Source organism: Streptomyces sp. 12E (assembly GCF_055633275.1).
The window spans coordinates 5490172-5605514 of sequence record NZ_JBVNCJ010000001.1 but is presented as its reverse complement, the minus strand read 5'-3'; the positions used below and the strand labels follow the sequence as shown (position 1 = coordinate 5605514).

The 115343-nt window shown below is 72.0% G+C and carries 93 protein-coding genes, 5 pseudogenes and 1 riboswitch (1 of these 99 running past the window's edge); of the genes and pseudogenes, 33 read left to right on the top strand and 65 right to left on the bottom strand.

Annotated features, from left to right (window positions below; genetic code table 11):
- Positions 1–668 precede the first annotated feature (668 nt).
- The gene (locus tag ACZ8ZB_RS25830) at positions 669–2192 is read right to left on the bottom strand and encodes an MFS transporter (RefSeq protein WP_470740009.1); all 1524 of its coding nucleotides are present in this window, start codon (positions 2190–2192) and stop codon (positions 669–671) included.
- Positions 2193–2294: 102 nt separating this feature from the next.
- On the opposite strand from ACZ8ZB_RS25830, the gene ACZ8ZB_RS25825 reads away from it, so the two are divergent.
- Positions 2295–3179, top strand: a complete 885-nt coding sequence (locus tag ACZ8ZB_RS25825; RefSeq protein ID WP_470740008.1) for a helix-turn-helix transcriptional regulator — start codon at positions 2295–2297, stop codon at positions 3177–3179.
- Between the two features lie 296 nt (positions 3180–3475).
- Here ACZ8ZB_RS25825 and ACZ8ZB_RS25820 read toward each other — a convergent pair whose 3' ends face one another.
- The 3 genes from ACZ8ZB_RS25820 to ACZ8ZB_RS25810 all read right to left on the bottom strand — a co-directional run bounded on the left by ACZ8ZB_RS25820 (position 3476) and on the right by ACZ8ZB_RS25810 (position 5832).
- Positions 3476–4105 carry a TetR/AcrR family transcriptional regulator gene (locus tag ACZ8ZB_RS25820; RefSeq protein ID WP_470740007.1) on the bottom strand — a complete coding sequence of 210 codons (630 nt, stop codon included), beginning with the start codon at positions 4103–4105 and terminating at the stop codon, positions 3476–3478.
- Between the two features lie 142 nt (positions 4106–4247).
- Positions 4248–5639 (bottom strand): amidase, encoded by a 1392-nt coding sequence (locus ACZ8ZB_RS25815; protein ID WP_470740006.1) that lies wholly within the window; start codon positions 5637–5639, stop codon positions 4248–4250.
- Positions 5626–5832: a hypothetical protein gene (locus tag ACZ8ZB_RS25810; protein ID WP_145866752.1), complete on the bottom strand. Its 207-nt coding sequence runs from the start codon at positions 5830–5832 to the stop codon at positions 5626–5628. Before ACZ8ZB_RS25810 ends, ACZ8ZB_RS25815 begins: the two co-directional genes overlap by 14 nt.
- 148 nt (positions 5833–5980) lie before the next feature.
- Here ACZ8ZB_RS25810 and ACZ8ZB_RS25805 point away from each other — a divergent pair, with 148 nt between their 5' ends.
- Both ACZ8ZB_RS25805 and ACZ8ZB_RS25800 read left to right on the top strand, forming a co-directional pair.
- The gene (locus tag ACZ8ZB_RS25805) at positions 5981–7306 is read left to right on the top strand and encodes an MFS transporter (RefSeq protein WP_470740005.1); all 1326 of its coding nucleotides are present in this window, start codon (positions 5981–5983) and stop codon (positions 7304–7306) included.
- A gap of 11 nt (positions 7307–7317) precedes the next feature.
- On the top strand, positions 7318–8253 hold the full coding sequence (locus ACZ8ZB_RS25800; RefSeq protein WP_470740004.1) for an MBL fold metallo-hydrolase: 936 nt from the start codon (positions 7318–7320) through the stop codon (positions 8251–8253).
- A gap of 516 nt (positions 8254–8769) precedes the next feature.
- On the opposite strand, the gene ACZ8ZB_RS25795 is transcribed toward ACZ8ZB_RS25800, so the two are convergent.
- Positions 8770–9732, bottom strand: a complete 963-nt coding sequence (locus ACZ8ZB_RS25795) for a helix-turn-helix transcriptional regulator (RefSeq protein ID WP_470740003.1) — start codon at positions 9730–9732, stop codon at positions 8770–8772.
- Between the two features lie 62 nt (positions 9733–9794).
- Between ACZ8ZB_RS25795 and ACZ8ZB_RS25790 the strand changes: the two genes are divergently transcribed.
- Positions 9795–11024: an epoxide hydrolase family protein gene (locus tag ACZ8ZB_RS25790; RefSeq protein WP_470740002.1), complete on the top strand. Its 1230-nt coding sequence runs from the start codon at positions 9795–9797 to the stop codon at positions 11022–11024.
- Positions 11025–11131: 107 nt separating this feature from the next.
- On the opposite strand, the gene ACZ8ZB_RS25785 is transcribed toward ACZ8ZB_RS25790, so the two are convergent.
- Complete coding sequence (locus ACZ8ZB_RS25785; protein ID WP_470740001.1) at positions 11132–11665, bottom strand: GNAT family N-acetyltransferase; 534 nt, start codon at positions 11663–11665, stop codon at positions 11132–11134.
- 1011 nt (positions 11666–12676) lie between these two features.
- Between ACZ8ZB_RS25785 and ACZ8ZB_RS25780 the strand changes: the two genes are divergently transcribed.
- Together ACZ8ZB_RS25780 and ACZ8ZB_RS25775 are read left to right on the top strand one after the other, a co-directional pair.
- The gene (locus ACZ8ZB_RS25780; protein ID WP_470740000.1) at positions 12677–13297 is read left to right on the top strand and encodes a LysE family translocator; all 621 of its coding nucleotides are present in this window, start codon (positions 12677–12679) and stop codon (positions 13295–13297) included.
- A 171-nt stretch (positions 13298–13468) separates the two neighbouring features.
- Positions 13469–14185: a GNAT family N-acetyltransferase gene (locus tag ACZ8ZB_RS25775; RefSeq protein WP_470739999.1), complete on the top strand. Its 717-nt coding sequence runs from the start codon at positions 13469–13471 to the stop codon at positions 14183–14185.
- Between the two features lie 24 nt (positions 14186–14209).
- On the opposite strand, the pseudogene ACZ8ZB_RS25770 reads toward ACZ8ZB_RS25775, so the two are convergent.
- From ACZ8ZB_RS25770 to ACZ8ZB_RS25760, 3 genes and pseudogenes are all read right to left on the bottom strand, one after another.
- Positions 14210–14287: pseudogene (locus ACZ8ZB_RS25770) on the bottom strand (carbonic anhydrase); the annotation flags it as partial.
- A gap of 110 nt (positions 14288–14397) precedes the next feature.
- A complete protein-coding gene (locus ACZ8ZB_RS25765; protein WP_470739998.1) occupies positions 14398–15753 on the bottom strand; it encodes a DUF3500 domain-containing protein in 1356 nt (451 codons plus the stop codon).
- Positions 15754–16090: 337 nt separating this feature from the next.
- On the bottom strand, positions 16091–16465 hold the full coding sequence (locus ACZ8ZB_RS25760) for a type II toxin-antitoxin system death-on-curing family toxin (protein WP_470741580.1): 375 nt from the start codon (positions 16463–16465) through the stop codon (positions 16091–16093).
- 779 nt (positions 16466–17244) lie between these two features.
- Between ACZ8ZB_RS25760 and ACZ8ZB_RS25755 the strand changes: the two are divergent.
- Positions 17245–17402 (top strand): annotated as a pseudogene (locus ACZ8ZB_RS25755) (IS110 family transposase); the annotation flags it as partial.
- 377 nt (positions 17403–17779) lie between these two features.
- Here ACZ8ZB_RS25755 and ACZ8ZB_RS25750 read toward each other — a convergent pair.
- Positions 17780–18508, bottom strand: a complete 729-nt coding sequence (locus ACZ8ZB_RS25750; RefSeq protein WP_470739997.1) for a TetR/AcrR family transcriptional regulator — start codon at positions 18506–18508, stop codon at positions 17780–17782.
- A gap of 124 nt (positions 18509–18632) precedes the next feature.
- Between ACZ8ZB_RS25750 and ACZ8ZB_RS25745 the strand changes: the two genes are divergently transcribed.
- Positions 18633–19670, top strand: a complete 1038-nt coding sequence (locus ACZ8ZB_RS25745; RefSeq protein ID WP_470739996.1) for an amidohydrolase family protein — start codon at positions 18633–18635, stop codon at positions 19668–19670.
- 539 nt (positions 19671–20209) lie between these two features.
- Here ACZ8ZB_RS25745 and ACZ8ZB_RS25740 read toward each other — a convergent pair.
- Genes ACZ8ZB_RS25740 through ACZ8ZB_RS25730 form a run of 3 tightly spaced genes read right to left on the bottom strand, consistent with a single transcriptional unit; the run spans position 20210 to position 23121 of the window.
- The gene (locus tag ACZ8ZB_RS25740; protein ID WP_470739995.1) at positions 20210–20986 is read right to left on the bottom strand and encodes an MBL fold metallo-hydrolase; all 777 of its coding nucleotides are present in this window, start codon (positions 20984–20986) and stop codon (positions 20210–20212) included.
- Entirely contained in the window at positions 20964–22259 is a 1296-nt protein-coding gene (locus tag ACZ8ZB_RS25735) for a multidrug effflux MFS transporter (RefSeq protein ID WP_470739994.1), read from the bottom strand. Before ACZ8ZB_RS25735 ends, ACZ8ZB_RS25740 begins: the two co-directional genes overlap by 23 nt.
- A gap of 4 nt (positions 22260–22263) precedes the next feature.
- Positions 22264–23121, bottom strand: a complete 858-nt coding sequence (locus tag ACZ8ZB_RS25730; protein ID WP_470739993.1) for an NAD(P)H-binding protein — start codon at positions 23119–23121, stop codon at positions 22264–22266.
- A gap of 79 nt (positions 23122–23200) precedes the next feature.
- Between ACZ8ZB_RS25730 and ACZ8ZB_RS25725 the strand changes: the two genes are divergently transcribed.
- Positions 23201–23647, top strand: a complete 447-nt coding sequence (locus tag ACZ8ZB_RS25725) for an Rrf2 family transcriptional regulator (protein WP_470739992.1) — start codon at positions 23201–23203, stop codon at positions 23645–23647.
- Between the two features lie 68 nt (positions 23648–23715).
- Positions 23716–24552 carry a transposase domain-containing protein gene (locus ACZ8ZB_RS25720; RefSeq protein ID WP_470739991.1) on the top strand — a complete coding sequence of 279 codons (837 nt, stop codon included), beginning with the start codon at positions 23716–23718 and terminating at the stop codon, positions 24550–24552.
- Between the two features lie 239 nt (positions 24553–24791).
- On the opposite strand, the gene ACZ8ZB_RS25715 is transcribed toward ACZ8ZB_RS25720, so the two are convergent.
- Together ACZ8ZB_RS25715 and ACZ8ZB_RS25710 are read right to left on the bottom strand one after the other, a co-directional pair.
- Entirely contained in the window at positions 24792–26120 is a 1329-nt protein-coding gene (locus tag ACZ8ZB_RS25715) for a class I SAM-dependent RNA methyltransferase (RefSeq protein WP_470739990.1), read from the bottom strand.
- A gap of 67 nt (positions 26121–26187) precedes the next feature.
- Complete coding sequence (locus ACZ8ZB_RS25710; RefSeq protein ID WP_470739989.1) at positions 26188–28233, bottom strand: APC family permease; 2046 nt, start codon at positions 28231–28233, stop codon at positions 26188–26190.
- A gap of 154 nt (positions 28234–28387) precedes the next feature.
- Between ACZ8ZB_RS25710 and ACZ8ZB_RS25705 the strand changes: the two genes are divergently transcribed.
- From ACZ8ZB_RS25705 to ACZ8ZB_RS25695, 3 genes are all read left to right on the top strand, one after another.
- Positions 28388–28525: a hypothetical protein gene (locus ACZ8ZB_RS25705; protein WP_470739988.1), complete on the top strand. Its 138-nt coding sequence runs from the start codon at positions 28388–28390 to the stop codon at positions 28523–28525.
- 468 nt (positions 28526–28993) lie between these two features.
- The gene (locus ACZ8ZB_RS25700) at positions 28994–29665 is read left to right on the top strand and encodes a potassium channel family protein (protein WP_381228093.1); all 672 of its coding nucleotides are present in this window, start codon (positions 28994–28996) and stop codon (positions 29663–29665) included.
- On the top strand, positions 29665–30333 hold the full coding sequence (locus ACZ8ZB_RS25695) for a potassium channel family protein (RefSeq protein ID WP_470739987.1): 669 nt from the start codon (positions 29665–29667) through the stop codon (positions 30331–30333). Before ACZ8ZB_RS25700 ends, ACZ8ZB_RS25695 begins: the two co-directional genes overlap by 1 nt.
- Positions 30334–30389: 56 nt before the next feature.
- On the opposite strand, the gene ACZ8ZB_RS25690 is transcribed toward ACZ8ZB_RS25695, so the two are convergent.
- The 8 genes from ACZ8ZB_RS25690 to ACZ8ZB_RS25655 form a co-directional block, all read right to left on the bottom strand.
- Entirely contained in the window at positions 30390–31154 is a 765-nt protein-coding gene (locus ACZ8ZB_RS25690) for a DUF3159 domain-containing protein (RefSeq protein WP_470739986.1), read from the bottom strand.
- Positions 31155–31157: 3 nt separating this feature from the next.
- On the bottom strand, positions 31158–31556 hold the full coding sequence (locus ACZ8ZB_RS25685; protein ID WP_470739985.1) for an OB-fold nucleic acid binding domain-containing protein: 399 nt from the start codon (positions 31554–31556) through the stop codon (positions 31158–31160).
- A gap of 100 nt (positions 31557–31656) precedes the next feature.
- Positions 31657–32337, bottom strand: a complete 681-nt coding sequence (locus ACZ8ZB_RS25680; RefSeq protein WP_470739984.1) for a response regulator — start codon at positions 32335–32337, stop codon at positions 31657–31659.
- Complete coding sequence (locus ACZ8ZB_RS25675) at positions 32334–34886, bottom strand: sensor histidine kinase (RefSeq protein ID WP_470739983.1); 2553 nt, start codon at positions 34884–34886, stop codon at positions 32334–32336. The genes ACZ8ZB_RS25680 and ACZ8ZB_RS25675 overlap by 4 nt, the downstream gene beginning before the upstream one ends.
- 55 nt (positions 34887–34941) lie before the next feature.
- On the bottom strand, positions 34942–35634 hold the full coding sequence (locus ACZ8ZB_RS25670) for an ABC transporter ATP-binding protein (protein ID WP_470739982.1): 693 nt from the start codon (positions 35632–35634) through the stop codon (positions 34942–34944).
- 248 nt (positions 35635–35882) lie between these two features.
- On the bottom strand, positions 35883–36638 hold the full coding sequence (locus tag ACZ8ZB_RS25665; RefSeq protein ID WP_470739981.1) for a DUF3710 domain-containing protein: 756 nt from the start codon (positions 36636–36638) through the stop codon (positions 35883–35885).
- A 1-nt stretch (position 36639) separates the two neighbouring features.
- Positions 36640–37185 carry a dUTP diphosphatase gene (gene dut / locus ACZ8ZB_RS25660; protein WP_470739980.1) on the bottom strand — a complete coding sequence of 182 codons (546 nt, stop codon included), beginning with the start codon at positions 37183–37185 and terminating at the stop codon, positions 36640–36642.
- The gene (locus ACZ8ZB_RS25655) at positions 37182–37766 is read right to left on the bottom strand and encodes a PaaI family thioesterase (RefSeq protein WP_470739979.1); all 585 of its coding nucleotides are present in this window, start codon (positions 37764–37766) and stop codon (positions 37182–37184) included. The genes dut and ACZ8ZB_RS25655 overlap by 4 nt, the downstream gene beginning before the upstream one ends.
- A gap of 58 nt (positions 37767–37824) precedes the next feature.
- On the opposite strand from ACZ8ZB_RS25655, the gene ACZ8ZB_RS25650 reads away from it, so the two are divergent.
- Positions 37825–38295, top strand: coding sequence for a DUF3093 domain-containing protein (locus ACZ8ZB_RS25650; RefSeq protein WP_470739978.1), 471 nt, complete (start codon positions 37825–37827; stop codon positions 38293–38295).
- Between the two features lie 221 nt (positions 38296–38516).
- On the opposite strand, the gene ACZ8ZB_RS25645 is transcribed toward ACZ8ZB_RS25650, so the two are convergent.
- The 4 genes from ACZ8ZB_RS25645 to ACZ8ZB_RS25630 all read right to left on the bottom strand — a co-directional run bounded on the left by ACZ8ZB_RS25645 (position 38517) and on the right by ACZ8ZB_RS25630 (position 42068).
- Positions 38517–39461, bottom strand: coding sequence for a hypothetical protein (locus ACZ8ZB_RS25645; protein ID WP_470739977.1), 945 nt, complete (start codon positions 39459–39461; stop codon positions 38517–38519).
- A gap of 13 nt (positions 39462–39474) precedes the next feature.
- The gene (locus ACZ8ZB_RS25640; protein ID WP_003993510.1) at positions 39475–39771 is read right to left on the bottom strand and encodes a DUF4193 domain-containing protein; all 297 of its coding nucleotides are present in this window, start codon (positions 39769–39771) and stop codon (positions 39475–39477) included.
- A 392-nt stretch (positions 39772–40163) separates the two neighbouring features.
- A complete protein-coding gene (locus tag ACZ8ZB_RS25635) occupies positions 40164–41408 on the bottom strand; it encodes a sensor histidine kinase (protein WP_470739976.1) in 1245 nt (414 codons plus the stop codon).
- A 6-nt stretch (positions 41409–41414) separates the two neighbouring features.
- On the bottom strand, positions 41415–42068 hold the full coding sequence (locus tag ACZ8ZB_RS25630) for a response regulator transcription factor (protein ID WP_007387794.1): 654 nt from the start codon (positions 42066–42068) through the stop codon (positions 41415–41417).
- A gap of 468 nt (positions 42069–42536) precedes the next feature.
- Here ACZ8ZB_RS25630 and ACZ8ZB_RS25625 point away from each other — a divergent pair, with 468 nt between their 5' ends.
- A complete protein-coding gene (locus ACZ8ZB_RS25625) occupies positions 42537–42710 on the top strand; it encodes a hypothetical protein (protein WP_167748545.1) in 174 nt (57 codons plus the stop codon).
- Between the two features lie 154 nt (positions 42711–42864).
- Here ACZ8ZB_RS25625 and ACZ8ZB_RS25620 read toward each other — a convergent pair whose 3' ends face one another.
- Positions 42865–43680 carry an inositol monophosphatase family protein gene (locus ACZ8ZB_RS25620; RefSeq protein WP_470739975.1) on the bottom strand — a complete coding sequence of 272 codons (816 nt, stop codon included), beginning with the start codon at positions 43678–43680 and terminating at the stop codon, positions 42865–42867.
- Positions 43681–43688: 8 nt separating this feature from the next.
- A complete protein-coding gene (locus ACZ8ZB_RS25615) occupies positions 43689–44816 on the bottom strand; it encodes a ferrochelatase (RefSeq protein WP_470739974.1) in 1128 nt (375 codons plus the stop codon).
- Between the two features lie 149 nt (positions 44817–44965).
- Between ACZ8ZB_RS25615 and ACZ8ZB_RS25610 the strand changes: the two genes are divergently transcribed.
- The 3 genes from ACZ8ZB_RS25610 (at position 44966) to sepH (ending at position 48845) form a co-directional block, all read left to right on the top strand.
- Positions 44966–46204 (top strand): MFS transporter, encoded by a 1239-nt coding sequence (locus ACZ8ZB_RS25610; RefSeq protein ID WP_470739973.1) that lies wholly within the window; start codon positions 44966–44968, stop codon positions 46202–46204.
- Positions 46164–47483: a D-arabinono-1,4-lactone oxidase gene (locus tag ACZ8ZB_RS25605; RefSeq protein ID WP_470739972.1), complete on the top strand. Its 1320-nt coding sequence runs from the start codon at positions 46164–46166 to the stop codon at positions 47481–47483. The genes ACZ8ZB_RS25610 and ACZ8ZB_RS25605 overlap by 41 nt, the downstream gene beginning before the upstream one ends.
- 312 nt (positions 47484–47795) lie before the next feature.
- On the top strand, positions 47796–48845 hold the full coding sequence (gene sepH, locus ACZ8ZB_RS25600) for a septation protein SepH (RefSeq protein WP_470739971.1): 1050 nt from the start codon (positions 47796–47798) through the stop codon (positions 48843–48845).
- 93 nt (positions 48846–48938) lie between these two features.
- Here sepH and ACZ8ZB_RS25595 read toward each other — a convergent pair whose 3' ends face one another.
- A complete protein-coding gene (locus tag ACZ8ZB_RS25595) occupies positions 48939–49790 on the bottom strand; it encodes a sulfurtransferase (protein ID WP_470739970.1) in 852 nt (283 codons plus the stop codon).
- Between the two features lie 320 nt (positions 49791–50110).
- Here ACZ8ZB_RS25595 and ACZ8ZB_RS25590 point away from each other — a divergent pair, with 320 nt between their 5' ends.
- Positions 50111–50953 (top strand): VOC family protein, encoded by an 843-nt coding sequence (locus tag ACZ8ZB_RS25590; protein ID WP_470739969.1) that lies wholly within the window; start codon positions 50111–50113, stop codon positions 50951–50953.
- 7 nt (positions 50954–50960) lie between these two features.
- Here the strand turns inward: ACZ8ZB_RS25590 and ACZ8ZB_RS25585 are convergent, their stop codons facing one another.
- Entirely contained in the window at positions 50961–53135 is a 2175-nt protein-coding gene (locus ACZ8ZB_RS25585; protein ID WP_470739968.1) for a tetratricopeptide repeat protein, read from the bottom strand.
- Between the two features lie 399 nt (positions 53136–53534).
- On the opposite strand from ACZ8ZB_RS25585, the gene ACZ8ZB_RS25580 reads away from it, so the two are divergent.
- Positions 53535–53804, top strand: a complete 270-nt coding sequence (locus ACZ8ZB_RS25580) for a hypothetical protein (protein ID WP_467643467.1) — start codon at positions 53535–53537, stop codon at positions 53802–53804.
- Positions 53797–54408 (top strand): DUF6879 family protein, encoded by a 612-nt coding sequence (locus ACZ8ZB_RS25575; RefSeq protein ID WP_470739967.1) that lies wholly within the window; start codon positions 53797–53799, stop codon positions 54406–54408. The genes ACZ8ZB_RS25580 and ACZ8ZB_RS25575 overlap by 8 nt, the downstream gene beginning before the upstream one ends.
- A gap of 377 nt (positions 54409–54785) precedes the next feature.
- Here ACZ8ZB_RS25575 and ACZ8ZB_RS25570 read toward each other — a convergent pair whose 3' ends face one another.
- The 7 genes and pseudogenes from ACZ8ZB_RS25570 to ACZ8ZB_RS25540 form a co-directional block, all read right to left on the bottom strand.
- The gene (locus tag ACZ8ZB_RS25570) at positions 54786–55742 is read right to left on the bottom strand and encodes an alpha/beta hydrolase family protein (RefSeq protein ID WP_470739966.1); all 957 of its coding nucleotides are present in this window, start codon (positions 55740–55742) and stop codon (positions 54786–54788) included.
- A gap of 260 nt (positions 55743–56002) precedes the next feature.
- Positions 56003–56828, bottom strand: a pseudogene (locus ACZ8ZB_RS25565) (VWA-like domain-containing protein); the annotation flags it as partial.
- 165 nt (positions 56829–56993) lie between these two features.
- Positions 56994–58670 (bottom strand): SWIM zinc finger family protein, encoded by a 1677-nt coding sequence (locus ACZ8ZB_RS25560; protein ID WP_470739965.1) that lies wholly within the window; start codon positions 58668–58670, stop codon positions 56994–56996.
- Positions 58671–58885: 215 nt separating this feature from the next.
- The gene (locus tag ACZ8ZB_RS25555; RefSeq protein ID WP_030826225.1) at positions 58886–59536 is read right to left on the bottom strand and encodes a thymidine kinase; all 651 of its coding nucleotides are present in this window, start codon (positions 59534–59536) and stop codon (positions 58886–58888) included.
- 49 nt (positions 59537–59585) lie between these two features.
- Positions 59586–60980: an alkaline phosphatase family protein gene (locus tag ACZ8ZB_RS25550; protein WP_470739964.1), complete on the bottom strand. Its 1395-nt coding sequence runs from the start codon at positions 60978–60980 to the stop codon at positions 59586–59588.
- On the bottom strand, positions 60980–61567 hold the full coding sequence (locus ACZ8ZB_RS25545; RefSeq protein ID WP_381228015.1) for a DUF5998 family protein: 588 nt from the start codon (positions 61565–61567) through the stop codon (positions 60980–60982). The genes ACZ8ZB_RS25550 and ACZ8ZB_RS25545 overlap by 1 nt, the downstream gene beginning before the upstream one ends.
- Before the next feature lie 60 nt (positions 61568–61627).
- On the bottom strand, positions 61628–64537 hold the full coding sequence (locus tag ACZ8ZB_RS25540; protein WP_470739963.1) for a bifunctional acetate--CoA ligase family protein/GNAT family N-acetyltransferase: 2910 nt from the start codon (positions 64535–64537) through the stop codon (positions 61628–61630).
- 171 nt (positions 64538–64708) lie between these two features.
- On the opposite strand from ACZ8ZB_RS25540, the gene ACZ8ZB_RS25535 reads away from it, so the two are divergent.
- Positions 64709–64990, top strand: coding sequence for an HPr family phosphocarrier protein (locus ACZ8ZB_RS25535; protein WP_030235221.1), 282 nt, complete (start codon positions 64709–64711; stop codon positions 64988–64990).
- Positions 64991–65143: 153 nt separating this feature from the next.
- Here ACZ8ZB_RS25535 and ACZ8ZB_RS25530 read toward each other — a convergent pair whose 3' ends face one another.
- From ACZ8ZB_RS25530 to ACZ8ZB_RS25515, 4 genes are all read right to left on the bottom strand, one after another.
- Positions 65144–65839, bottom strand: a complete 696-nt coding sequence (locus ACZ8ZB_RS25530) for a GntR family transcriptional regulator (protein ID WP_470739962.1) — start codon at positions 65837–65839, stop codon at positions 65144–65146.
- Positions 65840–66018: 179 nt separating this feature from the next.
- Positions 66019–66792: a M23 family metallopeptidase gene (locus ACZ8ZB_RS25525; RefSeq protein ID WP_470739961.1), complete on the bottom strand. Its 774-nt coding sequence runs from the start codon at positions 66790–66792 to the stop codon at positions 66019–66021.
- Between the two features lie 12 nt (positions 66793–66804).
- Positions 66805–66969: riboswitch (cyclic di-AMP (ydaO/yuaA leader) on the bottom strand.
- 201 nt (positions 66970–67170) lie between these two features.
- Positions 67171–68559, bottom strand: a complete 1389-nt coding sequence (locus tag ACZ8ZB_RS25520) for a M16 family metallopeptidase (protein ID WP_470739960.1) — start codon at positions 68557–68559, stop codon at positions 67171–67173.
- A complete protein-coding gene (locus ACZ8ZB_RS25515) occupies positions 68556–69938 on the bottom strand; it encodes a M16 family metallopeptidase (protein WP_470739959.1) in 1383 nt (460 codons plus the stop codon). Before ACZ8ZB_RS25515 ends, ACZ8ZB_RS25520 begins: the two co-directional genes overlap by 4 nt.
- Before the next feature lie 504 nt (positions 69939–70442).
- Here ACZ8ZB_RS25515 and ACZ8ZB_RS25510 point away from each other — a divergent pair.
- Positions 70443–72893: a DNA gyrase/topoisomerase IV subunit A gene (locus tag ACZ8ZB_RS25510; RefSeq protein ID WP_470739958.1), complete on the top strand. Its 2451-nt coding sequence runs from the start codon at positions 70443–70445 to the stop codon at positions 72891–72893.
- Here ACZ8ZB_RS25510 and ACZ8ZB_RS25505 read toward each other — a convergent pair.
- On the bottom strand, positions 72890–73960 hold the full coding sequence (locus ACZ8ZB_RS25505) for a CobW family GTP-binding protein (RefSeq protein ID WP_470739957.1): 1071 nt from the start codon (positions 73958–73960) through the stop codon (positions 72890–72892). The genes ACZ8ZB_RS25510 and ACZ8ZB_RS25505 overlap by 4 nt on opposite strands.
- Positions 73961–74322: 362 nt before the next feature.
- Positions 74323–74556, bottom strand: a pseudogene (locus tag ACZ8ZB_RS25500) (hypothetical protein); the annotation flags it as partial.
- Positions 74557–74887: 331 nt separating this feature from the next.
- Between ACZ8ZB_RS25500 and ACZ8ZB_RS25495 the strand changes: the two are divergent.
- The 3 genes from ACZ8ZB_RS25495 (at position 74888) to ACZ8ZB_RS25485 (ending at position 78257) form a co-directional block, all read left to right on the top strand.
- Positions 74888–75829: a sucrase ferredoxin gene (locus ACZ8ZB_RS25495; RefSeq protein WP_470739956.1), complete on the top strand. Its 942-nt coding sequence runs from the start codon at positions 74888–74890 to the stop codon at positions 75827–75829.
- Positions 75830–75906: 77 nt separating this feature from the next.
- Positions 75907–77580 carry a sensor histidine kinase gene (locus tag ACZ8ZB_RS25490; protein ID WP_470739955.1) on the top strand — a complete coding sequence of 558 codons (1674 nt, stop codon included), beginning with the start codon at positions 75907–75909 and terminating at the stop codon, positions 77578–77580.
- Positions 77577–78257 (top strand): response regulator, encoded by a 681-nt coding sequence (locus tag ACZ8ZB_RS25485; RefSeq protein ID WP_470739954.1) that lies wholly within the window; start codon positions 77577–77579, stop codon positions 78255–78257. The genes ACZ8ZB_RS25490 and ACZ8ZB_RS25485 overlap by 4 nt, the downstream gene beginning before the upstream one ends.
- 80 nt (positions 78258–78337) lie before the next feature.
- Here ACZ8ZB_RS25485 and ACZ8ZB_RS25480 read toward each other — a convergent pair whose 3' ends face one another.
- From ACZ8ZB_RS25480 to ACZ8ZB_RS25470, 3 genes are all read right to left on the bottom strand, one after another.
- The gene (locus ACZ8ZB_RS25480) at positions 78338–79930 is read right to left on the bottom strand and encodes a solute symporter family protein (protein ID WP_470739953.1); all 1593 of its coding nucleotides are present in this window, start codon (positions 79928–79930) and stop codon (positions 78338–78340) included.
- The gene (locus ACZ8ZB_RS25475; protein ID WP_470739952.1) at positions 79927–80376 is read right to left on the bottom strand and encodes a DUF485 domain-containing protein; all 450 of its coding nucleotides are present in this window, start codon (positions 80374–80376) and stop codon (positions 79927–79929) included. The genes ACZ8ZB_RS25480 and ACZ8ZB_RS25475 overlap by 4 nt, the downstream gene beginning before the upstream one ends.
- Positions 80377–80473: 97 nt before the next feature.
- A complete protein-coding gene (locus ACZ8ZB_RS25470) occupies positions 80474–82597 on the bottom strand; it encodes a DNA gyrase/topoisomerase IV subunit B (protein ID WP_470739951.1) in 2124 nt (707 codons plus the stop codon).
- Positions 82598–83037: 440 nt separating this feature from the next.
- Here ACZ8ZB_RS25470 and ACZ8ZB_RS25465 point away from each other — a divergent pair, with 440 nt between their 5' ends.
- Positions 83038–83268, top strand: coding sequence for a DUF7455 domain-containing protein (locus ACZ8ZB_RS25465; RefSeq protein WP_470739950.1), 231 nt, complete (start codon positions 83038–83040; stop codon positions 83266–83268).
- A gap of 146 nt (positions 83269–83414) precedes the next feature.
- Here the strand turns inward: ACZ8ZB_RS25465 and ACZ8ZB_RS25460 are convergent, their stop codons facing one another.
- The 6 genes from ACZ8ZB_RS25460 to ACZ8ZB_RS25435 all read right to left on the bottom strand — a co-directional run bounded on the left by ACZ8ZB_RS25460 (position 83415) and on the right by ACZ8ZB_RS25435 (position 92515).
- Positions 83415–84248 carry a S1 family peptidase gene (locus ACZ8ZB_RS25460; protein WP_470739949.1) on the bottom strand — a complete coding sequence of 278 codons (834 nt, stop codon included), beginning with the start codon at positions 84246–84248 and terminating at the stop codon, positions 83415–83417.
- Between the two features lie 157 nt (positions 84249–84405).
- Positions 84406–85935, bottom strand: a complete 1530-nt coding sequence (locus tag ACZ8ZB_RS25455) for an RNA polymerase sigma factor (RefSeq protein ID WP_470739948.1) — start codon at positions 85933–85935, stop codon at positions 84406–84408.
- Between the two features lie 428 nt (positions 85936–86363).
- Positions 86364–87251 carry a FadR/GntR family transcriptional regulator gene (locus tag ACZ8ZB_RS25450; RefSeq protein ID WP_470739947.1) on the bottom strand — a complete coding sequence of 296 codons (888 nt, stop codon included), beginning with the start codon at positions 87249–87251 and terminating at the stop codon, positions 86364–86366.
- A 163-nt stretch (positions 87252–87414) separates the two neighbouring features.
- A complete protein-coding gene (locus ACZ8ZB_RS25445) occupies positions 87415–89361 on the bottom strand; it encodes an ABC transporter ATP-binding protein (RefSeq protein WP_470739946.1) in 1947 nt (648 codons plus the stop codon).
- 107 nt (positions 89362–89468) lie between these two features.
- A complete protein-coding gene (locus tag ACZ8ZB_RS25440; protein WP_470739945.1) occupies positions 89469–90227 on the bottom strand; it encodes an NUDIX hydrolase in 759 nt (252 codons plus the stop codon).
- Between the two features lie 692 nt (positions 90228–90919).
- Positions 90920–92515 carry a DUF4192 domain-containing protein gene (locus ACZ8ZB_RS25435; protein ID WP_470739944.1) on the bottom strand — a complete coding sequence of 532 codons (1596 nt, stop codon included), beginning with the start codon at positions 92513–92515 and terminating at the stop codon, positions 90920–90922.
- Positions 92516–92655: 140 nt separating this feature from the next.
- Between ACZ8ZB_RS25435 and ACZ8ZB_RS25430 the strand changes: the two genes are divergently transcribed.
- Positions 92656–94821, top strand: a complete 2166-nt coding sequence (locus tag ACZ8ZB_RS25430) for a RecQ family ATP-dependent DNA helicase (RefSeq protein ID WP_470739943.1) — start codon at positions 92656–92658, stop codon at positions 94819–94821.
- A 213-nt stretch (positions 94822–95034) separates the two neighbouring features.
- Positions 95035–95646 (top strand): hypothetical protein, encoded by a 612-nt coding sequence (locus tag ACZ8ZB_RS25425; RefSeq protein WP_470739942.1) that lies wholly within the window; start codon positions 95035–95037, stop codon positions 95644–95646.
- 223 nt (positions 95647–95869) lie between these two features.
- On the opposite strand, the gene ACZ8ZB_RS25420 is transcribed toward ACZ8ZB_RS25425, so the two are convergent.
- The 3 genes from ACZ8ZB_RS25420 to ACZ8ZB_RS25410 all read right to left on the bottom strand — a co-directional run bounded on the left by ACZ8ZB_RS25420 (position 95870) and on the right by ACZ8ZB_RS25410 (position 97931).
- Positions 95870–96457, bottom strand: a complete 588-nt coding sequence (locus ACZ8ZB_RS25420) for a hypothetical protein (protein WP_470739941.1) — start codon at positions 96455–96457, stop codon at positions 95870–95872.
- A 67-nt stretch (positions 96458–96524) separates the two neighbouring features.
- Positions 96525–97226 carry a ribonuclease HII gene (locus ACZ8ZB_RS25415; RefSeq protein ID WP_470739940.1) on the bottom strand — a complete coding sequence of 234 codons (702 nt, stop codon included), beginning with the start codon at positions 97224–97226 and terminating at the stop codon, positions 96525–96527.
- A gap of 81 nt (positions 97227–97307) precedes the next feature.
- Entirely contained in the window at positions 97308–97931 is a 624-nt protein-coding gene (locus ACZ8ZB_RS25410; protein WP_470739939.1) for a TetR/AcrR family transcriptional regulator, read from the bottom strand.
- A 186-nt stretch (positions 97932–98117) separates the two neighbouring features.
- On the opposite strand from ACZ8ZB_RS25410, the gene ACZ8ZB_RS25405 reads away from it, so the two are divergent.
- Entirely contained in the window at positions 98118–99665 is a 1548-nt protein-coding gene (locus ACZ8ZB_RS25405) for an MFS transporter (RefSeq protein WP_470739938.1), read from the top strand.
- A 308-nt stretch (positions 99666–99973) separates the two neighbouring features.
- On the opposite strand, the gene ACZ8ZB_RS25400 is transcribed toward ACZ8ZB_RS25405, so the two are convergent.
- From ACZ8ZB_RS25400 to ACZ8ZB_RS25390, 3 genes are all read right to left on the bottom strand, one after another.
- Positions 99974–100882, bottom strand: a complete 909-nt coding sequence (locus ACZ8ZB_RS25400) for an ADP-ribosylglycohydrolase family protein (RefSeq protein WP_470739937.1) — start codon at positions 100880–100882, stop codon at positions 99974–99976.
- Between the two features lie 31 nt (positions 100883–100913).
- Positions 100914–101573, bottom strand: a complete 660-nt coding sequence (locus ACZ8ZB_RS25395) for a histidine phosphatase family protein (protein WP_470739936.1) — start codon at positions 101571–101573, stop codon at positions 100914–100916.
- A 118-nt stretch (positions 101574–101691) separates the two neighbouring features.
- Positions 101692–102297 carry a YdbC family protein gene (locus ACZ8ZB_RS25390; protein WP_470739935.1) on the bottom strand — a complete coding sequence of 202 codons (606 nt, stop codon included), beginning with the start codon at positions 102295–102297 and terminating at the stop codon, positions 101692–101694.
- Positions 102298–102454: 157 nt separating this feature from the next.
- Between ACZ8ZB_RS25390 and ACZ8ZB_RS25385 the strand changes: the two genes are divergently transcribed.
- Entirely contained in the window at positions 102455–102988 is a 534-nt protein-coding gene (locus ACZ8ZB_RS25385; protein ID WP_470739934.1) for a TerD family protein, read from the top strand.
- Positions 102989–103076: 88 nt separating this feature from the next.
- On the opposite strand, the gene ACZ8ZB_RS25380 is transcribed toward ACZ8ZB_RS25385, so the two are convergent.
- Together ACZ8ZB_RS25380 and nrdR are read right to left on the bottom strand one after the other, a co-directional pair.
- Positions 103077–105971, bottom strand: a complete 2895-nt coding sequence (locus ACZ8ZB_RS25380) for a vitamin B12-dependent ribonucleotide reductase (RefSeq protein WP_470739933.1) — start codon at positions 105969–105971, stop codon at positions 103077–103079.
- A 164-nt stretch (positions 105972–106135) separates the two neighbouring features.
- Complete coding sequence (gene nrdR, locus ACZ8ZB_RS25375) at positions 106136–106693, bottom strand: transcriptional regulator NrdR (protein WP_470739932.1); 558 nt, start codon at positions 106691–106693, stop codon at positions 106136–106138.
- 527 nt (positions 106694–107220) lie between these two features.
- On the opposite strand from nrdR, the gene lexA reads away from it, so the two are divergent.
- Positions 107221–108000 (top strand): transcriptional repressor LexA, encoded by a 780-nt coding sequence (gene lexA, locus ACZ8ZB_RS25370; RefSeq protein WP_470739931.1) that lies wholly within the window; start codon positions 107221–107223, stop codon positions 107998–108000.
- A 141-nt stretch (positions 108001–108141) separates the two neighbouring features.
- On the opposite strand, the gene ACZ8ZB_RS25365 is transcribed toward lexA, so the two are convergent.
- The 4 genes and pseudogenes from ACZ8ZB_RS25365 to ACZ8ZB_RS25350 form a co-directional block, all read right to left on the bottom strand.
- Complete coding sequence (locus ACZ8ZB_RS25365) at positions 108142–110130, bottom strand: ATP-dependent DNA helicase (protein WP_470739930.1); 1989 nt, start codon at positions 110128–110130, stop codon at positions 108142–108144.
- 229 nt (positions 110131–110359) lie between these two features.
- Entirely contained in the window at positions 110360–111031 is a 672-nt protein-coding gene (locus ACZ8ZB_RS25360) for a GNAT family N-acetyltransferase (protein ID WP_470741579.1), read from the bottom strand.
- Positions 110926–112773, bottom strand: a complete 1848-nt coding sequence (locus tag ACZ8ZB_RS25355) for an IucA/IucC family protein (protein WP_470739929.1) — start codon at positions 112771–112773, stop codon at positions 110926–110928. Before ACZ8ZB_RS25355 ends, ACZ8ZB_RS25360 begins: the two co-directional genes overlap by 106 nt.
- Before the next feature lie 49 nt (positions 112774–112822).
- A pseudogene (locus ACZ8ZB_RS25350) lies at positions 112823–113960 on the bottom strand (aminotransferase class III-fold pyridoxal phosphate-dependent enzyme).
- Between the two features lie 367 nt (positions 113961–114327).
- Between ACZ8ZB_RS25350 and ACZ8ZB_RS25345 the strand changes: the two are divergent.
- A protein-coding gene (locus ACZ8ZB_RS25345; RefSeq protein ID WP_470739928.1) for a trypsin-like serine peptidase crosses the window boundary here: on the top strand, positions 114328–115343 show its 5' portion. The gene runs 202 nt beyond the window's last position; the window shows 1016 of its 1218 coding nt (coding positions 1–1016); the start codon lies at positions 114328–114330; its stop codon lies off the right edge, out of view.

Below are 115343 nucleotides of genomic sequence, written 5' to 3'. Positions count from 1 at the left end.
GCGGCAGCGAGCGCGTACGGACCGTGCGGCTGCCACGTGGTCCTCCGCGGTCCCGGGGACGGCGGTGCGACCGCGCCGCGTCCGGCTCCGGATCCGGCCCGGGGCTCATGGGTCAGGTGCTGGCCGGCGCGTTCCTCGGCGCCGGGCGCGCCACGACCGTGCGGCACCGGTCCCCGCGGAAGGCGGACGGCCTCGCCGCCGAGGGCGCCGCACTCGCCCCCCGATCACCGAGGCGGTCGGCGCGGCCCCGCCGGCGATCGTCTGTCTCACCGGCTACGAGGCCGTGCGCGAGGTCCTGGAGCCTGTCGGCTCCGCCCTGAGGGGCGAGACCCTGGTGAACCTCGTCTCCGGGCACTCCGGCGGAGGCAGGGAGAGGGCCGGCCAGGCCGCCGGCCCGGAGACCTCGTGTCCCGACGCCGCCGTCACGACCGTCCCGCCCGTCATCGGCACCGAACACGCGGTCCGGCGCGGGGCGGCCCGGCCGCGCTGGTTCCGGACATCCTTCGGGGCGGGCGCGGCGAGGCCGGTCGGCGAGGGCCTGCATGCGGGCGTGACGGCGGTCGGGACGCATCCGGCGGTCCTGATGACGAAGAGGGGTCTTCTGAGCCGATCCGGCCGGCCGTCCTGGCGGCGACGCGTCGTCGGCCCCTCCCGTCGGCCCCGTCCCGCTACGGCCTGCTCGCCATGCGCTCCTCCGCGGGCTCCTCGTGGACCTCGTCGGTCCGCTCCTCCGGCGCCGGCTCGGGCAGCCGGCGCAGGGCGGCCGCTCCGAGGGCGGCGTGCAGAAGGCTCGCCGCGGCCGCGACGACGTGCAGGCCGGTGACGAACGCGGACTTCGCGTCCTGGATCACGGAGGGGGACAGGGAAGGCAGCTGGAGGGTCTCGTCGAGGGTGGGGGCGAGGTCCGGGCCCTGGAGGCGGAAGAGCAGCGCGGCGAGCGAGCCGAGGATCGCGATGCCGAGGGCGTTGCCGATCTCGTTGCTGGTCTCGGCGATCGCTCCGGCCGAGCCGGCACGCTCCGCGGGGGCCGCGCCGACCGCGGTGTCCGCGACGACGGCGAAGGAGATGCCGTATCCCAGTCCAGCGATCACGGTCGAGGCGATGTACCAGCCGATCCCGCCGGTGACCGTGGTGGGGAGCAGCAGCAACAGGCCGCCCGCGATGGAGAAGTGGCAGACGAGGAGCGCGGCCCGCTTGCCGATGCGCTCGACGACGGCCGGTGTGACGACGCAGGAGAGGATGAGGGCCGCCGCACCCGGGAGGGCCAGGAGCGCCGCGTGCAGGACGCTCAGGTTCAGTACGGACTGGAGGTAGACGCCGGACAGGTACGCCGCCGCCGACCACGCGGCCAGGGGCAGCAGACCGGTGATGACGGCGATGGTGAAGACGCGGTCGCGGAAGAGGGAGAAGTCGATCAGCGGGTTGTCGAGGTGTCGCTGGCGCAGGCCGAAGAAGGTCAGCACTGCGAAGCCGACGATCACCGCGGTGATCGGCAGGGCCGAGATCCCGTCGGCGGCCAGGTGCTTGATCCCGTAGATCGTGAGCAGCAGGCCCCCGGCGGAGGTCACGACGCTGAGCGGGTCGACGCGGCCCGTCCCGCCCGACCGGATCTCTCGGAGGAGGACCGGCGCGAACACCAGGAACACGGCGATGACGGGGAGGTTGACGAGGAAGACCGAGCCCCACCAGAACCGGCCGAGGAGGGCGCCCCCGATGACCGGGCCGATGGCGAAACCGGCCGCGAAGGCCGCGGCGAAGACGCCGATGGCCTGGGCCCGGCGCCGGGGGTCGGGGAACAGCTCGCTCAGTACGGCCAGCGCCGAGGGCAGCAGGGTCGCCCCGGCCACGCCCATGAGCGCCCGGCAGGCGATGAGGAGTTCGGGGGTCGGTGCGAACGCGGCCCCGGCGGAGCCGAGTCCGAACACGGTCGCGCCGATCATCAGGAGCTTCAGCCGGCCGTAGCGGTCGCCGAGGCCGCCGAAGGCGACCAGCAGGGAGCCGACGGCGAAGCCGTAGATGTCCAGGATCCACAGCGCCTGGTCGGCGGTGGGCGAGAGGGCCTGGCTGATCCGGGGCATCGCCAGGAACAGGATCGATCCGTCCATGGAGACGAGGAGGACCGGGCCGAGGACCACCGCGAGCCCGAGCCAGGCCCGCAGTCCGGGTGCGTTGCTCGCATGCTGTCGAGTCATGACGCCGACCCTCGGGCAGGGCGTGGCCGACAGCCACCCCTGTGGCGTGGGTACACCCGGCAGGTACACCCACGGAGCGGGCGTGCGCCCTACGCTCGTCACATGGAGAGCCTCGGAACGTTCCTGAAGAGCCGTCGTGACCGGGTCACTCCGGCTGAGATCGGTCTGCTGACCTACGGCGCCTCCCGCCGGGTCCCTGGTCTCAGACGGGAAGAGCTCGCCCAGCTCGCGGGGGTGAGCGCGGGGTACTACACGCGTCTGGAGCAGGGGCAGGCCGGGACCGCCTCCGAGCAGGTGCTCGACGCGCTCGCCCGGGTGCTCCGGCTCGACCGGGTGGAGACCGTCCATCTGCACAACCTCGCCCGGCAGTCGGTGAGACCAGGTCTGGGCGAGCCACCCCGCGAGGAGCCCCACCCTCGGGTACTGACCCTCCTGGAGTCACTGGGCGAGGCCACGCCCGCGGTGGTGCTCGGCAGGCGCGGCGACGTCCTCGCGTGGAACCGCACCGGGCACGCGCTGGTCGCCGAGCACATCCCCTTCGAGGCGCCACGGAATCCGGAGGGGCGTCCGTCGATCCCCAGGATGTTCTTCCTCGACCCCCACACCCGCGACATGTACCGCAACTGGCCGGATCTCGCCAAGGTCCACGTCGCCTATCTGCGCCTCACCGCGGGCCGCTACCCCACGGACGCCCGGCTCGCCGGACTGATCGGCGAACTCCTCATGAACAGCGCGGACTTCGGCACGATGTGGGCGACGGGTGACGTCTCCGACTGCACGACGGGGGCCATGCGTCTGCGGCATCCCACCGTCGGAGCGGTGAGCGTGGACTACCAGGTGTGGCTCCAGCCCGACAGCCCCGACCACCGCGTCGAGATCTACACGCCCAACGACGCGACCTCCGCGGACGCGTTGCGCGTGCTGAACCAGCAAAGCGGCCGGGACGACGAGCCGGAGCCGACGACCGTACGGGCCGAGCATCGTTGAAACCGCCCGCGCCCTTCCGGGAGGCGCCCGCGTCCGGGCCGCAAAGATCGCCACGCACTCCACGCGGTGGGTCATCGGAAAGGTGTCCCGGCAGGATGGATCTCGCACAACACCGGGTCAGGGGCCGTTTCCTGCTCCACCGAAGGGCCCTTCGTGCGCACGGGGCGTCAAACGGACGTCACGCCCAAGGGCTACGTCCTGGTCGGTCACCGCTGGGGACTTCAGGACCCCTGCCGGTACAGCCGGCCGCTTGGCCTCCACCGCCCGGTGGCCGGACCGCCCGATGAGCGAGGTGGTCAGTCGTCGGGTTCCTTCTCCGAGGGCCAAGGGGCGGCGGCCCGGGTGGGGCGAGCGCCGGCCTCGACCTGCCGGGCGTACACGGCGTTCGTCACGAGCTCGCGCGCGTATGCGGCGTCCAGTCGGCCAGGGCGGAAGAGGATGCGGTACATGATCGGCGCCACGACACGGTCGATCAGCAGTTCCGTCTCGGGCACCGGCTCCCCCCGCTGCACCGCACGGGCCAACACGGCGTCGATCTGCTCTGCGGCATACGCCGAACACTGACCGGCATTGCTTCCGTCGGGGTCGCCGAGCAGGGCGTCCCGGATGTAGGCGCGCCCGGGCGGCGAGGCCATCTCGTCGAGGAACTGTTCCGCCCACGCGTCGAGATCGGCCCGCAGGCTCCCGAGATCGGCCGGATCCGTTTCCGGGCGCAGTCGTTCGACGGCCACGTCGGACAGGAGTTCCTGCAGGTCGCCCCACCGACGGTAGATCGTGGAGGGGGTCACGCCCGCCCGAGTGGCCACCATCGGGACCGTGAGCGCGTCGCGGCCCACCTCCTCCACGAGTTCACGTACCGCCGCATGGACGGACTCCTGTACGCGTGCGCTGCGCCCGCCGGGGCGGACCATGGGCCTGGGACTCATGCGATCCACCTTAATGCGATTCTGTTGCTTCTAGGCGGTGGTCGGCGTCGGCGACCCGCGGGGCTGCGCATCCGGGCGCCCGAGCACGGCGGACGCCCCTGCGGCGACGCGACCGCATGCCGGCCGGAACGTCCGCCTTCCCTCAGGCGGCGAGGGGAGCGAGCCGCCCCGCGCCGGCCACCGACTCCTCGTAGGCCCGGCCCACACGGAGCACCGTCGCGTCGTGGAAGGGGCGCGCCATCAGCTGCATGCCGATCGGCAGTCCGGCGCGGTCGTGACCGACCGGCAGGGTGAGGGCCGGGACGCCGGTGATGTTGGCTGGGGCACAGAGGCGGACGTAGCTGTCCGACACGGACTCGGTCGTGCCGTCGGCCCACTCGACGGCTTCCTGCCCCGCCTCGGCGGCGGTCATCGGCACCGTCGGCGCGGCGAGGACGTCGATTCCGTCGAACATGCGAGCCCAGGCGTCCCGCATCATGGTGCGGGCCCGCTGGGCGCGGAGGTAGTCGCCCGCAGAGGTGAGTTCGCCGGCCTCCAGCAGGATGCGAACGTCCGCCGCGTACAGGTCGGGGGTGGCCCGCAGCGACCGCTCGTGGTAGGCGGTGGCCTCGGGAACCATCAGCCCCCACTGGACGGCCTGGATGTAACGCGCCATCGGGATCTCGACGTCGACGAGCTCCGCCCCCAGCTCCGCCAGCCGCTCGATCGCGCCGCGTACGGACTCCTCGACCTCGGGCGTGACCCGGTCGAAGTAGTGGTTCCGCGGTACGCCGACCTTCAGTCCTCGCAGGTCGCCTCCCGGGAAGCGGTCCGGCATCGGGCCGGACACGCTCGCCGGGTCGCGCGGGTCGTGGCCGGCGGTCGCCGACAGCACCAGCGCGACGTCCTGGACGGTGCGGGTGAGGGGGCCCACGTGGTCCAGGGACCAGGACAGCGAGGTCACGCCTGTGCGGGGGACCAGGCCGTAGGTCGGCTTGAGGCCCACCACGCCGTTCAGGGCCGCGGGGACCCGGATGGAACCGCCCGTGTCCGTGCCCATGGCGAACGTCGCTCCGCCGGCGGCGACGGCCACCGCCGAGCCGCCGCTCGACCCGCCCGCGACCCGGCTGTGGTCCCAGGCGTTGTTCGTCTGCGGAGTGGTCAGGCCGTAGGCGAACTCGTGCGTGTGCGTCTTGCCCAGGAGGACGGCCCCGGCGGCGCCGAGCCGTTCGGCCACCCGGCTGTCGCGTTCCGCCACGTGCCCTGCCCGGACGTGCGAGCTCGCCGTGGTGGGCATCCCCTCCGCGTCGATCAGGTCCTTGAGCGCCATGGGGATCCCGTGCAGCGGCCCGCGCGGTCCGCTTCCGGAGATCTCCCGTTCGGCGCGGACCGCTGCGGCCAGGGCCGCGTCGGCGGCGACGGTGACGTAGGCGCCCAGTCGTCCTTCGACGGCGGCGATACGGGCGAGCACCGATTCGGTGAGTTCGACGGGGGACAGCTCCCGTGCGCGCACCGCACGGGAGGCTTCGGTCAGCGACAGCTCAAACGGTTGCATCGGCGTTCCCCCGTCCGGCTCGGTAGGAGGACGCGGGAGGGGTCTCGCCGAAATCGAGCTCGCGCAACGTGCTGATCACGGAGTGGATGTGGTTGGCCGTCATGGCCACTCCTTCGTGTCGGCCGTCCCCGAGGGGGAGCCCCGCCCGCAGCGCCCCTCGGGCTGCCTCTTGGGGGGTGAGTTCGCTGGTCATGGCTTCCTTCCGGATCTGTGCGGCGCGACGGGCCGGGGCAGGTGCAGGACCCCCGACCACCGCAAAAGCGAATCGTTTGCTTTAGTCGATCGTAGGATCTACGGTGGCTTAAAGCAAACCAATCGCTTTTAGCACGGGAAGGACCCTCATGCGGAGCGTCCCCGCGGGCCTCGCGCCTCCCCGCACCTCCCCCTCCGGACGTCTGCCGTTCGCCTTGCACGCCTCGATCCTGATCGCGCTGCTCGCCGCATCCAGCGCGCCGACCCCGCTGTACCCCCACTACCAGGCTCAGTGGCGGTTGTCGTCCCTCGACATCACCGTGGTCTTCAGCGCCTACGCCCTGGCGCTCCTGATCGCACTGCTGACGACCGGAACCCTTTCCGACCATGTCGGACGCCGCCCCGTGCTCCTGGGCGCGCTCGCGGTCCAGGTCGCCTCCATGGCACTGTTCGCGACGGCCGGCGGCCTGACCACCCTGATCGGCGCCCGCGTGCTGCAGGGCATCGCGACCGGCGCGGCGACCAGCGCAGCAGGTGCGGCTCTCCTCGACCTGGAAGACCCCGCCCGGCCGGGTCGCCCCGCTCTGGCCAACAGCGTCGCGCCGGTGACGGGCATGGCGGCCGGCGTCCTGGCAGCCACCCTCATGGTGCGCTTCGCCCCCGCTCCGGCGGTCACGGTGTACGCGGCCCTGATCGCCGTGTTCGCCGCGCAGGCCATCGCCCTCGTCTCGACGCCCGAGACCGTCCGCCGCCGTCCCGGGGCACTGCGCTCGACGCGGCCCCGCCTGGCGCTGCCCCCGGCGGCCGTCCACGCTCTCCTGCTCAACGGCGCCGGCGTCGTCGCCGTCTGGGCGCTCGGCGGCTTCTACTCGTCCCTGGGACCGGGCTTCACACGGCTCGTCTCCCCCGGCGGACCCGAATACGCCGGCGGCGCGGTCTTCTTCACGCTGACGGCCGTCGCCGCCCCGACGGTGTACTTCACGCGCAGGATGCGTGCCGACGTCTGCGCTCTCCTCGGGAGCTGCGCGGTGATTCCGGCGGCCGTCCTGGCCCTGGGTGCCCTCCACCTCGCCGGCCCCGTGCTCCTCTTCGCCGGGGCGGCGCTGGCCGGGTTCGGCTTCGGAGCCGTCTCCCAGGGTGCGCTGCGCGCGGTCCTCGACTCGGTCCCGGCCCGGGAGAAGGGCGGCACGCTCGCCTCCTATCACGTACTCAGCTACCTGGCGATGAGTCTGCCCGCCATCGGCGCCGGCGCCCTCACCGCCGGCTTCGGGCTGCGCGCGGCGGCACTGGCCCATGCCGACTGCGTGGCCGTACTGGCGACCGTCGCAGTCGCGACGCTGACCGCGACGCTGCGCAGCCGGCGCCGGACACCGTCCCCGGACGCCCACTCCCGCCCGGCGACGAACAACCGCACATCCGCCTCACCCGACACACCCGCTCCGGACCTCTCCGTCCTCGCGACCCACGAAAGGTAAGGAAGATCGCCGTGTTCACCTCCTCGCAAACGACCAGGTCCACCACTCCCCCCGCCTCTTCCTGGACGGTGGGCGACCACACCGTACGACGCATCGACGAAGTGGTCCTGCCCGCCCGGACCGGTCCGTGGCTGCTGCCCGGGGCGACCACCGACCTCGTGAGCCGGACTCCCTGGCTGAGCCCCGAATTCGCCGACGAACAAGGCGTCCTGCGCCTGGCGAGCCACAGCTTCGCCGTCGAGGTGGACGGCATGCGGGTGCTGGTGGACACCGGCATCGGAAACGGGAAGCGGCGCGCCAACCCCGCCTGGCACGACCTGAACAGCGACTACGAAGCACGGCTACGGGCGGCGGGCTTCGCGCCGGAGAGCGTCGACGTCGTGGTCCTGACCCACCTCCACACCGACCACGTGGGGTGGAACACGCGTGCCGAGGGCGACGCCTGGGTGCCCACCTTCCCGAACGCGCGCTATCTCACCTCACGCACCGAGTGGGACTACTGGGCGGGTGTCGACATGGAGGAGGCGCGTCGGCAGATGTTCCGGGACTCGGTCCTTCCCGTCCGGGAAGCAGGTCTGTTCGACCTCATCGATGTCGCGGACGAGGGCACGGACGTCGCGCCGGGCATCCGTCTGCTGCCCACCCCCGGCCACACGCCGGGGCAGGTGGCGGTGGAACTGAGCAGCCGTGGCGAGACCGCACTGGTCACCGGCGACAGCATCCACCACCCGGTCCAGATGGCGCATCCGGAGCTCTGCAGCTGTGTGGACGTCGCTCCCGAACTCGCGGCCAGGACCCGGAACCGGGTGCTCGGCTCACTGGCCGGTACGTCGACTCTCCTGCTCGGGAGCCACTTCCCGCCGCCGACCGCCGGACACGTGCTGCGCGAGGACGGCGGGTACCGACTGGTGCCGGCTCCCTCAGGGGCCACTCCCCTCGGCGGCTGAAGCGGATCGGAGCGCCCGGGACGTCCCGCGCACCGAGTCGCACCGGGTCCGTGCGGGTGACGTCCCGGGCGTCCGCGACCGGACGGCCCCGGGAGCGGCCATGAGACTCCTCCGGCATACCGTGCGGGCGAAAGCCGCCTTGCGCAGCGCGGTGCGGGCGAGGGCGTCGGCCACATCAACGACTCGCGCCTGACCGGCGTTCCGTTCTGTGTCACAGACAGTGACAAGTGCGTTGTCCTTGCGTACCCGAATCACGGCTACTGGCGAGGACAGCCGCTCGACATCGTCGGCGTAGCGGCGTCCCGCGTACGGACGCGCCTCGTCGCCGAGACTGCCGAGACGTCGTGACACCTGCACGGCCAGCGGGATCAGACCGAAGTAGCTGCTCCTGGTGCTGTCGAACATCTGTGCCGCGGTTCTCGCTCCACCAAACTCAGGACACTCCGCATCGAGGTACTGAGCGGTGATGGAGCCCGGTCGTCGGGAGATTCCCGGACGCCTGCGCGGCAGGGGTGCCTATGCCTTGCGTACGGCGTTCAGGCAGCGGGCGGCGTGGGCGTGCAGGGCGTCGGTGAGTTCGGGTGGTGCGTCGGCGAGAGTGAAATCGGCGTCGACCGAGGTGATCATCCAGGCGAGGTCACGGGGGGTGTCGGCGCCCAGGTGCAGTAGGCAGCTGTCATCGTCGACGGGTTCGACGACGCCCATGCCGGGCCAGATGCGGTCGGTGACCGCTGCGGCGGACTCGTGCAGGGTGATGGTGGCCTGGAACGGCCAGGTCCGTGATGACAGCTGGTGGGCCAGATAGGCGGCCACGTCGGTGTCGGGGAGTTCGCGGGGGGTGAACCGCGGTCCAGTCGGCGTGCGCGGAGTGAGTCTGTCGACGCGGAAGGTGCGCCAGTCGGTGCGGTCGGTGTCCCAGGCGACCAGGTACCAGTGGCGGTCGAAGCTGACGAGACTGTGCGGCTCGACCAAGCGCGTGCTGCGGCTGCGGCGAGGGCTGGCGTAGTCGAAGCGCAGTCGCTCGCGTCGGCGGCACGCCTCTGCGATGGCCATGAGGGTGTCCGCGGAGACCTTGGGAGTCGGGGCTGCGCCGGCCCGGACAGTAGCGGTGTGCAGGGTGCTCACTCGGTACCGCAGCCGGGGTGGGAGCATCTGCTCGAGCTTGGCGAGCGCGCGCATCGAGGACTCTTCGATGCCGGCGACCGAGCCACCGGCCGCCGTGCGCAGGCCGACGACGACGGCCACAGCCTCGTCGTCGTCGAGCAGCAGTGGCGGCAGCGTGGTCCCGGCCCCGAGCCGGTAGCCCGCAGTGCCCTGGGTGGCGTGCACCGGGTAGCCGAGCACACGCAGCCGCTCCACATCACGGCGCAGGGTGCGTCGGCTGACACCGAGGCGTTCGGCGAGTTCGGCCCCGGACCGGTCGCGGTGGGTCTGCAACAGGGAGAGCAGCTTCAACAGCCGCCCGGAGGTCTCCGGCATGCCGTAAGACTGCCGGAAGGTGAGGACCGAAACTGACCTAAGCGAGTCCTAGTGTCGCAGCCATGGCGAACACGACACCCAGCAGTATCCGCTCCTTCCACATCGACATACCGCAGGCCCAGCTCGATGATCTGCAAGCCCGCCTGGCCGCCACCCGCTGGCCGGATGAGCTGCCCGGTGTCGGCTGGAGCCGCGGCGTTCCGGTGGACTACCTGAAGGATCTGGCCGAGTACTGGCGCACTGCCTACGACTGGCGGGCGCACGAGGCGGAACTCAACACGTTCCCTCAGTACATGACCACCATCGACGGGCAGAACATCCACTTCCTGCATGTGCGCTCTCCCAGGGCCGATGCCACACCGCTGATGCTGCTGCACGGCTGGCCGGGCTCGGTGGTGGACTTCCTCGACGTCATCGGGCCGCTGTCCGATCCCGGTACGCACGGAGGTGATCCGGCCGATGCGTTCCACCTGGTCATCCCCTCGCTGCCGGGATTCGCCCTCTCCACCCCACTGGCCGGACCGGGCATGGACACGGCTCGGATGGCCGGGGCGTTCACCCGGCTGATGGCCCGCCTCGGCTACACGCGCTACGGCGTTCAGGGATACGACACCGGCTCATGGGTCGCCCTGGAGATGGGCAAGCAGGCACCGGACCACGTGATCGGCGTCCACGTCAACGCCATGATCACATTTCCCGCCGGGGCGGAGGGCGAGACGGACGGCCTGACGGAGGCCGAACAGCGACGATGGCATCGGATGCAGAACTTCAACGACGGTTACCTGCAGTGCAACTCCAAACGACCGCAGACCGTGGCTTACGCCCTCACCGACTCCCCTGTCGGCCAGCTGGCTTGGACCGTGGAGAAATTCAAGGAGCTCACCGACCCGGAGGACGCACTGCCCGAGAGCAGCATCCACCGGGACCGCATCCTGACCGAGGTCTCGCTGTACTGGCTGACCGCCACCGCCGCCTCAGCAGCCCAGGTCTACTACGAGGAGATGTCCGCGAGCACCTGGAGCGGAGCCGCAGCCGACGACTGGACCGCCCCCGGCACGGCGCACGACGCCGGGTGGGACGACGGTCAGGACGACTGGGCAGCCGGTCCGCAGGGGACCGTGCCCACCGCCGTGCTGCTCTCCGCCCACGATGTGACCATCCGCCGCTGGGCCGAACGCGACCACAACATCGTGCGGTGGACCGAACTCGACCGTGGCGGCCACTTCCTCGCGATGGAAGCCCCGGAACTGCTCGTCGGCGACGTCCGCGAGTTCTTCGGCAAGGTGCGCTGACAGGGAGGGGCCATCCCTTCCCGGGTGTCCGTGCCGCCGCGGTCGATGCGTTCAGGGGCGCAGGGACAGTGGTCGGCTGTCTTGTGATGATCGACGGTCGGGTCGGTTCATGCCTGGAACTCGGTGAGGTCGATGGCGTGAACGCGCAGTGGGTAGCCGTACACCGGGTGGGCCGTCTCCCGCTCGGGCGCCATGCCGAGCTTGCGGATGACGTTCTCGGAGGCGTTGTCCCCCACCCGGCTGATGCTGATGACACGGTCCAGGCCGCGGTCCTGGAGCGCGAACTCCAGTGTGGCGTGCGCGGCTTCGGACGCGTATCCCTGGCCCCAGAACGGTGAGCCGAGCCGCCAGCTGATCGCCACGGCGGGCATCACCTCCGGCAGGAACTCGGGCACGGACAGTCCCGTGAAGCCGATCAGTTCGCCCGAGGCCAGCAGCTCGACGGCGAAGAGTCCGAAGCCCTCCTCGTCCCACTCCTCCTCCCACCGTTCGATGTCCTCGGCCGTACGGTCCAGGTCGCGCACCGAGCCGTCGTCGATCCAGCGCATGACCCGTGGGTCCGCGTTGATGTCCGCCATCGGCGCGAGGTCGTCGTCGTGCCAGCTGCGGAGGAGAAGACGGGGTGTGCGGATCTCGGTCATGCGCCCATTCTGCCGAACGGCGAGCACCGCATCGGTGATCCGGCGCTCACCCGCCCTGCCGCTTCGAAACCACAACGCGTCAAGCCCTTGCACCACACACCGTGGCGGGGGAAACGTCGGGCCGACGGCCGGGCGGACGACGTGCCGCTTCGACAGCGCGGTCGAGGGGCCGGACCGATTCGGTGGCAGCCTGCCGCAGCACCAAGATCATTCACGGAATCGCGGCCAGACCCGATTCCAAGGAGCGCCGTCATCCTGGCGGCTCCCAGGACAACGAGGCCAACGCAATCGGCACACGTCAGCCCGGGACCTGTCGCCGTATGACCCGAGCCCGAAGAACAGCCCTAACGCGCTGCTCGACGGGTCGAGCCCGACAAGTCGATCCACCCGCGCTTCTTGATCCAGGGCGACCACCCCGCGCTCCGTCAGGAACAGCGTCGAGCGAGCGTCAAGACATTTCCCGAACCCGTCTCATACGGAGTTGAGGCAGAACGTTCCAGCCCCCGCCCCCGCTGCGAAACCGCAGGTGAGCCACGTGGCTGGAACCTACGACACGCTCCACGCGGTGGACTTCGGAAAACAGGTCGAGCACCACCGACCACATCTGGAAGACCCAAGGAAGTCGCAGGTCAGAGCCCCTTTGCAGCAGGCTCCAGAATCGCCACGCACTCCATGTGGTGGGTCATCGGAAAGATGCCGGTCCGCGACTGCTACGAGAAAGGCCAGGTCAAAGCGGGTTTCTCAGCTCGCCGTGTGGCGTCTGGGCACCCTGAGCGTCAAACGAGCGTCACGGTCGACAGACCAGTCGTGCGGGGAGAGCCGTCGACCGGGCCCCCGTCCTGCCGAGGACCACGAAGCGTGGCTGCCGGTGATTCGCGGCACGTCGTACCGCTCCGGGAACGGTGCTACGGCAGGCGACCGGGCTCAGGCGAAATCGGTCGTCCGCTCCATCCGCAGGCGACGGGCAAGCCCGTGGACAACAGCCTCAGCCTCGGATGTGAGACTGGGGGGATGCCCATATCGTTCTTGACCGCCGTCGGTGTCCTGGCTGTGCTGACCATGGTGCCCGGGCCGGACATGGCCGTCGTGACCAAACGGGCCGTCGCCTCCGGCTGGCAGGACGGGCTACGGACAGTGGGCGGGATCACCGCGGGACTGCTGGTCTGGGGCGTGCTCGCGGTGGCCGGCCTCGCCGCCGTCCTGGCCGCGTCCGCCACCGCGTACACGGTGGTCAAACTGGTCGGCGCGGCCTACCTCGTGTTCCTCGGTGTCCAGGCGTTGCGCCAGAGCCGTCGCGACCGGTCACAGGCGCCGGCAGCGACCCCCGCCCCGTCTCGCGGCAACCCCTGGCGGACCGGTCTGGTGAGCAACGTCTTCAATCCCAAGATCGCGGTGTTCTACACGGGTCTGTTGCCGACGCTGGCCCCGGCCGGGCTGTCTCCCCACAGCGGCATGGCCCTGCTGGTCCTCGTACACGCGGTGCTCACCGCGGTCTGGCTCGGCGCATACGTTCTGCTGCTCTCGAAGGCCCGCTCCCTCTTCGAGAAGCCAGCCGTACGCCGGGGCATGGACCGTGCCACTGGGGCCGTACTGATCGGATTCGGACTGAAGGTCGCCACGACCCGGTCTTGAGTTCTCCTGGTGCGGCTCGCGCGTCGGGCCACGGGTCCCGCACCGGACGGGGCTGTCACGGGAGCGGTCCGTACCGCCCACGCGGGTGCGTCGGGGACACCGCGGCCGGAACGCTGACGGTCTCTTCCCCTGCTGTCCGACCACCGCGCCCATCAGGAGAGGAACAGCACGATGACGAACGATGACGACCCGGTACTCGACGACCCGGTAGGTCAGTCGCTCGGCGGTCGGCACGCGCATCTCGCCCGAAGGCTCGGCCGGGCCGCCACCTATCCCAACGAAGTGGCGACCTTCTCCTCCGTGTCCGCCGACCCGGACGAGGAAGACTGGGCCGACCTGGCCGGTCTGCTCGGTCCGGGCGCCTTCGCCGACATGTTCAACTGCCCGGCCGTTCCGCCCTCGGGTTGGGAACCGGTCTTCAGCCTTGAGGGCCGTCAGCTGATCTGGTCCGGTGATGATGATGGTGATGGCTGCCCCGACCGACCGGGCTCCGGGTCCGACACCGACGTGGTCGAGCTGGGCGCGGACAGCGTGCCCGAGATGCTGGGGCTCGCCGCGCGGACCGAGCCGGGGCCGTTCTGGCACCGTACCCATGAACTCGGCACCTACCTGGGTGTCCGGGTCGACGGCACCCTGGTGGCGATGGCCGGTGAACGCCTGCGTCCTCCGGGCTGGACCGAGATCAGCGCCGTCTGCACCGCTCCCGAAGCGCGCGGGCAGGGCCATGCCGCCCGCCTCGTCCACGCTCTCACCCAGCGCATCGTGGCGCGCGGTGATCGTCCCTTCCTGCACGTGGCCGAGATGAACACCGGCGCGATCACCCTGTACGAACGGCTCGGTTTCAGGACCCGCAGACCGGTCACCTTCCGGGGTTTCCGGACGCCGTGATGTTCCGCCGGCGCGGCCGGCGGTGCGCACGACAGACAGGTCTCCCATCCCCTGGTCGAAGATGATCTCCGCGGCCGGCCGGGAGTCGGAGCATCCGAGCACCACGCCGTACGGGTGCCGGCCGACCGCCCTGTCGACGCGGCGGGCGGCGTCCTGGTCGGGGTGGCACGGGGCGTCAGAACGCTGCACGTCAGCGTCGCGGACGTCATGTGTCAGTGGTCGGTTTCCAGGTGGAGCTTGAGGAGGTCGACGCCGTAGTCACCGCCGTTGGGCGTGCGGATGATGGTGTGGATGTGCTGCTGGGTGGGGGTGCCGCCCATGCCCATGCCGCCGCCCGGGCCGCCGCTCGGCATACCGGACGGCTGGCCGCTGGGGGCGCCACCGCCGCCCATCTGGGCGTTCTCGCCGTAGGCCAGCGGGGACTGGGCGTCGTACTCGATGAGCACGACCGGGCTGTGCACCCGGTAGTAGAAGGCGGAGGAGTCCTCGCTCTCGCCGATCCAGTAGAAGTACGTGTCGTCGAGGTGGTCCTGCACCTCCTTCAGCTTCACCGCGGCGTGGCCGTCGTCCATGTAGCCGACGTAGACGCCGACCAGGTCGAGCAGTTTCTGGCGCTGGACGGAGGTGAACTCCTTGGCGGCGAGGCCCTGGTAGGCCAGCTTCAGGTTGTCCTGGCCGGCCCCGGCGACCATGTTCGTGCCGCCCTTCGCGTCGGCGGAGATCACCTTCTTGCGCTGCGTCGAGGTCAGGGACCGCAGCAGGGCCAGACCGGCCTTGGTCTCCGGCTTGAAGAGGGTGATCTTCTCGCCGTTGTAGGTGGCCGAGGTCGGCTCCGAGCCCATGAAGGTCGGGGACATGACGACCTGGTCGCCGAGGACGAAGTAGTTGACGGCCAGGTGGTGGCCCTCGTACTGGAAGCCCCAGGGCTTGGACGTGGAGGGGGTGCCCATGAAGGTGAAGTAGTAGTGCCCCTCGGTCAGCGTCTCCCTGCCGCCGCCGTTGTAGTCACCGAGGAAGGCGTTGAGTTTCATGATGTTGCGGGTCTGGGTCAGCCCGTCGGCCGACAGGGCCTTGCCGAGCAGGGCGTAGCCGAGGCTCTGCTGCTTCTCGGTCAGATCGCCCATGCGGGCGCCCTCGCGTTCGTAGCCGTCGACGTTGCTCCAGGCCAGCCACTCGTCGTCGTCCACGTCGAACACGCACGCCCGGCGCACCGTGGCGCTGAGCCCGTCCAGGAACGCCTGCGCGGCCTTCACCACCGCATCCGTCGAGACACCGGTGGAGTGGATGGAGAACAGGTCGTCGACGACCTTGCCGTCGGTGGTGACACCCGTGAAGTCGGCGTACTTCACCTCGGTGGCGCCGGGGCCCATGCCCCCGGCGCCACCGGGCCCACCGGACGGCAACCCGCTCTGGGCGCCGCCGGACGCGGAGCCGCTCGTGTCGGACACTCCGGCGGAACAGCCAGTCATGGTCGCCACGGCGGCGGCACCGCCGAGCAGCAGGGAACGGTTCATGAACCAGCGGCGCGTGCGCTCGGTGGCGGGGGTACGGGGACGGTGTGCGTGCATGGACGTGACACTCGCCCAGGACCCTGATTTTTCCGTGAGGTCTTCCTGTCAGACGCCTATGAGATCGCGACGGTGACAGCAGTCGACGACTCCCTCAGCGCGGACCTCGCCCGCTCAGCGCGGTGGCACAGCACGCGCGTCATGAAGCTGCGGTTCATACACTCCCTCGTGGCCTCACGGAGGCGGTCACGGCAAATGAGGGGGTCGACCGTCCGTGCCCCGGGGAGCGCGGACGACCGTCGGTAGTACCCGGCAAGCGGGATCAACCTGCCCGGCGGATCGCCTCGGTCCAGCACGCTTGCGGCTCAGTCCGACCCCAACCCCGCAACGTCGAACGTCAGGAAACGGGGAACCGGGTCGAGAGGCGTCTGGCAACGGCCGGTACAGCGATGTCGTCCTGCGCGACGTCCTCGACGAACGGTCCGGCAACGGAGCCGGGCGGCGCGACGGTACTGACGCTGACGCCGTTGAACCGCAGGAAGACACGCATGGCGAGCCAGGCGGTGCGCTCGTTGCCGTCGATCAACGCGAGATTGCGGGCGACGGAGTGCAGCAGCGCCGCAGCCTTCTCGCGCAGCGTGGGATACGACTCGGCCCCGAACGCGTTCGTCCGGGGTCTCTCGACCGCCGACACCGGAAGGCCCATGTCACGCACGCTGTGCTCGGTGCCGTTGACCGTGCGGGCGATGGCCAGGATCTCGTCGACCTTCAACTCGGCCCGGTCCTGGGCGGCACGGATGGCCTCGGCGGCAAGTTCCTGCTTGCTGCGGCCCTCCCGACGAGCCCGCTCGGTGAGCTTCGCGCCAAGGTCGTCGGGGGGTCGGAGGGTCATCGCCGTACAAAGCTGATACCTGGCCGGTATCACAGTGGCGCGGTCGAGTCGAGCCGCATTCCCTGGCAACGCGGGGTCGAAGAGGGTGGCTCGCTGCGTCTGCGGAGGTGCAGCAGAGGCTTCCGCTTCGAGCGTCGTCCGAGCGTCAGGAATCTCCGGACGCCCCTCTGAAGACATCGCCCGTGCAGGCATCCCGCTCACGAATCCGCAGGCCAGCAAGGTGCAAAGATCAATCCGCCCGCTCGAACCGCTGCACGGAGGGAAACAGGTCGGGCAACCCACCCGGACAACAAAAGCACAGGTCAGGAGCTCTTTGCGGCCGGTTCCAGGATCGCGACGCACTCCACGTGGTGCGTCATCGGAAAGATGTCGGCCTGAGCGCGTCGCAGAAAGACCAGGTCAGAGGTACTTTCTCGGCTCGCCACCCTGCGTGCGGGCGCCCAGAGCGTCAAACGAGCGTCACGGCGACATCGTTCCTACTGCGAGCTGCAACAGACAGCCCACAACGGGTCCTCCCCCACCCCGGGTACGCGTTGGAGACCGCCCCACGAGCGGCGCCCGTGCCGCCTGAAGCAGGGTTTCCGTCGAGCGCTCGACCAGCCGGACGCCCTCCCGAACGCCACCCACGCCTGGGCGACAGTGAGCGGGAGGGTCCCGATGGCTGCAAGGCCGCCTACCTGCCGGCCTGCCCATGCGGCGGATCGCTGGTCTCAACCCGGGTGAGGCGAAGACCGACGCCGAGGACGCCGCCGTGATCGCCGGCGCAGCCCGCACTGTGCCGCACACTCTGCGCCCGCTGGAACTGACCGACGAGATCCTCGGCCGCGAGGTCCTGGTCGAAGCCCACCAGCACGGTCGGCTTGGCGGTGCCGGCCCGACAACGGATCAACGTGCTCTTCGTGATGCTCCGCGACGGCACCTTCCATGAACCCCGAACTCCACGCCTCGCTCGCCGAAAGGCAGAGAGGGACCTCCCACCCGCCCAACGGGCCCCTCGCTCGCCTCACCTACGGCCGGGTCCCCTTGCCGACCGCCCCGACTGCGGTGCGCTGACCGTGCCCAGGCGGACGACTCCGCCGGCCGGAGGTCCATGGGCCATGCGGCCGGGCCAGAGCAAGCACGGACGGGAAAGCGGGGGTGTACGCATCGTCCGGCTCATTGACACGGCCCGCTGCCCCCGCCTCGAGCGAGCGGCTATGCGGACAGTCGACGGAGCCATTCCGCCAAGAGTTGCTCTTCGGCTTCGCTCAGGGCGTTCTGGCTGGGCAGCGCGGCACGCAGGGCGCGGGCGGCGCCGGCCGCGCCCTGTTCCTGGATGGCCGGTTCGCGGGTGGTGACGGTGGTCACCATGGATTCGCGCAGTGCGACGAGGAGTGCGGGTTCGCGCTGGGGTTCGGGCACCGACAGCCACGTCAGGATGGCGCCGCTGGCGGCGGCGTGGACGATCTGGACGGCCAGGCGCTCTTCGACGCGCAGGAGTCCTGCGGCGGCGATGTGGCGGATCCGGTCCATGAGGTGTTCGAGGCCGATCCTGATGACGGCGGTGGACCGGGTGGGCTCGCCGTACATCAGCAGGTACAGCGCGGGATTGGTCACCCCGAACTCGACCACGGCGTCCCAGCCGTCGCACAGTTCCCTGATCGGGTCCCCCGAGGCGGATTCGAGCTGCTCCTTGGCTGCCAGGAAGCGGGTGAAACCGCGCTCCGCCACCGCGTCCAGCAGCCCTTCCTTGTCGCCGAACAGCCGGTAGAGGGCCGGCGGCTGCAGTCCGGCGGCGTCGGCTACCGCCCGGGTGGTGACCGCGTCGCGGCCGCCGCGCTCCAGCAGGTCCATCGCGGCGTCGACGACCCGGCGGCGCGTCTGTTCACGCGCCGTGGCGCCGGGCTCCGCGGCACGCCGCGCAGAGGTCGGTTTAACAGGCATGGATCAACGATAGCGCCCTCACGCCGACAGCAGGATCATTGTTATCGACTACTTGATTCCATTGATACTATCAATGATAACGTTCAATCAGTTCCGTTGGAAACGCAGTGTGAGGAGAACCGTCATGCTCGACCGTTTGCGCATTGTCGGAGTGGAAGAGACCGTCGTCGTGCCGGCTGTCTACGAGGCGTACGAGCGGGTGGGATCGCCCCAGATCCCGGCGCGCGGCTTCGGGGACAGTCCGGTGGCGAAGAATCTGCACGTGGTCGGTGAGCAGCGGCTGGCCCACATGGACGATCAGGGCATCGACGTCGCCGTGCTGTCCCTGTCGTCTCCGGGCGTGCAGGACCTGCCGAAGGCCGACGCCGTCGCGGTGGCCCGCGAGGCCAACGACCAGCTCGCCGAGATCGTCGCTTCCCGGCCTGACCGTTTCCAGGCGTTCGCCGCGATCCCCACCCAGTCACCGGCCGCGGCCGCGACGGAGCTGGAGCGCGTGGTGATCGAGCTGGGCTTCCCCGGCGCCATGCTCTACGGCCGCACCGGGGACAAGCTGGCCGACCACCGGGACAACGACGAGCTGTACGCGATGGCCGAGAGGCTGGGAGTGCCGCTGCACTTCCACCCGCAAACGCCGGTTCAGCCCGTCATCGACGCCTACTACTCCGACCTTCCGGCCCCCATGGGCCCGGTGCTGGCCGGAGCCGGCCTCGGCTGGTACTACGACCTCGGCGTCCAGTACCTCCGCATGATCTTCTCGGGGGTCTTCGACCGGTTCCCCGACCTGCAGGTGATCGCCGGACACTGGGGCGAGGTCGTGATGTTCTACCTCGACCACACCGGCTTCTTCGGCGAGGCAGGCCGTCTGCGCCAGCCGCTCGCCGACTACTTCAAGCAGAACTTCTGGGTCGCGGGCAGCGGCACCAACAGCCCCCGCTACCTGCGCTGGACCGCCGAAGTGATGGGCACCGACCGGATGCTGTACTCCACCGACTATCCCTTCACCTACGGCTTCCGTCCCGGCGGCTTCCCCTACGTCGACACCAGCAACGGCGAAGCCCGCTCCTTCCTGGAGAACTCGCCCTTCACCGACGAGCAGAAGGCCGACATCGGCCACCGCAACTGGGAACGCCTCACCGCCCGCGCCAAGCGCCCGTCCGCCTGAAGCGCTACCCGCATGGGCCGACCGGAATGCCACCACACCCTCCGGCGGGCCCGCCGTCAGTCCCCGGAACCTGCCGAAGCGCACGTGTCACAGCACCTTCCTCACTCCCAGCCGGGTTCCTCCCGGCCCGCCACCTCACCCCAGACAACGATCCGACCCCGGCATCGAAGGCCAAGAAGGTGTCTCCTTCTGTCGTCCTCATCGAGTCCGAGCCCGGCCGCGTCCGGGTCGCGCAGCGGGCGCAGGGCGTCGGCGGCCGGGGTGGAGGCGGTGAAGGCGTAGCGGCCGAGCAGGTTCAGGTCGCGGTGCTTGAGCGGGGAGAGCCAGGCAATGTCCTCGTCGCAGATCTTGCGGTCCTCGGTACAGAGCTGGGGACGGATGATCGCCCTCGAGCGGGACCTGAACCGCTGGTCGGCGGCGGTCCGGCGGCTGATGCGCCGGTATGGCCGGGCCTGGCAGTCGCCCGCCCGCCGGGACCTGGAACGCGATGAGCACGTCGTGTCACATCGCGACCGGGCAGCACCGCTGACGGGTAGGGGTCAGTTGTCGAGCGGTACGACTTCACCGTCGGTCACGAGGTGAGGTGTGATGCCCCGCTCCTGGGCGGCGCGGCCGAACCGCTCGGCTATGTCGGGCTGTTCGGTGTAGGCGGGAGGGTTGTCGAACAGTTCGTAGTGGATCGCGCAGGCTGCTGTGGCGCCGAGAGCAACCGCGGCTTCCACGGCCTGTTCGGGCGTGAGTGTGACGGGCACGTTGGCCTCGTATCCTTCGAACCTGGCGATCACGCCGTTGACGGGCAGGAACGCCACGTCGAACGGGCCGTGGTCGCGGGCGATCTGCCACCAGTTGCCGTGCCACATGGTGTCCCCGCAGTGGATGATCCGGGTCCCGGCCCCCTCCACGACCCACGCGACCTGGTCGCAGTCGCTGCCGCGCCAGTCCAGCGACGCGACGGGGGTGACGGTCAGCCCGCCGATACGACGCGGTTCCCCCAGTTCCTGCGCCTCGGCCGTGATGCCGTCCTCGGCCAGCGCCGAGGCGGTGGGAGAGTGGCAGCCGATGGTCCCCGAGACGGCCAGGCGCGCGATCAGCTCGCGGTCGTAGTGGTCGGGGTGCACGTGTGTGATGAGGGCGTGCGTTCCCGCCGGGGCGTCGACGGGAGGCAGCGGCCGCCGGGGCGGACCCATGACGGGTGCGAGCGGAGCGGTGTTCTCGAGCGGGTCGATCAGCAGGAGTGTGTCGTCCAGTCCGATCTCGACGCCCGCCCACCCGAGGCGGCGCAGGCGCAGGGTGTCAGTGACGGTGTCCGTGGTCATGGTGAACCTCCTCGTACGGCTGGTCGCCGCTCGTGCGGATGGGGGAGCCTGCCGTGCCGGCAGGAGTCATGGTGATGAGTACGGTCGAAGCCGCGAGCCCGAGAACGGCCATGACCGTGGCCATGGGTACGGCGCTGTGCGCGGTGGTGAGCCCCACGAGGGGCGCGGCGAGTCCGCCGGACAGGAACTGGCCGCAGCCGAGCAGCGCCGCCGCGGCGCCGGCGTTCGACCCGCGGTGCCGCAGGACCAGCACGGGCGCGTTCGACAGGACCAGTCCCACAGGGGCGATCGCGACGAAGAGGGCCGCCAGGACCGGCCACAGTCCCAGGCCCGCGACCGCGAAGAGCAGCAGGACGACACTCGCGACCGCGGTGCCGGTCACACCGGCACGCAACAGCGCCCCGGCGCCGAAGCGCCCGACGAGCGCTCCGCCGGCCGCCGCCGCGGCGACGAGCCCGAACGCGTTCACCGCGAACACCAGGCTGTACTGCTGGGGGCTGAGTCCGTACAGGCTCTGCAGGACGAACGGGGAGCCCGAGATGTAGGCGAACATCACGGCGAACGTCAAGGCGTTGGCGAGGACGGGGCCGGTCAGGGTACGGTCCCGCACCAGGCCGCCGTACACCGAGCCCGTCCTGCGCCACTCCCACGGCGGACGCAGGCGCGGCGGACGGCTCTCCGGCAGCGTTCCCGCACAGGCGACGAGGACCAGGGCGCCGAACGCCGCGACGGTCACGAAGACCGCCCGCCAACTCCACGCGTCGAGGATCCGCGCTCCCATCAGCGGAGCGAGCACCGGTGCCAGGCCGGTGACGAGGGTCAGCAGGGAGAAGTAGCGTGCCGCCGCCCTCCCCTCGTGCAGGTCGCTGACGTACGCGTAGGCGATCACCAGGGCGAAGGCGCCGCCGAGTCCCTGCACCCCGCGCAGCACGATAAGGAGCCAGACGTTCGGAGCGAGCGCGCACAGCGCTCCCGCCGCCGTGCAGAGGGTGAGCCCGAACAGCAGCGGCCCGCGCCGGCCCAGCGCGTCACTGAGCGGACCGGCCAGGAGCTGCCCGACCGCCAGACCCGCCAAACATGCCGTGACGGTGAGCTGGACCGCCCACGCCGGGCTGTGCAGGCTGTCGGCGAGCCGGGGCAGACCGGGGATGTAGGCGTCGATGGACAACGGTCCGAGAGCGGTGAGGGCCGCCAGGAGCACCAGCACGCAGATCCTGCGGACGGCTCCTCCTGCGCTGCCGGCCCGGGTGGCCACCGCGTTCTCCGTGGTCACCGGGTCAGGACTTCCGGGCCGCGCGCACCACGTCCGCGAAGGACCTCGGCTCGCGACCGGTCAGCTCGGCCACCGCGCCGCTGACGTGGGCGAGGAACCCGCCGCGCGTCGACGCGCCGAACGAGGTGAACAGTTCCGACACCGGACCCGGCAGGCCGGCTTCCTCGAGTCCGGTGGCGAACGCGTGGTCGTCGACGCCGACGAGTTCGACCTCGCGCCCGCCGATCTCGCGCGCGAGGTCCGCCAGGTCGCGGGCGGTGACCGCCGCCGGGCCGGTGACGTCCAGGGCCCGGTTCTCGTACCCGTCCCGGGTGAGGACCGCCGCGGCCGCCGCCGCGCAGTCCTCCCGCGCGACGTACGCCGCTGCGCCGTCACCGCTGTTGGTCACCAGCCGGCCCGTGGTGATGGCCTGTTCGATGACGGGGATCTGCAGGTGCGCGTACAGGTTGTTGCGCAGCACGGTCCAGCGCAGCCCGCTCTCCCGCAGCGCCTGTTCCGTGCCGGCGTGGTCGGCGACCACCACGGCGGGGTTGGCGGGCACCGGCTCGGGAACGGAGGTGTACGCGATGTGCGAGACCCCCGCCCCGGCCGCCGCCTCGACGGCCGCCCGATGCTGGTCGAGCCGGGAACCCACCGCGTCCGTGGAGATGAGCAGGAGCCGTTCGACACCGGCGAACGCGGCCGCCGCGGTGCGCGGGTCACCGAAGTCGGCCTGCCGCACCCGCGCGCCGCGGGTGGCGAGGTCGGCGAGAGCCTCCGGCGTACGCGTGGTGAGGACGACCTCACGCGGATCGACGGCCCGCAGCACCAGTTCGGCGGTGGCACGCCCGAGAGGGCCGGAAGCACCAGTGATGCCGATCATTGTTCCGCACCAATCTGTAGTCATCACAGTTACGATTTGAACTGTAGCCATGACGGCTACGGAATGGCAAGATGGCCGCATGGCCCGCTCCACCAACACCCAGTTCGCCGTCGCCGTTCATGTGCTGACCTATCTGGCCGGTGTCACAAAGGGCCGCACCGTGAGCTCGGAGGAGCTCTCCGAGAGCACCAACGTCAACGCCGTCCACGTGCGCCGCGTGCTCGGCCCGCTGCGAAACGCGGGGTTGGTGCGGTCACGGTCCGGCGTCCACGGGGGCTGGCAGCTCACGGTGGACGCCGCGGACATCCGGCTCGACCGCGTCTGGTCGCTGCTCCAGGGAACCGACCAGGTACTCGGCCGGCACGAGCCCGCCCCGACCTGTGCGGTGGGCCGCACCGTGCAGGAGAGTCTGGACACGCTCGACCGAACGGTCGCCGATGCGATGACGACCGAGCTCGGGCACTTCACCGTCCGCGACGTACTGAGAGGGCTGCCCACGCCGAAGCCGTCGCCGCAGGGCGAGTAGCCTCGACAGGAGGTTCGACTTCCTCGGCTTCACGGCTCGCCGGACGGACAGCTGGGCGTGTTGACCGAGTGGGGCCGCCGGAGTCGGTGGACCAGGCGCTGGTGGAGTGCGGTCGGCGGGACCGGCGTCCGGGGGCGCTGCCCTCCCGGTTCATGATCTATTACGTGCTGGCGTTGGCGCTGTTCCCTCAGGACTCCTACGACGATGTCGCGGAGAATGCGGTGAGTGCCTGGTCGGATATGAACGAGGCGGTTCCGAACAAGTCGTCCTTCACCCGGGCCCGACAGCGGCTGGGTGAGACGGCGCTGGAGTCGTCGTTCCGGAAGGTGGCGGGGCCGGTGGCACCGCTGGTGCTTGCGGGTGCGTTCTACCGCGGAATGCGAGTCGCGGCGGTGGACGGGTTCGTGCTGGATGCGCCGGGCACACCGACCAACCGGGCCGAGTTGGGTGGGCTCCTGGGCATGCGGGGTAACCCGGCCGGGTTCCGGCAGGTGCGGGTGGTGACCTTGACGGAGGCCGCGACGCACGCGTCGGTGGACGTGCGGGTGGGCGCATTCAGCGGCGGGGAACGGGAGTTGGCGGTCTCGATGGCCGGCAGCCCGGCGGGGATGCTCGTCATCATGGATCGCGGCTTTCCCTGCGTGGGGCTTCGGAAGGCATACACGCAGGCCGGGGCTCGTCTACTGCTGCGGGCTCGCTCAAGCGTGGCCCGGCGCCCGGTCGAGCACCTGGCGGACGGCACCTACCTGGCCAGGATGAACCTGGCCGGCCAGAAGGGGAACCACCACGGCGGGATGCTGGTGCGTGTCATCGAGTACCAGGCCGACGACGGAAAGGTGATTCGCCTGCTGACTGACCTGATGGACGCTCGCTGGCGTCTTCGCGGTGCAGGGCTTTCGCCTTGAGCTCGACAGTTGGCCGAGCAAACGTCAGACGCTCCGCCAGAACCAGCGTCGGACGAGCGTCAAGACGTTTCCCAACCGCCCCTGTGAAACAGTGGCGAAGCACCTCCCACCCGCGGCCCATAACGCGAAACCGCAGGTGAGGCGCATGGCGTTCACCTACGTAACGCTCCACGCCTTGTACTTCTCAAAACAGGTCGAGCAGCACCGTCCACGCCTGAGAAACCCACGAAAACCGCAGGTCAACGTCCCTTTTCGGCAGGCTCTAGAATCGCCACACACTCCACGTGATGCGTCATCGGGAACAGGTCGAACACCCGCAGCGTCCGCACCCGGTACCCCCCGTCCCCGAAGTACGCCAGGTCGCGGGCGAGCGCGGCCGGGTCGCAGGCGACGTACGCGATGCGGCGCGCGCCCAGGGACGACAGGTGCTCCACCGTCTTGCGGCCGGCGCCCGCCCTGGGCGGGTCGAGGACGACGAGGTCGACCTCGGTGATGCCGGTGCGGGGCAGGACCGACTCGACCTTGCCCTGTTCGATGCGGACGCGGGGGAAGTCCGCGAGGTTGTGGCGGGCGTCCTCCACCGCGCGCTTGCCGGACTCGATGCCGAGGACCGCGCCCGCCTCGCCGACCCGGTCGGCCAGGGCGCCGGCGAACAGGCCGACGCCGCAGTACAGGTCGAGGGCCATGTCGCCCTTGCGCGGCAGCAGGCCCTGCATGACGGCGGTGACGAGGGTGTCGGCGGCCTTCGGGTGGACCTGCCAGAAGCCGCCGCCCGCGACGCGGTGGGTGCGGCCGTCCGCGCGTTCACGGACGAAGGGGCGGCCGTGGACGCGGTGGAGCTGCCCGGAGCGCTCGTCGACGCGCATGACCGAGACGGGGCGGTCGAGCTCGACCAGGGGGAGGCGGGCGCCGGGCTTGGGGGTCAGGACCACCTGGCGGTCCTGGGAGCCGGTCGCGGCGATCGCCTCGACGGAGTCCATGCCCGTCCAGTCCCGCTTCTCGATGCCCAGCTCGCTGACGCCCTCCGCGGCGATCATGCAGTGGTCGATCGGCTCGACCTCGTGCGAGCGGTGCCGGCGCAGTCCCGCGCGGCCGTCGGCGGTGACGGCGTACTGCACGCGCGTGCGCCACGCCGGGACCTGGCCGGCGGGGACCTTGTCGCCCTCGGCGGGCATCACGGTGCCGTCCCAGCCGGCTTCCTCGGGGGTCAGTCCGGCCAGGCGCCAAAGCTGCTCGGCGACGACCTCGCCCTTCAGACGGCGCTGGGCGCCCGGCTTGGCGTGCTGCCAGTCGCAGCCGCCGCAGCGGCCGGGGCCGGCGAAGGGGCAGGGGGCGTCGATCCGGTCCTTGGAGGCGTCCAGCACCCGCACCGCGTCCGCGCGGAGGAAGCGGGCCCCCTCCTCGCCCTCCGTGACCTGCGCGACGACGCGTTCGCCGGGCAGGGCGTGCCGGACGAAGAGGACCTGGCCCTCGGAGGTACGGGCGATGCAGTGGCCGCCGTGGGCGACGGGGCCGACCTCGACCTCGTACTCCTCCCCCACCAGTGATTTCCTCGGTTCTGCCTGCATGGCGGGGTTACTCCACAACATCGAGAGCGGGCGGGCCCCTCGAGGCCCGGGACGACAGCCCACCAGTCTACGTGTGCGAGGAGGGGCCCTTCGTCCGCTCCTTCGGCCCGCGGCGCACCGAGCCGGGGGCGGCCCACTCCTGTCGCCTGCGGGCGCGCTTCCCGGCGGCCTCGGAGGACTGGAGCTGGTACGGCACCGAGGTCACCATCACACCCGGCGTGAACAGCAGCCGGCCCTTGAGCCGCAGCGCGCTCTGGTTGTGCAGCAGGTGCTCGTACCAGTGACCGACCACGTACTCGGGGATGATCACGGAGACCACGTCGCGCGGGGACTCCCTGCGCAGACCCTTGACGTACTCGATCACCGGGCGGGTGACCTCCCGGTACGGCGAGTCGAGCACCTTGAGGGGGACGTCGATGCCGCGCCGCTCCCATTCCTCGCGCAGCGCCCTGGTCTCGTCCGGGTCCACGTTGACGCTGAGCGCCTCCAGGGTGTCGGAGCGCATCAGCCTGGCGTAGGCGAGCGCGCGCAGCGCGGGGCGGTGGATCTTGGAGATCAGGACCACCGAGTGGACGCGGGAGGGCCGCACCATGTCGTCGCCGGGGGCCTCGGGGGCGGCGATCTCCTCGGCGACACGGTCGTAGTGCTTACGGATCGCCGTCATCGTCGCGTAGAAGATGCACATGCCGAGCAGCGCGACCCAGGCGCCGTGGGTGAACTTGGTGACGAGGACGACGACCAGGACCAGGCCGGTGAAGAAGGCGCCGAAGGTGTTGATGGCCCGGGAGCGGATCATGCGGCGGCGCTCGGCCCGGTCCCTCTCGGTGGCCAGCAGCCGGTTCCAGTGCCGCACCATGCCGGTCTGGCTGAGGGTGAAGGACACGAACACGCCGACGATGTAGAGCTGGATCAGCCGCGTGGAGTCGGCGCCGTAGACGCACACCAGCAGGGCGGCGGCGCCCGCGAGCAGCAGGATGCCGTTGGAGAAGGCGAGGCGGTCGCCGCGGGTGTGCAGCTGGCGGGGGAGGTAGCGGTCCTGGGCGAGGATCGAGCCGAGCAGCGGGAAGCCGTTGTAGGCGGTGTTCGCGGCGAGGAACAGCACCAGCGCGGTGGCGGCGGCGAGGATCATGAACAGGAGGCTGCCGTGGCCGAAGACGGCTTCGGCGACCTGGGAGATCACCGGGTCCTGGACGTAGTCGGGGCCGAGCGGTGCGCCGTCGTGGATCAGGTCCTTGGCGGGGTTCTCGGCCATGCGGACGTCGGTGGCGGAGGCCAGCGCGATGATGCCGCAGAACATGGTGACGGCGAGCAGGCCCATCATGGCGAGCGTGGTCGCGGCGTTGCGCGACTTGGGGCGGCGGAAGGCGGGCACGCCGTTGGAGATCGCCTCGACGCCGGTGAGCGCGGCGCAGCCGGAGGAGAAGGCGCGCAGCAGCAGGAAGACCAGGGCGAAGCCGGCGAGGCCGGGGTGTTCGGGTTTGATCTCGAAGTCCGCGGTCGGCGCCCGCATCTCGTCGCCGAGCACGACCGCGCGGAAGCTCCCCCACGCGATCATGAGGAAGACGCCGGCGACGAAGACGTACGTGGGGATCGCGAAGAGCGTGCCCGACTCCCTGACCCCGCGCAGGTTCATCAGCGTCAGCAGCACGATCACGCCGATCGCGCAGGCCACCTTGTGCTCGACGACGAACGGGACCGCCGAGCCCAGGTTCTCGATGCCGGCGGAGATCGACACGGCGACGGTGAGGACGTAGTCGACGAGCAGGGCGCTGGCGACGGTCAGTCCGGACCTGGGGCCGAGGTTGGTGGTGGCCACCTCGTAGTCGCCGCCGCCGCTCGGGTACTCGCGGACGTTCTGCCGGTAGGAGGCGACCACGGTGAACATCAGCACGACGACCGCGACGGCGATCCAGGGGCTGAAGTGGTACGCCGACAGGCCCGCGATCGACAGGACCAGCAGCACCTCGCCGGGGGCGTACGCCACGGAGGAGAGCGGGTCGGAGGCGAAGACGGGGAGTGCGACGCGCTTCGGCAGGAGCGTTTCGCCCAGCCGGTCACTGCGCAGTGCGCGCCCGATCAGAATCCGTTTGGGCACGTCGGTCAATTTGGACACAGCAGTGGATCGTAGGCCTTCCGGCCAGGGGCCGCCCAACCACCACCCCACATCCATACGGCATCCATACGGCATCCATACGGCCCCGTCCTCCGGGTGAAATCGGCGGAGGGCGGGGCGCGGATTCCGCAGGTCGCGGACGTTCCGTGCCTGGATGACTGCCCCGGCCGTCATCGCCACGCCCCGTGGAGGTCCCCTGCACACCACCGCACAACTGATCGGCGCCGTGGCCTCCCTCGTCGGTCCCGGCGTCCTCGCCGCGGCGAGCGTGCGCAGCATCACGCGCCGCTGACTCCCCCGGGCGCGCGCCCGGCGGCTCCGGCGCGCAGGGCGCCCGGTCCGACGGCGGCCGCCCGCGTCGCCGGCCCCGCCGGAGTCGACGAGCGGTGCCGGGGCCCGGCCGCGGGGACGTGGGTCGGCCGGGTCGTGCGGCTGTCGGCGAGCGGCACGGGCGGCTCGGACGCGTGGGCGGCCGTGTCCGCGCCCGCACCGCCCAGGACGAGGACGCCGGTCCCGGCGGTCGCGACCGGTTCCCTCCCCGCCCCGGGCCCCGGCCGCGCCCGGGCGGTGCGGATACGTTGGACCCGGCAGGCGAACGCGGCGGCCGGGCCCCGGAGGGCGTCGGGACCGCGGTCCCCCGGCATGATGTTGCCCGGCGGCCCGCACGCGGACCGCGATGTTTGCCTGGCGAGCCGAAAGAGAGACATGAGCACGAAGGTCATGAAGGCCGAACGGCCTGCAGGAAGCGCGGTGTGACGCGATGCATATTGTCATCATGGGCTGCGGGAGGGTGGGTTCCGACCTGGCCCAGGCCCTGGAGGAACAGGGACACACGGTCGCCGTGATCGACCAGGACCCCACCGCCTTCCGCCGGCTGGGCTCCTCGTTCGGCGGCCGCCGGGTCACCGGCGTCGGTTTCGACCAGGACACCCTGCGCGAGGCGGGCATCGAGGAGGCGGGCGCCTTCGCCGCCGTCTCCAGCGGCGACAACTCCAACATCATCGCCGCGCGGGTGGCCCGGGAGATGTTCGGCATCGAGCACGTCGCCGCCCGCATCTACGACCCCCGTCGTGCGGAGGTCTACCAGCGCCTGGGCATCCCCACCGTGGCGACCGTGCGCTGGACGGCCGACCAGATGCTGCGCCGGCTGCTCCCCTCGGGCGCCGAGCCGCTGTGGCGCGACCCCACCGGCGGGGTCCAGCTCGCCGAGGTGCACACCTCCACGGCCTGGGTGGGTCACAGGATCAGCAGGCTGCAGGACGAGACCGGCGTGCGGGTGGCCTTCCTGACCCGGCTCGGCGAGGCGATCCTGCCCAGCTCGCAGACGGTGCTGCAGGAGGGGGACCTGGTGCATGTGATGATGCGCACCGATGAGATCGACCGCGTCGAGGCGGCGTTCGCCAAGGGTCCCGAACAGGAGGGCGGTCACTGATGAGGGTCGCCATTGCCGGAGCCGGCGCCGTCGGCCGCTCGATCGCGGGCGAGCTGCTGGAGAACGGCCACGAGGTGCTGCTGATCGACAAGGCGCCGACCGCCATCTCGGTCGAGCGCGTGCCGCAGGCGGAGTGGCTGCTCGCCGACGCCTGCGAGATCACCTCCCTGGACGAGGCGGCGCTCCAGCGCTGCAACGTCGTCATCGCCGCGACCGGCGACGACAAGGTCAACCTGGTCGTCTCGCTGCTCGCCAAGACCGAGTACGGCGTCCCGCGCGTCGTCGCCCGGGTCAACAACCCGAAGAACGAGTGGCTGTTCAACGAGTCCTGGGGCGTGGACGTCGCCGTCTCCACCCCGCGTCTGATGTCGGCCCTGGTGGAGGAGGCGGTGAGCGTCGGCGACCTGGTCCGGCTGCTGCGCTTCAGCCACGGGGACGCCAACCTGGTCGAGCTGACCCTGCCGGAGGAGTCGGCGCTGGCCGGCACGCAGGTCGGGGACGTCCAGTGGCCGCAGGACACCTCGCTGGTCACCATCATCCGCGGCACGCGCGTCCTGGCGCCGACCCGGGAGGACTCCCTGGAGGCCGGCGACGAGCTCCTCTTCGTGGCCGCCCAGGCACGTGAGGAACAACTGGAGGACCTGCTCTCCGTACGCAAGGAGTCGTGAAGAAGCGGGGGCGCCCGGAGCCTCCGGGCGCCCCCGCTCTCATGCGGATGTACGGGCTACGCGTCGCGGCGGTGACGGCCGGCCGTCGTCGTCCCGTCGCTCTCCCGCACGGCGGCGGCCTTGCGCTCCTCCTCCGCGCGCTCCTCCGCCTCCATCTCGGCGAAGACGTCGATCGGCGGCGGCGCCTTCGCCAGGAACACCCAGGTCAGGTACACCGCGAGCAGGAACGGCGGGATCTTCAGCGCGATCAGCACCCAGCCCAGCTGGGTCGTGTCCGCCCACCAGTACAGCGGGAACAGGATCGCGCTCTTGCCGAGCAGGATCAGTCCCCAGGCCCAGCTGGCCTTGGTGTACGCCTTCTTCCGGCCGGGGTTGCGGGTGCGCCAGGAGAGGTTCTCCCTGAAGACGGGGCCCAGCATCAGACCGATCAGCGGGACGCCCGCCATCGCCGTGACGATGTACGCCAGGGCCAGGCCCAGGGTGTACAGCATGCCCGGCAGGTAGAAGTCCTTGGCGTTGCCGGTCATCATCGCGAAGACCACGCCGAAGGCGACGCCGAAGACGCCGCTGAAGGCGTGCTTGACGGTGTCCTTCCGCGCCAGGCGGACCACGACCATCACCAGCGCCACGGCGAGCGCCGCGATCGCCGACATGTGCAGGTCCTTGTTGACCGTGTAGATGCTGACGAAGAGGAGCCCGGGGAGCACCGTCTCGACCATGCCCCGCACCCCGCCGAACGCCTCGAAGAGGGCGGCTTCGGTCACCGCCCGGGCGTCGTCCGCGGATGTGTCTTCGGTCGTCGGCTTGTCGAGTGACGTCACCGGCTACTCCCGTCCGAGGGGTCTCAGTTCGTATTTCGGATTGAACAGCACCCGGCGGCCCCGGCTCATCGAGATCCGGCCCGATGCGATCAGCCTGCGCCCCGGTTCTATCCCCACGATGGAGCGCCTGCCGAGCCACACCACGTCGAGTGCGGCGGAGCCGTCGAACAGCTCGGCCTCCAGGGCCGGAACTCCCGCGCGCGGCCGCAGCGTGACCGTGCGCAAGGTACCAGTAACCGTGACGATCTGCCGGTCGCGGCAGTCGCCTATCCGCGTACAGCCGACCGTCTCGGCGTCCTCCCGCAGCTCCTCGGACTCCAGGTCCTCCTGAGACGAGGAGAGCCGGTCGAGCATGCGCCGGAACCGGCCTGCCGGCTTCTCGGGTCGAGGAACAGCACTCATGCCTGAAGCGTACCGGGGGGCACTGACGGTTACGTACCCCCTGCCGCCCCGGTCCGAACGGGGCACGGCCCGGCCACCGCCGCGGCCGCGCCGCGGACCTTCACCTCTCGAAGCGGTAGCCCATGCCCGGCTCGGTGATCAGGTGCCTCGGATGTGACGGATCCGCCTCCAGCTTCCGCCGCAGCTGCGCCATGTACACGCGCAGGTAGTTCGTCTCCGTGCCGTACGACGGCCCCCACACCTCCCGCAGCAGCTGCTTCTGCGCCACCAGCCGGCCGCCGGCCCGCACCAGCGCCTCCAGCAGGTGCCACTCGGTGGGGGTCAGCCGTACGTCCTTGCCGCCGCGGTTGACCTTCTTCGCGGCCAGGTCGACGGTGAAGGCGGCGGTCTCCACCACCAGGTCGCCCCCGTCGCCGGCGGGCTCCGCTCGGCGCACGGCGGCCCGCAGCCGGGCCAGCAGTTCGTCCATGCCGAAGGGCTTGGTGACGTAGTCGTCGGCCCCCGCGTCCAGCGCCTGGACCTTCTCGTCGGAGGCGTGCCGGGCGGACAGCACCAGGATCGGCACCCGGGTCCAGCCGCGCAGCCCCCTGATCACCTCGACGCCGTCCGTGTCGGGCAGGCCGAGGTCGAGGACGACGACGTCGGGATGGCGGGCGACGGCCGTACGGAGGGCGGCGGCGCCGTCGTGGGCGGAGTCGACCTCGTACGAGCGCGCCCTGAGGTTGATCACGAGGGCGCGCACGATGGCCGGGTCGTCGTCGACCACCAGGACACGGGTCATGAGGGCTGCCTTTCGGGTTCTGCGGCCGCTGCCGCCTGCGGGTCCTCCGGGTGCGCTGCGGCGGCGCGCAGGGTGAGCGTCATCGTGAGGCCGCCGCCGGGGGTGTCCTCGGCGTTCAGGGTGCCGCCCATGGCCTCGGCGAAGCCCCGGGCGACCGCCAGTCCGAGACCGACGCCGGCCCCGCGCGGTGCGTCACCGTGCCGCTGGAAGGGTTCGAAGATGTGGTCCTTGGCCTCGTCGGGGACGCCGGGACCGCGGTCCACCACCCGCACCTCGACCCGGTCGGCGAGGGCGCTGGCGGCGACCAGGACGGACAGCCCGGGGGGACTGTACTTCACGGCGTTCTCGATCACGTTGGCCATCGCCCGCTCCAGCAGCCCCGGGTCCGCGGCGACCATGGGCAGGGCCTCCGGGACGTCCAGGGTGACGCTGTCCTTGGGCACCCCGCCGAGCGCCCTCGGCACCACCTCGTCCAGGTCGATCCCCCGGATCAGGGGGGTGACCGTGCCGGTGTGCAGCCGGGACATGTCGAGCAGGTTGCCCACCAGGTGGTCCAGGCGGTCGGCGCCGTCCTCGATGCCCTTCAGCAGCTCGGCCCGGTCCTCGGGGGACCACTCGACGTCCCCCGAGCGCAGCGAGGAGACGGCGGCCTTGATCCCGGCCAACGGGGTGCGCAGGTCGTGGCTGACGGCGGCCAGCAGGGCGGTGCGGATGCGGTTGCCCTCGGCGAGGGCGAGGGCCCGGTCGGCCTGCTCGCGCAGCCGGCGGCGGTCCAGGACGACGGCGGCCTGCGCGGCGAAGGCGGCGAGCACCCTGCGGTCCTCGGCGGGCGGCACCCGGCCGGTCAGCGCCAGCGCCATGTGGTCGCCGACCGGCACCTCCACGTCCGCGTCCTCGGGCCGTTCGACCGGGCGTCCGCGCCCCACCCGGCCGGCGCAGGTCCACGGCTCGACGTCGCCCGCGCGTTCGAGGAGGGCGGCGGACTCCATGCCGAAGGTCTCCCTGACCCGCTCCAGCAGCTCCTCCAGACCGGTCTCCCCGCGCAGCACGTTGCCGGCGAGGAAGGACAGGATCTCCGACTCGGCACGCAGCCGGGCCGCCTGGTGGGTGCGCCGGGCCGCGAGGTCGACCACGGACGCCACCGCCGCGCCCACCGCGACGAAGATCATGATGGCGATGATGTTCTTCGGGTCGGAGACGGTCCAGCGGTGCAGGGGCGGGGTGTAGAAGTAGTTCAGCAGCAGCGAGCCGACCGCCGCGGAGGCCAGCGCCGGCCAGAGCCCGCCGAGCAGGGCCGCCGCCACCGTCAGGGCCAGGAACAGCAGCATGTCGTTGGCGAGTCCCAGGTCCACGGCGCTGAGCAGCACCGCCACCGCCGCCGGTCCCGCCACGCCGACCGCCCAGCCCCAGGCCAGCCGGGAGCGCCCGAGCCGCGCGCCCCGGGCTCCGGGCAGTCCGCGGCCCTTGGCGACCTCCTCGTGGGTGACGATGTGCACGTCCAGGTCGGGCCCCGAGTCCCGGGCGACGGTCGCGCCGACGCCGGGCCCGAAGACGTACTGCCAGGCCGGGCGGCGCGAGGAGCCGAGCACGAGCTGGGTGGCGTTGGCCCCGCGCGCGAAGGCGAGCAGGGCGGCGGGTATGTCGTCGCCGACGACGTGGTGGAAGGTGCCGCCGAGGTCCTCCACCAGGGTGCGCTGCTCGACCAGCTCCCGGGGCGAGGCCGCGGTGAGCCCGCCGCTGCGGGAGATGTAGACGGCGAGCAGCTCGCCGCCGGCGCCCTTCTCCGCCAGTCGCGCGGCCCGCCGGAGCAGGGTGCGGCCCTCCGGACCGCCGGTCAGGCCGACGACGATCCGCTCGCGGGAGCCCCATATCGCCGAGACCTCGTGCTCGCTGCGGTAGCGCTGGAGGTGGGCGTCGACCCGGTCGGCCACCCACAGCAGCGCCAGCTCCCTGAGCGCGGTGAGGTTGCCGGGGCGGAAGTAGTTGGACAGGGCGGCGTCGACCTTGTCCGGCTGGTAGATGTTGCCGTGCGCCATGCGGCGGCGCAGCGCCTCGGGCGTCATGTCGACCAGCTCGATCTGGTCCGCCCGCCGCACCACCTCGTCCGGTACGGTCTCCCGCTCCCGTACGCCGGTGATCGACTCCACGACGTCGCCCAGCGACTCCAGGTGCTGGATGTTGACCGTGGACAGGACGTCGATCCCGGCCGCGAGCAGCTCCTCCACGTCCTGCCAGCGCTTGGCGTTGCGCGAGCCGGGGGCGTTGGTGTGGGCGAGTTCGTCGACGAGGGCCACCCGGGGGCGGCGGGCGAGGACGGCGTCGAGGTCCATCTCCGTCAGGACGGCCCCGCGGTGTTCGACCTCCCGGTGCGGGATCCGCTCCAGGCCCCGCAGCAGCTCCTCGGTGCGGGGCCTGCCGTGCGGCTCGGCGAAGGCCACCACGCAGTCGGTGCCGCGCGCGGCACGGCGGTGGGCCTCGGAGAGCATCGCGTACGTCTTGCCGACGCCCGGTGCCGCACCGAGGTGGATCCGAAGGTTGCCGCGTCCCATGACCTCATTGTCTTCCCCCGTGACACCCGGCCGGGCGCGGGGCCCCGGCGGGGGGTCAGTGCTCGACGACCCCGCCGTCGCTCAGCTCCAGGACGCGGTCGGCGAGGCCGAGGAGGGTGGTGTCGTGGGTGGCGACGAGCGCGGTGACGCGCTCGCTGCGGACGACCGCGCGCAGCAGCTCCATCACGGCGTGCCCGGTCTCCGCGTCCAGCTGGCCGGTCGGCTCGTCGGCGATGAGGAGGGAGGGGTCGTTGGCGAGGGCGCGGGCGATGGCGACCCGCTGCTGCTGGCCGCCGGAGAGTTCGCCGGGCCGCTGGGCGGCGTGGCCGGCGAGGCCGACGAGGGACAGCAGCAGCTCGACGCGCTCCTCGCGCTCGCGCGGGTCGGCGCGGCGCAGCCGCAGCGGGACGCCGACGTTCTCGGCGGCGGTGAGGACGGGGATGAGGCCGAAGGACTGGAAGACGAAGCCGATGCGGTCCCGGCGCAGGGCGAGCAGCCCGTTCTCGTCGAGGTCGGCGAGGTCGCCGCCGTCGACGTGGACCCGCCCCCGGTCGGGGGTGTCGAGGCCGCCGACGATGTTCAGGAGCGTGGTCTTGCCGGATCCGGAGCGGCCCTTGAGGGCGACCAGTTCGCCGCGCGGGACCTCGAAGGAGACGCCGCGCAGCGCGTGCACGGCGGCGGCTCCCGTGCCGAAGGACTTGTGCACGTCCTCGACGCGCACCATCGTCCCGTTGGCCACCTGACGCATGCGGCTGCCCTCTCCCGTGGACCGGACGCCAGTATCCCCGCCCGGCACCCGGTCGATCAACGCCCCGGACCGGGCCGCCTCCGGCACACGGACGTGCGCGCGGCCGCCGCCACCCGGGGGGCGGGGTCCCCGTCCCCCGCCCGGGCGGAGCCGGGAGCGGGGGAGGCACCCGTCGGCGTCGGTCCGCGCACACGGGAAAGGGCCGCACCCCGCCCGGGACGCGACCCTTCGAACCGCCGGAAAACCGGCTAGCGCACCTCGGTGATCTCCGGTCCGCGCTGGAGCTGGCCCATGCCGCCGGCGAAGCGGGAGCCGCCCTCCTCCTGCTGCACGTTCTCGGGGACCATCTGCGCGTCGTTCGGCAGCTTCAGGACGATCGGGTCGCGCGGAGCCATCGGGCCCTCGCCGCGCACCACGACCGTGTCCCGGAAGATCTGCTCGAGGAGCCCGGCGGCCTGCGGCTGCACCGCGCCCTGGCCCGAGATCACCCCGCGCAGGAACCAGCGGGGGCCGTCCACGCCGACGAACCGCACGACCTGGAAGCCGCCGGTGCCGTCGGGCAGCTGCACCGGCACCTGGGCCCGCAGCTCCCAGCCCAGCGGGCCCTCGACCTCGTCGATGATGCCGCCCTGCTGGGTGATGCCGGCCGCGATCTCCTCGCGCACCTCGCCCCAGATGCCCTCCCGCTTGGGCGCGGCGAAGGCCTGAAGCTGGATGGCGCTGTCCCGCAGCACGACGGTGGCCGCGACGATCGCGTCGCCCGCGACCTCCACCCGGAGCTCCATGCCGTCGACACCGGGCACGAACAGGCCGCCCAGATCGACCCGGCCCTCGCCGGGCTCGCTGACCTCGCTGCTGTCCCAGGGCCCGTCGGGCCGCGGCGCCGGCTCGAGCCTCAGCCGCTCGGCCTCCTCGCCCGCCTCAGCGTCGACACCGTCGACGACCTGCTCGGCCTCGCCGGCCGCACCGTCGGCGGCATCCTTCTTCTTGCGACGTCCGAACACGTCACTGTCCTTCCCGGTCGGATACGACCGAAGCGTATCGATTCCCACCCGCTGTACCGCCCACGGCGGCCTGAACGCTTGCGCCGCTCTTACCTTCCACCGCGGCGTGGCCGCCGGTGGACCCGAAGCCCCCCTCGGCCCGGGCCGAGGGGGGAAGCTCCGCGACCGACACGAAGCGGACCCTCTCGACCTGCTGGACGACCAGTTGGGCAATCCGGTCGAAGCGCTCGAACCGCACGGTCTCGCGCGGGTCGAGATTCACCACGATCACCTTGATCTCCCCACGGTACCCGGCATCAACCGTCCCCGGGGCATTCACCAGGGCGACGCCGCAGCGGGCGGCGAGACCGGATCGCGGGTGCACGAAGGCCGCGTACCCATCGGGCAGCGCCACAGACACCCCCGTGGGCAGTACGGCCCGCTCGCCGGGAGCCAGTTCGCGGGCCTCGGTGGTCCGCAGGTCGGCTCCCGCGTCCCCGGGGTGCTCGTACGCCGGAAGCGGTACGTCGGGGTCGACGCGCCGGATCAGCACCTCGAGCACGCTCACGGGTTCACCTCGAAGGCGCGGGCGCGGCGGACCTGGTCGGGGTCCTCCATGGCGGCCCGGATCTCCTCCTCGCGGCCGTGGTCGACGAAGTGGTCGACCTTGACCTCGATGAACAGGGCGTCGGCGCGGACCGCGACCGGCCCCTCGGGGCCGCCGATGCGTCCGGTGGCGGTGCAGTAGATCTTCCGCCCGGCCACCGCCGTCACCTCGGCCTCCAGGTGCAGCACGGTGCCGACCGGCACGGGCCGGACGAAGTCGGTCTCCAGCCTGCCGGTCACCGCGATCGTGCGCAGCAGCCAGTTGAGCGAGCCGAGCGTCTCGTCCAGGGCGGTGGCGAGCACCCCGCCGTGCGCGAGTCCCGGGGCTCCCTGGTGAGCGGGCTGCACGGTGAACTCGGCGGTGACCGACACACCTTCGCCGGCGCGGGCCTCCAGGTGCAGTCCGTGGGGCTGTTCGCCGCCACAGCCGAAGCACTGGCCGTAGTGCGCGCCCAGGAGCTCGCCGGGTGCGGGGGCGTCCGGATGGCGCACGGGGGCCACGGCGTCGTCCGGGGGCTGAAGAGCTGCGGAATTACCACTCACAGCCGCAGACCTTACCCGCGCGTGGGTCCCGGCCCGACACCGTGCCAAGCTTGGATTCATGCAGCTCTCCGCCACCCCGTACGAAGAACGCCTCACCGCCCCCCGCTCCTGGTGGCTGATCTCCCTCCTGGCGGGGGTCTCGATGGCGCTGATCCTGCTGCCGTTCGGCACGCTGCCGATGCTCGGCGGCCTGGCCGGCGGCACCGCCGCGGCGGCCGTCGTGGCCAGTTCGTACGGCTCGGCGCGCATCCGGGTCGTGGGCGGCCACCTGCTCGCGGGCGAGGCGAGGATCCCGGTGTCGGCGCTGGGCGAGGCGGAGGTCCTGGACGCCGACGAGGCCCGGGCCTGGCGCACCCACAAGGCCGACCCGCGCTGCTTCATGCTGCTGCGGGCGTACATTCCCGGCGCGCTGCGCGTGGACGTCACCGACCCGGCGGACCCCACTCCCTACGTCTTCCTGTCGACGCGCGAGCCGGAGCGGCTGGCGCGGGCGCTGCGGGCGGCGAAGGACGCGGCGGACGCCGCCTGAGGCCGGCCCCGCGGCGCTTCGGGGCGCGGGCGGGTGCGGCCCGGTGCGTGCGGCCGCACGGCGGGGAAGGGCGTCGGCGCGCGCGGTCGGGCGTGGGGAGCCGGCGGCCGGCAGCGGCGCCGCGGATGCGCGTGCCGGGCCCCGCGCCTTCGCGCGTGATCCGCCGGACAGGCCCTGACGGCGGCAGGGGGAACACGCGGGCGGGGTGTCGCCCGCAGGGCTCAGGGGGCCCGGTGCCCGTCGTCCTTCGCCGGATGGCCGCCGAGCTCCTTGAGAGCGTCCTCGGGGAGGGCGTCCTCGGGGCGCTCCAGGGCGGGGAGGGCCGGCAGCGCGTCCCAGGGCACCTGGACTCTTCGCAGGTCGTCCCGGATGCGGGCGGCGAGCTTTCTGGTGTCCCTGCGGTTCATGGCGGCGCCCACGGCGGCTCCCACCAGGAACGGCATCAGGTTCGGCAGGTTGCGGACCGTGCGCTTCATGATCCGCTGGCGCAGTTCGCGCTTCATGCGGCTGTTCAGCGCCGCGCTCACGGTCGAGGGTCTGGTCGCCTCGATCCCGCGCTCCTGCGACCAGGAGTCGAGGTACACGGTGCTGCGCTGGGTGAGGGTGCCGGCCGGCCGTACGCCGTAGACCTCGTGGAGTTCGGCGATCAGCTTCAGCTCGATCGCGGCGACGCCGGTGATCTCGGCGGCCAGTTCCGTCGGCATCGCGGGCGGTACGGGCATCATGGCCGCCGCGCCGACTCCGGCCCCGACCGTCGCCGTGGCCTTCGCGGCGCCCGTCACGAGCTTGTCCGCGAGTTCCTCGGGGCCGAGACCGGGGAACTGCCGGCGCAGCGTCCCGAGGTCGCGCACGGGCACCCGCGGGGCGATCTCGATGATCCGGTCCGCGAGGTGCGCCAGTCCCGCGCGGGCGCGGGCGCCGCCCTTGCGGGCGCCTTCCAGGGCCTTCTCACGGACCACGGCGGCCCGCCGGCGCGCCGCGGGCGCGGTGACCTCCAGGGATGCCGGGAGGTCACCCCGGCCGGCTGCCGCTTCGAGCGAGGCCGCCCCGGTACCGGTTGGGCCCCGCTCTTGGTCACGCGTGTCGTGCTGTGGGCCCTCCTGGGGCCCCGGGTCCGCTCCTCTCGCGAAGAAGCGGCGCTTCCTCGGAGGGGTCGAGCCAGTCACGGCCGACCCCGCCTCAGTCGCAGTCGCGGCAGATCGGCTGGCCGTTCTTCTCGCGGGCCAGCTGGCTGCGGTGGTGGACCAGGAAGCAGCTCATGCAGGTGAACTCGTCCTGCTGCTTCGGCAGGACCCGGACGGCCAGCTCCTCGTTCGAGAGGTCCGCTCCGGGCAGTTCCAGGCCCTCGGCGGCCTCGAACTCGTCGACGTCCACGGCCGAGGCCGACTTGTCGTTCCGCCGGGCCTTCAGCTCTTCGAGGCTGTCCGAGTCGACGTCGTCGTCGGTCTTGCGTGGAGTGTCGTAGTCGGTTGCCATGTCACTCTCCCCCTCTGGGTGTATGCGGTGTCTCCAGCGCACGTAACGCGTGAGAGGCCGGACTTGTGCCCGACCTGAGGCGGAGATTTTGCCTCACATCAAGGTCTGTTACTCAATCGACACCCAACCGGACTCCTCACGAGTGATCGGCTGGGATGGCGAGGGGGACCGTACACGGTCCGAATGCCGCGCATCAAAGGCGCCTCACCGTGTACTTCCCGTGATCAGGCCCCCTGAAAACCGGGACTTTCCCGACTTTCCCGGGGATACATGATCACGGAGAGTGGACGGTTCGGGAATCGCGCTTGTGATCGATCACACACGGGGTTACCGGAGAGGCGCCCCGGAAATTCCGCTCAAAGCGAACACCCCATCGTGTCGGCGGCATCATCTCAGATCGGCAGGGTGACGCGCATCACGAGGCCGCCTCCCTCGCGCGGCTGTGCGTAGATGTGCCCGCCGTGCGCCCGGGCGACCGAGCGCACGATGGACAGACCGAGTCCGACGCCCTTGTCGCTGCCCGTGCGCTCGGTGCGCAGCCGCCGGAACGGCTCGAAGAGGTTGTCGATCTCGTACGCGGGTACCACCGGGCCCGTGTTCGACACCACCAGGACCGCCTGGCCGTGCTGCACCTCGGTGGTGACCTCGACCCAGCCCTCCTCGGGCACGTTGTACCGCACGGCGTTCTGCAGCAGGTTCAGCGCGATCCGCTCCAGCAGCACACCGTTGCCCTGGACGACCGCGGGCCGGCGCGCGCCGCGGATCTCCACGCCCTTGGCCTCCGCCTCGCCGTGCACCTGGTCGATCGCCTGGGAGGCGACCTCGGCGAGGTCCACGGGCCCCCGCTCGACGATCTGGTTGTCGCTGCGGGCGAGCAGCAGCAGGCCCTCCACCAGCTGTTCGCTGCGCTCGTTGGTGGACAGCAGCGTCTTGCCCAGCTGCTGCAGCTCCACCGGCGCGCCGGGATCGGAGAGGTGCACCTCCAGCAGGGTGCGGTTGATCGCCAGCGGGGTGCGCAGCTCGTGCGAGGCGTTGCCCACGAAGCGCTGCTGGGCGGTGAACGCCCGCTGGAGCCGCTCCAGCATGTCGTCGAAGGTGTCGGCCAGTTCCTTCAGCTCGTCGTCCGGGCCGTCCAGCTCGATCCGGCGGGACAGGTCGGAACCGGCCACCGCGCGGGCGGTGCGGGTGATCCGGCCCAGCGGCGACAGGACCCGGCCGGCCATGGCGTAGCCGAAGGCGAAGGCGATGACGGCGAGGCCCAGCAGGGCCAGCAGGGAGCGGCTGAGCAGGTTGTCCAGGGCGACCTGGCGCTGGTGGTCGATGCACTCGCTGATCCGGGCGTTGAACTCGGACAGCTCCAGGTTGCCGTTGGCGATGCCCGGACAGTCGTTGCTGGAGACCCTCAGACCGTCGAAGTCGACGATCTTGAACAGGGGCTGGCTGCCGGTGCGCAGGGCCTGGGCGGCGAGCAGGTAGATGATCGACAGCAGCAGGATGCCGGCGATCAGGAACATGCCGCCGTACAGCAGGGTGAGCCGTATGCGGATGGTGGGACGCAGCCACGGCAGCGGGGTGGCCGAGCGGGGGTCCCAGGTGGGCTTGGGGGGCGCCGTGGGGGGCGCGGGTGTGGCGGCCATCGGTCATCAGATCCGGTATCCGGAGCCGGGCACGGTCACGATGACCGGCGGCTCCCCCAGCTTGCGGCGCAGGGTCATCACGGTCACCCGCACCACGTTGGTGAACGGGTCCGTGTTCTCGTCCCAGGCCTTCTCCAGCAGCTGCTCCGCGGAGACGACCGCGCCCTCGCTGCGCATGAGCACCTCCAGGACGGCGAACTCCTTCGGGGCGAGCTGCACCTCCTTGCCGTCGCGGAAGACCTCGCGGCGGTTGGGGTCGAGCTTGATCCCGGCGCGCTCCAGGACGGGCGGCAGCGGCACGCTCGTACGCCGCCCGAGGGCGCGCACGCGCGCGATGAGCTCGCTGAACGCGAAGGGCTTGGGCAGATAGTCGTCGGCGCCGATCTCCAGGCCCTCGACACGGTCGCTGACGTCGCCGGAGGCCGTGAGCATCAGCACGCGCGTGGGCATGCCGAGTTCGACGATCCTGCGGCAGACGTCGTCGCCGTGCACGAGCGGGAGGTCGCGGTCGAGGACGACCACGTCGTAGTCGTTGACGCCGATGCGCTCCAGGGCGGCCGCACCGTCGTACACGACGTCGACGGCCATGGCCTCCCGGCGCAGCCCGGTGGCCACCGCATCGGCGAGCAGCTGCTCGTCCTCGACGACGAGTACGCGCACGTCGCTTGTCCTTCCTCATGTCCCGCCCGCGGTTCGGACAGCGCCTCAGGGCGCACTCGGGCAGGGGTACGGGTGGGTGTGTTGACCTCCATCCTGCCCTTTTCGGCCGTAAGTCGGCTGTAAGACGGGGGCGGGGACGGGCGGGGACGGGCGGGGACGGGGACGGGCGGGCGCGGGGCCGGGGAACGTCCGGGCGAACGGGACGGAAATACGAGAATTTCTCGCGCGGCGAGGTTTCCCCGGAAGAGAGCTTGGGGAGGACGGGTCTTACATCCCGCGATCACGCTCTGCACGTACCGCGCCACCATGCGGTACGCATCAGTCCGCTTCCGCAGAGCGGACGTGGATGCCCGGCACCGTCGCCGCCCGGCCGGGCGGCGCTGGGCATCCGCTCCGGACGTGATCGTCCCTTCCGAACGGCACACCCCCGTGCCACCGACCCACCGACCCAGGACGAGGGGGCGCAGCATGGACGCATTCACCGCAGGACTTCTGCAGCGCATAAAGGCGACCGAGTCCGATCTCTCGCGGGCCCGCGACGACGGCGACGACTTCCTCGTCGACGTGGAGCAGGGCGAGCTCGACGATCTGCGCCGCCTCGCCGCCGAGCACGGCGTGGAGGTCGGCGCGTACAGCGTCTGACCGGATCGCGACGGCGCGGGCCCCGGCGAATCCAGCGCCGGGGCCCGCGCTTTTTGCTCGTTCGCCTTCGGGACGCCCCAGCCGGTGGCGGGGGCACGGCCGTGCTCGACCCTTCGGGCCTCCGCGCGCTCGTGCCCCCGCCACCGGCGGCCCGTCAGTCGTGCCAGGCCCCCAGGTCCTCCAAGAACTGCTGGAGCGGCTCGAAGACGCCCGGGGTGGCCGCGACCGTGAGGTCCCAGGACGGGCGGCCTCCGGGGCGGCCGCCGGTCAGGGCGCCCGCCTCGCGGGCGATCAGGTCACCGGCCGCCAGGTCCCAGGGGTGCAGCCCGCGCTCGTAGTAGCCGTCGAGGCGCCCCGCGGCGAGGTCGCACAGGTCGATCGCGGCCGAGCCGCCGCGCCGGATGTCCCTCAGCAGGGGGATCAGCCGCCGCGCCACGTCGGCCTGGTGGGTGCGGACCTCGGTGACGTAGTTGAACCCGGTCGACACCAGGGCCTGGTCCAGGGGCGGCGAGGGGCGGCAGGTCAGCCGCCGCTCGCCCGTCCAGGCGCCGGTGGCCCAGGCGCCGCCGCCGCGCACCGCGTGGTACGCCTCACCGCGCATGGGGGCCGCGACCGCCCCGGCCACGGTCTCGCCGTCCTGCTCGGCGGCGATGGAGACGGCCCAGGTGGGCAGGCCGTACAGGTAGTTGACCGTGCCGTCGAGCGGGTCGATCACCCAGCGGACGCCGCTGCTGCCCTCGGTGGAGGCGCCCTCCTCGCCGAGGAAGCCGTCCTCCGGACGGCGCTCGGCGATCAGCGTGGTGATCAGCTTCTCGGCCGCGATGTCCATCTCGGTGACGACGTCGATCGGGCTGGACTTGGTCGCGGCGACCGCGAGGTCGGCCGGGCGGCCGTCCCGCAGCAGCTCGCCCGCGCGGCGGGCCGCCTCCCGGGCGAGCTCCAACAGTTCCAGGTGCAGGGGGTCGGTCACGGCGCTCCTCACGCGTAGGGGCTGTCGGCGCCCGCGGCGGCGGGGCGCGGGGCGCGGGCCGGACAGCAGCCCACCGGGCAGAGGTCGTGGCTCGCGCCGAGCGCGCCCAGGGCGCACGGCGTGACGGCCTGCCCGCGCTCGGCGCCGGCGCGTTCCACGATCAGCTCGCGGATCGCGGCGGCGAACCGCGGGTCGGCGCCGACGGTCGCCGAGCGGCGCACCGGCAGGCCCAGCTCCCCCGCCTTGGCGGTGGCCTCGGTGTCGAGGTCGTAGACGACCTCCATGTGGTCGGAGACGAAACCGATGGGAACCATGACCACGGCCGGGACCCCGGCCGCGTGCCGCTCCTCGAGGTGGTCGCAGATGTCGGGCTCCAGCCAGGGGATGTGCGGGGCGCCGGAGCGGGACTGGTAGACGAGCTGCCAGGGGCGGTCGACGCCGGTGCGCTCGCGGACGGCGCCGGCGATCAGCCGGGCCACGTCCAGGTGCTGCCGGACGTACGCGCCGCCGTCGCCGTGCTCCTCCACCGGGCCGGAGGTGTCGGCGGCGGAGGTGGGGATCGAGTGGGTGCAGAAGGCGATGTGCGCGCCGTCCCGGACGTCCTCGGGGAGGTCGGCGAGCGACCGCACGACCCCGTCGATCATGGGCTCGACGAAGCCGGGGTGGTTGAAGTAGTGCCGCAGCTTGTCGATCTTCGGCAGCTCCAGCCCCTCCCGCTCCAGGGTCGCGAGGGCGTCGGCGAGGTTCTCCCGGTACTGGCGGCAGCCGGAGTACGAGGCGTAGGCGCTGGTGGCCAGGGTGAGGATGCGGCGGCGGCCGTCCCGGACCATCTCGCGCAGGGTGTCGGTGAGGTAGGGCGCCCAGTTGCGGTTGCCCCAGTAGACCGGCAGGTCCAGGCCGTGGTCGGCGAAGTCCTTCCGCAGCGCGTCCAGCAGGGCGCGGTTCTGGTCGTTGATGGGGCTGACCCCGCCGTGGAGGAAGTAGTGTTGCCCGACCTCCTTGAGGCGTTCCTTGGGGATGCCGCGCCCGCGCGTCACGTTCTCCAGGAACGGGACCACGTCGTCCGGGCCTTCGGGACCACCGAAAGAGAGCAGGAGCAGGGCGTCGTAAGGGCTGGCATCGAGCACGTCAGGCATGTCCCGATCCTGCCACCCGCCGTCGGCGGGCGGGACGGGGCGGGGGGTGCCACCAGCCGTGACGTGGCGTTTCCGGGTGCATTAGGGTGACCTAACCCGTAAGCTGTACCGACTGCGGTCGCGCCTTACCGAGACCTTCGGAGACCCCCGTGCCCAGCCCTTACCGCGCCCTGTTCGCCGCCCCCGGCAGCAGGGCCTTCTCCGCCGCTGGGTTCCTCGGCCGGATGCCCCTGTCCATGATGGGCATCGGCGTCGTGACGATGGTCTCCCAGCTCACCGGCAGGTACGGGCTGGCCGGCGCGCTGTCGGCGACCATCGCGCTGGCCGCCGCCGTGGCGGGCCCGCAGGTCTCGCGCCTGGTGGACCGGTACGGGCAGCGGCGGGTGCTGCGCCCCGCGACGCTGGTCTCGCTCACCGCGGCGGCGGTGCTGCTGTTCGCCGCGCACTACGCGTGGCCGGACTGGGTGCTGTTCGTCGCGTGCGTCGGCATCGGCTGCGTGCCGAGCGTCGGCTCGATGGTCCGGGCCCGCTGGGCCGCCCTGTACCGGGGCACCCCGAAGCTGCACACCGCGTACTCGTTCGAGTCCGTGGTGGACGAGATGTGCTTCATCTTCGGACCGATCATCTCCATCGGGCTGTCCACGGCCTGGTTCCCGGAGGCCGGACCGCTGCTCGCGGCCTGCTTCCTGGCGGCCGGCGTCTTCTGGCTGACCGCGCAGCGCGCCACCGAGCCCGAGCCGCACCCGCGCGAGCACACGGACGGCGGCTCGGCGCTGCGCGCCCCGGGGCTCCAGGTGCTGGTCGCGACGTTCGTGGCGACGGGGGCCGTCTTCGGCGCTGTGGACGTGGTCACCGTGGCGTTCGCCGAGGAGGAGGGGCACAAGGCCGCCGCGAGCGTGGTGCTCGCCGTGTACGCGCTGGGCTCCTGCGTGGCGGGCGTCGTGTTCGGGCTGCTGCACTTCACGGGGGCGCCGGAACTCCGTTGGTTGCTGGGCGTGTGCGCCATGGCCGTGAGTATGATCCCACTCCTACTGGTCGGGAACCTGCCGTTCCTGGCCGTGGCGCTGTTCGTTGCGGGTCTGTCCATCGCTCCGACGATGATCACGACGATGTCCCTCATCGAAGAGCACGTACCACGCGCGCAACTCACCGAGGGCATGACCTGGGTGAGCACCGGGCTCGCGGTCGGGATCGCCACCGGTTCCTCCGCGGCCGGCTGGGTGATCGACGCGGCCGGGGCGCGTGCCGGGTACGGGGTTCCGGCGGTGGCCGGGGCCGTCGCGGTCGTGGTGGGTTTCCTCGGGTACCGCCGGCTCAAGCGGCCGGCTCCGGGTCGGGGAGGCTCCGTTGGGCAGCACAGCGAGCACGGGGAACGGCACATGGCATAACTGGGGCGGCAATGTATCCGTCCGTCCCGCGCGGGAGACCGCTCCCGCCTCCGTCGACGAACTGGCCGCCGCCGTGCGCCGGGCCGCCGAGGACGGCATGCCGGTGAAGGCGGTCGGCACCGGGCACTCCTTCACCTCCATAGCGGCCACCGACGGCCTGCTGATCCACCCTCATCTGCTGACGGGCATACGGCACGTCGACCGCGCGGCCGGCACGGTCACCGTGGAGGCCGGCACCCCGCTCAGACGACTGAACCTGGCCCTCGCGCGGGAGGGCCTGTCGCTGACCAACATGGGCGACATCATGGAGCAGACGGTCTCCGGGGCCACCAGTACCGGCACCCACGGCACGGGCCGCGACTCGGCCTCCATCGCCGCCCAGATCCGGGGTCTGGAGCTGGTCACCGCCGACGGTTCGGTGCTCACCTGCTCCGAGCGGGAGAACCCGGACGTCTTCGCGGCCGCCCGGATCGGACTCGGCGCCCTCGGCGTCGTCGCCGCGATCACCTTCGCCGTGGAGCCGGTCTTCCTCCTCACGGCCCGCGAGGAGCCGATGCCCTTCGGCCGGGTCTGCGCCGACTTCGACCAGCTGTACGCCGAGAACGAGCACTTCGAGTTCTACTGGTTCCCGCACACCGGCAACACCACCACCAAACGCAACAACCGCAGCGCGGGACCGGAGCGGCCGGTGCCGCGGCTCAAGGGCTGGTTCGAGGACGAGTTCCTCTCCAACGGGGCGTTCCAGGCGGTCAACTGGGTCGGCCGCGCGGTGCCCGCGAGCATTCCGGCCATCGCGCGGATCTCCAGCAGGGCGCTCTCCGCCCGGACGTACACCGACATCCCGTACAAGGTGTTCACCTCGCCGCGCCGGGTGCGCTTCGTGGAGATGGAGTACGCCGTCCCGCGCGAGGCCCTGGTGGAGACGCTGCGGGAGCTGAAGGCGATGGTCGACCGCTCGCCGCTGCGGGTCAGCTTCCCGGTGGAGGTGCGCACCGCGCCGGCCGACGACATCACGCTGTCCACCGCGTCCGGCCGGGACAGCGCCTACATCGCCGTCCACATGTTCAAGGGCACCCCCTATCAGGGGTATTTCACCGCGGCCGAGCGCATCTTCACCGCGCACGAGGGGCGGCCCCACTGGGGGAAGATCCACACACGGGACGCGGAGTACCTCTCCCGGGTGTACCCGCGCTTCGAGGAGTTCACGGCTCTCCGGGACCGGCTCGACCCGGAACGCCGGTTCCGGAACGACTACTTGCGGAGGGTCTTGGGGTCGTAGAGGATTCGTTGCGCGGCGTGCCAATCCACGCAGGTGGCCCAAATGGAGTACTGTTGCGAGCCCTGGGACCGGTCTCCCGTCAGGGTGTCCGGACCCGGAGGACCGCCGGGAGGGGACTGGTTGCACAGGGTGAGGCAGTTGGTCACTTAGCGTTGCGAATAAGTAACCGTGCCATAACGGCGATCCAGGGCCCGCGCCCGACACGCCGGGCAACTCGGCAAGGTTGTGGCAGGCTGCACCCGGGCAGGCCACACTCGACTAGCGGAAGCAGCGACGCACGTGACGTCGGCAGGCACCACCCGGGAGGTCCCCATGCCGGAACTGCGTGTCGTGGCCGTCTCGAATGACGGCACACGGCTGGTGCTGAAGGCTGCGGACAGCACGGAGTACACGCTTCCGATCGACGAACGGCTCCGCGCCGCCGTGCGCGGCGACCGTCCCCGCCTCGGCCAGATCGAGATCGAGGTGGAGAGCCACCTCCGCCCCCGCGACATCCAGGCGCGCATAAGGGCCGGCGCGACCGCGGAAGAGGTCGCCCAGATGGCCGGCATCCCCGTGGACCGCGTACGCCGCTTCGAGGGCCCCGTCCTCGCCGAGCGCGCGTTCATGGCCGAGCGCGCCCGCAAGACCCCGGTCCGCCGCCCCGGCGAGAACTCCGGCCCCCCGCTCGGTGAGGCGGTGCAGGAGCGGCTGCTGCTGCGCGGCGCCGAGAAGGACACCGTCCAGTGGGACTCCTGGCGCCGTGACGACGGCACCTGGGAGGTGCTGCTGGTCTACCGGGTCGCGGGCGAGCCGCACTCGGCGAGCTGGACGTACGACCCGCCCCGGCGGCTCGTCCAGGCCGTCGACGACGAGGCGCGCTCGTTGATCGGCGAGTCCGACGACCTCGCCGCGCCCGAGCCCAGTTTCCCGTTCGTGCCGCGCATCGCCCGGCTGCCGCGGGACCGTCCGCTCGACCGTCCCGGCGACCGCGAGCGGCCGAGCCTGCCCGCGCAGGCGTCCGAGCCCGACGAGGAGTCCCTGACGGCCACGGCATCGGGTGAACGGGACTCGCTCACCAGCCTGCTGGAGGCGGTGCCGAGCTTCCGGGGCGACCTGGTGGTGCCGGAGCGCACGCCCGAGACCGCTCCCGAGGAGCCGGACCCCGAACCCGGGGCGGAGGAGCCGCCGGCCCCCGCGGCCTCGGCCGGGGCCGCGTACGCGGACGTCCTCATGCCGCGTTCCGTCAGCAGCCACCGGGACCGGCTCATCGGCTCGACCGACCGTCAGGCCGAGGCGGACGGCGTCCGTCCGGGCCGCCGCGCGGCGGTGCCGAGCTGGGACGAGATCGTGTTCGGGACGCGCCGGAAGAAGCAGGAGTAGCCCCTTCGGGCGGTCCGTTGCCTCGGCCGGTTGACGTGACGTGAGGGGCGCTCGCCGTACGACGAGCGCCCCTCCGTGCGCTTCTGAGCCGGCCTACCACGGGTCCGGCCCCACCGCGACCGGCCGTCCGGGGTCGGACGACCACTCCGACCAGGAACCCACGTACAGCGCCGCCGGGATACCCGCGACCGCCAGCGCCAGCACCTCGTGCGCGGCGGAGACGCCCGAGCCGCAGTACACGCCGACCGGTGACCCCTGCGAGACGCCCAGTTCCCCGAAGCGTGCGCTCAGTTCCCCGGCGGGCAGGAAACGGCCGTCGGCGCCGACGTTCTCCGTGGTGGGCGCCGAGACCGCGCCGGGAATGTGCCCGCCCACCCGGTCGATCGGCTCCACCTCGCCCCGGTACCGCTCCCCCGCCCGGGCGTCCAGCAGCACCCCCGAACGCGCCAGCGCCGCCGCGCCGTCGGCGTCGAGCAGTCCGGCCGCCCCCGGCACCGGCACGAAGTCCCCCTCGGCCGGCTGCGGTACCGACGTCTCCAACGGACCCTCCCAGGACGGCAGTCCGCCGTCCAGGACCCGCGTGTCCGGGTGGCCCGTCCAGCGCAGCAGCCACCACGCGCGGGCGGCGCCCCAGCCCAGACCCCCGTCGTACACGACCACCGGGGCGGCGGACGACACGCCCGCCCGCCGCATCGCGGCGCCGAACACCTCGAGGTCCGGCAGCGGATGACGTCCGCGGTCGCCCGGCGCGGACGCCAGCTCCTCGTCGAGGTCGACGAAGACGGCCCCCGGAAGGTGCCCGGCCCGGTACGCGGCCCGTCCGTCGAACGGCGGCTCACCGGCCGCCGCGGCCAGGCTGAGCTGCCAGCGGACGTCGAGCAGCACCGGCGGGCGGTGGCCCGCCAGCGCGCTCGCGAGTTCGGATGCGGAGATGATGGCGTTCATGGCCACCATCCTCGCCCACCGGGTGGCCGATCCGTCCGCGTCCGACTACTCTGCTCGGCCGAGCGACCCCGGTCACCCTGCGCAGTGGATCGGGCACATTCTGTACAGACGATCGACACCCGTCGGCGAGCGCGCCGAAGCGGACGGGGACCCGCGCATCGGGCATCCTCCGGGAGCGAGGCCCGCGCGGGGGCGTGCACCGGCACGGACCGCGGCCGGTCCCCGGCCGGCACGGGGACCGGCCGCGGATCGCACGCGACGCGACCCCGCCGGGTCGAGGAGAGCACGGCCACCGCGCGGCGGCCGAGAAGAGAGTGACGATGACCGACGCACGGGGGAACGCCCGCCCGAACGGCGGGGCGCCCGCTCGGCGCACACCCGGCACGCCCTGCTGGGTGAGCCTGATGGTGCACGGCCTGGAGACGACCGAGGAGTTCTACGGCGGGCTGTTCGGCTGGGAGTTCCGTCCCGGCCCCCGGCAACTCGGCCCGTACGTGCGCGCCCTGCTCGACGGGCGCGAGGTGGCCGGCATCGGCGTGCTGCCGCCGGACCGTGACCTGCCGGTCGCCTGGACGCCCTATTTCGCCTCCGACGACGTGGACCTGACGGCGGACGTGGTGCGGTCGTGCGGCGGCACCGTCGGGGTGGGCCCGCTGGACGCCGCCGGCGCCGGCCGGCTGGCGATCGGCTCCGATCCCGGCGGCGCCGTCTTCGGCGTCTGGCAGGCGGCCGCGAGCGCGGGCACCGCCGTCGCCGGTGTGCCCGGCACGCCCGCCTGGAACGAGCTGACGGCCTTCGAGGCGGCCGGCGTCGCCAAGTTCTACACGACCGTGTTCGGTTACGACGAGGAGCCGGCGGCCCCCGCCGCCCCCGACCGCGTCACCCTGCGCCTGAACGGCCGTCCGGTGGCCGGCGTCCACGGCGCGGGCAGGACCCTCCTCCGGGAGCGGGGCCCGCACTGGACGACGTACTTCACGGTGTCCGACACCGGCGACGCGGTGGGCCGGGTCCTCCGCCTGGGCGGTCGGGTCCTCGCACCGTCCCACGACGGGGACCACGGCCGCGTCACCCTGGTGGCGGACCCGGAGGGGGCACGGTTGGCACTGCTGCAGGGCCCTCGCCGGGGCGCGCCGCGCGACGCCCCCGCGCGGCGCGTCGGGTGACTCCGCGTCAGTCCGCTCCGGGCGGACGCCACCGCCCCGACGTGAAGTCCTCGAGGAGACGCCGGCCGGCGACGGTGAACGGGTGGTCGGCCCCCAGGCCGCGTTCCCGCCTGGCGACGACATCCGTCATGATGGCGGCCGCCGTCCCCACGTCGCCCTGCGCGGCCCGGGTCCGGGACAGCAGCTGCCGCGCCGAGAGCACCAGCGGGTGGTCGGGGCCGAAGCGTCGCCGGTACGCCTCGATGACCGTCCGGACCTCCTGGCCGGCCTCGTCGAAACGGCCCAGCAGGTACAGCGCCCAGGCGTGGTTGTGGTGAGCGCCCAGCGTCACCGTGTGGTCGGGGCCGAGGTGCCTTACGCACTCCGCGGGCAGGGAGAGCAGCGCGCCGTCCTCCTCGGCCGACAGCTCGGGCGCGGACAGCAGGACCAGCAGGCTGGAACGGGACCGCAACGTCAGCGGGTGGGCGGGGCCCAGCGCCCTTCGCCTGCCGGTGACCGTGGAGCGGAGGAGCGAGACGGCCTCGTCACGGTGTCCGAGGTTTCCGAGCACGAGCTGGAGGCCGTGGCGGGTGTCCAGGGTGTCGGGGTCGTCGGCCCCGAGGAGCCGCTCCTGAGCCGCGTGGACGCGTCGGAGCAGCCGCTCGGCCTCGGTGTACCCGCCCAGCCGGAAGAGCGCCCGTCCGACGCGGGAACGGGCGGCCAGGACGAGACGGTGCTCCGCGCCGAGCCGCCGCTCGCCGAGGTCCGCGGCGGCCCGGGCGGTCTCCCGGGCGGACAGGTAGTCCCCCGTGCGGTGCAGGGCGGTGGACAGCCTGGTCGACACGGCCAGGGCGTCGGCCGTCGCCGACCGGTCACCGGCGCGCCGCAGCAGGGCGAGTCCGTGCGGCACCAGCAGCCGGAGCCGTGGGTCGTGCGGACCGGCGTCGGGCACCTCGGGCACGGCCGCGTCGAGCAGTCGGACCGCCGTGGCGTGGAGCGCCGGGACCATGTCCGCCGGGGTCGCCGCGACGACGCTGTCCAGCAGCACCGCGTGGCTCTGCACGCACCGCTCACCGACGTCGACCAGTTCGGCCAGCGACTGGTCGAGCAGTGCCCTCAGGGCCGTCTCACAACGGGCACGCGGCAGGGCGCCGCCGATCCCGGCGCGGTTGAGCAGGGACAGCGGCAGCGGCTCGGGGGCGAAACGCGACAGGAGCCTCAGCAGCGCGGTCGCCTCGGGCAGGCCACGGGCCTCGAACGCGTCGAGCGTCAGCTGCCACGTCAGGCCCACCAGGTGCCGGGGGTCCTCCTCGGACAGGGCGTCGGCCCCCCGGTCGATGAGCTCGACGCCTCCTCCTTCCTCCAGGCGGCGTCCGTAGGTCTCCATCGTCCAGGGATCGAGCACCTGCCGGGAGAGGAAGCCGCCCGCCAGCGTGAGGGCGAGCGGCAGCCGGCCGAGCCGGTCCGCGATCCGGGCCGCCTCCTGCTGCGTGCCGCTGTGCGGGGCGAGGTCCCGCAGCACCTGTGCGGCGTCCTCCCGCGGCAGTACGCCGATGTGCTGCAGCTCCGCCCCCGGCCACCAGCGGGCGGCCGGCCTGCGGGTGGTCACCACGACCGTGCCCCGTGGGCTGGTGCGCAGCCAGCTGCCGTCCCGGAGGATCTCGGGGTGGTCGGCGTTGTCGAGCACCAGCAGCCAGAGCTCGGCGGAGCGGTCGAGATACCGCCAGACCAGGTCGGCGGCGGGACGGAGCCCGTTGCGGGCCGCCAGCAACTCGGCGTCGCCCGCCCCTCGGTCGGCGGCCACGGCGAGCATGCCCGCACGCAGGCTCGCGCGGTCAAAGGCGCTGACCCACAGTCCCACCCTGCCGTGTTCACCGGTGGCCAGCTGGAAGAGCGTGTAGGCGACCGCGGTCTTGCCGCAGCCGCCCATGCCGTACAGCACGTAGACCTCGCCGCCGCGCTCCTCCCGTACGCTCGCCCGCAGCCGGTCCAGCACCTCGGTGCGGTCGCGCAGGACCACCGGGGGCCGGCCGACCGCCGGGCGGCGAACCGAGTCGGGACCCTGGGGCGCGGCCGCCCCGTCACCGGGCTCGCCGTGTTCGCCGTGTTCGCCGTAGTGGTGGTGCTCGCTGATGTGCTGGTCGCCCGACGCCTGGTAGACCCGGCCACGGTCCTCGGCACGGCCGTCCATCCCGCCCGTCATCGCTGTGCGTGGTGCTGGTCTCGTCCGGCCTGACGGATGCGGGCGGGGCCGGACGCGCCGGCGTGCCGGGTGACGCTCTCCCGGGTGCGGTTCCAGGCGTCGCCCGTCATCGGCGTGACCGGTGTGACTCCTGTGCTCCGCGCGAGTAATGCCGTCTCCGGGTCCACAGTTCCCCCTGCCTGATACACTCGAATTTTCAGATTATACGCTGAATAGCCCACGTCTGCCTTGATTCGACAAGACACCCTTTCGAGAATGTTCATCGTCGCACCGCCGCGCCGGACGGGACAACGAGGGCACGGTCGCGACTTTCTCAGCGTGTCCACTTTTCGCGCGGCCAAGCCGTTATGTTCACTGCTAAAGTAGCGGGAATCCGATGCACCCGAGGGGGCGATGGCCATGAGCAGGCCATGGGAAGCGGATCCCGCCACGACATTCAAGCGGCGCCTGGGGAAATCGCCGCAGGAACTGGGACACACGACCGACAACCCCGACTGCCCCGACATCTGGGAGCTCGAGAACGGCGACATCGCTGTCATAGGCCGTGACCTCACGGAACCGCTCGGCGGGAAACTGCCTGCCGGAGTCTCCGTCGGAGCGGACGAACGGATCGTGGTCATCCCCAGGAACATGCTGATCGCAGCGAAACCGGACATCCCAAATGTTTGACTCCTTCCCGCACGGATCTTCGGAACGCATGGACCGCCCCGCCTACCATGCGGACTTCCGTCGCGTCTACGAGAGCGGAATCAGTCACCTGAACAAGCTCGAGAGGGGGCAGAATTTCAAGGAACGCGGGTTCAGCAGCTGGGAGGCCTTCGCCGCCGGTGATTGGGACCGCGCCCTGTCCCTCATCCAGGAGAAACGCGACGTCTACGCCCGGCAGTTCCGCACCGCCGCACGGCTGGGAATTCTGGAACGCCGCCTTCGCGTCGTGGAGTTCCCGGTGACCCCGTACGTGCAATGGGAGCTCTTCGTCCTGCGCCTGCGCGTGGAACTGGGCGACCGCATCAGGGTGCTCGACGCCCGCGACATCGCGGACATCGAGCAGAGCCGTCCGGTCCCCGAAGTGGTGATCCTCGGGGACGTCGCCCTGTACGAGGTGCTCTACGACGAGGACGGGAACGCGGCGGGAGCGAACCGCTTCACCGACCGGGCGCTGATCCGGGAGACGTCGGCCGGCTTCGACGCGCTGTACGAACGGGGCGACGACTTCCACGCCTTCTTCGACCGGGAGATCGCCCCGCTCGCCCCGCCCGCGGTGGTCCACTGAGGACCGGCCCACACCCTCGGCCCGCCCCCGAAGCCGTACCGGCTTCGCCGCCCTCCCAGCCGCACGTGCGTGTGACGTCCTGAAGTCGGACGTACCCGCTGTGCGGCTTCTTCGTCCACGGCCGGCCCTGCCGGCCGACGGGTTCGTCCGCGCCCACGGGGAGAGCCGACCGGCGGCCGGATCGGCCCCTCCCCGTGCTCCAAGGAGGGGTGCCGCCCCGGCGAAACCCTTGTCGGCCGGTCACTTCTTCGGCACGGGCCCGGTCCGCTGGCCGCACCGCCCACCGCCGGCCTGGACTCGGGGCAACGCCGGTCCGGCCGGCCCCGGGCGCCGACGGTGCGGGCCGTGCGGCGAGGAACGTGGCCGCGTGGGAGGGCTTACTTGGACTCGACTCGTCCTACCGGATCGGGGCCGGCGGTCAGTGCCTCGCACGCGGCCTGCCATGCGGGGTCACCGGGATGAAGCCGGGTGCGCAGGTAGGCCGCGGTGAGCCGGGCGAGGGCGGCGACCCGTCCGGGGTTCTCGTCGGTGGTCTCGGCGGCGTCGTATCCGGCGATGCCGCCGAGTCCGTGCTCCGCGCCGAACAGCGTGAGCAGGGTCTTGGGTCCGGGGGCGAGGGTGTAGGGGTCGGCGTGCCAGTCCGGGCCCATGTCCGTGAAGTGCCGGGGGTCGTCCTGGTCGCCGGCGACGATCAGCGCGGGTGTGGTCATGGTGGAGAAGTCGATGGTCCGGAAGACCGGCAGCGCGTCGGCCATCGGTCCGCTCAGGACGTCGCCCCTGCCGGGTGCGGCGAGCAGCACGCCCGCCTTGATCCGGGGGTCGAGGAGGCCGACCTCTCCCCCCTCGTCGGGGTCGGTGACCCGGGCGCCGAGCAGGAGGCCGGCGGTGAAGCCGCCGAACGAGTGCCCGGCGACGGCGACCTTGGTGGGGTCGATCCGCCCGGAGAGCAGCGGCACGGCCTCCTCGATCACGTCGAGCCGGTCGAGGACGTGTGACATGTCCTCGGAGCGCGAGCGCCAGAAGAAGGGCGCTCCGGGGGCGTCGGCGACCAGGTGGCTCAGCGCCCTGGAGGAGAGGTGGGTCGGCTGGACGACCACGAAGCCGTGGGCGGCCCAGAAGTCGACGAGCGGCGCGTAGCCGTGGAGCGAGGAGAGGTGGTTCGAGGGGCCGTGACCATGGGAGAGGAGGATGACGGCGAGACCGGTCCCGGTCGCGGGTGCGGAGACGCGTACCTGGAGGTCCACGGGACGTCCGGGCACGGAGAGGACCACGGGGCCGAAGGACAGGACCGGGGCGGGTGCGCCCGGGGCGCCGGTGGCCGTGGATGTGTTCATGACGTGGGTTCCCTTTCGGTGACACCTGCAACCCCGCCGGTCTCCCGCGACCGGCGGCGGGCAAGGCGGTCAGGGACGTCCCGCTTCGGCCGAACCGAAACGGAACATCGCTCCACTTATTATCCGGAGCGATGTTCCGTTTTGTCAATCGACGGAGGGGGAGTGCGTGACGGCCACCGACAGCGCTGCGGGGCGGTCTCCGCCCGAGTGGGCCCACGGTGGTGCCGCGCGCAGGGCGCCCGGCGCGTCCGGGCCGACGGCGCGGGGGCCCGTACCGTCTCCGCCCAGTGCGGGGGCTGCGGCGCGCCGTCGCCGACCAGGGCCGCGACGGTGCGGCAGGGCGGGGTCTCGGCGGGCCAGGGGGTGTGGCCGTCGGTGAGGACGACGACGATCGAGGGGCGGTCGCGGGCCGCGAGGGCGGCGTCGATGCCGACGCGCATGTCCGTGCCGCCCCGCCGCCGAGGGTGATCTGCTCGGTGGCCGTCGCCCGGGACACGGCGTGCACGTCGGCGTCGCAGGCCAGGACGGTGACGCGGTTGCCGCTCACGCCGACCTCGCACAGGACGCCGGTGAACTCGCCCAGGGCGGCGGCGGGTTCCGCGTCGCCCATCGAGCCCGAGGTGTCGACGACGACGGCCGCCCGGGGCAGCGGGCGGTCGCCGCGCTCGGGCAGGGCGAACGCGTCGGGGTCGGCGAGGACCGCTCGGGGCCGGGCAGGTCGAGGTGCTCCAGGCACGACGGCAGTTCGATGCCCGCACCGTCCCCGACGGCGCCGGTGAGCGCGGCGGCCGTGGCCTCGCGGCCGCCGCCGGTCGCGTATGCCGTGGCGAGCAGCCGCAGCGCCATCTCCCAGGTGCGCGGGGACGGCCAGGAGCGGCCCCGGCTCCCGGCGTCGGCGGGGATGTGGTGGATCAGGCCGGGCCGTGAGGAAACCGGACGGCGCCGCGGGCCCGCGCCGGGAGCCTTGGCCGGATCGACCGCCGGAACGGCCACCTCCGGCCAGGTGCCGGCCATGCCCCGGACGACCGTGGCCGGGGCGTGGGTCCGGCCGAGGTGGGCGAAGCGGTTGGCGAGCGGCCGGCTGAGGGGAACTGACGATGCGACGACCGGCTCAAGGATCCCGCCCTCGGAACGACATCCTCTTGAACGCGCTCGTGACACCGATCCGGTGGCCGGGGTCCCGGCCGCGTGAAGAGCGCCATCGGGAGGCAGGGGGCGCGGGCCCAGCGGATCCCCGGGAAACCGTCCGGCTCACAGACCGTGTTCGTCCATCAGGCGCATCAGGTTCCGCTTGCGCTTCTGGGCGGTGCGCAAGGCGGTGACGTAGGCGGCGAACTCGTCCTCGGTGCCCAGGCGGCGGTGGCAGTCGCGGATGCTCAGCAGCAGGCCGACGAGCCGCTCGTAGACCCTGTTGCCGGTCTCCCCGGTCAGCGGCTCGGCCAGGCGCAGGTAGACGCCGAGCGCGTCGGCGGGGCGGGTGGCCCGCGCCCGGTCGGCGAGCGTGAGCCACTGCCGGTCGTGGGCGCCGGTTTCGGTGGCGGCCTGCCAGGCGGCGTCGACGTCCTCGTCGTCGAGCAGGGCGTCGACCAGGACGGGGCCGTCGTACCGGCTCCGTCGCGGCCGCTCCGCGTCGGCGCGCAACAGGGCGAGGGCTCCCTCGCGTTCGGCCGGCCAGCTGTCCGCGGCCCGCGCGGCGGCGCGCAGCTGCTGGTACGTGAGCAGCGAGCGACGGGCGCCGAAGTGGGCGCGGCGCACGGCGACGGCGTCGGCGATCCGGCCCGCCCGCGCATAGCGCTCACAGAGGTGGTCGACGAGGGCGGTGTCCACGGCGGAGAGGTCCCGGACGTCCCGGACACCGCGCTCCGCCCACTCCAGGGCCTCGTCGAAACGCCGGGCGGCCTCCAGCTCGCGGGCGATGACCAGGTGCGTGTGCCCGCTCGGCGCGAGATCGGCCGCGTGCACGGCGATCACCGCGTCGACGTTTCCCCCGGCCTTGGCCAGACGCTCCATCAGGTACTTCTCCGCCCAGCCGCGGCGGTTGCGCCGCCACGCCTCGACGGCCAGCTTCCGCAGGACGGCCATGCCCTCCTCTCCGAGGACGTCGTCGTAGTCGAGCGGATCGATGTCGGTCAGGCCGTCGTCGGCGTCGCCGAGCACGTGGCCGGCCAGCCAACGCGCGAGCTCCTCGGGGTCGGGACGTGCCGCGCGGCACGCGTCGAGGTGGGCGTCGGCGAGGTCCGCGCCGATCCGCCCGAGCCCGCCGTCGGAGTCGTCGACGCTCTCCGCCGCCCCGGCCAGCAGCCGCATCGCCTCCCGCGCCAGGGTGATCGCGTCGGCGGCCCGGCCCGAGCCGGTCAGCGCGCGGATCGCGGACACCGCCTGCCCGGCCTGGCCGGCGTAGGCGCGGGCATCGGCGTACTCGACGTAGCCGTACTGCGCGAAGGGACCGATGTCGAGCAGGTCACGGATACGGGACCGGACCGCGGCGAGGTCCCCGCGGGCGCTCGCGGCCCGCAGTTCCAGTCGCCGCCGCAACTGCCGGTCCTCGTCGAGCTGTTCCCGCAGCAGGGCGAGCAGCTCGTCCTTGGACAGGGCGGACAGCCACCCGTCGAGGTCCTGCGCGCGCTCCCGGGCCGCCTTCCGCTGCCGCGGCAGGCTCTCCGGCCGGGCGAGCACGGTCAGACCGAGGGCGACCAGGTGCTTGCAGAAGTTGCCCTCAAGACCGTACGGGCAGTCGCACGCGCCGGACAGCCCGCCGGGCCCGTCCAGGGTCAGCTCCGCCTCGTACCGCTCCGTCCCGTGGACACGCGCGGTGACCCAGCCGTCCCCCACCTCGACCCCGGACACCGCGTCGAGGTACCCGAGGGCGCGCTCGAAGGAACGGCCACCGGCCAGCTTCTTGAGGTTCGCCTCGGTGAGGCCGCGCATGACTCTCTTCCGCCCTGCCGTGACTGTGCAGTCGATCGCTCACCAGCCTAGAGGGGCCGAAGCCGCGAGACGGCCGATTCGTCGAGTCCGTCCCTCGACCGACCCGGACTTGCGGCCGGTGCGCCCGGTCACCCGGTCACGCCGGTGCAGGACGAGAGGTCACCCCCACGGTCCCCTTGCCGCCCCGGACCCACCGGTGCCCCGCGGCCGTCCGGTCAGCCCGACGTGACCGGCAGCACGTCGGGCGACAGGGCCGCCGCGTGGGCCGTCGCGGCCGTCATGCGGCGGCGGTGGTGACGGCGGCACAGGACCTCGTAGCCGACCTCGTCCGCGGACCCGGTGACGTCGCCGACGACCACCTGGGCGCCCTCGACGACCATGACCCCGCCGACCGTGCGGGCGTTGTGCGTGGCGCGGGCGCCGCACCAGCACAGGGCCTCGACCTGGAGCACCTCGACCCGGTCGGCCAGCTCCACCAGCCGCTGGGAGCCGGGGAACAGCTTGGAGCGGAAGTCCGTCGTGATGCCGAAGGCGTAGACGTCGAGTTCCAGGTCGTCCACCACCCGGGCGAGCTGGTCGATCTGCTCCGGCGCCAGGAACTGCGCCTCGTCCGCGATCACGTAGTCCGCGCGCCGGCCCTGTGAGAGGTGGTCGACGAGGTGCGCGTACAGGTCCGCGCCGTCGCCGACCTCCACCGCGTCCGTGACCAGGCCGAGGCGGGAGGAGAGCTTGCCCTCGCCGGCCCGGTCGTTGCGGGTGAAGATCATGCCGACCAGACCGCGTGCCGAACGGTTGTGCTCGATCTGGAGAGCCAGCGTCGACTTCCCGCAGTCCATCGTTCCGGAGAAGAACACCAGCTCGGGCATGACAGGTCGGGCACCTTTCGGCAGGGGTTGCGGGCGGATCGTCAGGAGTTCAGGAGCGTACTTCGAGCAGGGGGACCAGCTGCTCGGCAGGGGTCATCGAACCGTGGTTGCCGACCATCGCCGACTCCCTGGGCTCCCGCTCGGAGGCGATCAGCAGGACGTCGTCCCGCGCGGCGGCGATCACGTCGCCGATCCGGTGGTACACGCGTTCGTCGACCGTCGGTCCGAACCAGCCCGCCCCGATCGCCTCGTCGCGCGAGGCCACCCAGAACCGCTCGCCGAGCACCTCGCGCCAGCAGGTCAGCACGTCGTCCGCGGCGCCCGGTACGGCGTAGACGTGCCGGGCGCGGCCCTCGCCGCCGAGCAGGGCGACGCCCGCCTTCAGCTCCCAGTCCTCGTCGAAGTCGATGCGGTGGTCCTCGTCGAAGGGGATGTCGATCATGCCGTGGTCGGCGGTGACGTAGAGCGCGCTGCGCGGGGGCAGCCGCTCGGCCAGGCGCTGGACCAGGCGGTCGACGTACATGAGCTGGCCGCGCCAGGTGTCGGAGTCGAGACCGTAGCGGTGGCCGGCGCCGTCGACCTCGGCGTAGTACGTGTAGATCAGGGCGCGGTCGGCGGCGGCGAGCTGCTCGGCCGCGGTGTCCATGCGCTCCTCCCCGGAGAGCCGCCCGAGGAAGGTGCCGCCGCTGAGCGCGACCTTGGTCAGCGGGGTGTTCGCGAAGGTCGGCGAGGAGACCTGGGCCGCGTGCACGCCCGCCCGGTGTGCCAGCTCGAAGACGGTGGGGTACGGCTGCCAGGGGCCGGGCGGGGCCCAGGGCTGCCAGCGCAGCTGGTTCATCAGCTCGCCGGTGTCCGGGTTGCGCACGGTGTAGCCGGGCAGGCCGTGTGCGCCCGGCGGCAGGCCGGTGCCGACGGAGGCCAGGGAGGTGGCGGTCGTGGCCGGGTAGCCGGCGGTGATCGGACGGCCGGTGCCGCCGCGCGAGGCGGCGAGCAGGGACGTCATGAAGGGGGCTTCCTCGGGGTGCGCCCTCAGCTGCTCCCAGCCCAGCCCGTCGATCAGGAACACGCAGTTCCGGTCGGCGGGGGCCAGCTCGGGGATCGCGGCGCTCGTGCCGGGGACGCCCATGCCGGCGGCGAGCGTGGGCAGCAGGTCGGCGAGCGAACCGGTGCCGTACTCGGGCAGGGGCGCGGAGTCGAGGGCGAGAGGGGTCGGGTGCGCGTCGTCCCAGGCGGTGGAGTGCGGGGGCGGCGCGGGACGGGCGGAAGGCGTGGAGGGTGCGGGGGGCGTCGGGCGGGCGGTGGACGCGGACCGCGGGGTGCGGGCGGGCGGCGCGGGGCGGGGAGCCTGCGGGCGGGGTACGGGCCGCGCGCCGGGGGCGGACTGCGTACCGGGGGCGGGCTGGGCGCCCGGTGCGGGCCGTGCGCCGGGGGTGGGCTGCGCCATCAGCGCGTCTGGTCCGCGGTCGCCTCGGACAGGGCCTGCGCGAAGGTGAGCGCCTGGCGCACCGTCTCCGGTCCGTCACCGGCCTCGCTGACGCGCAGGCTCAGGTCGTCGGCCGTGGAGCTGCCCGTGTAACCGTGGTCGGCCTCGCAGTTGGGGTCGCCGCAGGCGGCCGGCTCCAGGTCGATGCGGGAGACGGCGCCCCAGCCGATGGTGAGCACGATCTCGCGCGGCAGTGTGCCCGGCTTGTACGACTCCGGGTTGGCGACCACCCGGCTGACCACGATCGACGAGATCCGGCCGAGCTTGACCGACTCCGTGGACGTGGTGGCGTACGGCGTCGGGGAGGTGCTGTCCGCGGCCTGCTCGTCGGTGTGGCTGACGATGAAGCGGTTGCCGGTGAGGACGAGCACGGTGACGTGCCGCCGCACCTCGTTCTGGTCGAACGTCGTCTCCTGGTGGACCAGGTACGACCGGATGGGCTCGCCGCCCACGGCGGCCTCCACCGCCTCGGCCACGAGGGCCGGGTAGTAGCCGCTGCGCTCGATCGCCGCACGCAGCCCCTGGGTCGTCGTACTGGTCTTGGCCATGACGCCCATCCTACGGGGGGCCGCTGACTGCGAGGCACCGCTCGTCGCTCCCGGCCCCGGTCAGTACGCGGGGAGGGTCCGCGGGCCGAGGTCGTCGCGGGCGGGCGGCGGGGCCAGGCGCACGGAGGCGTCGAGGACGCTCACGCCGTGCGGGGCGACGACCACCGGTTCCAGGGTGACCGCGACGACCTCCGGGTGGTCGTGGACCAGCCGCGACACCCTCAGCATCAGCTCCTCCAGCGCGGGGGTGTCGACCGGCGCCGAGCCGCGCCAGCCGAACAGGAGCGGGGCGGTGCGGATCGACCGCACCAGTGAGGCCGCGTCCCGGTCGGTGACCGGGATCAGCCGGTGCGCCATGTCCCCGAGCAGCTGGGAGGGGGGTCCGGCGAGTCCGAAGGACAGGACGGCTCCGGCGGCGGGGTCGATGACCGCGCGCACGACGGTGTCGACACCGCGCGGGGCCATCCGCTGCACCACGGGGCGCAGCTCCTCGGGGGCGCCGAACAGCTCCGTCAACTCGGCGTAGGCCCGGCGCAGTTGTTCCTCGTCGGCCAGGTCCAGACGGACGCCGCCCAGGTCGGCGCGGTGCCTCAGGTGGGGGGCGGTCGCCTTGAGGGCCACGGGATAGCCGAGGGTGCGCGCGGCCTCGGCGGCGGCGCCGGGGTCCGGGGCGGGCAGGGCGCGGTGGACGGGGACGCCGTAGGCGCCGAGCAGGTCGCAGGTGTCGGCGGGGCCGAGGGTGAGGCCCTGTCCGCGCGAGAGCAGTCCGCCGATGAGCGCCGCCGCGCCCCGCTCGTCGATGTCCTCGTGCTCGGGCACCTTCCCGGGCTCGGCGGCGTCCCGCCGCCACTGCGCGTACGCGACGGCGTGGGCCAGCGCCCGGACCGCACGCTCGGAAGCGGGGTAGGCGGGGATGAGGTGGGCGCCCTCGGGAGGTGTGACGGGGGCCGGCGGGACGCCCGCGGCGGCCGGGGGCGGCGTGGCGCCGGGCGGCCGGGACGCCGTGCCCGGCCCCGTCTGCGACGCGGCGCCGGTCGCCGGCGGGGGTGCCGTGCTCGTCGCGGCCGACAGGGCCTCCGCGAGGCCGCCGAGTTCCACGTGGACCACCAGGACGGGCTTGGACGGGGTCGCGGCGGCGGCCGAGCGCAGGGCCTGCGCCAGGTCCGCGTCGCCGGCCGAGCCCTTCCCCACCGCCGGGATCGCCGTCACGACGACCGCGTCGCTCGTGTCGTCGGCCAGCGCGTGGGAGAGCGCCGCGTGGAAGTCCGCCGCCGAGGCGGCGGTGGTGAGGTCCAGCGGGCGGTGCGGGCGCAGCCCCTCGGCGAGGCAGGCGTCGTAGGTGAGCAGGCCCAGGGACTCGGAGTTGCCGAGGATCGCCACCCGGGGTCCGGCCGGCAGGGGCTGGCGGGCGAGCAGCAGGCCCGTGTCGACCAGCTCGGTGATGGTGTCCACGCGGATCACCCCGGCCTGCCGCAGCAGCGCGGACACCGTCGCGTGGGGCAGCCGGGTCGCCCGTACGGCGTGCCCCCGGGGCCCCGCTCCGTGGCGTGCGCCCTGGACCACGACCAGCGGCTTCGCCGCCGCGGTCCGGCGGGCGAGGCGGGTGAACTTGCGCGGGTTGCCGATGGACTCCAGGTACATCAGGACGACGTCGGTGTCGGGGTCCTCGTGCCAGTACTGCAGGAGGTCGTTGCCGGAGACGTCGGCCCGGTTGCCGGACGACACGAAGGTGGACACGCCGGTGACGCCGGTGACGCCGCCGCCGCGCCGGTGCAGGCGGGACAGCAGGGCGACGCCGATGGCGCCGGACTGGGCGAACAGCCCGATCCGGCCCGGGCGGGGCATCCGGGGGGCGAGCGAGGCGTTCAGCCGTACGTCCGCGGAGGTGTTGACGACGCCGAAGGCGTTCGGGCCGATGATCCGCATCCCGTACGAGCGTGCCTGCCGTACGAGGGCGCGCTGGCGTTCGCGGCCGTCGGGGCCGGACTCGGCGTAGCCGGCGGAGACGACGACGAGCCCCTGCACGCCGTGCTCGCCGCACTCGGTGACGACGTCGGGGACGTGCTCGGCGGGCACGGCGACGACCGCGAGGTCGACGGGCCCGTCGATGTCCCGCACCGAGCGGAACGCGGGCACCGAGCCGAGCTCCTTCTCCCCCTCCCCCAGCGCCTTGTTCACGGCGTACAGCCGGCCGGTGAACCCGGTGTCCCGGAGGTTGTCGAGGACGCTGCGGCCCACCCCGCCGGGCGTGCGGCCGGCGCCGACGACGGCCACCGAGCCGGGGGCGAGCAGCCGCTGCACCGAACGCGCCTCGGCACGCTGTTCGCGCGCGTACTGCACGGCCATGGAGCGGTCGGTGGGCTCGAGGTCGAACTCCAGGCGGACGACCCCGTCCTCGAAGCTGCGCTTCTGGGTGTACCCGGCGTCGGTGAACACCTTGATCATCTTGGTGTTGGCGGGCAGCACCTCGGCCGCGAACCTGCGGATGCCGCGCTCCCGCGCGACGGCGCCGATGTGTTCGAGGAGGGCGGAGGCGACGCCCCGGCCCTGGTGGGCGTCCTGCACGAGGAAGGCGACCTCGGCCTCGTCGGGGACGGAGGGGGCGGGCGCGGAGCGCCCTGCGGCAAGGGTGGCGGCGGGCGACGGGTGGGGGGATGCGGGCGTGCCGTCGGCGCCGATCCGGTCGTAGCGTACGGTGGCGATGAACTCGCCGCCGACGGTGGCCGCGAGTCCCACCCGGTCCACGAAGTCGTGGTGCGTGAAGCGGTGGACGTCCTTGGCGGACAGGCGCGGGTAGGGCGCGAAGAAGCGGTAGTACTTCGACTCGTCCGACACCTGCTCGTAGAAGCTGACCAGGCGCTCGGCGTCATCGACGGTGATGGGGCGGATGCGCGCGGTGCCGCCGTCGCGCAGCACCACGTCGGCTTCCCAGTGGGCGGGGTACTCGTGCCGGTCCGACGAGGTCTGCATGGGCCCCAGAGTACGGCTCGCGTACGACGACGGCGCGAGGCAGTCTGTGGTGGACGACAGCCGGACCGAGGCCGCGGTCCGGCCGCCACCGGGAGCGGACGCCGCTCCGGGCACGTTTCACGATGTGGGAAACTGGTCTAGACAACCCTGAACAGTGAAGGGCAGCAACACATGGCTGAGCGCCGCGTCAACGTCGGCTGGGCCGAGGGTCTCCACGCCCGCCCCGCCTCCATCTTCGTCCGAGCCGCCACGGCCGCAGGCGTCCCGGTGACGATCGCCAAGGCCGGGGGCACCCCCGTCAACGCGGCCTCCATGCTGGCCGTCCTGGGCCTGGGCGCCCAGGGCGGCGAGGAGATCGTCCTCGCCTCCGACGCCGAGGGCGCCGACGCCGCCCTGGACCGTCTGGCGAAGCTGGTCTCCGAGGGCCTCGAGGAACTTCCCGAGACCGTCTGAGCATTCACGATCGCGGGAATCGTCTTTTCGTCGGACACCCGCCCGTGACACCGAAAGGCCCGACCGGAGCACCGGGCGGGCCTTTCGCTTTCCCTTTTCCGGGCAGCGCGAAAACCCCCCGGAATTACTCCCCCTTTGTATACGGCACCCGTGTTAATGCCGGAGACCCGTCGTGTTTACGGCATGTTGCGAGTTCCTCACACGGTCCGCGCGGCCGGCGCCGGGGGCGAAGCGCAGGCGGTGCCCGGTGCTCGCGCGCTCGGTGTGCAGCGCCGTGACGGACCGCGCGCGGTCGCCGTCGCCGCGCGCCACGGCGTCCACGATCGCGCCGTGCTCCGCCCAGTGCTCGACCGGGTCGGACGGCCCCTCGGCGGCGTACATCCAGGCGATCTTGTGCCGCAGCTGGGTCAGCGCCGAGGACAGCGCCGGACTGCCGGTGGCCTGGGCGAGCGTCTCGTGGAACCAGCCGCTCAGGGAGCGCAGGTCGTCGCTGCGGCCCTGGCGGGCACGTTCCTGCCCCAGCCGGACCAGGCCGCGCAGCACCTTCAGATGGGCCTCGGTGCGGCGCTGGGCCGCGCGGGAGGCGCCGAGCGGCTCCAGGAGCATGCGCATCTCCAGCAGGTCGGCGGCTTCCTGCTCGGTGGGTTCCGCGACGCACGCGCCCGCGTGCCGCCGGGTCACCACGAACCCCTCGGCCTCCAGCGTGCGCAGCGCCTCCCGGACCGGGACGCGGGAGACGCCGTAACGGCGGGCGAGGACCTCCTCGGTGAGCCGGCCGCCGCGCTCGTGGACACCCGCGACGATGTCGTCCCGGATCGCCGTGCACACCGAGTGCGCGGGAATACGCATGACCGACCTCCGCTTAATCCCCGTGAAACGCCGACGATTGACGTGTGTTCCGTGACTCTATTGCAATCAGCGGTAATTCACGACGGCGGGCCGGAATCCATGCACATTTTTTGGACGAGCGCCGACCGGAAACACCGGTGCCCCGGCTCGGGGAGCCGGGGCACCGGGAAGCGGGCGGGTCAGAGGCTGACGCCGTGCGCGCGGAGGTAGGCGACGGGATCGAGGTCGGAGCCGTACTCGGCGGTCGTACGGGCCTCGAAGTGCAGGTGCGCGCCCGTGACGTTGCCGGTGGCGCCGGAGAGCCCGATCCGCTGCCCGGCGGCGACCTGCTGGCCCACCGAGACGCCGATGGACGACAGGTGGGCGTACTGGGTGTACGTGCCGTCGTGCATCTTGATGACGACCTGGTTGCCGTACGAGCCGCCCCAGCCGGCCTCGACGACGGTGCCGACGCCGACCGACTGGACGGGGGTGCCGCTCGCGGCGTGGAAGTCGACACCGGTGTGGCTGCCGGAGGACCACAGCGAGCTGCCGGCCTGGTAACTGGTCGAGACGTACGAGCCGGGGATCGGGGAGACGAAGGTGTTGAGGCGCTCGCGCTCGGCCTCCCGCGCGGCGCGCTCCTTCTCCGCGCGGGCCTGCACGGCCTCCTCGGCGGCCTTCTCGCGCGCGGCCTCCTCGGCGGCCCTCCGCGCGGCGGCCTCGGCCGCCTCCCGGGCCGCCTCGTGCTGGGCGGCCGCCTGGGCGTCGATCCGGTCGGCGACCTCGTCGCCCAGGGTGACCACGGGCGTGAGGCCGGTCTGCGCGGCAGCGGGCTCGGCGGCGAGCGCGGGAGCCGCGAGGGAGCCGACGGCACCGGTGGTGGTGAGCGCCGCGACGCCCGCCGCGCGGGCGGTGCCGCGCTGCATCCTGCTGGGACGACGGTGCTTGCCCGGGGCGCGGGTGAACGCCATGTACAGGCTGGTCCTTTCCTTCCCTCTCGCCTACCGGGTTAGCTGACGGGTTCGGAGCAGGAAGGTCTCCTACGGGCCCCCTCGCGACACGCGCGGGCGTCCGATTCACCCCAGGGACTCATGCGGGTCCCCGGCTCCCCTGGCTCGCGCCGTACGGGGACTCGGCGATGGCTGTCCGGTGCCGCGGGTGCGGCGCACTGCCCGACGAACAGCCCGGACGAAGCTAAGCGGGACGCCTCCCCATCCTCAAACGGATCCGGGTTTTTGTAGCGCATCCCACAGGGCAGACAGGCAACTTCCGCCCCGATTCGGGCATAAGAGGGCCCTGGTGGCTCTCCCGCCACCAGGGCCCGTGCGCGTGTGCGCCGTCGCGGCGTGCTACTCGGCGCTCACGACGGTGACTTCACCGATCCCGAGGGCCTCCACCGGCGCCTTGATCTGCGCCGCGTCGCCGACGAGGATCGTCACCAGGCGGTCCACCGGGAAGGCGTTCACGACGGCCGCGGTGGCCTCCACGGTGCCGGTCGCGGCCAACTGCCGGTACAGATCGGCCTGGTAGTGGTCGGGCAGGTGCTGTTCGACCTGGTCGGCCAGGGTGCTCGCGACGGCCGCGGCGGTCTCGTACTTGAGCGGCGCCACACCCACGAGGTTCTGCACTGCGACGTCGCGTTCGTCGTCGGTGAGCCCCTCCGCGGCGAGCGTGCGCAGCACCGTCCACAGGTCGTCGAGGGCGGGGCCGGTGTTCGGGGTGTCGACGGAGCCGCTGATCGCCAGCATCGCCGCGCCGGTGCCGTCCGGGGCGGACCTGAGGACCTGCCCGAACGACCGTACGCCGTAGGTGTATCCCTTCTCCTCGCGCAGGACGCGGTCCAGGCGGGACGTGAGGGTGCCGCCCAGGCAGTACGTGCCGAGCACCTGCGCGGGCCACACGCGGTCGTGCCGGTCGGGCCCGATGCGGCCGATCAGCAGCTGCGTCTGGACGGCGCCGGGGCGGTCCACGATCACGACGCGGCCGGTGTCGTCCGCGACCACCGGCGGAACGGGCCGCGGCCGGGCCGGGGAGCCGGTCCAGGCGCCCAGGGTGCCGCCGAGCAGCGCGTCCAGGTCGATGCCGGTGAGGTCGCCGACGACCACGACGGTGGCCGTGGCGGGGCGGACGTGCTTCTCGTAGAAGGCGCGTACGGCCGCGGAGTCGATGCCGGTGACCGTCTCCTCGGTGCCCTGGCGGGGACGCGACATGCGCGAACTCGCCGGGAACAGCTCCTTGGAGAGCTCCTTGGCGGCGCGGCGGGAGGGGTTGGCCAGCTCGTGCGGGATCTCGTCGAGGCGGTTGCGGACCAGCCGCTCGACCTCGCTGTCGGCGAACGCGGGCGCCCTGAGCGCGTCGGCGAGCAGCCCGAGACCCTTGGTGAGCCGGGAGGCCGGCACCTCCAGGCTGAGGCGGACGCCGGGGTGGTCGGCGTGCGCGTCCAGGGTGGCGCCGCAGCGCTCCAGCTCGGCGGCGAACTCCTCGGCGGAGTGCTTGTCGGTGCCCTCGGAGAAGGCCCGCGCCATGATCGTGGCGACACCGTCGAGACCGGCCGGCTCGGCCTCAAGGGGCGCGTCGAGGAGCACCTCGACGGCGACGACCTGCTGGCCGGGGCGGTGGCAGCGCAGCACGGTCAGGCCGTTGTCGAGCGTGCCCCGCTCGGGGGCCGGGAAGGCCCAGGGCTTGGCCTCGCCCGCCTGCGGCCGCGGGTGGAAGTCCATCGTGGCGAGCTCGGTCACTTCGCCGTCTCCTCGTTCTCGTCGGCGCCGGCGGCTGCGGCGGCTGCGGCGGCTTCCTCGGGGTCCTCGGCCTGCGGGGCGACCGGCTCGTAGACGAGCACCGCGCGGTTGTCGGAGCGCAGCCGGGCCTTGGCGACCTCCTGCACCTCCTCCGCCGTCACCTCCAGGACGCGCTGTACGGCGGTCAGGGCGAGCTGCGGGTCGCCGAACAGGACCGCGTACCGGCACAGTTCGTCGGCGCGGCCGGCGACCGTGCCGAGCCGGTCGAGCCACTCGCGCTCCAGCTGGGCCTGCGCGCGCTCCATCTCCTCCGCCGTGGGACCCTCCTCGGCGAACCGGGCGAGCTCCTCGTCGATGGCGGCCTCGATGACCGGCACCTCCACGTCGCCGGACGTCTTCACGTCCAGCCAGCCCAGGGAGGGCGCCCCGGCCAGCCGCAGCAGGCCGAAGCCGGCGGCCACGGCCGTGCGGTCGCGCCGTACCAGCCGGTTGTAGAGCCGCGAGGACTCGCCGCCGCCGAGGACGGTGAGCGCCAGGTCGGCGGCGTCGCACGCGCGCGTGCCGTCCTCGGGCAACCGGTAGGCGGCCATCAGCGCACGCGCGGGGACCTCCTCCTCCACGACCTCGCGCAGCTGCCCGCCCATGACCTCGGGCAGCGAGCCGTCGCGCGGGGCGGGCTTGCCGTCGTGGCCCGGGATGGAGCCGAAGTACTTCTCGATCCAGGCGAGCGTCTGCTCCGGGTCGATGTCGCCGACGACCGAGAGCACGGCGTTGTTCGGCGCGTAGTACGTGCGGAAGAACCGGCGCGCGTCCTCCAGGGTGGCCGCGTCCAGGTCCGCCATCGAGCCGATGGGCGTGTGGTGGTACGGGTGGCCCTCCGGGTAGGCCAGGGCGGTCAGCTTCTCGAAGGCCGTGCCGTAGGGGACGTTGTCGTAGCGCTGGCGGCGCTCGTTCTTGACGACGTCCCGCTGGTTCTCCATGGACTCGTCGTCCAGGGCGGTCAGCAGGGAGCCCATGCGGTCGGCCTCCAGCCAGAGGGCGAGCTCCAGCTGGTGGGCGGGCATGGTCTCGAAGTAGTTGGTGCGCTCGAAGCTGGTGGTGCCGTTGAGGGAGCCGCCGGCGCCCTGCACCAGCTCGAAGTGACCGTTGCCCTTCACCTGGGCGGAGCCCTGGAACATCAGGTGCTCGAAGAGGTGAGCCAGGCCGGTGCGTCCCTTGACTTCGTGACGCGAACCCACGTCGTACCAGAGGCACACCGCGGCGACCGGGGTCAGGTGATCCTCGGAGAGCACCACGCGCAGGCCGTTGGCCAGGCGGTGCTCGGTCGCTGTCAGGCCGCCGGAGCCTGCCTGGGCTGTGGCCGTGTGACCCATGGGCATGTACGTCCCTTCGATCGCGGAGGCGGTCGTCGAACCCGCCGTTTCTGCCGGTCCTGCCACTGTATGCAAGCGCGCGGAGCCCCGGCGAAGTTCCCGCCGGGGGCGGGCTACGCCGAGAGCGAGAATGCCGGCGCACGACCGCGGGCGGCCGTGCCTCCGTGCTCCACGGGCGTCCGTGCCTCCCCGGCGCCTCGAAGGCCCGGGAGACGCACCCCGGGGGACGGGGACGCCTCCCGCCCGGGCGAAGCCGAGCGTGGGGGAGGGCGGGCGCCGGGGGCGCCCCTGCGGGGGAGGCGCTCCGCAGGGCGCCGGGCCGTGCGGCGAACCCCCGTTCCGCGGCGCCCCGATCACCGGGAACCCCGCGCGGGAACGGTCCGCACACGCCGCGTACCCTGCCCTCCCCGGAGGCGTCCACGAGCGGGCCCTGGTCCCGCCTGTCAGTGCGACGGTCCACAATGGTCCGCATCAGATCCCGTCCCACGCTTCAGCAAGGAGCCGGCAGCGATGGCCCGCCGCAGCACGAAGACCCCGCCGCCCGACGACTCGTACGAGGAGAAGATCCTCGACATCGACGTCGTCGACGAGATGCAGGGCTCCTTCCTCGAGTACGCGTACTCGGTCATCTACTCCCGCGCCCTGCCGGACGCGCGCGACGGCCTCAAGCCGGTGCACCGCCGCATCGTCTACCAGATGAACGAGATGGGCCTGCGGCCCGAGCGCGGTTACGTGAAGTGCGCCCGCGTCGTCGGCGAGGTCATGGGCAAGCTGCACCCCCACGGCGACGCGTCGATCTACGACGCCCTGGTCCGCATGGCCCAGCCGTTCTCGATGCGCGTCCCCCTGGTCGACGGCCACGGCAACTTCGGCTCGCTGGGCAACGACGACCCGCCCGCCGCCATGCGGTACACCGAGTGCCGGATGGCCGAGGCCACCAGCCTGATGACCGAGTCCATCGACGAGGACACGGTCGACTTCGCGCCCAACTACGACGGCCAGGAGCAGGAGCCGGTGGCGCTGCCCGCCGCCTTCCCGAACCTCCTGGTGAACGGCGCGTCGGGCATCGCCGTCGGCATGGCCACCAACATGCCGCCGCACAACCTGCGCGAGGTCGTCGCGGCCGCGCGGCACCTGATCAGGTACCCGAACGCCGATCTCGACGCCCTGATGAAGCACGTCCCGGGTCCCGACCTGCCCACCGGCGGCCGGATCGTCGGCCTGTCCGGCGTCCGGGACGCCTACGAGAAGGGCCGCGGCACGTTCAAGATCCGCGCGACGGTCACCGTGGAGGACGTGACGGCCCGCCGCAAGGGCCTCGTCGTCACCGAGCTGCCCTTCACGGTCGGCCCGGAGAAGGTGATCGGCAAGATCAAGGACCTGGTCGGGTCGAAGAAGCTCCAGGGCATCGCCGACGTCAAGGACCTCACCGACCGCGAGCACGGGCTGCGTCTGGTCATCGAGATCAAGAACGGCTTCGTGCCGGAAGCGGTCCTGGAGCAGCTGTACAAGCTGACGCCGATGGAGGAGTCCTTCGGCATCAACAACGTGGCGCTGGTGGACGGCCAGCCGCTCACCCTGGGCCTCAAGGAACTCCTGGAGGTCTACCTCGACCACCGCTTCGACGTCGTACGCCGGCGTTCGGAGTTCCGCCGCGGCAAGCGGCGCGACCGCCTCCACCTGGTCGAGGGCCTGCTCACGGCGCTGGTGGACATCGACGAGGTCATCCGCCTCATCCGCTCCAGCGAGAACTCCGCGCAGGCCAAGCAGCGCCTGATGGAGCGGTTCTCCCTCAGCGACACCCAGACCCAGTACATCCTGGACACGCCGCTGCGCCGCCTCACCAAGTACGACCGGATCGAGCTGGAGGCCGAGCAGGACCGGCTGAACGCGGAGATCGAGGAGCTGACCCGGATCCTGGACTCGGACGCGGAGCTGCGCAAGCTGGTCTCCTCCGAACTGGCCGCGGTCGCCAAGAAGTTCGGCAACGACCGCCGTACGCTGCTGCTGGAGTCGGCCGACACCCCGGCCACCGCCGTCCCGCTGCAGGTGGCGGACGACCCGTGCCGGGTGCTGCTGTCCTCCACCGGCCTGCTCGCCCGCACGGCGGACGACGAGCCGCTCGCCGGTGGCGCCAAGCGGGTCAAGCACGACGTGATCGTCTCGGCGGTGCCGGCGACGGCCCGCGGCGAGATCGGCGTCGTCACCTCCTCCGGCCGTCTGCTCCGGCTGAACGTGATCGACCTGCCTCAGCTCCCGGAGGCGATGCCGGTGGCGAACCTCTCCGGCGGGGCGCCCCTGGCCGAGTTCGTGTCCCTGGAGGACGACGAGCAGGTGGTGTGCCTGACCACGCTGGACGAGTCGTCGCCCGGCCTGGCGCTCGGCACGGAACAGGGTGTCGTCAAGCGCGTGGTGCCCGACTACCCCTCCAGCAAGGAGGAGCTGGAGGTCATCACGCTCAAGGAGGGCGACCGGATCGTCGGCGCGGTCGAGCTGCGCACGGGCGAGGAGGACCTGGTCTTCATCAGCGACGACGCGCAGCTGCTGCGCTACCCGGCCGCGCAGGTCCGACCGCAGGGTCGCCCCGCGGGCGGTGTGGCGGGCATCAAGCTCACCGAGGGGGCGAAGGTCATCTCCTTCACGGCGGTCGACCCGGCCGCGGACGCGGCGGTGTTCACGGTCGCCGGCTCGCGGGGCACCCTGGACGACTCGGTCCAGACGACGGCCAAGCTGACCCCGTTCGACCAGTACCCGCGCAAGGGCCGGGCCACCGGCGGCGTGCGCTGCCAGCGGTTCCTGAAGGGCGAGGACTGCCTGGCCCTGGCCTGGGCGGGCGCGCTCCCGGCCAGGGCCGCGCAGAAGAACGGCGCCCCGGTGGACCTCCCGGAGCCCGACCCGCGCCGTGACGGCTCGGGTGTGTCCCTGCCGAAGACGGTGTCGGTGGTGGCAGGCCCGGTCTAGGCGGCCGGATCCTCCGCCGCCCCCTGCACATAGCGGAGTACGCCCCACATGCCGTGGTCGTCGGTGTGTGGGGCGCCGTCGCTCACGCACTCCTCCAGCTCCCCGCGGAGGGCGGTGGCGTCGATGCCCGACCCGATGAGCACGAGCTGCGTGAGCCGCTTTGCACCGGCGGGCCAGGGCTCGGGGTAGAACCGGAGGAACCGCCCCACGGCGTGCACGGCGTACCGGTTGCCGACGTCGTACGGCCCGAAGTCGACGTATCCCTTGATCCGGTAGAGCCCTTCGGGCCGGCTGTCCAGGAACCGGATCAGCCGCCGCGGGTCCAGCGGGCGCCCGGACGCGAAGGAGAGGCTGTCGTACGCGGCGTGCAGGTGTCCGGAGTGGTCGTCGTGGTCGTCGTGGTCGTCGTGGTCGTCGTGACGCAGATCGTCGAACGACAGCTGCCCGACGCGCTCCTCGCCCGGCCTGCAGTCGAAGAGGAACTCGGGGTCGACACGGCCGTACGTGGCGGGCACCACGGCCGCACGGTCGACGAGGGACCGGACCAGGTCCAGTACGCGCGCGGCGTCCGTGACCCGGTCCACCTTGTTGACGACCACGAGATCCGCGAGGCCGAGGTGCCGGTCGATCTCCGGGTGCCTGGTCCGGGTGTCGTCGAACTCGGCGGCGTCCACGACCTCGACGAGCCCGCCGTACACGATCCCCGGGTGCTCGCTGGCGAGCACCATCCGCACGAGCTCCTGCGGTTCGGCGAGACCGCTGGCCTCGATGACGATGACGTCGATCCCGGCGGAGGGACGGGCGAGCCGCTCGAGGTACACGTCGAGTTCGCTGCCGTCCACGGCACAGCACAGGCAGCCGTTGCCCAGCGACACGGTCGAGTCCCCGAGCGCCCCGGCGACGGCCATCGCGTCGATCTCGATGGCCCCGAAGTCGTTCACGACCGCGCCGATGCGGCTGCCGCCGCTGCGGTGGAGGAGGTGGTTGAGCAGGGTGGTCTTCCCCGAGCCGAGAAATCCGGCCAGCACCACGACCGGAATCTGCCGACCACCGCTCCGCTCCACCACGCGACTCCTCTCGCACCCGGGCGTGCCCCGGCCCGCGTCTGCGCGTACGCCCGGGGAATGACTGACGCACCAGGATACGAGCAGTGGGAACGACGGCGAAGTGAACGGTCGTCAGCAGCATCCACGGGGCAGACGTGGGGCAAGGCGCCGGTTCGTACGACCCCCGCTTCCCTCCGAGCGCCGCCTGGCCGCCTTCCCGCCGATCAGGGCCGCTCGGCACCCTGGAGGCGGCGAGCGCCGCCACCGCTCGCCGGTCTCCCACCGTGGCCCCGCAGCCCGACGACCCGCTGCTGCGGCTCGACGAGGCCGACACCGACGAGTGGCGGATGGTCGGGGACCACCGTTCGACCCGTGAGCCAGACGTCCGGGATGTCCTTCTCCGTCCTGATCAGGGTCTCTCTGGTGATCACGACGATGCGTTCGCGGTCGGCGCGCGCGGCGTCCTCGGGCAGCCGGGAATCGAGTGAATCAGTGGCGTCCGTACCGATGACGGCGAGATCCCCGTCGGCCGGCTCGAAGGCGTCGGGACATGCTCCACCACCGGTACTGCCTCGACAGCGCGGAGCGACACCGAGACGGCGGACGATCCGACTCACCGTTGGAATCTCCTCCACTCTCCGGGCAGGAGCGCCCACGCCCGCCGTCGCGGGCCGCGCGAGGGCGATCCTCACGGGTCCGCCGCCCGGTCGAGGAGAGTCGCAGGTGGCCGGATCAAGGTCACCCTCGATGGACGCGGCGCGTGCGGCATTCCTGCCGCCCGAAGGCGTGAAACCGTTTCGACTCCGATGAATCCTCCACAAGAGTGACGAGCGACCGAAGAATCGATGCTCAACCCTCTTCGGGGCAATGGTCATCGTTCAACGCACACCGCACGACGCCGCCGGGCCGGCGCGGCACCCACGGGCAAGTCAGGTTAGGCTCGCCTTTGTGAGTAGCACGTGCTCGAACCTCTCCCGCGAGCTCGACGAGCCGGTCGCGGGAACCGCGGCCATCGCGCGGACCTGGCTGCTGCTGGAGCAGCCCGGCCCCTGGGGGGCCAAGGCGCTCACCTCCAGCCACCTCGACCCCGCGCTGGGCCGCGCCCTGGAGGCCGCCGCCCGGGGCAGCGGGGTGCGGATCGCGCTCGTACGGCGGCCCGGGCGGCACGCGGACCGCCGGACGCCCGCCACGCGCCGGGTGTACGTCGCCCACACCGTTCCCGGAAACGTGTGGCTGCACGCGGCCACCGTCTCGGACCCCGAAGACCTGCTCGACCTCGACTTCGCCGCGCTCGGCAGGGGCGAGCCGGGGTCCTTCGCGGCCGCGCTCGGCGGACGGCCCCACGAGGGCGGCCCCCTCGCCCTCGTCTGCACCAACGGCAAGCGCGACCGCTGCTGCGCCCTCCTCGGACGGCCCCTGGCGGCCGAACTCGCCGCCTCCGGGGTCGAGGGTGTCTGGGAGGTCACTCACCTGGGCGGCCACCGCTTCTCCCCCACGATCCTCTGTCTGCCGTACGGCTACGCGTACGGGCGGGCCGAGGCGCACACCGTCAAGGAGGTGCTGCACGGCGTGGAGAAGGGCCGGATCGTCGTCGAGGGGTGCCGGGGGTGCTCCGCCTGGGAGCGGCCCGGCCAGGCGGCCGAGCTGGCCGTCCGGCGTGCGGTGGGCGAGTACGACGCACAGGCCCTGCGCGTCGTACGGACGGACGGCGCGGCACCCCGCTGGGAAGTGACCGTCGCCCACGCGGACGGACGCCGGTGGCTGGTGGAGGTCGCCCAGGGCGCGTCCCTGCCGCCCCGTCCGGAGAGCTGCGGGTCGGCGCTCGGCTCGCCCGCGCGGATGGACGTCGTGGGCGTCCGCGAGGCGACCCTGGCGGCGCTGGCGAGCTGACCACCCCTTCCACAGGGGCGGGAGATACCCGCCACACCCCTGCGGCGCCCCGCGCCCACCCACGTACCGTCATGGGCATGAACTCCACTCCCCCCGCACGCCGCCTGCGCCTCGGCCTGCCGCGGCGGGTGTTCTCGCAGGTCCTGCTGATGCAGCTGGCGATCGCCGCGGGAGTCGCGGTGCTGGCCACCGGGCTGTTCCTCGCGCCGCTCGGCGACCAGCTGGACGACCAGGCGATGCGCCGCGCGCTCGCGATCGCGCAGACCACCGCCCAGCAGCCGCAGATGGCGCGGGACCTGCGCGGGACGACACCGTCCCCGGACGGGCCGGTGCAACGGGCGGCCGAACGGATCCGGAAGGCCACCGGCGCCGAGTACGTCGTGGTGCTGGACCGGCGGGGCGTGCGCTGGTCGCACACCGACCCGGAGCGGATCGGCGGGCCGGTGTCGACCGACCCCGGTGAGGCGCTGGCCGGACACGACGTCATGGAGATCGACGAGGGCACCCTGGGACGCTCCGCGCGGGGCAAGGTGCCGCTGCGGGAGGACGACGGCGAGATCGTCGGGGCGGTCTCGGTCGGCATCGCCTACGACAGCGTCCGGGCCCGGCTGATCCACGCCATTCCGGGACTCTTCGCGTACGCCGGCGGCGCCCTGGCCGTGGGCGCGCTCGCGGCCTGGCTGATCTCCCGGCGGGTGCAGCGGCAGACCCGCGACCTGGCTTTCTCGGACATCGCGGCACTGCTCGCGGAGCGTGAGGCGATGCTGCACGGCATCCGGGAGGGCGTCGTCGCCCTGGACCGCGCCGGCCGTGTCCGCCTGCTGAACGACGAGGCGCAGCGCCTGCTGGGGATCGGCGAGGAGGCCGTCGGCCACTCCCCCGACCTCGCGCTCGGCGCGGGACGCACCGCCGATGTGCTGGCCGGACGGGTGACCGGTACCGATCTGCTCACCGTGCGCGGCCGACGGGTCCTGGTCGCCAACCGGATGCCGACGGACGACGGCGGCGCCGTGGCCACCCTGCGCGACCGCACGGAGCTGGACCGGCTCGGCCGGGAACTGGACTCCACGCGCGGGCTCATCGACGCGCTGCGGGCCCAGGACCACGAGCACGCCAACCGCATGCACACCCTGCTGGGACTGCTGGAGCTCGAGATGTACGACGACGCGGTGGAGTTCGTCGGCGAGGTCGTCGGCGATCACCGGGCCACGTCGGAGCAGGTCACCGAGAAGATCCGGGACCCGATGCTCGCCGCGCTGCTGGTGGGCAAGGCGACCGTCGCGGCCGAGCGCGGGGTGGCGCTGTGGGTGACGGACGGGACCCGGCTGCCGGACCGGCTGATCGACCCCCGGGGACTCGTCACCGTCGTCGGCAATCTGGTGGACAACGCCCTGGACGCCGTCGCCGGTACGCCGCACGCGCGCGTGGAGGTCGAACTGCGCGCGGAAGGGCGTACGGCGGTGCTGGTGGTGCGCGACACCGGACCCGGAGTTCCGCCGGAGCACCGCGAGTTGATCTTCACCGAGGGCTGGTCCACCAAGGAGCCGCCGGCCCACCGCGAGCGGGGCATCGGGCTGTCACTGGTGCGCCGGCTCGCCGAGCGGCAGGGGGGCGGCGCGAGCGTGGGGGAGGCGCGCGGAGGGGGCGCGGAGTTCACCGTCGTGCTGCCCGAGGCCCTGGCCGAACCGGGCGCGGAACCCGCGCTCACCGGGGCCTTCGTCCCGGGGACCGACGAGGAGGGGTCGCAGTGATCGAGGTCCTGGTCGTGGACGACGACGTCCGGGTCGCGCGGGTCAACGCCGCGTACGTCGAGAAGGTGCCCGGCTTCCATGTCGCCGGTCAGGTGCACAGCGCGGCCGAGGCGCTCGCCCGGCTGGAGGCGCTGCCCCGGCTGGATCTCGTCCTCCTGGACCACTATCTGCCCGACGAGACGGGGCTCGAGGTGGTGCGGGAGATGCGCCGGCGCGGGCACCAGGCCGACGTGATCATGGTGACGGCGGCCCGTGACGTGTCCACGGTGCGGGCGGCGATGCGCCAGGGCGCCCTGCAGTACCTGGTCAAGCCGTTCGCCTTCGCCGGGCTGCGCGCCAAGCTCGAGGCGTACGCGGAGCTGCGCCGCACCCTCGACGGCGGCGGTGAGGCGGAGCAGTCGGAGGTGGACCGCATCTTCGGCGCGCTGTCGGCGTCGTCCGAGCCCCAGCTGCCCAAGGGGCACTCCCCCACCACCGCGGAACTCGTCCGGCGGTCCCTGATGAACGCCGACGGCCCGCTGTCGGCCCAGGAGATCGCCGAACGCACGGGGGTGAGCCGCCAGACCGCCCAGCGCTATCTGAAGCTCCTGGAGCGCACCGGGCGGGCCACGCTGACCCTGAAGTACGGCGACGCGGGCCGCCCGGAACACCGTTACGCGTGGGCGACCCGCGCCTGAGGGCACGGCCCGGGGGTGGGGGAAGGACCGTGCCCTTCCTCCTCTTACGGATGGCGGCGCCGTCCTTCTCCGCCGGGCGCCTACACCGCCCCCGCGCCGGTCAGTGAGCGCACCTCGGTCTCCGCGTGCCTGGCCTCGTCGGGAACCTCGGGGGAGGTGAGCGTGCCGAGCCAGCCCGCGAGGAAGCCCAGCGGGATGGAGACCAGACCGGGGTTCTGCAGCGGGAAGAGCCGGAAATCGGCGCCCGGGAAGAGGGACGCGGGGCTGCCCGACACCACGGGGGACAGCAGCACCAGCACCACGGCCGGGATCAGGCCCCCGTACACGGCCCACACGGCGCCGCGGGTGGTGAAGCCGCGCCAGAACAGCGAGTACAGCAGCACGGGCAGGTTCGCGGACGCGGCCACGGCGAAGGCGAGGCCCACCAGGAACGCGACGTTGAGGTCGCGGGCCAGCAGACCGAGGCCGATCGCGAGCAGACCGACGCCGACCGCGGCGACCCGGGCCACCGCCACCTCACTGCGCTGCTTCCCGCGCCGGCGCCGCAGGGAGGCGTACAGGTCGTGCGCGACGGACGCCGAGGAGGCGAGCGTGACCCCGGCGACCACGGCGAGGATCGTGGCGAAGGCGACCGCGGCGACGATCGCGAACAGGACCGTTCCGCCCGTGGAGCCGGCGCCGCCGCCCAGGTCGAGCGCGAGCAGCGGCACGGCCGTGTTCCCGGACGCGTTCGAGGCGCGCACGGCGTCCGGTCCGACGAGGGCGGCGGCACCGAAGCCGAGCACGATCGTCATCAGGTAGAAGCCACCGATGAGGCCGATCGCCCAGACGACCGACCGCCGTGCCGCCCGCGCGGTGGGGACGGTGTAGAAGCGGGACAGGATGTGCGGCAGCCCCGCAGTGCCGAGCACCAGCGCGAGACCCAGACTGATGAAGTCGAACCGCGCGGTCCAGTCCGCGCCGTAGGCGAGGCCGGGCGCCAGGAACGCCTCACCGTGACCGCTGCGTTCGGCGGCGGTGAGGAGCAGCCGGTTGAAGTCGCCGTGGAACCGCAGCAGGACGAGGACGGTCAGCGCGATGGTGCCGCCGAGCAGCAGGACCGCCTTGACGATCTGGATCCAGGTGGTGGCCCGCATCCCTCCCAACGACACGTAGATCACCATGAGCACGCCGACGCCGACGACGGTCCAGGCCCGGGCCGCCTCGCCGGTGCCGCCGAGCAGCAGCGCGACCAGGCTGCCCGCGCCCACCATCTGCGCCACCAGGTACAGAACGGACACGGTGACCGACGAGGTTCCCGCCGCGATCCGCACCGGCCGCTCCCGCATGCGCGCGGCGACCACGTCGGCGAGCGTGAAGCGCCCGCAGTTGCGCACCAGTTCCGCGACCAGGAACAGGACCACCAGCCAGGCCACCAGGAAGCCCACCGAGTAGAGCATCCCGTCGTAGCCGACGAGCGCGATGAGCCCGGAGATGCCGAGGAAGGACGCGGCCGACATGTAGTCGCCCGCGAGGGCGAAACCGTTCTCCATCGGGGAGAAGAGCCGGCCGCCCGCGTAGAACTCCTCCGCGGAGCCCTGCCGGTGGCGGCTCACCCAGGTCGTGATGGCCAGGGTCACCGCGACGAACGCGCCGAACAGCAGCAGCGCCGGCAGCTGATGGTCGCCCGTCACGCCGCGCCGCCTCTCCCGCGTGCCAGTTCCTGGGCGTCCCAGCGCAGTTCCAGCGCCGCCCGGTCCCGGCGCAGCCGCGCGTGGCGGACGTAGGCCCAGGTGAGCAGGAAGGTGGTCAGGAACTGGCCGAGCCCGGCGAGCATGCCCAGGTTCACGGCGCCCGCGACGGGCCGTGCCATCAGTTCCGGCGCGGTCGTCGCGGTCACGACGTACGCCACGTACCAGGTGAGGAAGGCGAGGACCGCCGGCCCCACGAACCGCCGGTAGCGGCCGCGCACCTCCTGGAAGGCCGCGCTGCGCTGTACTTCGAGGTAGACGTCGGTCCCGTGCGCCCGGCGGTCCGGCGGCGCCGCCTCCGCGGGACCGGCCGACTCGCCCCAGCCCGAGGCCAGGGCGTCGTACCAGGGATCGTCGTACCTCACGTCCCCCGAGTTGCTTCGCTGCATGCCCAAGGATGGACAGAACGGGAAGATCCCCGACTCTTCTTCCCGTTCTGCTTCACCCCATCAGGTGACTGGGCCGTGCACGCGTCCCGCGCGTCCGCTAGGCGTCGATGCGCGAGCGGTCCAGGGTCGCCGCGGAGCTGGAGATGAACTCCTTGCGCGGGGCGACGTCGTTGCCCATGAGGAGGTCGAAGACCTGCTCGGCGGCCTCCAGGTCGGTGAGGTTGATCCGGCGCAGGGTGCGGTGGCGCGGGTCCATGGTGGTCTCGGCCAGCTGGTCGGCGTCCATCTCGCCGAGGCCCTTGTAGCGCTGGATCGAGTCCTTGTAGCGGATGTTCCTGCTCTGGAACTCCATGAGCTTGTCGCGCAGCTCCCGGTCCGAGTACGTGTACACGTACTTGTCCTGGCCCTTCTTGGGCTGGATCAGCTCGATGCGGTGCAGCGGCGGCACCGCGGCGAACACCCGGCCGGCCTCGACCATGGGCCGCATGTAGCGGTGGAACAGGGTCAGCAGCAGGGTGCGGATGTGGGAGCCGTCGACGTCGGCGTCGGTCATCATGATGATCTTGCCGTAACGGGCCGTGTCGATGTCGAAGGTCCGTCCCGACCCCGCCCCTATGACCTGGATGATCGCACCGCACTCGGCGTTCTTCAACATGTCCGTCACGGACGACTTCTGGACGTTGAGGATCTTGCCGCGGATCGGCAGGAGTGCCTGGAACTCGGAGTTCCGGGCGAGTTTGGCCGTGCCGAGGGCGGAGTCCCCCTCGACGATGAACAGCTCGCTGCGGTCGACGTCGTCGCTGCGGCAGTCGGCGAGCTTGGCGGGCAGCGAGGACGTCTCCAGGGCCGTCTTGCGGCGCTGCGCGTCCTTGTGCTGACGGGCCGCGATGCGGGTTCGGGCCGCGGCGACGGCCTTCTCCATGACGACGCGGGCCTGCTGGGCGGCGTCGCGCTTGGTCGAGGTCAGGAACGCCTTGAGTTCCTTGGAGATCACGTTGTTCACGATGCGGCGGGCCGCCGAGGTGCCGAGGACCTCCTTGGTCTGGCCCTCGAACTGCGGCTCGGCCAGGCGGACCGTCACCACCGCGGTGAGGCCCTCGAGGGCGTCGTCCTTGACGATGTCGTCCTCGGCCACGCGCAGCATCTTCTTGGCGCGCAGCACCTCGTTCATCGTCTTGGCGACGGCCTGCTCGAAGCCGGCGACGTGGGTACCGCCCTTGGGGGTGGCGATGATGTTGACGAACGACCTGAGCGTGGTGTCGTAGCCGGTCCCCCAGCGCATCGCGACGTCGACGCCGAGCTCGCGGGTGACCTCGGTGGGCGTCATCTGGCCGTACTCGTCGAGGACCGGGACGGTCTCCTTGAAGGTGCCCTGTCCGGTGAAGCGGAGGGTGTCGCAGACGGGCCGGTCGGAGGCCAGGAACTCGCAGAACTCGCTGATGCCGCCGTCGAAGCGGAACGACTCCTCGCCCTTGCTGCCGCCGTCGCCGAGCCCGTACTCGTCGCGGACGACGATGGTCAGGCCGGGGACCAGGAACGCGGTCTGGCGGGCGCGCTGGTGCAGCGTCTCCAGGGCGAGCTTGGCGTCCTTGAGGAAGATCTGGCGGTCGGCCCAGTAGCGCACGCGCGTGCCGCTGCGGGTCTTGGGGATCTTCTTGGCCTTGCGCAGTCCGCTCCCGGCCTCGAACTTCGCGTCCGGACCCATGGCGGCGAAGGCGCCGGGGACACCGCGCCGGAAGCTGATCGCATGGGTGTGCCCGCCCCGGTCCACCTCGACGTCCAGCCGCGCGGACAGCGCGTTGACGACGGAGGCGCCCACGCCGTGCAGACCGCCGGAGGCGGCGTACGAGCCGCCTCCGAACTTGCCGCCGGCGTGCAGCTTGGTCATGACGACCTCGACGCCGGAGAGGCCGGTCTTGGGCTCGACGTCGACCGGGATGCCCCGGCCGTTGTCCCGGACCTCCACCGAGCCGTCGTCATGGAGGACCACCTCGATGTGGTCGCAGTAGCCTCCGAGGGCCTCGTCCACGGAGTTGTCGATGATCTCCCAGAGGCAGTGCATCAGACCGCGGCTGTCGGTCGACCCGATGTACATTCCGGGGCGCTTCCGCACGGCCTCGAGCCCTTCGAGGACGAGCAGGTGCCGCGCGGTGTAGTTGGAACCGTCCCGGTCTGCTCCTGCCAGCAGCGCTGTGGACGGCACGGACGTATCGGCGGTCACGCGGTTCGCTCCTCGCTGAATTTCAGATGCGGCCCTCATGGGTAGGGGCGCGGCTTCAGTCACCGGTGAGAGGGTACCGAGGCCTGGTAGAGCCGTTGTAACGCCACCCTCGCTCGCAACCCACCCTAGTCGAGGTCGCATGCTTGTTCGATCCCTCGATGGAGTGAAGCACACATCACGTTCCCTTCGAGGCATGAACCATTTAGGCTCCGGGCACGTCCTCATGAACAACCGGCAAGCCAGCCGGGAGGGCCGACCACCGATACGAACGCGAATCCGTACGACACACCAGACACGCACTACGGCACATTCGCCGCCAACCGGCAACAGCCACCCACCTCGGAAAATTTTTTCGAGGAAAAGCCACGAGCGGGAACGTTTTGGGGCTGGTTGGATGTTGACCCTGGTACGACAGCTCGTCGAGCTAGAGAAGAGGCGACGTGACTACTGTTCTGACCCCCGCGAGCCCGCTGACGGCCGCCGATCGCTGCGACCGCTGCGGCGCCCAGGCATACCTGCGCGTCGTCCTGCTGAGCGGCGGAGAACTGCTCTTCTGCGCCCACCATGGCCGCAAGTTCGAGCCGGAACTCAAGAAGATCGCCGCCGAGATACAGGACGAGACGGAGCGGCTGACGACCCCTACGGCGACCGCTCCCGACACAGAGCGCTGACAGAGCGCCGACACCTCGCGTCCGACGACGAGCAGCCCGGCGCAGGCCGGTGAGCGGGCGGTTGCCTCCCTTCCGGAGGCAGCCGCCCGTCTCATGCCCGCACCCGAAGGGGTGCCGGCGGCTCGCCGGCGCCCCTTCGGCCGTTCTCAGCCCTGCGGCCACCCGAGGGTCCGCAGGATGTCGGAGACGCGCGTGTACACCCCGGGGCTGCCCGCCCGGCCGCACCCCGTCCCCCAGGACACGAGGCCTATCAGCCGCCCCTGGGCCACCAGTGGTCCTCCGCTGTCCCCCTGACAGGCGTCCCGGCCGCCCTGCGCCTCCCCCGCGCACAGCATCGTCTCGGCGCGGTAGGCGCCCTCGGAGCCACCCGGATACGCCTCCTCGCACAGTGCGTCGGGCTGCACCCGTACGCGCGCCGCGTGCAGACTGCCGGCGTAGGATCCGGATCCCGTGGTGTCCCCCCACCCGTAGACGGTGGCCGCGCCACCCGCCCGGTACGCGGGATCACCGGCTCCGGCCATGGCTATCACCGAGCTCGAAGGCAGCGGCTCGGCCAGACTGAGCACGGCGTAGTCGCCGGAATTGGTGACCCCGTCGTAGCCCGGATTCACCCAGGTACCGCGTACGGCTATCTCCCGGCCGCGTTCCGAGAGCAGTTCCGTACGCCCGGTGATCACCCTGAGATCACTCACGTACTCCGGGGACGCCCCCAGCACCTCCTCCCCCATGCAGTGGGCCGCGGTGAGCACGGTGGTCCGGCCGACCGCCACACCCCCGCAGAACTGTCCCGCCCGCGTACCCCCGAACCGGTCACGGCTGGACAGTGCCACCGTCCACGGCCCCTCCGAGACGTCGACGGGAAAACCACCGACGACGATGCTGTCGGCGGCCGCCGGAACGGCCGGGGCCAGCGGTATGACGGACGCGGCGGCCGCGAGGGGCAACAGCCTGGCCAGGGCCCGGGCAAGACGACGTCGCATGCACGCTCCTCACACTGGGGTGATCCTGAAGCACCCACAGTGAGGGACCCGGCCCGGGCCCGCACCCGCGAGGCAACGCGAAGGCCCGGTTCCCGAGGACGACGGGAACCGGGCCTGACGCAGGCCGGCGCACGACGGTGCGTCGTGGCGGGCGGACCTAGTCGAGGTAGTCGCGCAGCACCTGGGAACGCGACGGGTGGCGCAGCTTCGACATGGTCTTGGACTCGATCTGGCGGATGCGCTCGCGCGTGACGCCGTACACCTTGCCGATCTCGTCGAGGGTCTTCGGCTGACCGTCGGTGAGACCGAAGCGCATGGAGACGACGCCCGCCTCACGCTCGGACAGGGTGTCCAGGACGGAGTGCAGCTGCTCCTGCAGCAGCGTGAAGCTGACCGCGTCGGCCGGGACGACCGCCTCGGAGTCCTCGATGAGGTCACCGAACTCGCTGTCGCCGTCCTCGCCCAGCGGGGTGTGCAGGGAGATGGGCTCGCGGCCGTACTTCTGGACCTCGATGACCTTCTCCGGGGTCATGTCGAGCTCCTTGGCCAGCTCCTCCGGGGTGGGCTCGCGGCCCAGGTCCTGGAGCATCTGGCGCTGCACGCGCGCGAGCTTGTTGATGACCTCGACCATGTGCACCGGGATGCGGATGGTGCGCGCCTGGTCGGCCATCGCGCGCGTGATCGCCTGGCGGATCCACCAGGTGGCGTACGTGGAGAACTTGTAGCCCTTGGTGTAGTCGAACTTCTCCACCGCGCGGATCAGACCGAGGTTGCCCTCCTGGATGAGGTCCAGGAAGAGCATGCCGCGGCCGGTGTAGCGCTTGGCCAGGGAGACCACCAGACGGAGGTTGGCCTCCAGCAGGTGGTTCTTGGCGCGGCGGCCGTCCTCGGCGATGATCTCCAGCTCGCGCTTGAGCTTGGGCGCCAGCTTGTCGGAGTTGGCCAGCTTGTCCTCGGCGAACAGGCCCGCCTCGATGCGCTTGGCGAGCTCTACCTCCTGCTCGGCGTTGAGCAGGGGGACCTTGCCGATCTGCTTGAGGTAGTCCTTGACCGGGTCGGCGGTGGCGCCGGCGGCGGCGACCTGCTGGGCGGGCGCGTCGTCCTCGTCCTCGTCGGAGAGCACGAAGCCGGCGCTCTCGGCGCCCTCGGGCTCCTCCGCGACCTTGGTGTCCTCGAGGACCTCGTCGTCGCCCAGCTCGGCGTCGTCCTTCTTGGCCGTGGTCTTCTTGGCGGCCGTCTTCTTGGCCGTGGTCTTCTTGGCGGCCGCCTTCTTCGCGGTCGCCTTCTTGGCAGCCGTCTTCTTGGCGGGTGCCTCCTCCTCGGCGGCGGGGTCGGCGGCGGGCGCCGCCGGAGTCGCGGTGGCGGTGGCCTTCCGGGTGGTCACCGTCTTGGCGGCGACCGTCTTGGTGGCGGTGCGCTTGGCGGGACTCTTCGCTGCGACGCTCTTGCGGGTGCGCTTGGGCTCTGCGGCACTGACCATCAGCGTCACACCCTCTTCCTCGAGGATCTGATTGAGGCTGCGCAGTACGTTCTTCCACTGAGTGGCCGGAATCTGGTCAGCTTCGAAGGCCCGACGCACGTCATCGCCGGCGATCTGCCCCTCAGCCTTTCCCCGCTCAATGAGCGCCATGACAGAGACGGACTCGGCGATCTCCGGCGGGAGCGTACGGGATGTGCTGGCCGACACGAACAACCTCTCGGAACGTTGGAAAACGGCTTCCGGCCCCGTCCACAGTGGACAGGAGCCGACCGCCGGCTTGGAGATGGGCCGACGGCGCGGGCGGGGACCGGGGAGGATGCACAGCGCCATGAACGGCGTCCGTATTCCCTCCGCGGCTGTCACCTCTTAGGTCATCGCGTTCTTCCCAGGAGCGTTACGTCCAATCCGCGTGGCCCGAGTCACACCCCACAAGGGTGCATAACCGGTCAAATGATTACGAAAGCATTCACTCAGGGGCGAGGAGGTCACCTCTACGAGTCTGCCACGTCGTTCTGGGCATCGGACCCCGCGGGATCGTCGACGATCCCGCGGGGTCCGACGGGGGGCGGCTCATCGGTGGGGCGCTGCCACAGGAGGGGGATGGCAGGCCGGACCGTGCCGCCCGCGGAACGCGGTCAGTGCTCGCGCGGGGCGGGCACCACGCGTTCCACCTCTGGGTGGACCGTGAGCAGTTGGCGCATGGCCGCCTCGGCCGCCGCGCCGTCGCCGTCGGCGAGGGCATCGACGATCCGTCCGTGCTGCGCCAGGGACGTCTCGTTCGGCCGCTCACAACCCGTGACCGGGCCCCCCGAGACCTGCAGGGCGGCGGACACGATCCCGGAGAGGTGCTCCAGCATCCGGTTGCCGGCGATCTGGATGAGCAGGGAGTGGAACTCCGCGTCGGCGCGGGCGAAGGTCAGGGCGTCGCCCTGGCCCATGGCGTGGCCCATGATCTCGACCATGTCGGTCAGCCGCTGCTGGACGTCCTCCCGTCCGTGGCCGGCCGCCAGGCAGGCGGCGAGCGGCTCGATCGTCCAGCGCAGCTCACTGAGCTCACGGCGCTGGTCGTCGCGCTGCGGCCCGAAGGCCCGCCACTCGATGATGTCCGGGTCGAGGAGGTTCCAGTCGCTGACGGGGCGCACACGCGTGCCGACGTTGGGTCGGGCGCTGACCAGCCCCTTGGCCTCCAGGACGCGGAGCGACTCGCGGACGACGGTGCGGGAGACCTCGAAGCGCTGGCCGATCTCCTCCGGCACCAGCGGGCGGTCGGCGCCCAGGTCCCCGGAAACGATCATCTGACCCAGCTGCTGAACGAGTTGGCCGTGCAGCCCGCGCCCGCGGCTGCCGGCGGCCCGCCGGCCCACACGGCCCAGCTCCGGATCCGCGCCGTCCCAGGCGGGGACCCCGACGCGGTCGACGGCGGGCGCCTCGGCGTAGGGGTAGCGGTCGAGTTCGCCCGGGCTCGCGGGACCGGAGTCTGCGGAGCGGGCGGTGGTCATCATGGTGTGCGCAAGGGTACTCACGCATCCTTTGTCGGCTCCGCTTCCAACTCCCTTGAGGTCTTTGGTGAAAAGCACACGAAAGGGTGATCGCTCACCCCGTCGCAATTGACGCCTTATCGGAAGGAAATGGGCTTTTTGTGATGAATTGCAGGCGGGGATGGGCCGATGCGTTCGCGGGCGGTCACTATCGGACTCTGCTCCGCAGACCGGTGAGCACGTACGCGCACAGCAGCGCCGCCAGTGACAACGTCAGCGCGCCGCCGACGGGTTGGGCGATCAGACGCAGGACCGCGTCCAGATGGCGTTCGCCCCCGAAGGGCCACCGGAGCGGCGCACCGTCCCGCAGCCGCGACGCGAGCGGGACCGGGGTGCGCGCCGCCGGCCCTTCCGTCACCTTGTGCACGAGCGGCACGACGAGAAGGGGTACGGCGACGACGACCGCGAGACCGGCGGTGGTGGACCGGAACACGCCCGCGGCCAGCACGCCCGCACAGGCGCACCCGATCACGAGGCCGAGCCAACCCGCACTCAGCGACAGCCAGTCGGCGGGAACCTCGACGACCTCCCGTCCGTAGACGAGGTGGAGGAGCTCGGCATCGCACCCGACGGTCAGGACGGCCAGCACCACCGCGCCGGCCGAGGCCACGAGGAGCTTGGCGGTCAGCAGCCCCAGCCGCCGGGGCACGGTGCCGCGGTCCGCCGCAAGCGCGGGGTGGCGGAACTCGTCGCCGAAGGCCAGCGCGCCGAGCAGTCCCGCGCCGAGCGCCGCGGGCGGCAGCGGCAGCTCCCTCGGCCACGCGACCAGCAGGCGCGTCTGCGGGGTGTGCCCGACCCGCGCCAGCAGTACGGCGGTGAGCGCGGACACGACGAGCACGGCCGCCCCGACGAGGAACCCCGTGCCGACACCCGTGGCGCGGCGGATCTCGTAGCGCAGCGGACGAAGGGGCCTGGGGGCGGGGCGGACGGAGACGGAAGGGGGAAGCCCTGCGGCGGCGTCGTGCGCGCGGGCGGTCCGGCGCGAGCGGGCCTCGGGGGCCTGGGGGGCCTCCGAGGCGACGGATGCGTCCGGAGTCCTCCGGGCCGGGACGGCGGATGCGGGAGGTCCTTCGCCGGCCGGGGCGCCGAGACGGTGGTCCGGATCGCGTGCCGCGTCGTCCGCGGGCGGGGACACGTCGGGGTCCGGCCGCACGGGTTCCCCGGCGGCGTCGGCCGGGGCCGCCGGGTCGCCCTGCACCGGGTCGCTCGCCCCGGCGCCGGGACCCATGTCGCCTACCTCGTCGGCCAGTTGGTGCACGACGATGCCGTTTCGGAACGCGATCTCACCGACGTCCGCACAGGTACTGCCGTAGACGCGGAGGCGGTTGCCGCCCTCGTGCACGGCCTCCACGGACCGCCGGGTGGCGCGGGCCTCCTGTGCGAGCAGGGCGGAGAGACGGGCGGCGTGCGGGCTGCGGACGGCGACCCGGGGGCGCAGCCGGGTCCGCGAGAAGTCCGCCGCCTCCTGGTCGGCGACGAGCCTTCCCCGTTCCAGGGTGACCACGTGGTCCGCGATCCGCGCGGCCTCCTTCGGGTCGGCCGTGCTGCACAGCACCGTGCCGCCCTGGGCCGCGTACGCCCGGAGCGTGTCGTACAGCCAGCGGTTCTCGGCGACGGAGAGCCCTCGCGCGGGCTCGTCGAGCACGAGTGTGTGCGGGTCCGGCAGCAGGGCACAGGCCAGTCCCAGACGGCGGTCCATGCCGCGCGACAGGATGCCCAGGCGCTCGTCGCGCAGGCTCACGAGCCCTGCGGCCTCGAGGACTTCGTCGGCCCGGCGGGCCGGGACCCCCGCGGCGGCGCACAGCATGCGCAGGTGCCCCCGGACGGTGCGGGCGGGGTGGCCCGGCACATCACCGAGCAGCACGCCGACTTCGCGGGAGGGATGGGGGATGCGGTGCAGCGGGCGGCCCCTGAAGTAGGTGATGCCACGGCCGCGTTGGAGTTCGAGCATGAGCCGGATCGCCGTCGTCTTGCCGGCGCCCGGCGCTCCGAGCAGTGCGGTGACCCGGCCCGCGTGCGCCTCGAAGGAGACGTCGTCGACGGCGGGCGGAAGCTCTTTGCGGGGGCTGCTGGTCAGTCCGGTGGCCTGGATCACCCGATGCAAGATAGCGCGCCATATCGGGTTTTCCGGGCATCTCGCGACCCGGTGGAGGGGAAGGGCATCCCCAGCCGGGCCCGTTGGCGTGGCCCGGTCGTCCCGCGTCAGACCTCGGGACGCAGCATCGGGGGGTTGAGCAGGGTGGCTCCGCCGGCCCGGAAGAGCTGGGCGGGGCGACCACCCTGCCGGGTGGTCGTGCCACCGGTGGGGACCAGGAAGCCCGGCGTGCCCGTCACCTTGCGGTGGAAGTTGCGCGGGTCGAGCGCCACGCCCCAGACCGCCTCGTAGACCCGGCGCAGCTCGCCGACGGTGAACTCGGGCGGGCAGAAGGCCGTCGCCAGCGACGAGTACTCGATCTTGGAGCGGGCGCGTTCCACTCCGTCCGACAGGATCCGGGCATGGTCGAAGGCGAGCGGCGCCACCGGCTCGCCGTCCCGGCCGTGACCACCCTGCTGCAGCAGCTCCTCGACGGGCGCCCAGCGTGCGTTGCTGGCATCACCGCCCGCCCGGGGCGCGGGCAGGTCGGGGGCGAGGGCGAGGTGGGCGACGCTCACGACCCGCATCCGGGGGTCGCGCTCGGGATCACCGTAGGTGGCGAGCTGTTCCAGGTGAGCGCCGTTGTCCTGGGCGGGGACGGCGGGGTCGTGCACCCGCAGGCCCGTCTCCTCGGCCAGTTCCCGGGCCGCCGCCTGCGCCAGATCCTCGTCGGCCCGTACGAAGCCGCCGGGCAGGGCCCAACACCCCTGGAACGGCGCCTCGCCCCGGCGCACCGCCAGCGCACACAAGGCATGGCGACGTACGGTCAGCACGACCAGGTCCACGGTGACGGCGAAGGGCGGAAAGGCTGACGGGTCGTAGGGCATGCGGCGATCATAGTCGTCTTCCTGACGATAAACACTCCCTTCCCGGGTCGTGACGTCAATTGATCCACTTCGGTCCGGCGGGTCCGCCGCCGTGCTCTCCCCGTCGTCCGGCGGGGGCGTGCCACCGGGTCGGGCTCCCGACCGGAGCCCCCGGCCGCTTCCTCGATCACGGCGAGACCGAGCCGGCCGGTCCGTGCGGCGGAAGGGGCGCCCGCCGCACGCGGTCCCGTCGGGCCCATCTCGCCCAGTGGGACGCTGCGCACCGGTCGCAGCGCGACCCTCCGGGCCGGGCCGCCGGGACGGACCCCGCGAGCGTGGTCGGCCACAGACTGTGACCCGCCTCCTTCACGCCCGTTCCGCACCGACCCCAGCCCGAGTCCGGACCGGAGCCGCCCAGCAGCCGCGCCGGCCGCTCGGTCCGTGCCCCCTCGGGAGGCGCGCCCGGGTGCGGGACGAGGCGGGCCTCGGTCAGGGACACGGGGAAGAACAGCGTCCACGGTGACGACCGTCCGGGGCGGACGGGAAGGTCGCGCGGCCCGGCGTCGGCGGACGCCTCCCCGCTCCCGGTTTCTCCCCCGCTCCCGACTTCGCTCGAACAGGGAACCTCCGTCAGCGAGGGAGACACGGACAGCGGACCGCCACGCCTCCGTGAAGGCCGGCGCCGACCCGACGGGCACGGCTCCGGCGCTCACTCACCCCTCCCTGTCGCCGCCCCGGCGACCGGTCCGCGCGCCCGGCTGCGAGGTACCGCGGCGACGCCCCGTGCCGGGACCCGCCGTGCCGGGGCACGTGCCGCCGTCCGCCGCGGGGCGGACGCTCACCGCCGAGGCACGCGGAGGTGGAACCCGCCGTCCCGGTCGGCGGCCTTCCGTACGAAGCCGGCGGGAAAGAGCGCTGCCGGTGCCGGGAGCACGCGTACGACGCCGACGGGGTGTGGGCACCGCCGTGGGATCCGGATTCCCGGATTCGGCAGCCGACGGCTCGCAGTCGTCCCGCCGCCGCGGCTCCGTGGCCACGGCCGCCGGTTCGTCCGACGTCGCCCCTCCACGGCCCTCGCGCTCGGACCGCAGGCAGCGGCGGATCGACTCCGGATCCAGTCCCTCGTTGCAGGCCTGGTGCAGAAGCCGGGCGAAGAGGTAGTCGGGATCGGCGCCCAGGGCCATGGCGAGCGCTTCCCGGCCTTCCAGTTCGTCACCGGTGGACCAGGCGACCCACCCGGCGAGGGTGAGGGGCGCCGCGGCGTGTTCGCGGTACGCCCCGACGCAGCGGCGGGCCAGGGCGCGCCACAGGCGAAGGGCCGGGCCCGCCTCTGCGCCCTCCATCCACTCGGCCGCGCGGTCGCGGGTCGTGCGGTCCTGCAGGCCGAGGATCAGCGCCGCGGCCTCGTCGTGCCCGAGCAGTTCGTCGTCCCGCAGATCCGCCGGGAGCGTGCCGGGCACAGGCGGGGCGTCGGCGAGTCGGGCCAGGATCCGCCCGGCCAGCCCCAGGGTCTCCTCGGCGACCTCGCGCCGGCCCTCCGCGTCGAGGATCCTGGGGATCAGCGCCAGACCGGCGGCGTCCAGGGCGGCCTCCTGCTCCCGGGCGGCGGAGTGCTCCCACGGCTGGAGCCTGGCGCGCAGTTCGCGCAGGGTGCCGCGGACTTGGAGCCCGGCATAGGTGGCGGCGGCGGCCAGCACCGAGGTGCCGGGCAGGCCCATCGGTGTCCCCTCGGCCGGGCAGCAGTCCTCGTCGTCGCAGCAGTACGACCAGAAGCGACCGTCCGAGACGCACAGGGCCTCCACCACCGGGATGTCCAGGGCACCGCATTCCAGGCGCAGGGTGCGAGCGAGCGGCCCCAGCCGCTCCTTGACCTGCCGGCCGGATTCGCCCCGGGCCGGTTCGTGGCAGAGGAAGACGATCATCTGCTCGGGTCGGGCGCCCCGGCGCTCGCTGCCCGTCACCAGGCCGTGGATCAGCTGCCGGGCCGCGGCGGGCCAGTCGTCGGGGTGGGCGGGGATACCGAGCCGGGCGCGGCCGCCGAACCGGCCCCGTCCGGCCTTGTCGTGCAGGGCGACCAGCACGATGCTGTCCTCGGGGCGATAGCCGAGCAGGTAGGGCAGGGCGTCGGCGAGCTCGGCCGGGGAGCGCAGGGTGACCTGCTGTCCGTCGTCTCCGCTGCCGTACGCGGTGCGGGTGATGTCCTGTGGACGCGGTGCCCGGTCTTCGCCGCCGGCTGTCCGGGGACCCGTGCCACACCCCGAGATGTCACCGTTTTCGGGGGATCCAGTGGTTTCGCCGTGATTCGTCATGCGAAGACGATCTCGCGAATTGCGAATCTCCGCTTTGCCCTGTGGATAAGTCTGACCAGGGACATGTCATCGACCTCAGTGCCGTGGGGCCGTTCCCGCGCACCCACCCGTGTGTCAGTGGTGTCCTGTTGGATGGACCCATGGAGCACACGAGCAACGCGGATCTGCGCACCGCCGCCGACGCGGTTCTCGCCCGCCTCGTCGGGGACGCCTCGGGCGAGGCCCGGCTGCGCGAGGACCAGTGGCGGGCGATCGAGGCGCTGGTCGCCGACAAGCGCCGGGCCCTGGTCGTGCAGCGTACGGGCTGGGGCAAGTCCGCGGTCTACTTCGTGGCCACCTCGCTGCTGCGGGCGCGGGGCAGCGGTCCCACCGTGATCGTCTCCCCGTTGCTGGCGCTCATGCGCAACCAGGTGGAGGCCGCGGCCAGAGCCGGAATCCGCGCCCGGACCATCAACTCCTCCAACAGCGAGGAATGGGACTCCGTCCAGACGGAGATCGCCGCAGGCGACGTCGATGTGCTGCTGGTGAGTCCGGAGCGGCTGAACAACCCGGACTTCCGCGACCAGGTGCTGCCCAGGCTCTCCGCCGCGACCGGGCTCCTAGTGGTCGACGAGGCGCACTGCATCTCCGACTGGGGACACGACTTCCGCCCGGACTACCGCCGGCTGCGCACCATGCTCGCCGATCTCCCGGACGGCGTGCCCGTCCTCGCCACCACCGCGACCGCCAACGCCCGCGTCACCGCCGACGTCGCGGAGCAGCTGGGCACGGGAGGCTCGTCGGACGCGCTGGTGCTGCGGGGCCCGCTGGACCGGGAGAGTCTGAGCCTGAGCGTGCTGCGCCTGCCGGACGCGGCGCACCGGATGGCCTGGCTCGCCGATCATCTGGACGAGCTCCCGGGTTCGGGGATCGTCTACACGCTCACCGTGGCCGCCGCCGAGGAGGTCACCGCCTTCCTGCGGCAGCGCGGTCACACCGTCGCCTCGTACACCGGACGGACGGAGAACGCCGACCGGCAGCAGGCAGAGGAGGATCTGCTCGCCAACAAGGTGAAGGCCCTGGTCGCCACCTCCGCGCTCGGCATGGGCTTCGACAAGCCCGATCTGGGCTTCGTGGTGCACCTCGGCTCACCGTCCTCCCCCATCTCCTACTACCAACAGGTCGGCCGCGCCGGACGCGGTGTCCGGCACGCCGAGGTGCTGCTGCTGCCGGGGAAGGAGGACGAGGCGATCTGGGAGTACTTCGCGTCGCTCGCCTTCCCCCCGGAGGACCTGGTCCGCCGTACGCTCGAGGTCCTCGCGCGCTCCGACCGGCCCGTGTCGCTGCCGGCCCTCGAGCCGCTGGTGGAGCTGCGCCGCTCCCGCCTGGAGACCATGCTCAAGGTGCTCGACGTGGACGGGGCGGTGCGGCGGGTCAAGGGCGGCTGGATCGCGACCGGGCGGCCGTGGACGTACGACGCCGAGCGGTACGCGTGGGTGGCGCGCCAGCGCAAGGCCGAACAGCAGGCGATGCGCGAGTACGCGGCGAGCACGGACTGCCGGATGGAGTTCCTGCAGCGCCAGTTGGACGACGAGGGCGCCAAGCCCTGCGGACGCTGCGACAACTGCGCCGGCGCGCGGTACACCCCCGAGGCCTCCTCGACCGCCCTCGAGGCGGCCCGCGTGGACCTCGGCCGGGCGGGCGTCGAGGTGGAGCCCCGGAAGATGTGGCCCACCGGGCTTCCGGCGATCGGCATGGACCTCAAGGGACGCATCCCGGTGGGGGAACAGGCCTCCCGGGGCATGGCGTTGGGGCGTCTGTCGGACATCGGCTGGGGCAACCGGCTGCGTCCAATGCTCGCGCCGCAGGCACCGGACGAGCCGGTGCCGGACGACGTCGCCCGGGCCGTGGTGGGCGTGCTGGCCGACTGGGCCAAGGGGCCCGGCGGCTGGGCTCCCGGGGTGGCGGATCCCCAGCCCCGGCCGGTGGGGGTGGTCACCCTCACTTCTCGCAGCCGGCCCCGGCTGATCCACTCGCTCGGGGCGCGCATCGCGGAGATCGGGCGGCTGCCGCTGCTGGGGTCGATGGCCTACACGAGCGAGGCGCACCCCGCCCCCCGGAGCAACAGCGCCCAGCGCCTCAAGGCCCTCGACGGGGCGCTGACCGTGCCGGCCGACCTCGCCACCGCGCTGGCCGAGGCGCGGGGCCCGGTTCTCCTCGTGGACGACTATACGGAGACGGGCTGGACCCTCGCGGTCGCGGCGCGTCTGCTCCGGCGGGCCGGCGCACAGGGCGTGTTGCCGCTGGTGCTGGCCGTACAGGGCTGATGGTTCGACCCGCCCGACGGGTGGGGATATTAACCGTGGAACATCCGATACCGGACCGCCACCTCAATTGCTCGTTGCCGCATTCAAGTTCGACAGGAAGAATTGAAGGAAGCACCCGCACGGCTCGCCCGCCGCTCAGGTAGGGCTCCGTTGCGGGTGCGCTCCCCCGAATCCGACCCTGCCCGCAGTCCGGGCGTAGCCGAAGGGAGGACCGTGACCTTCGGATTCGCTCCGTCCTCGGCGGCATCGCTGTCGACGTCCGCCGCTTCCGCCAACCGTGTGCTCGAACCTGCGGAGTGGGCCGCCGCGGGAATCCCGCTGCTGGGCAGTCCGCGGGAGGTCGTCAGCGGTCTGCACGCCCGGCACCGTCCCGGTCCGGCGACCGCGGTCGTCGCCGTGCTCGATCCGGACGAACGCGTGCGGGCGAGCGCATCGTTCACCCGGCGTACCAGTTCCGCGGACGGCTGGCTGCTCCGCAATGTGCTGCTGGACCAGTTGCGCCGGGTGATCCCGCACGACCTGCGCCGCCGCACCCCGGTGCGCACCGCCGTCCTGCTCTACTGCCGCGACGGCGACGCGCGCTGGACGGAGGAGGACGGCGCCTGGATGTGGGGCCTGCGGGACGCCTGCACCCTGCACGGGCTGCGCTGCGGGGCGTACATCACGCTGACCCGTGACGGGTGGCAGGTCCTCGGCGAGGGGCGTGGCGGCCGCCATCCCAGCGCCGGCTCGGCACCGGAACCGTTCGCCACGTCCGCGACGCCGCCCCGGCCGCGCACGGGTGGCGCCGCGTCGGAGGTTCTGCGCCGCGCGGCGGCGCGCTGACGTCACGAAGACGCCGCCCGGGCATCCGGGCATCACGGAGTGGTGCGAGTGCGCCGCGTCGCACCCGCATGATGTGCCGGCCCCGTCCCGGTACCGGGACGGCGCAGACGCGGGAGCATCGGCCGTTCCGGCCCCGGGCACGCCGGGCCCCCGATCGCGCGAACGCCACGGCCTCGGCATCCGCGTCTCCCCTCGGCACCCGGCCGGACGCCGGGGTGACGGTTCAGACGCCCGCGCCCAGCACCGAGTTGATGCGCTGCGGATCACCGCAGACGATCAGCAGGGAACCGGCCCGGGCGTGCGCCACCGACAGGGCGGAAACAGCCGTGGATTCCGGGCCTCCGTTGACGGCGACCACGACGACGGGGCGCACACCGGCACGCTCGGCGACCTTGGCGTCCGTGTAGAAGACGTCGTCACCGGCGTCGTGCTGAGCCCAGTAGGAGGCTTCGCCGAAGGACAGTTCGTGGGTGGCCCACGGATGCGGCTCTCCGGTGGTGATCACCAGTACGTCGCCGGGGGCGCGGCCCGAGTCCAGCAGCAGGTCCACGGCCTCTTCGGCGGCGTCGAGCGCCCCCTGGACCGAGGCCGGGATCAACTGGAGCTGCGGGGTGGCGGGCGGGCCCGGAGGAACGGGCTTGGCCGCGTCGCGCGACGCGCGCTGCACCGGCGGCGCGGGCCGCGGCGGGCCGGGGCGACCGGGACGCGACGGAGCCGCGGGGCGGGGACCGGGTACGGGGCGAGGGGTCGGCGCGGTGCGGGGACCCTGGGCACTCTCGTGAATCTGAGGCTCCTCGGGAATGAGAGGCATGAGCTGATTTTTATCAAACGTTGGCACGGCTCGCGCCGCCGGGTGGCACATCAGTGCGAGCGATCCGTCAGAAGTCGAAGCCGAGCTGACCCTCGATTTCCGGAACGCGCCCTTCTGTCCAGCCGCGGACCTTCTTGAGGTGCCGCCACTGGGGCAGCGCATCAAGATACGCCCACGACAATCGGTGGTACGGGGTGGGCCCCCGGACCTCCAGTGCGGCCTTGTGCACGGGTGACGGATACCCGGCGTTGTCCGCGAAACCGAAGTCTGCATGGTCGACGCCCAGTTCGGCCATCATTTTGTCGCGCTGAACCTTGGCGATCACCGAGGCCGCCGCGACGGCCACACACGACCGGTCGCCCTTGATGACCGTACGGACCTTCCACGGCGTGCCGAGATAGTCGTGCTTGCCGTCGAGGATCACCGCATCCGGCCGGACCGGCAGTTCCCCCAGCGCACGCTCCGCCGCCAGTCGCAGCGCGGCCGTCATCCCCAGGGCGTCGATCTCCTCGGGGGAGGCGTGCCCCAGGGCGTACGAGGTCACCCAGCTCCGCAGTGTCTCGGCGAGCTCGGTGCGCCGCCTGACGGTGAGGAGCTTGGAGTCGGTGAGCCCCTCCGGGGGCCGACGCAGTCCGGTGATCGCCGCACAGACGGTGACGGGGCCGGCCCACGCGCCGCGCCCCACCTCGTCGACACCTGCAACGATCTTCGCCCCGGTCGTGGCGCGCAGAGAGCGCTCGACGGTGTGAGTAGGTGGTTCGTACGGCATGGCGCCCTTAGCGTACGCCGCCCGCGACGGCCCGCGACACCCCGGTCCCCGAGCAGTGCCGGCGACTCGCGGAAACCACGGTCAGGAGCCGGTCGGCCGCAGCAACGGAATCATCAACTGGTCGATCATCTCCTCCAGATCGGCGTCCGACCATTCGCTGCCGCACATCTTCGAGCGATACATCATCATCGCCGGAATGACATCGAAGACATATCCGTTCGCCGCGTCGGCACGCACCTCCCCCCGCTCGATTCCACGCTCGATCGCGGCGCGCAGCATCTTTACGGTGGGTTCCACGACCCCGTCGAAGATGACGGCGTGGAAGCGCTCGGCCTGGTAGGTGTCACATTCGTGAATCACCGAGCGCAGAGCACACCCCGGCCGGGAGAACATCGCGTCACGCGCCCGCAGGCACAGGTGCAGCAGATCCTCGCGCACGCTGCCCAGATCCGGCGCCGCGCCGAAGTGCGGCAGCCCGGCCCGCAGCGCGTCGGCGACCAGGTCCTCTTTGGACGGCCAGCGCCGGTAGACGGCGGCCTTTCCGGTCTGGGCGCCCGCGGCGACACCCTCCATCGTCAGGCCGTTCCAGCCGACCGTACTGAGCTGCTCCAGGGCGGCATCGAGGATCGCGCGCTCCAGCACGGCACCACGGCGGCGGGGCGCGACCGTCCGGTCCTGGGCGGCCACCCAGCTCGAAGAAACCATCTGAACTCTCTCCAACGAGCAGAGGAAGCGGGCATTCGGGGATGAGGCGCATGCCGCACGGCGACCGAGGGGGACGCGCCGAGCGACAACGCATTAAGTGAACGCTTGCGTTCACTGTCAGGGGCTCATACCGTTGCCTCAACAGTGAACGCGAGCGTTCACTGAAGTACTCGTGGGGGACCCATAGTGACAACCTCTCCTTTAGTCCAGAACCAGAAGCCAGGTGCGGCCCGCCGGGACGGACGTCCCGGCATCGCGCTCACCGTCATCGCGGCCTGCCAACTCATGGTGGTCCTCGACTCGACGATTGTGAACATCGCGCTGCCGCACATCCAGAACGCTCTCGAGTTCAGCACCACCGATCTCACCTGGGTGATCAGCGCCTACACCCTGACCTTCGGTGGCCTGCTGCTGCTCGGCGGCCGGGCCGGCGACATCCTCGGCCGTCGCCGTGTCTTCATGGCCGGCATCCTGCTGTTCACCCTCGCCTCGCTGCTCGGCGGGTTCGCCCAGGAACCGTGGCACCTGCTGGCCGCGCGCGTCCTGCAGGGTGTGGGCGGCGCCATCGCCTCGCCCACTTCGCTGGCGCTCATCACCACCACTTTCCCGGAAGGGCCCGAGCGCAATCGCGCCTTCGGTATCTTCGCCGCGGTCTCCGCAGGCGGCGGCGCCATCGGCCTGCTCGCGGGCGGCATGCTCACCGAGTGGCTCGACTGGCGGTGGGTGCTCTTCGTCAATGTGCCGATCGGCCTGCTGATAGCCGTACTCACACCGCTGTACATCAATGAGTCCGAGCGGCACACCGGTCGTTTCGACATCGCGGGCGCGGTGACCTCGACGGCCGGTATGGCCTCCCTCGTCTACGGCTTCATCCGCGCGGCGGAGGAAGGCTGGCGGGACGGTCTGACCATCGGCTCCTTCGTGGCCGCCGTGGTCCTGCTGGTTGCCTTCGCGCTGGTCGAGTCCCGGGCCAAGGAGCCGATCACCCCGCTGCGGATGTTCGCCGACCGCAACCGCTCGGGCACGTATGTGATCATGCTCAGCCTGGCCGCGGCGATGTTCGGCATGTTCTTCTACATCGTCCTCTTCGTACAGAACGTGCTCGGATACAGTCCGATCGAGGCCGGTCTCGCCTTCCTGCCGGTGACGGTCGTGATCGCACTCGGAGCCGGTCTGTCGCAGCGGTTCCTTCCCGTGTTCGGCCCCAAGCCGTTCATGCTCGTCGGGTCGGCGCTCGCTGCGACCGGACTGGCCTGGCAGACGCTGATCAGCTCCGACAGCTCGTACGTCGGCGGCATCCTCGGTCCCATGCTGGTCTTCGGCTTCGGCATGGGACTGAACTTCGTGACGCTGACGCTCACCGCTGTCTCCGGGGTGGCCCAGCATGAGGCAGGCGCCGCGTCCGGGCTGCTCAACGCGACTCAGCAGGTGGGCGGTTCGGTGGGACTGGCCCTCCTGACGACGGTGTTCGGCACGGCCAGCAAGGACGAGGCGGAGAAGCAGGTACCCGGCTTCCTCGCCGAAGGAACGCCGGAGCAGAAGGCGGAGTTCGCCCAGACGCAGCAACTGCCCGCTCCCTGGGGCCACGAGGTGCTCACCGAGGGCATCTCCACGGCCTTCGTCCCGGCTGCCGCGATGGCCGTACTCGCCCTGGCCACCGCGTGGTTCGTCATCCGGGTCCGCAAGAGCGACCTGGAGGCGCTGTCCGGCTCGGCCGGACCGGGCGTCGGCTGAGAAGGGGACACCGCGAGGCCTGCCCGGCGGCTCGCCGGCCGATGTCTTCGGACCCGGCCGGCGAACGCCGGGCAGACCCGTACTCATCGGGGCGAGCAGGACCCCGAGCAACGCCTTCATGACCACCACGGTCCCTCCCCCGCACCGCTCCCGCACGACAGACGCATCTGCACGCGTCAGGCCTCACGCCTCACACGGCGGATGTCCCGACAACGGACGGACGGTCACGGAGAGTTCCCGGGATGTACGGAGAGTTCTGAATACCGCCCGCGAAGTCCCCGGAAGGAGGCCGCGTCCGGCCCCCGCCCTCAGACCGCGGCCCGCATCCAGTCCGGCAGGGGCTCGACCCGGTCGGCCCACTCGGCGGGCGGTGCCCCCGCGCCCTCGGCGGCGACCACGCCGCCCACGATCGCACAGGTCGTATCGACGTCCCCGCCCACCTGCGCGGTCGTCCAGAACGCCCGCTCGTAGTCGCCCAGAGCCCGGGCCGCCGACCACAACGCGAAGGGCACGGTGTCATGCGCCGTCGTACGCCGTCCGCAGCCGAGCACGGCCGCGACGGTGGCCGCGTCGCCGTAGTCGAGCATGTCCCGGGCCCTGCGCAGCCCCGCGCCGACCGCGCTCCTCGCGGGCACCAGCGCGATGACCCCGTCGAGGAGGGCTTCCGAGCCGGGCGGCCCGCCGGGGGATGCGACCAGCGCGGCCGCCGCCGCGACGGCCATGGCGCCGACCACGGCCTCACGATGCTGATGCGTGGGGTAGGAGGAGATCTCGGCCTGATGGGTGGCCTGCTCCGGATCGTCCGCGTACCAGGCGCCCAACGGCGCGACCCGCATCGCGGCGCCGTTGCCCCACGACCCCTGCCCGTCGAAGAGCGCGGCGGCGAGTTCCCGCCAGTCGCCGCCCTCGCGGACCAGCCGCAGCAGCCGGTTGACCGCGGGCCCGTAGCCCCGGTCGAAGTCGTGGTGCGTGGCGAAGGACAGCGCGAGGGCGTCCTGGTCGATCCGGTGGTGTGCGGCCAGGACGGAGACGACGGAGCACGTCATCTCCGTGTCGTCCGTCCACTGCCAGGGTCCTGGCGGCAGCTCGCGGCGCTTGAGCAGCGGGTAGTTCACCGGCACGAAGAACTGGGAGCCGAGCGCGTCCCCCACGGACACGCCGCGCAGACTGGCCAGGGCGCGGTCCAGGCGCCCGGCGGGAGAGGAATCAGCGGTCATCGCCCTGCCACTCTATCCGGTGACCCTCTGTCTATCCGGTGATCCCGTAGGGTTCCGGATCCCGCCAGCGCCCGAAGGGCCGGTCGAGGGTGTACTTGCCGTTCTCTCCCAGAACGAGTACGCGCATCTCGGCGTTCCCCGGGTTCGACAGCGACTCGAACTCCGCCACGGTCCAGTGGAACCACCGCATGCAGAACAGCCGCATGGCCAGCCCGTGGGTGACGATCAGGACGTTCGGGGGGTGGTCGGGGGCCTCGAAGCTGCGGAACAGGCTCTCCAGGAAGCCGCCGACCCGGTCGTAGACGTCGGCTCCGGACTCCCCCTGGGCGAACCGGTAGAAGAAGTGCCCATAGGCGTCCCGGTAGGCTTTCTGCAGGCGCACGTCCTCACGGTCCTGCCAGTTTCCCCAGTCCTGCTCGCGCAGCCTCGGCTCCTCGCGCACGCGTATCCGCTCCGGGTCGAGCCGGAAGGCGCTCAGCGTCTGGTGCGTGCGGCGGTAGGGGGAGACGTAGACGCTGACGCGCTCACGACCGAAGAGCTCCCGCAACCGCTCCCCCGTCTCCTCCGCCTGCTGTCTGCCCCGCGCGGTCAGGGCCAGGGCGTGATCGGGTTCGCGTTCATAAACGGAGTCATCAACATTGCCCGTTGATTCGCCGTGTCGGACAAGGACGATGCGCCGTGGTCGTGCCATGCCAAAACCCTAGATCGGGTGACGGCCGGACGAGCACTCGCGCGGTCCCCATACGGCGTAGGTCACACACATCCCGCACTCCTCGTCACACCGGCGCGCACCGTTCCATTTCCGGGCGTCACACCGTCCAGGCCGACTCCATCTCCACGATGTCCCCCGTGAGGGCCGCGACGTCGGCCTCCGTCTGCGCCCTCAGCGCCAGGCGCTCCACCCGCTCGGTGCGGTACTTGCCGTGCTCGGCGGCCGACCGCCACATCGACAGCACCAGGAACTCGTGCCCGGGCGCCTCCCCGAACAGTCCCCGGACCATGCCGGGCGACCCGGCCATGGCCGGGTTCCAGACCTTCTCCTGCATCAGCACGAAGTGCTCCGACCGTTCCTCGTGCACGCGGCACAGCGCCACCCTGAGCAGGTCGGCGTCCGTGAAACGCGGTTCGAAGCCGGTCTTCACGTCGAAGCGGTGGTCGAAGAGCCTGACCTGGACGTCCTTGAACGTGCCCGACTGGGCCGAGGCGAGCCGGTCGTGGGAGCGGGCCATGAACGAGTCGTAGAAGGCCCGGCTCTCCCAGAAGGAGAAGACATGCGCCACGTCCGGCCGCCCCCGGCTCCATCCCCCGCCCTGCCCGCGAAACCCCGGCTCCCCCAGAAGCCCCGCCCACTTCCGCTGCCCCCGCTCGAACCCGCGGCGGTCCACCACGGTGCAGCGAATCCACTTGACCAGCACCGCGCCATCGTAAGGCCAGGGAGCGTGGCACCGGTCGCTCTCGGGGTGACTGCTTACCGGCGTCCGCCGCCACATGCGTGGCAGGATGGACAACCTGACGGGAACACCCGGCAGTTGGGGTGAGCGGGCAGGACGGTCACGGGGAAGGGGAAGACTGGTGAACGGCCTCAACAAGGGCATCCGCAAGGTCGAGATCGCGCTGAGGTGGGACCCGAGTCCGTCGGGACAGCCCTCCACCGACCTGGACCTCGTCGCCGCGTCCTACACGGCGGACGAACCGCACGGCGCTCCCGCCTACGTGGTGCACTTCGACAGTCGCTCCCCCGACGGCACCATCACGCTCAACCGGGACAGCAAGGACGGCCAGGGCTTCGGCTACGACGAGGTCATGACGCTGGAACTGGACCGGCTCGACCAGCGGTACGCGCGTGTGGTGGTCGGCGTCGTCCTGCAGCAGCACCAGGGACGACGGACGTTCTCCGGGGTGGGCAATCCCGGTCTGCGCATCCGCGAGGGCTACACCGTGCTGGCCGAGGACGACTTCGGCGGTGTCCTCGGGGCCACGGCGGCGACGGTCGCGGAGTTCGTCCGGGACGGATCGGGGCCCTGGGAGTTCCGCCCGGGTGTCCAGGGGTTCGAGGGCGAACCGGCGGCCTTCACCCGTGTGATGGGGGCGGCGCGCCGGGCCTGACCCTCGGGAACGCCGAGGGCGGTGGCGCCGGAACACCGGCGCCACCGCCCTCAGTCGTTCCCTCGCAGCCGGGCAGCGCCCGGACGCGTCAGCTGCAGCCGCTGGTCGAGCCGCAGCCCTCGCAGATGTAGCAGGAACCGGCGCGCTGCATCTTCGTGCCGCAGGAGAAGCACAGCGGCGCGTCGGCCTGGATGCCCAGCTGCATCTCCACCAGCTCGGCGCTGGTGTGAGCCTGCTTCGGGGCCGGCTTGGCCACCTCGGCCTCGGCCTTCGGCGTGGCGACGGCCTTCAGCTCCTGGGTCCGCGGCGCCGACTGGGCCAGGCCCTCGACGTCGACCTCGTCGTCGGACGGCTCGTACGAACCGGTCTCCAAGTGGCGCTGACGCTCCTCGGCGGAGTGGATGCCGAGCGCGGAGCGCGTCTCGAAGGGCAGGAAGTCCAGCGCCAGGCGACGGAAGATGTAGTCGACGATCGACTGCGCCATCCGCACGTCCGGGTCGTCCGTCATACCGGCCGGCTCGAAGCGCATGTTGGTGAACTTCGAGACGTACGTCTCCAGCGGCACGCCGTACTGGAGGCCCACCGAGACGGCGATGGAGAAGGCGTCCATCATGCCCGCGAGCGTCGAACCCTGCTTGGACATCTTCAGGAAGACCTCGCCGAGACCGTCGTCCGGGTAGGAGTTGGCGGTCATGTAGCCCTCGGCGCCGCCGACCGTGAAGGAGGTGGTGATGCCGGGACGGCCCTTCGGGAGGCGCTTGCGGACCGGGCGGTACTCGACCACCTTCTCGACCGCGGCCCGGATCGTCTCCTCGGCCTTCTCGGTGACCTCGGCCTTCTCCTTCTCCTTGGTCTTCGCGGAGAGCGGCTGGCCGACCTTGCAGTTGTCGCGGTAGATGGCGAGCGCCTTGACGCCCAGCTTCCAGGCCTCGAAGTAGATCTCCTCGACCTCCTCGACGGTCGCCGTCTCCGGCATGTTGACCGTCTTGGAGATGGCGCCGGAGATCCAGGGCTGGATCGCGGCCATCATGCGGACGTGGCCCATCGGGGAGATGGCACGCTCGCCCATGGCGCAGTCGAACACCTCGTAGTGCTCCTGCTTGAGACCGGGGGCGTCGATCACATTGCCGTGGTCGGCGATGTGGGCGACGATCGCCTCGATCTGCTCCTCCTGGTAGCCCAGGCGGCGCAGGGCCTGCGGGACGGTGCCGTTGACGATCTGCATCGAGCCGCCGCCGACCAGCTTCTTGAACTTCACCAGCGCCAGGTCCGGCTCGACACCGGTGGTGTCGCAGGACATCGCCAGACCGATGGTGCCGGTCGGGGCGAGCACGGACGCCTGCGCGTTGCGGAAGCCGTTCTTGTCGCCGAGGCGGATCACGTCCTGCCAGGCCTCGGTGGCGGCGGCCCACACCGGGCTGTCCAGGTCGTCCATGCGTACGGCGGTGCCGTTGGCGTCGGCGTGCTGCTTCATGACGCGCTTGTGGGCGTCGGCGTTGCGGGCGTAGCCGTCGTACGGGCCGACGATCGCGGCGAGTTCGGCGGAGCGCCGGTACGCCGTGCCCGTCATCAGGGAGGTGATGGCGCCGGCGAGGGCGCGACCGCCGTCGGAGTCGTAGGCGTGGCCGGTCGCCATCAGCAGGGCGCCGAGGTTGGCGTAGCCGATGCCGAGCTGACGGAAGGCGCGGGTGTTCTCGCCGATCTTCTGGGTCGGGAAGTCCGCGAAGCAGATCGAGATGTCCATCGCGGTGATGACCAGCTCGACGACCTTCTGGAAGCGCTCGGTCTCGAAGGACTGGTTGCCCTGACCGTCGTCCTTGAGGAACTTCATCAGGTTCAGCGAGGCCAGGTTGCAGGACGTGTTGTCCAGGTGCATGTACTCGCTGCACGGGTTCGACGCGGTGATCCGGCCGGACTCGGGGCAGGTGTGCCAGTTGTTGATGACACCGTCGTACTGGATGCCCGGGTCGGCGCAGGCCCACGCGGCCTCGGCGAGCTTGCGGAAGAGCGCCTTGGCGTCGACCTCCTCGATGACCTCGCCGGTCATCCGGGCGCGCAGGCCGAACTTGCCGCCCTGCTCGACCGCCCGCATGAACTCGTCGTTGACGCGGACCGAGTTGTTGGCGTTCTGGTACTGGACGGACGCGATGTCGTCGCCGCCCAGGTCCATGTCGAAGCCCGCGTCGCGCAGGACGCGGATCTTCTCCTCTTCCTTGACCTTGGTCTCGATGAAGTCCTCGATGTCCGGGTGGTCCACGTCGAGGACGACCATCTTGGCCGCGCGGCGGGTGGCGCCGCCCGACTTGATCGTTCCGGCGGAGGCGTCGGCTCCGCGCATGAAGGAGACCGGGCCGGAGGCGTTGCCGCCGGAGGACAGCAGTTCCTTGGAGGAACGGATCCGGGAGAGGTTCAGACCGGCGCCGGAGCCGCCCTTGAAGATCATGCCCTCTTCCTTGTACCAGTCGAGGATCGACTCCATGGAGTCGTCGACGGACAGGATGAAGCAGGCGGAGACCTGCTGCGGCTGGGGCGTGCCCACGTTGAACCACACGGGGCTGTTGAAGCTGAAGATCTGGTGCAGGAGGGCGTACGCCAGCTCGTGCTCGAAGATCTCGGCGTCGGCGGGCGAGGCGAAGTAGCTGTGGTCCTCACCGGCCTTCCGGTACGTCTTCACGATGCGGTCGATCAGCTGCTTGAGGCTGGTCTCGCGCTGCGGGGTGCCCACGGCTCCCCGGAAGTACTTGCTGGTGACGATGTTGACCGCGTTCACCGACCAGAAGTCGGGGAACTCGACGCCGCGCTGCTCGAAGTTGACCGAGCCGTCGCGCCAGTTGGTCATGACGACGTCACGGCGCTCCCAGGCCACCTCGTCGTACGGGTGGACTCCGGGAGTGGTGTGGATGCGCTCCACCCGCAGTCCCTTGCCGGCCTTGTTGCTCTTGGCGCGGGGACTCCGTGCCGGACCGCTCGCCGTCTCTGTCATGCCGCCTCCCTGTACGGGCGAAACGCCCTGAAGTGCCCCGATTGTTCCCGTGGCACGGTGTTCTGTCTGATGCTGCGGGCGCCCACTCGTCTGCCCGCAGCAGGTCTTCTCATCGCCGCCGCCCGGCCGGTCCCCGCATCTGGCGTGCCGGGCCGGCCCTCCGGTCAGCCGGCGGCTGGGGCGGGCTCGGGGACCTGAGCGGTCCCGCCGGGCCCGCCGTCGTCTTCCCGACCCTCCGGGCCGGCTCCTTCGCCGTCCCCGTCGCCCGCGACGGGCCGCTCCACCCGCCTGAGCTCCGCGATCGCGGCCTCGAAGTCCTCCAGCGAGTCGAACGCCCGGTAGACGGACGCGAACCGCAGGTAGGCGACGAGGTCGAGTTCCTGCAACGGGCCGAGAATGGCCAGCCCCACGTCGTGGGTGGTCAGCTCGGCACTCCCGGTGGCCCGCACCGCCTCCTCGACGCGCTGCCCGAGCTGGGCGAGGGCGTCCTCGGTGACGGGCCGCCCCTGGCACGCCTTGCGCACACCGTTGATGACCTTGGTGCGGCTGAAGGGTTCAGTGACTCCGGACCGCTTGACCACCATGAGCGAACACGTCTCCACGGTCGTGAAACGACGGGAGCAGTCCGGACACTGGCGGCGCCTGCGGATCGACGTGCCGTCGTCGGTCGTACGACTGTCGACGACACGGCTGTCGGGGTGCCTGCAGAAGGGGCAGTGCATGAACTCCCAACCCTCCTCACAGCAGACTCCACAGCCTCGCGAGGTCTCTCGGGCCTCACGAAGCAGCACCAGCATAGGCGATCTCGGAAGACCCGAAGACCCGGGGGACCACAACTTCTGGGCCGCTGCCGCAATCCAACCACTAGATGTGGGGATTGGCTCATACATCCACACCCACACGCGTGTCGCGTGCGCCAAGGCTGGCAGGAGACACCAGGCCGTCGCACGGCGGGGGCGCCGCACCGGAGACAGGGAGGGGATGCGCCACTCCCGAAGAGAGCGCGGGCCGCTTCACGCGCCACGGGGCACCCGGTGGCAGACTGAGGTCCGCAACCGCGAGGCCGTCGCCTCGGCGGTGAAGAGTACAACAATCGGTCCGTTTGTCCGACAGGAAGTGCGGCGACCAATACACCCCGGCGAGAGATTGCGTACGCCAATTCGCTTTTTTTCACTCGAACGTGTGTTTGGCGCAACCTTTCGAAAGCAACTACCGTTGTGCTGCAGGGAGACCATCGAGAGGGGCCGACGTGACCACCACCGCAGACAGTGCCGCCATCACTGCCCAGGACCGCCCCCAGGGCCGGATCGAGCCGGTGCATGCGATGAACGAAGCCACGAATCCCGAGGGGCACAAGCGCTCCCTGCCGGGCCGACCTCCCGGCATCCGGGCGGACAGCTCCGGACTCACCGACCGCCAGCGCCGGGTGATCGAGGTCATCAGGGACTCGGTGCAGCGTCGCGGTTACCCGCCGTCGATGCGCGAGATCGGCCAGGCGGTCGGTCTCTCCAGCACGTCCTCCGTGGCCCATCAGCTGATGGCCCTGGAGCGCAAAGGCTTCCTGCGTCGCGACCCGCACCGTCCGCGCGCCTACGAGGTGCGGGGTTCCGACCAGGCCGCTTCCGTGCAGCCCACGGACACCGCCGGCAAGCCGGCCGCGTCCTACGTACCGCTGGTCGGCCGTATCGCCGCCGGTGGCCCGATCCTCGCCGAGGAGTCCGTCGAGGACGTCTTCCCCCTGCCCCGGCAGCTCGTCGGTGATGGTGAGCTGTTCGTACTGAAGGTCGTGGGCGACTCCATGATCGAGGCCGCGATCTGTGACGGCGACTGGGTGACGGTCCGCCGCCAGCCGGTCGCCGAGAACGGGGACATCGTCGCGGCCATGCTCGACGGTGAGGCGACCGTCAAGCGCTTCAAGCGGGAGGACGGCCATATCTGGCTACTTCCGCACAATGCGGCCTACGAGCCGATTCCTGGCGACGACGCGACCATCCTGGGCAAGGTGGTGGCCGTTCTGCGGCGCGTCTGAGCACGACGCGGGGACGGCCCGGAACGCCGCCCCGCCCCTGACCGGGCCCCGGGACCCCTGCGCCGGTTCCGGGGTCCTGTGCTGTCCGGACGGACCGGCTGCTGCTGCCGGTCGGTGGCGTGCCGCAGCACGCCACCTCCCTCACTGCACCGCCGTACCGGCCTCCGCCCCTTGTGCCGCCGCGTCGATCGCGGCCAGCGACTTCCTGACCTGGTTGCGGTCCGTGGTGTACCAGAAATCGGGCAGCGAAGCCTTCAGATAGCTGCCGTACCGGGCAGTGGCCAGCCGCTGGTCCAGTACGGCCACCACGCCCCGGTCGCCCGAGGCGCGTACGAGACGGCCGGCACCCTGTGCCATCAGCAGCGCCGCGTGGGTGGCGGCGACGGCCATGAAGCCGTTGCCGCCGGCTTCCTCCACGGCCTTCTGGCGGGCGCTCATCAAGGGGTCGTCCGGACGCGGGAAGGGGATCTTGTCCATGACCACCAGCTGGCAGCTCGGACCCGGTACGTCGACACCCTGCCAGAGCGACAGGGTGCCGAAGAGGCAGGTCCTCGGATCAGCCGCGAAGTTCTTGATCAGTTCGCCGAGCGTCTCCTCGCCCTGGAGGAGGATCGGGAACTCCGGGATGCGGGAGCGCAGCTCCTCGGCGGCGAGCTGGGCGGCCCGCATCGAGGAGAACAACCCCAGGGTGCGGCCGCCCGCCGCCTGGATCAGCTCGGTCAACTCGTCCAGCATGTCCCCGCGGTCACCGTCACGGGCCGGGCGCGCCAGATGCTTCGCGACGTAGAGGATGCCCTGCCTGGGGTAGTCGAACGGCGAACCGACGTCGACGCCCTTCCACCGGGGAAGGTCATCGCCTTCGACACCCTCGGGCCCGAGCCCCAGTGAGGCCCCCACGCCGTTGAAGTCGCCGCCCAGCTTCAAGGTCGCGGAGGTCAGAACCACGGAGCGATCGGTGAAGAGCTTCTCCCGCAGCAGGCCCGAGACGGACAGGGGCGCGACGCGCAGGGACGCTCCGAAGCGGTCGTGCCGCTCGTACCAGACGACATCCCACTCCGAGCCGTTCGTGATCCGCTCCGCCACGTCGTGGACGCTCTCCACGGAGGCCAGCGCCTGCTTGCGGACCGCGTCCTCGTCCTGGACGGACTTGTCGCGGGTGCTGCCGATGGCGGAGATGACGGTGCGGCAGGCATCGCGCAGCGCCATGAGCGCGTATCCGAGGTCCTCCGGGATCTCCTCCAGCCGACCCGGAAGGGCCAGCTCCATCAGCCGTTCGAACCCTTCGGCTGCGGTCTGGAGCTGGTCGGCGGCCTTCTCGTTGACCAGCTTCGCGGCGCGCCGCACCGCGCGGTTGACCTGCCCGGGGGTGAGCTCCCCGGTGGCGACCCCGGTGACCCTGGAGACCAGCTCGTGGGCCTCGTCGACGATCAGCACCTCGTGTTGCGGCAGCACCGGCGCGCCTTCGATGGCGTCGATCGCGAGCAGGGCGTGGTTGGTGACGACCACCTCGGCGAGCTTGGCGCGCTCGCGGGCGGTCTCGGCGAAGCACTCGGCGCCGTAGGCGCACTTCGTGGCACCGAGGCACTCCCGTGACGACACCGACACCTGGGACCAGGCCCGGTCGGACACACCCGGCGTGAGGTCGTCCCGGTCTCCGGTCTCCGTCTCGTCCGACCAGTCACGCAGGCGCAGCAGGTCCTGGCCCAGCTTGCTGGTGGGGGCTGCCGCCTCGAACTGGTCGAAGAGCCCCTCCTCCTCGTCCTGCGGCACGCCCTCGTGCAGCCGGTGCAGGCACAGGTAGTTGGAGCGGCCCTTGAGCATCGCGAACTCCGGGCGGCGGCGCAGCAGCGGATGCAGTGACTCCACCGTGCGCGGCAGGTCCCGCTCCACCAACTGGCGCTGCAGGGCCAGGGTGGCCGTCGCCACCACCACCCGCTCCCCCTGCGCGAGCGCGGGCACCAGATAGCCCAGCGACTTTCCGGTGCCGGTACCGGCCTGGACCAGCAGATGGGCTCCGTCGTCGATCGCCTCGGCGACGGCTTCGGCCATGGCCACCTGGCCGGGGCGCTCCGTGCCGCCGACGGCGGCGACGGCGGCGTGCAGGAGTTCGGAGAGTGAGGGCTTCGTCATAGCGCGACCACCCTACGACCCGGCGCTGACATTCGTGCGATCACGGCGGGGGGCTGGGGACGCGATCAAGGCGGGGCTCCTTTGTCGGACGACGTGAGGGCTGCGGAATCACCGGGGCGAGGGACGGACGGATCGCGCTGGGACCTGCGGCCAGGACATTGCCGCGGCGCGAGTGGGAACCGCGGCGGTGTGAGCGGTGTACCAGTTGTGAGAGCACAGTGACGGAGCGCTACATCAGACGGCGCAGGGAGCCGTCCCGGACCATGAGGGCGGCCCGCTTGGTGGGCAGGTCGATCTCGGCCGAGAAGTAGAAGCCGGCATTGAGGAAGGCGGTGACGGAGGGGATGTTGCGAAGGTCGGGCTCCGCGACGACGCGTGGCGAAGCGGCCCTCCTTGCGAGGGCGAGGTCGGCTACCGTCCTGAGCAGGACGCTGCCGAGGCCTCGCCCCCGGTCTCCGGCGGCGCCGATGAGGACGTGGAGTCCGGTGTCGTGCGGTCGGGCCGGGTAGTGGCGGGCCAGGGGATCGAGATCCGCGCGGTAGATCTCCCAATAGCTCATCGGCGTTCCGTTCAGGACGCCGAGGCACGGAACACTGTGTCCCCCACCGGCGAGCTGGGACCGCACATGGTCGGCCGTCACGGCCGGCGGTCCGGCGAGTTCCCAGAACAGGGCGACGGCCGGATCGTTCATCCACCGGGCCAGAAGAGGCAGATCGCGTTCGACACGGACGGGGACCAGCTGAAACAGACCTGCAGAGGTCCTGATCGGGCCCCAGTCACCGATGTGGTCGGACATCACGAGTGCAGGGGGTTGGCGATGGTGACGTAGACGGACTGGGTGTCGACCGGGCCGATGAGTTCGTCGAGGCCGTGCAGCCGGGTCAGCAGGTTCGCCTTGCAGCGCAGGACGGGTGAGTCCAGCAGACGGGCGGGCAGCGTGCTGCGCGTCCGGGCCGGTCCGGTCGACACTCCGGTGAGGAACCGGCGGAGGGCGGCGAGCAGCAGCCGTTCGTCGGCCAGGCGCTGGGAGCCGAAGGCGCCGATGAGCCCGAGGACGTTGTTGACGCCCAGGTAGTAGGCAAAGCGTTCGTCGGTGACCTCGTCGGAGACGAAAGTGTCGCTGTGCTCGCCGATGCCGGGCAGCCGGGCGTCGAGTTCCGCGCGTCGTGACGCGCGGAAGTAGTAGCCCTGGTTGTCCCGGTGGCGTCCGCCCGCGGGCCAGCCGTCGGCGTCCAGCAGCAGCAAGGTGTTCTGCTGATGCGCCTCAAGGGCGATGCCGGCCTCGCCGTCCAGCCACAACAGAGGCCGCACCACGTGTTCCAGGTACCGCAGGAACCACTCGGCGGCGACGGCGCTGGACGGCCGCCCCGTGCGGGCGGCGAGGCGGGTGACGATCTCGGCCAGCCGGGGACCCGTACGGCCACCGGGGCGGGGCCGCGGCGAGACCAGTCCGGCGACGCAGGTGACGTCGTCGTGCGGCTGGAACGGGTTGTGCCGGATCACCGCGTCGAGTCCGGGCACGGGGTCACCGGCCGGTGTGTTCACGGCGATCCAGGCCGGGTCCCGGATGATGTCGAAGCCGGGGTGCGCGGCCCGCCACCGCTGGGACAGTCCGGTGCGCAGCAGACGGTGGACCTCGACCCCCCGGTGGAGCTCCTTACGGAGGTTCTCCCGGCGGGAGTTGGTGATGCGCAGGCCCAGCGACAGCTTGAGCATGGCCGGGGCGCCGCTCCGGTGGACGGTGCGTACGGAGGAGGTGGGATGCCAGGGGGCGCCGTGGCCGCCGAGATCGCGGAGCAGCCCGGCGTCCAGCAGGGCGGCGGCCTCGGGACGGAGGTGGACCTGGCGCAGTTGCCAGGGGTGCATGGGGAGGGCCGTGTAGCCGTCGGGCAGCGACAACCCGGTGCCGGCCAGCCGTGTGGTGAGGCGGGCCGCGGTGACGGGACGTCCACGCTCGGTCCACGCGGAGTCGGTGGCGAGCAGGGAGGGGGCGACAGCCATCCAGTGCAGGGGGAAGGAGCCGCGCAACTCGGGCGAGTACCGCTGTGCCTCGGCGTCGGAGAGGCCCTCGCGGCTCTTCGGGTCCGGGTGCAGCGGATGTCCGAGGACGAGTGACTGTTCGGCGGTGAGGAAGAGGTCGGGGTGGTCGGCCGTGTTCTCCCGCCGGTCGGTGACGAAGACGACGACACGGCGTACGGAGTCGGCGACGCGCGCGGCCAGGTCGGTGCCGTCGCCCGCCGACGGACGCGCCGACCCCGGGAGGCCGGCGTTCTCCCTGCCGAGGAGGGCGGCGAGCAGGACGGCGTCGACCGGTGGGGCGGGGTCCGGGACGTCGGCCAGGCGGGGAGGGCCGAAGCGGTGCCAGCCGGTCGGGGACCAGTACAGAACGGGTACGAGCAGGGTCACGCCGCTGGCCGTCAGGGGAAGGCGCAAGGTGGCACCGTCCGGGGTGGGCAGGCCGGTTTCGCGTACCCAGCAGCGCAGGAGGTTCTCCATGGCCGCGACTTGGGCCGCCTTGTGCGGGTCGGGGTGGTCCAAGGGACTCGTGCCGGTGCTTCCGAGCCCTTCGGTGCGGGACGGGCTTCGCTCCTGCTGGGGAACCAAGGGCTCGGTGCGGTCTGCCGGTGGGGGGATCGTGGGCAAGGCGGGTCCTCGGAAAGGGGTGCGGTGGCGGGGGCGGGGCTCCGTGTCGTCAGCCCGTCGGTGCGTGACGGCGGCCCGGGTGGCGGTGCTTCCCGTGCGGGTGGTCACGGGCCGCCGCGTGGAGGGCGTCGGCGAGTCGGTCCAGGACCGTGGTCACCTGTTCCTCCGTGATCGTCAAGGGCGGGAGCAGTCGTACGACGCGCATGCGGGGACCGCCGAGGTCGATGATTCAGACCGCTTCGCAGGCACTCCCGCCGTACGGCGGCAGCGAGTTCGGATGCGGCGGGGTACCGGCGCGTGTCCCCGGGCGGTGCCTCCGGATCCACCACGTCGACCCCGGTCAGCAGCCCCCGCCCCTGCACGTTCCCCACGCAGGCGAACTCGTCGGCGAGCGTCCGGAGTCGGTTCAGCATGCGGGTACCCAGGGTGGCCGCGCGTCCGGCGAGGCCGTTCTCGCGGATGTGGGCGAGGGTCGCCGTGCCCGCGGCCACGGCGAGTTGGTTGCCGACGTGGGTGCGGGAGGCGGGCGGGCCGAGGTCGTCGCGGTGGACCACGACGGCCAGGGTCAGACCGCCCCCGACCGCTCCGGACAGCACCATCGTGTCCGGTGTGATACCGCTGTGTTCCACGACCCGGAAGGCGCCGGTCCGTCCGAGCCCGGTGAGTGTCCCGTCGACGATCAGCGGGACGGACCGGTCGGCCGTGCGCCGCCGCAGCCAGGCGTCCGACGCCGGGCGCACCCCGCCGTCGTCCCGCACGGACTCGACGATCACCCCGGCCGGCTGTCGGTCGGCGAGTCCGGCACCGCGCTCACCACCGGCTCGTCCGGTCGCCGTCCGTGCGAGCCGGAGGGCGGTCGCCACCGCGTCGTCGCGGCCCGGTCCGCAGAAGCGCACGCGGGCGCGTTCGGCGGATCCGGGCGGCAGGGTACGCGACAGTTCGGTGACGAAGGCGTCCTTCACCGGGGTCGCCAGACCGGGAACGGGGAGCGGCACGCCCGAGTCGATGATGCCGCGGACCGCCTCCAGTACGACGGGGTGGCTGTACCCGAGGGCGAGGGTTCCCGCACCGGAGAAGCAGTCCAGACAGCGTCGCCCGTCCGCGCCCTCGGTGGTCATCCCGCGCGCCCGTACCGGGACGATCGGCAGGGCATAGGTTCCCCGCCCCTCGCACGTGGATTCCGCCACCGTCCCCCGTCCTCCCCTGTTGTTCCCTCCGCGCCACGGCACGGGACGTCCGCGTGCGGGCAGCGGACCCTCCACCGCTACCAACCGCGGACCGCCCACCGGGTTACGGGTTGCTCCGGGATCTTCGGCCCCATGGGCCGGCGGCTCGGGGCCCGGCGGCCTCAAATCGGCTCATCTATGGATGATCGACCAGGTCAGGCGGCTTGTAGCCGAACCGTTGCCGTTCCGTCGGGCGTCTCCCACGGCGAGCGCATAGTGTGTGGTGCCGTTCCCGAAGGCCGTGGAAGCGCCCCCGAACTCCGTGCGGTTCAGGGAGTGGAAGCGCGGTCCAAGCACCAAGTACGTCCATCCCAGGGGGAGTCAGATCATGCGATCCATACGGCCGTCGTCCACCGCTCGCCGAAGGGGGCGGACGCGCCGGACCTCCCCCGTTCTGACCGCTGTCGCGCTCGCCTCGACGCTCGCCCTCACCGCCACCGCCTGCGGGTCGGGGGACACCGACGCGAGTGCCGGGGCCTCCGCGACCGCCGCGGCCGACGACGGCAAGCTCAAGATCCCGGAGGACATCAAGGACCGGCTCAAGGAGCACGGGATCGACCTCGACAAGTGGAAGGACGGCGCCTGGAAGGACTGGAGCAAGGACGACTGGCTGCGTGAGGCGCAGGACTTCGTCAACCCGATCATCGAGGACCTGTGGGACCCGGACCGCATGCGGGACGCCGAGGAGCCGGACCAGGAGGTCGACGAGAGCGACATCTCCGGTGACCAGGGTGTGACGGATCCGGCTCCGGAACCAGTTCAGGCGGAGGCCGTCGCGCCGTCGTACCACGCCAACGCCCCCGCTGCGGGCAAGGTGTTCTTCGACTCGCCCGAGGGCACGATGGTCTGCTCGGCCACGGTGGTGCAGGACCCGGCCAACCCGGGCAAGTCCAACATGGTGTGGACGGCGGGCCACTGTGTGCACGCGGGCAAGAAGGGCGGCTGGTACCGCAACATCGCCTTCGTGCCGTCGTACAACGACGCGGGCAAGTCGGCGAAGGAGCTGGAGACCGCCACGAAGGAGGAGATCGCTCCGTACGGCGTCTGGTGGGGTGACTGGGCGCAGACCTCGGACCAGTGGATCGAGCAGGGCGGTTCCACGGGCGGTGACGGCGCCTCGTACGACTTCGCGGTCATCCATGTGACGCCGGAGAAGGGCAGCGACGGCAAGTCGCTGGAGGAGACGGTCGGTTCGGCGCTACCGGTGGACTTCGGCGCTCCCGCGGTGCCGGAGGTGGAGGAGGTCACGGCGATCGGTTACCCGGCCGCCCCGCCGTACGACGGCCAGACGCTGTACCGCTGCCAGGACGAGCCCGGGCGGCTGTCGCTCGGCGAGTCGGACCC

Coding starts and splice junctions, on each gene's coding strand:
- ACZ8ZB_RS25830 (WP_470740009.1), bottom strand. CDS start 2,192: ATGACTCGACAGCATGCGAGCAACGCACCCGGACTGCGGGCCTGGCTC.
- ACZ8ZB_RS25825 (WP_470740008.1), top strand. CDS start 2,295: ATGGAGAGCCTCGGAACGTTCCTGAAGAGCCGTCGTGACCGGGTCACT.
- ACZ8ZB_RS25820 (WP_470740007.1), bottom strand. CDS start 4,105: ATGAGTCCCAGGCCCATGGTCCGCCCCGGCGGGCGCAGCGCACGCGTA.
- ACZ8ZB_RS25815 (WP_470740006.1), bottom strand. CDS start 5,639: ATGCAACCGTTTGAGCTGTCGCTGACCGAAGCCTCCCGTGCGGTGCGC.
- ACZ8ZB_RS25810 (WP_145866752.1), bottom strand. CDS start 5,832: ATGACCAGCGAACTCACCCCCCAAGAGGCAGCCCGAGGGGCGCTGCGG.
- ACZ8ZB_RS25805 (WP_470740005.1), top strand. CDS start 5,981: ATGCGGAGCGTCCCCGCGGGCCTCGCGCCTCCCCGCACCTCCCCCTCC.
- ACZ8ZB_RS25795 (WP_470740003.1), bottom strand. CDS start 9,732: ATGCCGGAGACCTCCGGGCGGCTGTTGAAGCTGCTCTCCCTGTTGCAG.
- ACZ8ZB_RS25790 (WP_470740002.1), top strand. CDS start 9,795: ATGGCGAACACGACACCCAGCAGTATCCGCTCCTTCCACATCGACATA.
- ACZ8ZB_RS25785 (WP_470740001.1), bottom strand. CDS start 11,665: ATGACCGAGATCCGCACACCCCGTCTTCTCCTCCGCAGCTGGCACGAC.
- ACZ8ZB_RS25780 (WP_470740000.1), top strand. CDS start 12,677: ATGCCCATATCGTTCTTGACCGCCGTCGGTGTCCTGGCTGTGCTGACC.
- ACZ8ZB_RS25775 (WP_470739999.1), top strand. CDS start 13,469: ATGACGAACGATGACGACCCGGTACTCGACGACCCGGTAGGTCAGTCG.
- ACZ8ZB_RS25765 (WP_470739998.1), bottom strand. CDS start 15,753: ATGCACGCACACCGTCCCCGTACCCCCGCCACCGAGCGCACGCGCCGC.
- ACZ8ZB_RS25750 (WP_470739997.1), bottom strand. CDS start 18,508: ATGCCTGTTAAACCGACCTCTGCGCGGCGTGCCGCGGAGCCCGGCGCC.
- ACZ8ZB_RS25745 (WP_470739996.1), top strand. CDS start 18,633: ATGCTCGACCGTTTGCGCATTGTCGGAGTGGAAGAGACCGTCGTCGTG.
- ACZ8ZB_RS25740 (WP_470739995.1), bottom strand. CDS start 20,986: ATGACCACGGACACCGTCACTGACACCCTGCGCCTGCGCCGCCTCGGG.
- ACZ8ZB_RS25730 (WP_470739993.1), bottom strand. CDS start 23,121: ATGATCGGCATCACTGGTGCTTCCGGCCCTCTCGGGCGTGCCACCGCC.
- ACZ8ZB_RS25725 (WP_470739992.1), top strand. CDS start 23,201: ATGGCCCGCTCCACCAACACCCAGTTCGCCGTCGCCGTTCATGTGCTG.
- ACZ8ZB_RS25715 (WP_470739990.1), bottom strand. CDS start 26,120: ATGCAGGCAGAACCGAGGAAATCACTGGTGGGGGAGGAGTACGAGGTC.
- ACZ8ZB_RS25705 (WP_470739988.1), top strand. CDS start 28,388: ATGACTGCCCCGGCCGTCATCGCCACGCCCCGTGGAGGTCCCCTGCAC.
- ACZ8ZB_RS25700 (WP_381228093.1), top strand. CDS start 28,994: ATGCATATTGTCATCATGGGCTGCGGGAGGGTGGGTTCCGACCTGGCC.
- ACZ8ZB_RS25695 (WP_470739987.1), top strand. CDS start 29,665: ATGAGGGTCGCCATTGCCGGAGCCGGCGCCGTCGGCCGCTCGATCGCG.
- ACZ8ZB_RS25685 (WP_470739985.1), bottom strand. CDS start 31,556: ATGAGTGCTGTTCCTCGACCCGAGAAGCCGGCAGGCCGGTTCCGGCGC.
- ACZ8ZB_RS25680 (WP_470739984.1), bottom strand. CDS start 32,337: ATGACCCGTGTCCTGGTGGTCGACGACGACCCGGCCATCGTGCGCGCC.
- ACZ8ZB_RS25675 (WP_470739983.1), bottom strand. CDS start 34,886: ATGGGACGCGGCAACCTTCGGATCCACCTCGGTGCGGCACCGGGCGTC.
- ACZ8ZB_RS25670 (WP_470739982.1), bottom strand. CDS start 35,634: ATGCGTCAGGTGGCCAACGGGACGATGGTGCGCGTCGAGGACGTGCAC.
- ACZ8ZB_RS25650 (WP_470739978.1), top strand. CDS start 37,825: ATGCAGCTCTCCGCCACCCCGTACGAAGAACGCCTCACCGCCCCCCGC.
- ACZ8ZB_RS25640 (WP_003993510.1), bottom strand. CDS start 39,771: ATGGCAACCGACTACGACACTCCACGCAAGACCGACGACGACGTCGAC.
- ACZ8ZB_RS25635 (WP_470739976.1), bottom strand. CDS start 41,408: ATGGCCGCCACACCCGCGCCCCCCACGGCGCCCCCCAAGCCCACCTGG.
- ACZ8ZB_RS25625 (WP_167748545.1), top strand. CDS start 42,537: ATGGACGCATTCACCGCAGGACTTCTGCAGCGCATAAAGGCGACCGAG.
- ACZ8ZB_RS25615 (WP_470739974.1), bottom strand. CDS start 44,816: ATGCCTGACGTGCTCGATGCCAGCCCTTACGACGCCCTGCTCCTGCTC.
- sepH (WP_470739971.1), top strand. CDS start 47,796: ATGCCGGAACTGCGTGTCGTGGCCGTCTCGAATGACGGCACACGGCTG.
- ACZ8ZB_RS25595 (WP_470739970.1), bottom strand. CDS start 49,790: ATGAACGCCATCATCTCCGCATCCGAACTCGCGAGCGCGCTGGCGGGC.
- ACZ8ZB_RS25590 (WP_470739969.1), top strand. CDS start 50,111: ATGACCGACGCACGGGGGAACGCCCGCCCGAACGGCGGGGCGCCCGCT.
- ACZ8ZB_RS25585 (WP_470739968.1), bottom strand. CDS start 53,135: ATGACGGGCGGGATGGACGGCCGTGCCGAGGACCGTGGCCGGGTCTAC.
- ACZ8ZB_RS25580 (WP_467643467.1), top strand. CDS start 53,535: ATGAGCAGGCCATGGGAAGCGGATCCCGCCACGACATTCAAGCGGCGC.
- ACZ8ZB_RS25575 (WP_470739967.1), top strand. CDS start 53,797: ATGTTTGACTCCTTCCCGCACGGATCTTCGGAACGCATGGACCGCCCC.
- ACZ8ZB_RS25570 (WP_470739966.1), bottom strand. CDS start 55,742: ATGAACACATCCACGGCCACCGGCGCCCCGGGCGCACCCGCCCCGGTC.
- ACZ8ZB_RS25560 (WP_470739965.1), bottom strand. CDS start 58,670: ATGCGCGGCCTCACCGAGGCGAACCTCAAGAAGCTGGCCGGTGGCCGT.
- ACZ8ZB_RS25555 (WP_030826225.1), bottom strand. CDS start 59,536: ATGCCCGAGCTGGTGTTCTTCTCCGGAACGATGGACTGCGGGAAGTCG.
- ACZ8ZB_RS25550 (WP_470739964.1), bottom strand. CDS start 60,980: ATGGCGCAGCCCACCCCCGGCGCACGGCCCGCACCGGGCGCCCAGCCC.
- ACZ8ZB_RS25545 (WP_381228015.1), bottom strand. CDS start 61,567: ATGGCCAAGACCAGTACGACGACCCAGGGGCTGCGTGCGGCGATCGAG.
- ACZ8ZB_RS25540 (WP_470739963.1), bottom strand. CDS start 64,537: ATGCAGACCTCGTCGGACCGGCACGAGTACCCCGCCCACTGGGAAGCC.
- ACZ8ZB_RS25535 (WP_030235221.1), top strand. CDS start 64,709: ATGGCTGAGCGCCGCGTCAACGTCGGCTGGGCCGAGGGTCTCCACGCC.
- ACZ8ZB_RS25530 (WP_470739962.1), bottom strand. CDS start 65,839: ATGCGTATTCCCGCGCACTCGGTGTGCACGGCGATCCGGGACGACATC.
- ACZ8ZB_RS25525 (WP_470739961.1), bottom strand. CDS start 66,792: ATGGCGTTCACCCGCGCCCCGGGCAAGCACCGTCGTCCCAGCAGGATG.
- ACZ8ZB_RS25515 (WP_470739959.1), bottom strand. CDS start 69,938: ATGCCCATGGGTCACACGGCCACAGCCCAGGCAGGCTCCGGCGGCCTG.
- ACZ8ZB_RS25510 (WP_470739958.1), top strand. CDS start 70,443: ATGGCCCGCCGCAGCACGAAGACCCCGCCGCCCGACGACTCGTACGAG.
- ACZ8ZB_RS25490 (WP_470739955.1), top strand. CDS start 75,907: ATGAACTCCACTCCCCCCGCACGCCGCCTGCGCCTCGGCCTGCCGCGG.
- ACZ8ZB_RS25475 (WP_470739952.1), bottom strand. CDS start 80,376: ATGCAGCGAAGCAACTCGGGGGACGTGAGGTACGACGATCCCTGGTAC.
- ACZ8ZB_RS25460 (WP_470739949.1), bottom strand. CDS start 84,248: ATGCGACGTCGTCTTGCCCGGGCCCTGGCCAGGCTGTTGCCCCTCGCG.
- ACZ8ZB_RS25440 (WP_470739945.1), bottom strand. CDS start 90,227: ATGCCCTACGACCCGTCAGCCTTTCCGCCCTTCGCCGTCACCGTGGAC.
- ACZ8ZB_RS25435 (WP_470739944.1), bottom strand. CDS start 92,515: ATGACGAATCACGGCGAAACCACTGGATCCCCCGAAAACGGTGACATC.
- ACZ8ZB_RS25430 (WP_470739943.1), top strand. CDS start 92,656: ATGGAGCACACGAGCAACGCGGATCTGCGCACCGCCGCCGACGCGGTT.
- ACZ8ZB_RS25420 (WP_470739941.1), bottom strand. CDS start 96,457: ATGCCTCTCATTCCCGAGGAGCCTCAGATTCACGAGAGTGCCCAGGGT.
- ACZ8ZB_RS25415 (WP_470739940.1), bottom strand. CDS start 97,226: ATGCCGTACGAACCACCTACTCACACCGTCGAGCGCTCTCTGCGCGCC.
- ACZ8ZB_RS25410 (WP_470739939.1), bottom strand. CDS start 97,931: ATGGTTTCTTCGAGCTGGGTGGCCGCCCAGGACCGGACGGTCGCGCCC.
- ACZ8ZB_RS25400 (WP_470739937.1), bottom strand. CDS start 100,882: ATGACCGCTGATTCCTCTCCCGCCGGGCGCCTGGACCGCGCCCTGGCC.
- ACZ8ZB_RS25395 (WP_470739936.1), bottom strand. CDS start 101,573: ATGGCACGACCACGGCGCATCGTCCTTGTCCGACACGGCGAATCAACG.
- ACZ8ZB_RS25380 (WP_470739933.1), bottom strand. CDS start 105,971: ATGACAGAGACGGCGAGCGGTCCGGCACGGAGTCCCCGCGCCAAGAGC.
- nrdR (WP_470739932.1), bottom strand. CDS start 106,693: ATGCACTGCCCCTTCTGCAGGCACCCCGACAGCCGTGTCGTCGACAGT.
- ACZ8ZB_RS25365 (WP_470739930.1), bottom strand. CDS start 110,130: ATGACGAAGCCCTCACTCTCCGAACTCCTGCACGCCGCCGTCGCCGCC.